Raw genomic sequence first — 111137 nt, forward strand, 5'->3', positions numbered from 1 at the left:
CCCACCACCCCCGGGCTCGGCTGCTGGTGCGCTAACGGTTTTCCCACGCGCGGACGGCTTCTACCGTCGTTGCCGTGTGTTCGTCCAGGATGGTGAAGTGGTCGCCCGGGACGCGGGTCAGCGTGTGCGGGAGGGGCCACTCCTGCTCCGCGGCGGCGTGCTCGGCACGCAGCAGCAGTGTCGGCACACCGGTCGGCTCCGGGTGCCAGCCGCCGAAGATGCGGGTGTAGGCCCCCATCGCGATCAGCTGGCCGTCCGGCACGGCCGCGTCGAACGCCTCGCCGAGGGTGAGCGCGGCGTGCGCGGGCAGGGTGAGCAGCCAGTCGTCGTACTGGTTCACCTCGGTCACGTGGTAGGTGTCGATCAGGATCACCCCGTCCGCCACCACGCCGTCGCGTTCCAGCTCGGTGGCCACCGCGTGCGCCACCTGCCCGCCGGTCGACCGGCCCACCAGCACGAACGGCCGATCGCCGGCCAGCTCCAGCACGGTGTCCGCGTGCACCCGCACCAGCGCGTCCCGGTCGGCGGGCACGGACACGTCCTGGCCGAACCCCGGATGCGCCAGCACGTGCACCTCGCGCTCACCGTCGAACAGCGCCGCGAACCGGGTGTACTCGCCCGGGCCCGGACTGAACGACGGCAGGCAGATCAGCGCGGGCGCCCGGCCACCGCGGGTCAGCGTGGCCGGGGCGACCCGGTGCTCGGCGCGCTGGTCCACCCCGAAACTCGGCGACGCCCACGACGCGGTGATCAGCATGTGCATCCCGGCCACCACCTGACCCGCCTCGCAGACCCGCCGGTACAGCGAGGCCAGCGTGCCCGGGGTGCTCGCGGGCGGCGGCGTGCCCAGTTGCGTGGCCAGGTGCTCGGCCAGCGCGGCGGGCGTCGGGTGGTCGAACACCACCGTCGCGGCCAGGTGCACGTCGAGCAGCGCGGCGAGCCGGTTGCGCAGTTCCACCGCGGTCAGCGAGTCGAACCCGAGCGCGGAGAACGCCTTGTCCGGCTCGATGGCACCGGTGTCGCGGTGCCCCAGCACATCCGCGACGGCCTGCAACACCAGTTCGATCGGCGTGCGGTCGCGACGCCGCGCGGGCGCGCCGGCCGACGCCGCGGCGACCGGCCGCACCGGGCGCAGCAGCCCGCGCAGTCGCGGCGGCACCGCCTGGCCCGGCCGCAACGCGCCCTGGTCGAGCAGGATCGGGGCCAGCACCGGCTCGTCACCCGCCAGCGCCGCGTCGAACAGGGCCAGCCCGTGCTCGGCCCGCATCGGCGCCACGATCGACGGCACGCCGGTGTGCCCGGACATCCCGTTCTCGGTGTGCCACTGGCCCCACGCCAGCGACAACGCGGGCAGGCCGAGGCCGTGGCGGTGCCGGGCGAGGGCGTCGAGGAAGGCGTTGGCCGCGGCGTAGTTGCCCTGCCCGGCGTTGCCCAGCACCCCGGCGGCCGAGGAGAACACGACGAACGCGGCCGGATCACCGGTCAGCTCGTGCAGGTGCCACGCCGCGTCCACTTTGGACCTCAGCACGGTGGTCAGCCGCTCCGGGGTGAGCGCGGTCAGCACGCCGTCGTCGAGCACCCCGGCCGCGTGGACCACCGCGTCCACCGGCCCGATCCGGCCCAGCAGCTCGGCGAGCGCGGCCCGGTCGGCGACGTCGCAGGCGACCACCTCCGCGCCCAGTTCGACCAGTTCCGCGGCCTCGGGCGCGTCCGGGCCACGGCGGCTGGTCAGCACGAGCCGCCGCACGTCGTGGCGGGTGAGCAGGTGCCGCGCCAGGAGTCCGCCGAGCGCGCCCGTGCCGCCGGTGACCAGCACCGTGCCGCCGAGCACCCGCCTGCCCGGCGGCGGTGGCGCCACGGTCAGCCGCGGCACCCGCAGCTGACCGTCGCGAATGGACACCTCGGGTTCCCCGGTGGCCACCGCCGCGGCGATCAGCTCACCGTCCGCCGGATCACCGTCGATCAGCACGAACCGGCCGGGGTGCTCGTTCTGCGCCACCCGGACCAGCCCGCAGGCGGCCGCCGCGGCCGGGTCCGTGCCGTCGCCGACCAGCACCAGCGGCCGGTCGCCGTCGAGCGACTCGTGCAGCCAGGCCAGCGTGCGCCCGGCCAGCACGTGCGTGCGCTCCACCATTTCCGGCGCGGTGGCGGTCAGCGGCCGCAGGTCGAACTCGCGGTGGTCCGTCCCGCGCGGGATGCTCTGCCACACCGGCCGCAGCAACGCGCTGTCGGCTTCGGCCGAGGGCAGCGCCCCGGCGGGCAGCGGGCGGGTGACCAGCGAATCGATGCGCGCCACCGGATTGCCGTGGTGGTCGTCGATGGCCACCGCGAAGGCGTCCCGCCCGGCCGGGGTCAGCCGGGCCCGCACCGCCGTCGCCCCCGTGGCGTAGAGGCGCACACCCGACCAGGCGAACGGCAGCCGGATCGGGCCCGCCGCGCCGTCGGCGAGCAGTTTCGCGTGCACCACCGCGTCGAGCAGTGCCGGGTGCAGCGCGAACCGGCCCGCTTCGGGCACCCTGACCTCGGCGTAGACGGTCTCGCCGTCGCGGTGGATCGACCGCACGCCCTGGAACGCCGGGCCGTAGTCGTACCCGCGGGTGGCCAGCGCTGCGTACGCCGAGGCGAGGTCCACACCGTCCAAATCGGACTCGAAGGCCGGCCAGCCGTCACCGGCGGGTGGCTCGTCCTGGGTGACGACGCGGCCGGTGGCGTGCAGCACCCACGGCGCGGCGTCGCCGTGGCGGGCGTGCAGTGACAACTGCCCGGTTCCGTCGAGCAGGACCTGCACGGCCAGCTCCCCGTCCTCGGGCAGCACCATCGGCGTGCGCAGCAGGAACTCGGCCAGCGTGCCGTCGGCCGCGTGCAGCGCCATGTCCACCAGCGCCGCCGCGGGCACCACCAGCGTGCCGGAGATCCGGTGGTCGGCCAGCCACGGGTGCGTGCGCACCGAAAGCGTGCCGGTGAACAGGGTCTTGTCGGTCCCGGCGATCGGCCGTCCCGCCGAGAGCACCGACAGCTTCGGGTCTTCCCCGGCGTCGTCGAGCCAGAACCGCGACCGCTGGAAGGCGTAGGTGGGCAGGTCGGCGGCGGGGGCGCCGGTGAACATCGCCGCCCGGTCCAGTTCCGCGCCGTGCACCCACAACCGGGCCACCGCCGCGGTCACCGACGGCGCCATCGGCGCGAACACCCCGTCGGCGGTCTCCTGCGCGGGCGCGGTCAGCACCGAGGACGGCCCGAGTTCGGCGAAGAGGGTGACCCCGGCACCGGCGAGCGTGCGCACCGAATCGGCGAACCGGACCGCGCGCCGGGCGTGCCGCACCCAGTAGTCGGGTGTGCTCAGCGTGCCCGGTTCGGCGACCCGGCCGGTCAGCCCGGACACCACCGGCCGCGCCGGGTCCCGGTAGGACAGTCCATCGGCGACCGCGCGGAACTTGGCCAGCATCGGTTCGAGCAGGGGGGAGTGGAACGCGTGGCTGACCTCGAGGCGGGTGGTCCGGCGGCCCTGGGCGGCGTAGTCCGCGGCGAGCGCGAGCAGTTCGGCCTCGGCACCGGAGACGACCACCGAGCGCGGGCCGTTCACCGCCGCGACCGCCAGCCGGTCCTCCAGCCCGGCGATGCTCGCCAGCACCTCGCGCTCACCGGCCTCGATCGCCACCATCGCCCCGCCGGGTGGCAGGTCGCGCATCAGCGAACCCCGCGCGGCGACCAGTTCGGCGGCGTCCCGGATGGCCAGCACCCCGGCCACGTGCGCCGCGGCCAGTTCGCCGATCGAGTGCCCAGCCAGGTAGTCCGGCCGCATGCCCCACGACTCCAGCAGCCGGAACAACGCCACCTCGAAGGCGAACAACGCGGCCTGGGCGAAGTCGGTCCGGTCGAGCAGTGCCCGGTCGGTCCCGGTGATCACCGAGCGCAGGGGGTGTTCCAGCAACGGGTCGAGGAACCGGCACACGTGGTCGAACGCGGTCGCGAACACCGGGAACTCCCGCAGCCGCTCGCCCATGCCGAGCCGTTGCGCGCCCTGCCCGCTGAACAGGAACGCGAGCTGGCCGCGTGCGTCGGCGGTCCCGGTGAGCACCCGAGGATCCGGTTCCCCCGCGGCGAAGGACGCCAGCGCGCCGGGGGACAGGATCGCGGCCCGGTGCCCGAACAGCGGCCGTCTCGCGAGCGCGTGCCCGACGGCCGCCGGTGGCAGTCCGGCGACCGCGCCGGTGAGCTTGACCGCCTGCGCGCGCACCTCGGTCGCGCTGGAGAGCAGCCACGGCAGGTCCGGCGGCGCCGCGACGGGCTCGGGTTCTTCCCGTGGCGCCTGTTCGAGGATCACGTGCGCGTTGGTGCCGCTGATGCCGAACGAGGACACCGCCGCCCGGCGCGGGTGGCCGGTCTCGGGCCACGGGCCGGTGCGGTCGGTCAGCTCCAGCCCGGCCGACCAGTCCACGTGCGGGGACGGCGTGCCCACGTGCAGCGTCTTCGGCAGCACGCCGTGGCGCATCGCCTCGACCATCTTGATCACCCCGGCCACCCCGGCGGCGGCCTGGGTGTGCCCGAGGTTGGCCTTGACCGAACCGAGCCGCAGCGGCCGCCCGGCGCGCTCCGGCCCGTAGGCCGCGAGCAACGCCCTGGCCTCGATCGGGTCGCCCAGCGTGGTGCCCGTGCCGTGTGCCTCCACGACGTCCACTTCGGACGGTTGCAGGCCGGCCGCGGCCAGCGCTCGCTGGATCACCCGCTGCTGGGCGCCCCCGCTGGGCGCGGTGAGCCCGTTGGAGGCGCCGTCGGAGTTCACCGCGGAACCCCGCAGCACGGCCAGCACCGGGTGCCCGAGCCGCCGCGCGTCGGAGAGCCGTTCGAGCACCAGCAGCCCGACGCCCTCACCCCAGGCGGTGCCGTCGGCGTCGGCGGAGAACGGTTTGCACCGGCCGTCCGGCGCCAGCCCGCGGCTGCGGCTGAACCCGATGAACGAGTTCGGCGTGCACATCACCGTGGCGCCACCGGCCAGCGCCAGCGAGCAGTCACCGGCCCGCAGCGCGGCCGCCGCCCAGTGCAGCGCCACCAGCGACGACGAGCACGCGGTGTCCACGGTGATCGCCGGGCCGCGCAGGCCGAAGGTGTAGGCGATCCGCCCGGAGGCCACGCTGCCCGCCGAGCCGAGGCCCAGCTGCGCCTCCAGCTCACCCGGCACCTGCCGGATGCGGGTGGCGTAGTCGTCGTACATCAGCCCGGCGAACACCCCGGTGTCGGTTTCGCGCAGCGCACCGGGATCGAGGCCGGCGCGTTCGAACGCCTCCAGCGCGGTCTCCAGCAGGAGCCGCTGCTGCGGGTCCATCGCCAGCGCCTCGCGCGGTGAGATGCCGAACGGCGCCGGGTCGAATTCGGCGGCGTCGTGCAGGAAACCCCCGCGGCGGGTGTAGGAGTGCCCCGGCGCGTCGGGGTCGTCGTCGAAGAGCTTGTCCAGGTCCCAGCCGCGGTCGACGGGGAACTCCGAGGTCGCGTCGACCTCGTCGACCAGCAGCTGCCACAGGTCTTCCGGGGACCGCACCCCGCCGGGATAACGGCAGGCCATGCCGATGATCGCGATCGGCTCGGCGGAGTCGGCGGTGACCGGTGGCCGTTCGGCGGGCTCGGCCTCACGCAGGTGACGGGCCAGCTGCAGCGGGGTCGGGAACTCGAAGACCAGCGTCGCGGGCAGCGACAGCCCGGTGCGCTCGGACAGCCGGGTGCGCAGTTCGACCGCGCTGAGCGAGGTGACGCCGAGTTCGGTGAACGGCCGGTCGGGGGCCAGCACGTCGTGCTCGGTCAGCCCGGCGGCGGCCGCGGTCTCGCGCAGAACCAGGTCGAGCAGGTCGGGCTCGGCGGCGCTGAGCTGGTGGCGCAGGATCTTGCCCGAGCCGGTGCGCGGCACGTGGTCGATCCGGTGGAACTCGGCCGGCACCTTGATCGCGGCCAGCTCGCGGCGGCAGGCCGCGCGCAGCCGGTCCGGTTCGAAGCCGCCGTCCGCGGGGACGACGTAGGCGACCGGGACCTCACCGAGCACCTCGTGCGCGCGCCCGGTGACCGCCACGTCGGCGACCTCCGGCAGCGCCCCCAGCACCCGCTCCACCTCGGCCGGGTGGATCTTCTCGCCACCCCGGATGATCAGCTCGCTCAGCCTGCCGGTGATCTCCAGCTGGTCGCGGTCGGCGAACCGGCCGAGATCGCCGGTGCGGTACCACTCGCCGGGCCGCAGCGGCGGCCTGCCGTGGTACCCGAGCATCAGGCTCGGCCCGCGCACCCAGACCTCACCCTCGGCACCGGCGGGCAGGTCGGCGCCGCTGTCCGGGTCGACCACCCGGACCTCCTGGCCGGGCACCAGCGCGCTGCCCGCCGAGCGCGGGTCGCCCGGCGCGGCCATGGTGATCTTGCCGCACGCCTCGGTGCAGCCGTAGCCGTCGAGCAACGGGGTGCCGAACGCCTCCTCGAAGGCGTCACGCAGGTCCAGGCTGGCCGGGGCGCCCGCGGTGAGGCAGAGCCGCGGCCCGCGCACGGTCCCGTCGGTGGCGGCGACGAGCTGGCGGTAGGTGGCCGGTACCCCGCCGAGCGCGGTGAACGAGCCCTCGCGCAGCGCCTCCAGCGTCTCCTCGGCGGTGAACCCCGGCAGGATGCGGGCGCTCGCGCCGACCGCGGCCACGCCGACCACGCAGAAGGTGTGCGCGAAGGCGTGGTGCAGGGGCAGCGGCCACAGCAGGGTGTCGTGCTCGCCGAACCCGAGCACCGACTCGTAGCAGGCCTCCACGTTCCACAGCACCGACCGCTGGCTGGAGACCACACCGCGCGGGTGCCCGGTGGTGCCCGAGGTGTAGAGGATCCACGCGGGTTCGTCCAGGCCGAGGTCGTCCGGCGGGGGCAGCGGGGGAGCGGCGGTCGCCCACTCCTCGAAGGCGGGCCCGGTGACCAGCACCGGCCGGTCGGTGACCCGGCGGACCTGCGGTTCGTGGGCGGGATCGGTGATCACCAGCGAGGCGTCGCTGTCCCGCAGGCGGAACTCGACCTCGGCGTCGGAACCGCGCGGGTTCATCGGCACGCCGACGGCCGCCGCCCTGGTGACCGCCAGCAGGCCCTCGACCGCCTCGATCGTGTTGCCCAGCAGCAGCGCGACCCGCGCGCCCCGGCCCACCTCGGCGGCGAGGTGCCCGGCCAGCCGCGCGGTCCGCTCGGCCAGCTGCGCGTGGGTGATCGACCGGCGGGCGTCGCGATAGGCGGTCTTGCTCGCGAAGCGACCGGCGTTGTCCCGCAGCATCCCGGCGATCGGCCGGATCCGCGTGCCCTGCGCCATGTGTTTTGTCCCCTTCGCGGGTCTCGGCTGGCACCAACCTACTCGGGCCGATGGTTGCTTAACCTAAGCAAGTAATATATGCTTGTACCTAGCAACCAAACAGGAGGCAGTTCCGTGCTCACCTCGGCGACCGCGGCCGAACTGGTCGACGCCCTGCGTGCGGTCATCCGCTCGGGGCGTGCCGTCCAGCACCACGCCTACCTGCGCGAAGACCTGCCACCCGGCGCCATCGCCCTGCTCGCGCTGCTGCGCCGCGAGGGGGAGCAGCGGCTGGGGCGGATCGCCGAGCACCTCGACGTCGACCCGTCGGTGATCAGCAGGCAGGTCGCGCCGCTGGAACGCGCCGGGCTGGTGCGCCGCCGCCCCGATCCCGGCGACGGCCGCGCCGGACTGCTCGCCGTCACCGAGGACGGCGACCGCTACCTCTGCGCCCACCAGGAGCGCTGGGCCGAGGTGGTGGCCACCGCACTGACCGACTGGGCCGAGGAGGACGCCGAAGCCCTCATCGCCGGCCTGCACCGGCTCACCCACGACATCCGCGCGGTCCGGGACCTGGCCGCACTCGCGGACTCCTGAGCACCCCGATCACCAAGGAGAAAGACCCAGTGGCTTCGCCCACGCCTTCCGCCACGCCCGTCTCCGCCGAGGAGAGCGGGCGCATGGCCCACCGCCAGGTACTGGAAGCCCTCGCCGGGCTCCTGCTGGCGATGTTCACCGCGTTCCTGAGCTCCACCATCGTCTCGAACGCGCTGCCCACCATCATCCGCGACCTGCACGGCTCGCAGAGCCAGTACACCTGGATGATCACCGCCACCCTGCTCGCCTCCACCGCGAGCACCCCGATCTGGGGCAAGCTGGCCGACCTGGTCAGCAAGAAGCTGCTGGTCCAGCTGGCCATCGTGGTGTTCACCATCGGCTCGATGCTGGCCGGGCTGGCCCAGTCCGCCGAGACGCTGATCGCCTGGCGCGCCCTGCAGGGCCTCGGGCTCGGCGGCCTCCAGTCGCTGGTGGTGATCGCCATCGCGGCGATGATCAGCCCGCGGGAACGCGGCCGCTACACCGGCCCGATCTCCATCGTGATGTCGGTGGCCACGGTGGCCGGTCCGCTGCTCGGCGGCCTGATCGTGGACACCTCGTGGCTGGGCTGGCGCTGGTGCTTCTACGTCTGCGTGCCGCTCGCGGTGATCGCGCTGGTGGTGGTGCAGCGCACGCTGAACCTGCCGGTGGTCAAGCGCCCGATCAAGGTCGACTACCTCGGCGCCGGCCTGATCGCCGGTGGCGTGTCCACCCTGCTGATCTGGATCACCCTGGCGGGCAACAGCTTCGCCTGGGGGTCGAGCACCTCGCTGCTGCTGGTCGCGCTCGGTGTGGTCCTGCTGGCGCTGGCGGTGCTGGTGGAGAGCCGGGCCAAGGAGCCGATCATCCCGCTGCGGTTGTTCCGCGACCGCACCACCACGCTGGCCACCGTGGCCAGCATCGCGGTCGGCACCGCGTTGTTCGGCGGGGCGGTCTTCCTCGGCCAGTACTTCCAGATCGCCCGCGGCTACTCGCCGACCGCGGCCGGCCTGCTCACCCTGCCGATGATCATCGGCTCGATGCTGTCCTCGACCGCGTCCGGGCTGCTGATCACCAAGTACGGCCGGTGGAAGGGCTTCCTGGTGGCGGGCGCGATCGCCATGGTCGGCGGGTTCGGCCTGCTCGGCACCATCGACCACACCACGAACATGGTGGTGCTCGGGGTGTTCCTGTTCGTGCTGGGCACCGGGATGGGCATGACCATGCAGAACCTGGTGCTGGCGGTGCAGAACACGGTGGCGGCCACCGACCTCGGCGCGGCCAGCTCCACCGTCGCCTTCTTCCGCTCGCTCGGCGGCACGGTCGGCGTGTCGGTGCTGGGCGCGGTGCTGGCCACCCAGGTCACCCAGCGCACCACCGACGGGCTCAGCGCGGCGGGCATCACCGTGCCGCCGGGTTCCGGGGAGATCGGCATCGGCAGCCTGAACGAACTGCCCGCCGCGCTCGGCGACATCGTCCGCGGCGCCTACGGTGACGGGACCGCGGTGATCTTCCTGATCGCCGGCGCGCTGTCGCTGATCACCCTGGTGGCGATCCTGGCGATCAAGGAGAAGCCGCTCCAGACCAGCACCGGCCTGGAGCGGGCCGCCGAAGCGGCCGAGGAGCTCCCGGCTCCGGCCGGGGTCAGGGGATGAACACCTGACCGGTGAGCCCGCCCTCCACCGAACGCACGTACGCCTGCGCCACCGCGGCCAGGTCCACCGGCGCCATGCCGGGGAAGTACGGCCCGTAGTCGGGCACGCTCTCGGTGAACACGGTCGGGCTCACCGCGTTGACCCGCCGCGGCGCGATCTCGATGGCGGCCGAGCGCACGAACGCCTCCACCGCGCCGTTCGCCATCGCCGCCGCGCTGCCCGACGGGATCGGCTCGCGCGCGAGCACCCCGGAGATCAGGGTGAACGAGCCGTGTTCGGGCAGCCGGTCCAGGCCGTGGCGGACCAGGTCGATCTGCGCGGCCACCTTGCCGCGGTAGGCGCTGAGGTAGTCGTCGGCGGTCAGCTCGGCGAACGGCTTGAAGGGCGCGTCGCCGGCGGCGCTGACCACGGCGTCGACCGGGCCCGCCTCCGCGTAGACCCGGGTCAGCCCGGCCGGGTCGGTGATGTCCGCGAGGATGTCGCCCGAGGTGCGGCCGACCCGGATGATGCGGTGCCCGCGAGCCGCCAGCGTGGTGCTCACGGCCGTGCCCAGTACGCCGTTCGCGCCGATCAGAAGGATGTCCATGCCGCCGACGCTACGAGCGCGCGCGAGCGGTGTGAAATGCCGTTCGCGCACCGGTTATGCGTTCGGTGCATGAACTCTCCGGCGGTAGGCTGGCGATCATGGACGTCGAACTGCGGCACCTCCGCGCGCTGGCCGCCATCGGCGACCACGGCACGATCACCGGCGCCGCGCTGGCCCTGCGCCTGAGCCAGCCCGCCCTGTCGCGGACCCTGGCCCAGCTCGAACGCCGCGTCGGCGCGGTGCTGGTCGAGCGCACCACCCGCAGCCTGGAGCTGACCGAGGCCGGGCGCCGCCTCTGCGACAAGGCGCACGGCATCCTCGCCGCCGTCGACGACGCGCTCGCCGAGGCGGCCGACCGCCCACGCGACCTCCGGCTCGGCTTCGCCTGGAGTTCGCTGGGCGAACACACCGTGCCCATGCTGCGGTCCTGGCGCGAACGGCACCCGGAGATCGGTATCGCGGTGTCGCGCCAGGAAGACCCGGTGGCCGCGCTGCTACGGGGCGAGATCGACGTCGCCGTGCTGCGGGAAACCCCGGTCGACGATCCGGCGCTGCGCACCGAGCCGCTGTTCGCCGAACCCCGGCTCGCGGCCGTGGCCGCCACCGACCCGCTCGCCGCGCGTGAGCAGCTCACCCTGGCCGACCTCGCCACGCGCACGGTGGCGCTGTGCCGCACCGCGGCCACCACCAGCGCGAGCATGTGGCGCGCCCCCGGCCCGCGCCTGCTCGACGTGGCGGGCGTCCACGAATGGCTGACCACCATCGCCACCGGCGCGGCCGTCGGCATGACCGCCGCCGGGACCGCGCACGACCACCCGTTCCCCGGGGTGCGCTACCTGCCCGTGCCCGACGCCGGTTCGCTGCCGGTGTCGCTGGTTTCACCGGTGCGGGTGACCCATCCGGCCACGCGGCTGTTCAGCGAGCACCTGCGTTCCTCGCTGATCGCCGCATGAGCGCGGGAATCCAGCTCGTCTACGCCCACGAGCCCGTTCCCACGGGCGTGCCGTCGGTGATGCTGCTCGGGCCGACACCACGGTCGGAGTCGGTGGAATCGTGGCGCCCGGCCGCGATCGACCTGCTCTCCGATGGGTGGCATGAGCCGGAACCACTCGTCGTCCTGAGCCCGGAATCCCGCGGTGGCTGGCGGGCACGCGAGTACGACGACCAGGTCTCCGCCGAACTGGAGATGATCGAAGCCGCGCGGGCACTGATGTTCTGGATCCCCCGCGATCTGCGCACCCTGCCCGCGTTCACCACGAACGTGGAATTCGGCCTGGCCCTCGGCACCACCCCGGACCGGGTGGTGCTCGGCTGCCCGCCGGGCTGCGCCAATCCGGAACGGAACCGTTACCTGATTTGGCACGCGCGCCGAGTGGGTATCCCGGTGTGCGACACCCTGGAGCGCACTGCCGCCACCGCGCTGGAAATTGCCCGGCAGTCGCCCCGCTGATATGGTTTCCAACTGGAAACCAGTTTTCGGTGACCGGAGGAGGGCGAGGCATGGCCGGCCGGCGCGCAAACGACAGCATCCTGTTGGAAGGTGTTCGGCAGCACAACCTCAAGAACGTGTCCCTGCGCCTGCCGAAGGGGCAGCTGACCGTGTTCACCGGGGTGTCCGGCTCGGGCAAGTCCTCCCTGGTGTTCGGCACCATCGCGGTCGAGTCGCAGCGGCAGCTCAACGAGACCTTTCCCTGGTTCATCCGCAACCGCCTGGCCAAGTACGAGCGCCCGCGGGCCGAGGTGATGCGCAACCTGTCCACCGCGATCGTGGTGGACCAGAAGCCGATCGGCGGCAACTCCCGGTCCACCGTCGGCACGATGACCGAGATCAGCCCGATCCTGCGGGTGTTGTTCTCGCGCCACGGTGAACCGGGTGCCGGACCGTCCACTCTGTACTCGTTCAACGATCCGCAGGGCATGTGCGACGAGTGCCAGGGGCTCGGCCGGACGGTGCGGCTCGACCTGGGATCCCTGCTCGACGAGACCAAATCGCTGAACGACGGCGCGATCCGGTCGCCGCTGTTCGCCGTCGGCGGGTTCCAGTGGCAGCTCTACGCGCAGTCCGGGCTGTTCGACCCGGACAAACCGGTGAAGAAGTTCACCAAGAAGGAAAAGGACCTGCTGCTCCACGGCGAGGGCTTCAAGGTCAAACGTCCCGGCCGCGAGCTGACCCATTCCAACGAATACGAGGGCCTGGTGCTCCGGTTCAACCGGCGCTACCTCAAGAACGGCCTCGACGCGCTCAAGGAAAAGGAACGCAGGGCCGTCGAGGAAGTGGTCAAGGCCGGTGTCTGCGCGGTGTGCAGGGGCGGACGGCTGAACAAGGCCGCGCTCGCGTCGAAGATCAACGGCAAGAACATCGCCGACTACTCGGCGCTGGAGGTCAGCGAGCTGCTCGACGAGCTGGGGCGCATCGACGATCCGGTGGCTAAGCCGGTGGTCCAGGCCGCCGTCGCCGCGCTGGAGCGGGTGGAGGCGATCGGGCTGGGCTACCTCAGCCTCGATCGCGAGACGTCGACGTTGTCCGGGGGAGAGGGGCAGCGGCTGAAGACGGTGCGCCACCTCGGCAGCAGCCTGAGCGACCTGACCTTCATCTTCGACGAGCCGAGCGTCGCACTGCACCCGCGTGACGTGCACCGGCTCAACGAGCTGCTGGGAGCGTTGCGGGACAAGGGGAACACCGTGCTCGTGGTGGAGCACAACCCGGACGTCATGGCGGTGGCCGACCACCTGGTGGACATGGGCCCCGGCGCCGGGACGCACGGCGGCGAGGTCGTGTTCGAGGGGACGTACCGGCAGCTGTGCAAGGCCGACACGCCCACCGGCCGCCGGCTCCGCCAGTACACCGGGCTCAAGGACGAGGTGCGTGAGCCGGACGGCGCGCTGACCATCAGGCATGCCAAGGTGAACAACCTCCGCGACGTCACGGTGGACATCCCGGCCGGGGTGCTCACCGCGGTGACCGGGGTCGCGGGATCGGGCAAGAGTTCGCTGATCTCCGGGGTCTTCGCCGAGCAGTACCCCGACGCGGTGATGGTGGACCAGTCGAGCATCGGCATCTCCTCGCGCTCCACCCCGGCGACCTACGTGGACATCATGGACACCATCCGCAAGATGTTCGCCAAGGCCAACGACGCCGATGCCGGGCTGTTCAGCTTCAACTCCACGGGTGGCTGCCCGGCCTGCCAGGGGCGCGGGGTGATCCAGACCGACCTCGCGTACATGGATCCGGTCACGGTCACCTGCGAGGTCTGCGAAGGCCGCCGGTATCGGGACGAAGCGCTCTCGAAGACGTTGGGCGGCAAGAGCATCGTCGACGTGCTCGCGCTGACGGTCGAGGAGGCGTTGTCGTTCTTCACCGAGGACGCGGTGGTCCGGAAGCTGACGATGTTGCGCGAGGTCGGGTTGTCGTACCTGACGCTGGGACAGCCGTTGTCGACGCTGTCCGGCGGGGAACGGCAACGGCTCAAGCTGGCTCACCGGCTTCGGGACACCGGGAGCGTGTTCGTCTTCGACGAGCCCACGACGGGTCTGCACATGGCGGACGTGGACACGCTGCTGGCGTTGTTCGACCGGCTGGTGAACGAGGGCAACACCGTGATCGTCGTGGAGCACGACCTGGAGGTGGTCAAGCACGCCGACTGGGTGATCGACCTCGGGCCGGACGCGGGCCGCCACGGTGGCCGCGTGGTGTTCGAGGGCACGCCCTCGGAGCTGACCGGGAACCGCGAGTCCGTCACCGCGGAGTACCTGCGAGCCGATCTGAAGCGCGCCGCGCGCTGAGTCAGGCGGTGGGCGGCCCGGCTTCCTGGAAGGCGGTGGACACCTTGTCGCACAGGGCGGCGAACGCGGCCTGCTCGTCCGGGTCGAGCGCGGCCTCGACGATCTTGGCGTTCTCCCGCCTGCTGCGGGCCGCGCGGTCCAGGAAGGCGTGGCCGGCTTCGGTGAGCGAGGTCGTCTGCTCACGCCGATCCGTGCCGAGTGCGGCCTGCTGCACGAGGTGCTGGTCCTTGAGCACGCGCAGCGCCTTGGAGGTGGTCTGGCGGGACACGCCGAGCGATTCGCCGAGTTCCGAGGGCTTCATCGGACCGCGCAGGCGCAGCAGTTCGAGGACGTCGTACTGCTGCCAGGACACGCCTTCCGGATTGACCCTGGCCCGCCGGGCGACGAGCACGCAGGTCAGCAGGGCCAGCGCATTGTCCACTTTGTCATGCTGGTCGGCCATTCGCCCGCCTCTCGTGCGTGTGCATTTGATTTCCCGCTGGAAACTAGTTTACCGTGGTTGTGCTGGTAGAAGGTAGTCGGGTGGGAAGGGAGTTCTGATGAACACCCGTACTGTGGGCTGGTTCGAAATCACCGCCACCGATCCGGACCGCTGCCGGAAGTTCTACGACGGGCTGTTCGGCTGGGAGTTCACCGAGGCCGAGGCCGGGTACTGGACGGTGGCCGGGCCCGGGTCCTCGTCGATGGGTGCTCTGCGGTCGGGAGATCGGGATGAGCTGACGATCTTCGTCGTGTGCGAGGTGGCGGGGACGTTGTCGCACCTGGAGTCGTTGGGGGCTCGGGTGATCGCGTCGCCATCGCGGACGCCTGCCGGTGATCTGCAGGCGGTGGTGGAGGATGTGCGGTCGAACCGGCTGGGCCTGTCGTCCTCGGGGACTCCGGTGGCGTGGTTCGAGATCGGCACCGACGATCCGGGCGCCACGCGGAAGTTCTACGAGAACGCGTTCGGGTGGACGTCCGAGCGGGACGAGGCGGCCGAAGGGGTGGAGTACTACAGCTTCTTGGCGCCGGGGGCGGAGCAGCCGATCGGCGGGATCTTCGCCGGGGCCGGGGACTACGCGATTCCCGGGCTGCTCGTGTCCGATGTGGAGGATGTGCTCGACCGGTGTGAGCGGTCGGGAGGCAGCCGGGTGATGGGGCCGGTGTCCGACGGGAACGGCTTGACCATCGGGCAGTTCACCGATCCGTCCGGCAACCGGTGGAGTTCGTTCGCCGTGCCGTCTGGCGGGTGAGTGGTCATGCCTTTTGCCGTGTACGTGCTGGGGGTCGGGGTTTTCTGCCTCAACACCACGGAGATCATGGTCGCCGGGCTGATCCCGGGCATCTCGGGTGAGCTGGGCGTGTCCATCGCCGCGGTGGGGTTCCTCGTGTCGGTGTACGCGTTCGGCATGGTGGTCGGCGGGCCGCTGCTGACCGTCGGCTTGATGCGGGTGCCGCCGAAGCGGGCGCTGATCTGGCTGCTGCTGGTTTTTGTCGCCGGGCAGACGCTGGGGGCGCTGGCGTACGAGTACTGGGTGCTGGTGGTGGCGCGGGTGCTGACCGCGCTGGCCGCGTCGGCGTTCTTCGGCGTGAGCGCCGCGGTGTGCGTGCGGTTGGTGGGTCCCGAGCGGCGGGGGCGGGCGATGGCTGTCGTGCTCGGCGGGATCACCGTGGCGCAGGTCGTCGGCTTGCCCGCGGCGACGTTCATCGAGCAGCACTTCGGGTGGCGGGCCAGCTTCTGGGTCGTCGACGTGCTGGCGCTGGTGTGCATCGGCGCGGTGCTGCTGAAGGTGCCCGCTTTCGAAGGTTCCGCGGACCTGGACCTTCGAGCGGAGCTGCGGGCGTTCCGGAATGCGCGGTTGTGGGGGGCGTACGGGACCAACGCGCTGGTGATCGGCGCGGTCGTGGCCGGGTTCAGTTATCTGTCGCCGATTTACACGGGGGCGGCGGGGTTCAGCCCGGGCACGGTGCCGGTGTTGTTCGCGGTGTACGGCGTGGCGACGGTGGTGGGGAATGTGGTCGTCGGCCGGTATGCCGATGATTACCTGCGACCGTTGCTGCTGGGCGGCTTGGTCGCGTTGACGGTCGTTCTGGCCGGATTCGCGCTGGTGATCGCGTACCAGCTACCCGTGATCGTGGCGACGGTGTTGCTGGGCTTGATCGGCCTGCCCCTGAACCCGGCGCTGGCGGCTCGGGTGATGTCGGTGTCGAACGAAGGGCCGCTGGTCAATACGGTGAACGGGTCCGCGATCAATGTGGGTGTGGTGATCGGGCCGTGGCTGGGTGGGCTCGGTATCAGTGCTGGGGTCGGCCTGGCAGCCCCCTTGTGGATTGGGGCGGGGATGGCACTTCTGGGGGTGTTCAGTTTGGTGCCGGACTTTGTTCGGCAGCGGGTTGCCCACCCCGGACCTTGAGTATGCCGTGCTTTGGCTGTGTGGGTGCTAGGCAGGGGTGAGGGAGGTCCAGACGGTTTTGGGCTCCAGGTACGACTCGACGCCTGGTTGGCCCATTTCGCGGCCTGAGCCGGAGGCTTTGACGCCGCCGAAGGGGGCGGCGGGGTCGCCGGCGGACCAGGTGTTGAGGTAGACCACGCCTGCTCGCAACCGCGCGGCGAGGGTGTGGGCGTTCCCCAGGTTCCGCGTCCACACCCCGGCGGCCAGGCCGTAGTCGGTGTCGTGCGCGTACTCCACGACTTCCGAGAGGTCGTCGAAGGGGGTGGCGACCAGGACCGGGCCGAAGATCTCCTCCCGCGCGATGCGCATGTCCGGCTTGACGTCGATGAAGAGGGTCGGCCGGATGTAGTAGCCACCGTCCAGCGCGGGAGGAGGCACGTCGCCGTGGAGGGTGGCGCCGGAGGCGACGCCGTCTTCGACGAAGGCCCGCACTCGCTGGTACTGCTCAGCCGAGATCAGGGGACCGTGTTCCGTCGCGGGGTCCAGTGCCGGCCCGACGACAGCCGTCGAGGCTCGGTCGACCAGGCCGGACACCACCTCGTCGAAGACGCTGTGGTGCACGAACAGGCGGGAGGCGGCGTAGCAAGCCTGACCCGAGTTCCCGTAGATCCCCTGGTACGAACCAGCGATGGCGGCATCGAGGTCCGCATCGGCGAGGATGATGTTCGGGCTCTTCCCGCCGAGCTCCAGGGTGAGGCGTTTGAGCCCAGCGCCCGCCTTCGCCCCGATTTCGCGGCCGACGGCTGTCGACCCGGTGAAGGCGATCTTGTCCACGTCCGGGTGGTCCACCAGCAGCGACCCCGTCTCGCCATCGCCGGTGAGGACGTTGACCGTGCCGGGTGGGAAGCCTGCTTCGACGATCAGTTCCGCCAGGCGCAGTGCCGTCAACGGCGTTTGCTCGGCGGGCTTCAGCACCACGGTGCACCCGGCGGCCAGCGCGGCGCCCAGCTTCCACGACGTCATGAGCAGCGGGAAGTTCCACGGCAGGATCTGCGCGACGACCCCGACCGGTTCCTGCCGGGTGTAACAAAGGGTGTCCGGCATGGCGACCGGGATCGTGCGTCCCTCCAGTTTGGTCGGCCAGCCGCTGAAGTAGCGGAACTGGGCCACCGCACCCGGGACGTCCATCGAGGTGGTGGCGCTGATCGGCTTGCCGCCGTCGCGCGACTCCAGTTCCGCCAACTCCCCGGCGTTCGCCTCGACGAGATCGGCGAGCCTGCCCAGCAGCCGCCCGCGTTCGATGGCGGGCAGCGCGCCCCACGGACCCTCCAACGCCAGCCGGGCCGCGCGCACGGCCGAGTCGACGTCCGCGGCGCCCGCGTGCGCCACCTCGGTGATGCGCTCCCCGGTGGACGGATCCACCGTCTCGAAGGTCCGTCCGTCCGCCGCGCGCACGAAATCGCCGTTGATGTGCATGGGGCTCCTCCCGGAGTGAGATCAGAACCGGTCGATCACGGTGATGCCGCTCGTGCCGAAGTCGCTCATCTCGGCGAGCACCTGCCCGGCCCGCGCCAGCGGAACCGTCTGCCGCACGATGTCCTGCGGAGCCAGCTTCCCGGAATCGACCAGGGAAAGCAGTTGCGGGTAGCTGCTGTGCGGATTGCCGTGCGAGCCGATAACGGACAGCTCCCGTGTGGTGAGCACGTCGATCGGCAGGGCGATCTGCCCGGCGTCCTCGGAGCTGGTGAGTCCGATTTGGACGTGACGGCCGCCCTTGCGCAGCGAGAGCACCGAGTTCACCACGGTGGTGCGTGAGCCGACGGCGTCGATGGAGACGTGCGCACCGCCGTCGCTCAACTCCTGCACGGCGGCGGGGACATCGGCCGTCTCGCTCGCGTCCACTGTGTACGACGCCCCCTGCTTCTCGGCGAGCGCGAGCTTCCCGGGATCCAGGTCGATCGCGATCACCGAGGCGCCGGCCGCGGCGGCGATCTGGACGGCCGACAGCCCCACCCCACCCGCTCCGTGCACGGCGACCCATTCACCGGGGCGCACCCGCCCCTGGCCGCTGATGGCGTGGAACGCGGTCATGAAGCGGCAGCCGATCGCGCTGGCCGCCACCGAGCTGACCGACTCGGGCACCGGCACGCAGTTGAAGTCCGCGTTCGGGATGTCCACGAACTCGGCGTATCCGCCGTCGCGCGACATCCCGAGCGCCTGCATGTGGTCGCAGAGGTTGGCGTGGCCCGACCGGCAGTGCGCGCAGGCACCGCACGCCAGGTGGAACGGCACGGTGACCCGGCTGCCCACCGCCACCGAACGCACCTCCGGCCCGGCGGCGACCACCTCACCGACGATCTCGTGCCCCAGCGTCCTGGGCAGCGGGATCTGCCCGGCCAGCCAGCCCCAGTCCCCGTGCCAGGCGTGCCAGTCGCTGCGGCAGATGCCCGAGGCGAGCACGGCGAGCACCACGCCGTCGGGTTCGGGTGCCGGGTCGGCGAGCTCGCGCAGGGCGAGCGGCGAACCGTATTCGACCAGTTGTGCCACCTTCATCTCAGGCCACCTCAGCGGATGCGGACGGGGAGGCTGTCCAGCCCCCGGGTGATGTTGTTCGGGGTACGGGCGGGCTCCCCGGTCAGTTCGATCGTGCTCGCCCGCTTCACCAGCGCGCCGAACAGCGCGTGCGCCTCGATCGACGCCAGCGAACGCCCGGGGCAGTTGTGCACGCCGAAGCCGAAGCCCATGCTGTCGGCCGGGTTGCGGCGCACCTGGTAGCTGTCGGGGTCGGGGAAGTGCCGCTCGTCCCGGTTGGCCGAACCGTAGGAGTGCACGATCCGGGCACCCTCCGGGATGCGGACGCCGTCGACCTCGGCCTCACGGGTGGTCACCCGGGAGAAGAACTGCAGCGGTGACTCCATCCGGACGCCTTCGAGAAAGGCGCTGGGCACCAGTTTCGGGTCCTCGCGCAGGATCGCCCACTGCTCCGGGTTCCGCGCCAGCAGCCACAACGTGCTCGACACCCCGGCGATCGTGGTGTCCAGCCCGGCGCAGGCGTAGGCGCTCATCGTCAGCAGCGCCTCGTCCTCGGTGATCTCCCCGCGATCCGCCGCCGCCCACACGATCTGCCCGAAGCTCTCGGGCAGCAGCTTGTCCGCGGTGGCATCGGTCGCCAGGTACCGCATCAGGCTTTGGATAGCGGGGAACGCCGAGGCCTGCCGCTCGCCGGCCGGGCCCATGAAGTCGAACCCGCCGAGTGCCCAGTCCAGGATCTTCTCGCGGTGCTCGTTGCGCGGGAAGCCGATCAGGTCCATCACCACGTCGACCGGCAGCTTGCGGGCGAAGTCGGTGACGCCGTCGAACTCACCGCGGCGCATCAGGTCGTCGACCAGCTCGTCGGCCAGGCGTCCGATGTCGTCGGCGACCTTGCGCACGTACTTCGGGCGCAGCGCGTCGTCGAGCACCTTGCGCAGCTTGCGGTGCCGCGGCGGGTCCATCGCCAGCACCGAGTCCACCGACATCTCGTTGGCGGTCGGGTTCATCGCGATGCCCCGCGCGGAGCTGAACGTCTCCCAGTCGGTCAGCTCCGCGCGCACCTGGTCGTAGCGGAACAGGCCGTAGAGGTCGTACTCGGTCAGGTAGACCACCGGCCCGAGCTCGCGCAGCGTCCGGTAGTGCGGGAACGGGTCGTGGAGCACTTCGGTGGAGAACAGGTCCAGCCCGGTTTCCACGGCCGAGGTCTCTGTTGTGGTCACGATCGGTCCTCCGGCTAGCTCGTCGGTGCCGCCAGGTCGTAGAAGCAGATGCGGGGGCCCGCTCCGGGCCGCGAGTACACCCGTCGGCACCGCAGGCTGGACCGGTCGAACACGTCGAGCCAGGCCGACCGGTCGCGGGGCAGGCCCTGCCCGGTGAGCACGTGGATGAGGAAGAAGTCGTCGTCGTTCTCCCGGCCGTCGTAGCGCAGTTCCGGCTCACCGACCAGGAGGATCTTCTGCTGGGGGAACAGTTCCGCGATCTCGTCCAGCAGGTCGACCACGGCCTGCTCACCGTTGCGGAAGTGCTCGTGCAGCGTGCTCATCATGCACAGCCCGTCGGCCTCGGCGCAGATCTCCGGCCAGGTCCGCGGGGCGAAGGCGTCGCCGACGACGAACTCCACGCGGTCGCCGACCCCGGCGCGCCGGGCCAGCTCGTTCGCGACGTCGATGGCACCGGGATCGATGTCCAGGCCGATGCCGGTGAGCTCGGGGTCGCGCACGCAGGCGTCCACGATGGACTGACCGCCTCCGCAGCCGATGTCCAGCATCCGCCGGACACCCCGCTCCCGCATGGCGCCGAGCACGACCGGGGTGTGGAAGACGGAGAACAGGGTGGCGCAGTGGGCACCGAGTTCCGCGCCGTCGCGGACCACGTCCGCGCCGTAGGTGGCCTTCCCGGTGAGCAGGTCGCCGATCCGGTTGGTCACCCCGCCGTACGCGCCGACGTAGACGCCGAGGCGCGCGAGCGAGACGTCGGTGGTGAGGAACTCGCCGAGGCGGGTCAGGAAGAACTCCTCGCCCCTGGTCTCCAGCACGCCGCGCTGCACCAGGTACTGCAGGAAACCGGCGCCGAGCTCCGGGTCGAGCCCGGTCAGCAGGTCGTCGGCGGTGCGCCGCGGGCCGTCGCGGAGCCGATCCCGCAGCGGGGTCTCGCCCAGCGCGCGCACCGCGTGGCAGACGTGCATCGCGCTGATCATCTCGGGCAGGTCGGACATTGTGAACGCCTGCCACTCCCGGCGCTGCGCCTCGTCCTGCAACTCGACGAACTCCGGGCGGTTGCCGATGAGCACCATCACTTCATCCCTTCAGGGGTCGTCTGTCCTACTCGCACACCGCGTAGGCGTGCCTGCCGCGCGGGCTCGCCGCGGCCCGCACGAAGCCGTCGCCGGGGGTGAACCCGGTGGTGCAGACCCGGCCCAGCGAGTACGCCGGCACCAGCTCCACCTCGTGGCCGCGGCTTTCCAGGTCCTGGACCACCTCGGGGTCGCAGGTCTCTTCGGCCACCAGCACGCCGGGACGGCTCGCGTGCGGGGTGAACGACGCGGGCACCGCGTCGGTGTGGAAGGTGGTGGTCTCGGTCGCGCTCTGCAGGTCCATCCCGAAGTCGGCGACGTTGAGGAAGAACTGGAGCGTCCACTGGTCCTGCCGGTCGCCGCCGGGCGTGCCGAACGCGACGAACGGCTTGCCGTCCTGGAGCACCACGGTCGGGCTGAGCGTGGTGCGCGGCCGCTTGCCACCCGCCAGCGAGTTCGGGTGCCCCTCGACCAGGTGCATCGACTGCCCGCGGGTGCCCAGCGGGAAGCCGAGCGCGCCGATCGCCGGGGAGCTCTTCAGCCAGCCACCGCTCGGCGTCGCGGCCACCGTGTTGCCGTGGCGGTCGACCGCGGTGACCGTGCAGGTGTCGGCCTTGGCCGTGGTGGCCTGGAGGATCGTCGGCAGGCCGCTCTGCAGCTGCCACTGCCACTCCTGGTCCGCGGTCACCGTGTCCGGTGTGGACGGTGGCGGCAGGAACGAGCGGCGGCCGCCGGGTTCACCGGGTACCAGCTCCGGCGCGGCCTTCGCCTCGACCAGTGCGCGGCGCTGCCGGGTGTAGTCCGGGGCGAGCAGCCCGGTCAGCGGCACTTCGCTGAACGCCGGATCGCCGTACCACGCCTCCCGGTCGGCCATGGCGAGCTTGGTGCACTCCACCACCGTGTGCACGTAGTCGGCACTGCCCGGGCCCATGCCCGCCACGTCGAAGCCGTCGAGCAGGGCGAGTTGCTGGAGGAACACCGGGCCCTGCGACCACGGGCCCGGCTTGAACACCTGGTACGGCCCGTAGTGGTGGTTCGGCGCGTTCTCCACGGTCGGCTGCCAGCCGGCGAGGTCGTCGGCGGTGAGCAGGCCGCGGTGCCGCCTGCCGGTGGCGTCCAGCATCGGACCGGATTCGAGGAAGTCGGTGATCTCCTCGGCGACGAACCCTTTGTAGAAGGCGTCGTGCGCGGCCTGGATCTGCGCTTCGCGGTCGGTCGAGGCGGACTCGGCCGCCTTGATCAGCTGCTGGTAGGTGTGCGCCAGCACCGGGTTGCGGAACCGGCTGCCCGCCACGGGTGCGGGCCCGCCGGTCAGGTAGGTCCTGGCCGAGCCGTGCCATTCCTGCTGGAACAGCGGGGCGAGCACGGTGATGGCGCGCGCGGTCTCCGGCAGCAGCGGGAAGCCGTGCTCGGCGTACCCGATGGCCGGTTCGAGCACGTCGGCCACGCGCATGGTGCCGAACTCGGCGAGCAGCCGCATCCAGCCGCCGAACGCGCCGGGCACGCAGGCGGGCAGGAGGCCGGAGCCGGGGATCGCGTTCAGTCCGAGTTCGGTGAAGGTGTCGATGCCGGCGGCTTCGGGCATCGGGCCCTGGCCGCAGATCGCCTGGACGTCGTCGCGCCCGGCCCGGTGCGCCACGATCGAGACGTCCCCGCCGGGGCCGTTGAAGTGCGGCTCCACCACCTGGAGCACAAAACCGGCGGCGATGGCGGCGTCGAAGGCGTTGCCGCCCCTGGCCAGTATCCGCATCCCGGTGGCCGAAGCCAGCCAGTGCGTGCTGGCCACGGCGCCCGAGGTGCCCTGGAGTTCGGGTTTCGACGGAAGCATGCGGTTACCCCCTGCTGGAGTCGTCGGTCGGGAAGATGCCGGGACCGGGGCAGAGCACGCCTCCGGGGTCGAACCGGGTCTTCGCTTCGCGGAACGCGGGCCATCGGCCGCCGTAGTGCGTGCGCCAGTCTTCCGCGCTGAACCGCACCGAGCCGATCGGGTAGAGCACCGCGCCGAACTCGTCGCGGGCACGGGCGAACATGCGTGAGTTGCGGTCGAGCATCTCCTCGACGTAGACCGGGTCGGCACCCGGTGTCTCGGAGGTGGTGTTGAGGTCGAGCACGAAGACCCACGGTGAGCCGTCGGCTTCGGGGACCGGCGGGTACGGCCTGGTCAGGTGCTCGCGGCGTTGCGGGTAGAGCAGGCTGATGCCGTACGGGCCGAGGTCGCGCGGGGTGAGCGACCGGTGCACCTCGGCCACGTAGTCCTCAATGGACTCACCCGGCAGCCACACGTCGTACCAGGGCTTGAGGAGCCGGTCCCAGCTCACGTTCGCCCGCATGTCGTCGACGAACGTGTCGATGGAGAAGACGTAGTCGAGGTAGCCGGTGTCGTCGACCACCGGCTCGGCGGCGAGCCCACCGGCGGCGGCCTGGTCGTTCGGTGGCGTGTCCTCGTTGTAGAAGACCGTGGCGTACAGCTTGTGCGTGGGATCGGCGCCCGGTGGGTACAGCTCGGCGTAGACGTGGTCGATGCCGGGGCGGTCGATCACCTCGCGCAGGTCGCGGAAGAACGCCGCGTTGTCGGTGTGGGCCAGCACGTAGGTGCGGGCGCGCTGCCGGGCGGGCACGAGTTCGACGACCGCCTTGGTGATCACACCGCACTGGCCGAGCCCGCCGAGGACCGCCTCGAACAGCTCGGGGTTCCGCGTGGCGGAGCAGCGTTCGATCTCGCCCGCGCCGGTGACCACTTCGAGTTCGCGCACGTGATCGACCTGCAGCCCGGTGCGCAGGCCGCCGACGAGCCCGCCGAGGCCGCCCATCGACAGCGTGCCGCCCACGGTCAGCGAGGTGTACCCGGTGACCGCCGGTGGCGTGCGCGAGTGCTCGAAGGCGGCGCTGACCAGGTCCTTCCACAGGATCCCGGCGTCCACCTCGGCCAGTTCCGGGCCGAGCGAGTGGATCCGGTCCAGGTGGCGCATCTCGATCACCAGCCCGGCCGAGAGCGCCTGGCCGTAGGTGGTGTGCGCCTGGCCCCTGGTCGACACCGGGATGGCGTAGGCACGGCAGAAGCGGAGCATCGCGGCGACGTCGTCCGCCGAGCCGGGGCGCAGCACCGCGCACGGCCGCTGGTCGGCGATGTTGCCGAGATCGGTGGCGGCCGCGTCGCGGGCGACCGGGTCGACCAGCAGTGCGCCGTCGAGCTCGGGCGCGGTGGCGAACGAAAGGCTGCTCGCCCCGGGGCCGGGCAACCACTGGCGGTCGACCGGATCGAACCCCACCACCGCGGTGCCCGCGGAATCCGGGCGGATCGTCATCACGTCTCCCGTCGAATAGGTTCCATTCCTGCTGACCCGACGGTATTACCGGGAACCGGGGCGGCACACTCAACGAACTTTGAACTCCTCGTCAAACTCCGTTGAGCTGCCCCGGGGTCACCGCGAGGTAATTCGATCGGTGCAATCCGGGCCCGCCGACGGCCTCCGGATTGCACCGGGTGCAGTACGCGCGAAATGTTCCGCCCGCAGTCGATGACCCCGGGTGCAACCGACGTCGCCCCGGGTACACGAAGGCCCCCAGCAGGGATTTAAGAGTTCCTTGAAGATCATTTGATTGCACCCGGCGCGGCCCGGCCACCAGCATGAGAAGTGCGCATTCGCGACGGAAGGGCATCCGATGAACGGGCTGGAGATCGCGCCGAGAGTGCACCACCTCGCCATTCAGACCGATGACGTGGACACCACGGTCACCTGGTACCGGGAATTCCTCGGCGCCACGGTGGAGTGGTCGCTCGACTGTTTCTCGCCGCTGACCCGCGAGCGGTTACCCGGAATCCGGAAACTGGTCGAACTGAAAAAGGGCGACCTGCGGTTCCACGTCTTCGACCGCGCCGGGCACAGCCAGGCCGGCCCCGACCCGCTCGGCTACCAGTACCAGCACGTCGGGATCACGGTGGACGACCCGGAACAGCTGGTGGCACTGCGCGAGCAGTGGCTGCGGGCGCGTGAGCGGGTCGACTTCGACTGGCCGCGCGAGGAACCGCCGACCGACATCGTGGTCGACGACGACGGCATGCAGAGCCTGTACGTGCTCGACCCCAACGGCCTCGAACTCGAGTTCGTCTGCTTTCCCGGGGCGGGCTCGTGAGCGGGCGGGCGGTGCACGGGCCCTGCCCGCCGGTGCTGGTGCCGCGGCTGCTGTTCATGCCGCCGACGAGCCACGCGCTGGAGATCTGGCCGGACGCCGCGCACGGCGGTGAACCGGGCGACCGGGACCTGCCCGGGTACGACGTCTTCGGCGCGCACCCGGTCGACGCCCAGCAGCTGTTCTGGTTCCGCTGGATCGTCGGCCACCAGGTCTCCTTCGTGCTGTGGCGGGCCATGTGCGACGTCCTGTGGCACCACCCCGACGACTCGCCCGGCGAACGCGAACTCGACCTGCTGGCCACCTGCGTCGACGGCTACAGCGCGATGCTGCTCTACTCGTCGACCGTGCCGCGGGCGCACTACCACGCCCACACCCGGGTGCGGATGGTGTTGCAGCACCCGTCGTTCAGCGGGACCTGGGCGCCGGACTACCGACCGGTCCGCAAGCTGTTCCGCGGCAAGCTGCCCTGGCAGCACGACTGGGCGCCGCTGGAGGAAGCGGTGGCGCGCAACGCCGTCACCCACGACCACATCGCCGACCACCTGGTGCCGGACGGGCGGTCCCTGCTGCAGCAGTCCGCCGGCGCGCCCGGGGTGACCGTGTCCAGGGAGAAGGAAGACCTCTACGACAACTTCTTCCTGACCATCCGGCGCCCGGTGAGCCACGTCGAACTGGTCTCGCAGCTGGATTCGCGGCTCGGCGAACTGGCCACCGACCTCACCCACAACGGGCTGTACCCCAACGTCGGCGGGCGCCACCACCCGGTGGTCTCCGGCGGTTCCGACGAGCTGGTGAAGCCGCTGGTCACCGGGGTGCTCGAGGTGCTGGACCGGGCCACGCGCCTGGTCCACGAGACGCGGCTGGAGGAAGTGCGCTCATGAAGCACGGCATCGTGGTGCTGCCCGAGCACGAGTGGAAGGCCGCCGCCGAGCGCTGGCGGGCCGCCGAACAGCTCGGCTACCACCACGCGTGGACCTACGACCACCTGATGTGGCGCTGGTTCGCCGACCGCCGGTGGTACGGCTCGATCCCGACGCTGTCCGCCGCGGCCACCGCCACCGGTTCGATCGGCCTCGGCGTGCTGGTGGCCACGCCCAACTTCCGCCACCCCGTGGCACTGGCCAAGGACCTGGTCACCGTGGACGACATCGCCGGAGGGCGGCTGATCTGCGGCCTGGGGGCCGGGGCACCCGGCCACGATGTGGGCCTGCTCGGTGAGGAGCCGCTGAGCCCCGGCGAGCGCGCCGACCGGTTCGAGGCGTTCGTCGAACTGCTCGACGCGGTGCTGGTCCAGGGCGACATCGAGCACGAATCGCGCTGGTACACCGCGAACGGCGTGACCTTCCACCCGCGGGCCGAGGACGGGCGGCGGCTGCCGTTCGCGGTCGCCGCGACCGGGCCGCGCGGGATGGCGCTGGCCGCCGGGTTCGCCCAGTACTGGGTCACCTCCGGCCCGCCGGCCGACTTCAGCGGACGGCCGCTGGCCGAGGTGCTGCCCGCGCTGCGCCGCCAACTCCGGGGCGTGGACGCGGCGTGCGAACGGCTGGGGCGCGATCCCGCGTCGCTGAACAGGATCTTCGTGGCCGACGCGTCGGTCGGCGGGATCACCGGCTCGGTGGCCGCCTACGAGGACGCCGCGGGCGAACTGGCCGAGGCGGGGTTCACCGACCTCGTCGTGCACTGGCCCCGGCCCGACCAGCCCTATCGGGGCGACGAACAGGTAGTTGTCGATTTCGCCGAGAAGCACCTGGCAGGCAAGTCATGCGAGTGACCACAGTGGACATGTTCGGCGCGGCGCCGGGCCGGGGGAGCGCGCTGGACGTGCTGAACCCGGACGGGCCGTGTGACGAGACCGCGCTCGCCGAAGCGGCCGAGCACGCGAAGCGCCGGGACGCCGACGAGCACGCGCTGGTGAGCGCACTCGACCGGCCACAAAGGACCTTCGGGTCGCGGATCTTCAACACCGGCGGGGAAACCCCGTTCGCCACGCACTCGCTGGCCGGGGTGGCCGCGTGCCTGGTCCGGGAGCACCAGCTGCCCACCGGCGAGGTGGGCCGCGCGGCCGAAGCGGGCTGCCAGTGGCTGTGGACCGACGGCACCACCGTCCGGGTGCCCTTCGACGGGCCCGCCGTGCACCAGGAACTGCCCCACGACTCCGAGGTTTTCGGGCCCTACGACGGTGTGGGACACGCCGGTGGGGTCGGCCGGGCGTTCAACTTCCTGCGCGTCAGCGAGGACCCGCGCACGCTGCCCGCGCCGGATCTGGACCGGATGCGGGAGCTGGCGGTCACCGACTTCACCCTGTTCCGCTGGGACCCGGACAAGCACGAGGTGCTGGCGCGGGTGTTCGCCCCCGGTTTCGGGCTGCCCGAGGACGCGGGCTGCCTGCCGGCCGCCGCGGCGCTCGGCGCCACCGGGCTGCGCTACGCCGAGGGCGACCCGGCACCGGTGACGGTCCGCCAGGTCACGCGGCGCGGCAACGAGTCCGTGTTCCACTGCACCGGCGAGATCCGCGATGGCCGGGCGAGCGTGTGCGTCACTTCGCGGGTCTGGGTCGATCGGGGTGCCGCATGACCGCCACCCGGGAACTGGCCACCGGTTTCGACACCGGCGGGGTCATCCACCTGAACGGCAACTCCCTGGGCCCGCCCCGGGAGAGCCTGGTCGCCGAACTGGAACGCGTGGTGTCGGGGCAGTGGGCACGGCGCCAGGTGCAGGGCTGGTTCGAGGACGGCTGGCTGGACCTGCCGCGCACGGTCGGCGACAAGCTGGGCACCCTGCTCGGCGCGGCACCCGGCCAGGTCGTGGTGGCCGGGGAGACCACCTCGTCGACCCTGTTCAACGCGATGGTGGCCGCCTGCCGCCTGCGCGAGCGCCCGGACCTGCTGGTCGACGCCGACTCGTTCCCCACCGATCTCTACATCGCGGCTTCGGTGGCGAAGCTGTTGAACCGACAGCTTGTTGTCAAATCTGGGCACGAGTTCGACGCCTACCTGGCCGAGCGCGGCACCCGGGTGACCGCCGCGGTCGCCGCACCGGTCGACTTCCGCACCGGGCGGCGCCGCGACATCGGCTCGCTCACCGCGCTGGCCCGCCGCGCCGGAGCCGTGTCGGTGTGGGACCTCAGCCACGCCGCCGGGGTGCTGCCGTGCGACCTGGACGCCCACGACGTGGACCTCGCCGTCGGCTGCGGGTACAAGTACCTCGGCGGCGGGCCGGGCGCACCGGCCTTCCTGTACCTGGCCGCCCGGTTGCGGTCCACTGTGGACTTCCCGCTGGCCGGCTGGCACGGGCACGCCAGGCCGTTCGCCATGGTGCCGGAGTTCGAACCGGCGCCGGACGTGGACCGGGCGCGCACCGGCACACCGCCGCTGCTCAGCCTGATCGGCCTGGACCACGCGCTCGACCCGCTGGTCGAGACCGGCATCCACGCCCTGCGCGAACGCAGTCGCGCGCTCGGTGAGTCCTTCTTGGACCACCTCGGGGAGCGTCGCCCCGACCTGCTGCGGGAACTCGTCTCGCCGCGCGACGCCGAGTCCCGCGGTGCGCACCTCGCGCTCCGCGTCCCGGATGCCGAGCGGGCCGAACGCGTGCTCGCCGAGCGCGGTGTGCTCGTCGACCACCGGCATCCCGACCTGATCCGGTTCGCCTTCGCGCCGTTGTACGTGACGCACGACCAGGTGCGGCGCGCGGTGGACGCACTGAGCCACGCCGTGGAGGGAGCGCGATGACCCAGGCACCCGAGTACGTCGCCTACGCCAGGATGGACGAACTGCACCAGTTGCAGCACCCGCGCAGCGAAGCGCGCGGTGAGCTGAACTTCATCCTGCTCAGCCACGTCAAGGAACTGCTGTTCCGGGCGGTGATCGACGACCTCGACTGCGCCCGCCACGCGCTGCGGCACGACGACGTGCCACGCGCCTGCCTGGCGTTGTCGCGGGCCACGCGCACCCAGCGGGTGCTGGTGAGCTGCTGGGAATCGCTCAACGGCATGTCGGCCGACGAGTTCGTGGCCTTCCGGCACGTGCTCAACGACGCGTCCGGGGTGCAGTCCTTCGCCTACCGCACCCTGGAGTTCGTGATGGGCAACCGGCCGCGCCGCCAGGTGGAGGCCGCGCACCAGGACGGGCACACGCTGCTGCGGGCCGAACTGGCCAAGCCCTCGCTGTACGACGTGGTGCTGCAGTACCTGGCGCGGCAGGGGTTCTCCATGCCCGCCGACTGCGTGGACGGCCCGACGACGCGGCAGCACGAACCCAGTTCGCTGGTCGAGGACGCGTGGCTGGAGATCTACCGGCACCCCGACCGCCACCCCGGCGCGCACCGGCTGGCCGAGGCGCTGCTGGAGGTCGCCTACCAGTTCTCCTGCTGGCGGGCCACGCACCTGCTGGTGGTCGAACGCATGCTCGGCGGGAAGGGCGGGACCGGCGGCAGCGACGGCGCCGCGTGGCTGCGCACGATCAACGAGCACCGGTTCTTCCCGGAACTGTGGACCTTTCGCACCAGGCTCTAGCAAGCACCGATCGACGGAGGAGCACGATGGATCACCGCACGGGGAGCGACACCCTGACCAAACCGGTCGACCTGAGTTCGCTGGTGCCGGTGCTGTTCGGGTTCGCGGCCTTCCAGCAGTTGCGGGCGGCTTCGGAACTGCAGCTGTTCGAGTACCTCACGCTGAACGGACCGTCCACCTGCGACCAGGTGGCCGACGGGCTCGGCCTGCCGGTGAAGTCGGCGCGCAAACTGCTGCTCGGCACTACCTCACTGGGCCTGACCGAACGCGAAGACCACCGGTACGGCCTGTCCGGGCAGTTGCGCGCGGCGTTCGACGACGGCACCTGGCCGTTGATCCGCAACATCATCGACTTCCAGCAGCAGCTGTCCTACGCCCCGGCGCACGAGTACGCCGAATCGCTGCGGACCGGGAAGAACCAGGGCCTCAAGCACGTGCCCGGCACCGGCACCAACCTCTACGCCCGGCTGGAACAGACCCCGGAGCTGGAGAACCTGTTCTACCGCGGCATGCATTCGTGGTCGGAGCTGTCGAACCCGGTGCTGCTGCGGCAGGTGGACTACACCGGGGTGCGCCGGGTGCTGGACGTGGGCGGGGGCAGCGCGGTCAACGCGATCGCGCTGGCGCGGGCGCACCCGCACCTGCGGGCGACGGTGTTCGACCTCGAAGGCGCGGTCGAGGTGGCGCGGGACAACATCGCCGCCGCCGGGCTCGGCGACCGGATCGACGTGGCCGCCGGCGACATGTTCGGCGATCCCATGCCCGCCGGGTACGACCTGGTGCTGTTCGCCCACCAGTTCGTGATCTGGTCGCCGGAGCAGAACCAGGCGCTGCTCAAGCAGGCCTACGAGGCGCTGGAGCCCGGCGGCCGGGTGGTGGTGTTCAACGCCTTCGCCGCCGACGACGGCAGCGGCCCGCTCTACACCGCGCTGGACAACGTCTACTTCGCGACGCTGCCCTCGGAGGACTCGACGATCTACGAATGGCACGAGCACGAGGAATGGCTGCTCGCCGCCGGGTTCACCGACATCAAGCGGGTGCACAACGAGGGCTGGACCCCGCACGGGGTCATCGAGGGGCGCAAGCCCGATGCGTGAGCTGGACCTCGGGTACTCACCGAGCGCGGTCGCCCGCGACCCGGGCGGGTCGCTGCGGCGGTACCGGTCGCGCGGCGACGACGCCCGCGCCCGGCTCGACGTGGACGAGGCGGTGCGGTACGGGAGGAACCCCGGCGAACGCTGCCACGTGTTCCCCGGCGGCCCGTCGGCACTGGTCTTCGTGCACGGCGGTCACTGGCAGGAATCCGGCATCGACGACGCGTGCTTCGCCGCCTCGGACGCCGTCGCGAACGGGTACACCTTCGTGGCCGTCGGGTACGGGCTGGCGCCGGCCCGCACGGTGCCCGAGATGATCACCTCGGTGGCGCGGGCACTGACCTGGCTCGCCGAATCCGGGGCGCGGTACGGGATCGATCCCCACCGCCTGCACGTCGCAGGCAGCAGCGCGGGGGCGCACCTGCTCGCCGCGGCGCTGGCCGTCGGCGACACCCCGCGCGTGCGCGGCGCCTGCCTGCTCAGCGGGCTCTACGACCTCACCGAGGTGCCGTACACCTACGTCAACGAAGCGGTCGGTCTCACCCCCGAGCAGGCGCGGGAGTGCAGCCCGGTGCGGATGCCCGTGCCCGCGTGCGACTCGGTGCTGCTCGCCGCCGGGCAGCACGAGACGCCGACCTACCTGCGCCAGCACGAGGAGTACCTGGCGCACCTGAGCGCCCTGGGGGTCCCGGTGACCGGGCGGATCGTGCCTGGCCGGGACCACTTCGACCTGCCGCTGGACCTGGCGGACCCGGCCACCCCACTGGGGCGGGCCTGTCTGGCGCGGTGGCGGACCACGGAAGGACCGGTGACTTCGCGATGACGACGATCGACCAGGCCTTCGCCGACGCCGTGCGGGAGCACGCCACCCGCGAGGCGATCTCCGACGGGCAGACCACGCTGACCTACGCCGAACTCGACGCGGTGTCCAACCAACTGGCCAGGGCACTGCACGCGCGGCACCTGCTGCCGGGCGAACCGGTCGGCGTGCACCTCGACCGCGGCCTGGCCACCTACGAGGTGTTCCTCGGCATTCTCAAGGCCGGGCTGGTGGTGCTGCCGTTCAACCCGCGGCACCCCGGCGAGCACAAGGCGCAGATGGTCCGCGCGGCCGGGCCGGTGCTCACCGTGACCGACGGGGACCCGCCCGACGGCCTGCCCGCCGAATCGTGCCTGCCGGTGGCGGACCTGTTCGCCGAAGCGGCGGAGCTGCCCGTGGAACCGGTGCGGCCGAGGACGTTCACCGAGGCACCGGCGTTCATCCTGTTCACCTCGGGCTCGACCGGTGTGCCCAAGGGCGTGCTGATCGCCCACCGCGGGATCGCCAGGGTGGCGCGGAACCTCACCGGGTTCACCCCGGGGCCGCACGACCGGTTCCTGCAGCTCGCGCAGCCGGCGTTCGCCGCGTCGACCACCGACATCTGGACCTGCCTGCTGCGTGGCGGGCGGCTGTTCGCAGCACCGCAGGAGGTGCCGCCGCTCGGCGACCTCGCGCGGCTGATCGAGCGCGAGCGGATCACCGTGCTGAACCTGCCGGTCGGGCTGTTCAACCTGCTCGTGGAGCACCACCCGGAGACCATCGCGCAGGCGTCCTCGGTGATCGTCAGCGGCGACTTCCCGTCCACCGACCACCTCGAACGGGCGCTCGCGGTGGTCGGCGGTGACCTGTTCAACGCCTTCGGCTGCACGGAGAACTCGGCGCTGACCGCGGTGCACAAGATCACCGCGGCGGACCTGGACACCGCCGAGATCCCGGTCGGCCGCCCGATGCCGTCGGTGGAGATGACCGTGCGGGACGAGGAACTCCGCGAATGCCCGCCCGGCCTGATCGGGGAACTGTGCATCGCGGGCGACGGCGTGGCATTGGGGTACCTCGGCGACCAGGTGCAGACCGAGAAGAAGTTCATGCGCTACGAGGGCGGCCGCCTGCTGCGCACCGGTGACCTGGCCAAGCTGACCGAGGACGGCGAGATCGTGCTGGCCGGGCGGACCGACCAGATGCTCAAGGTCCGGGGGTTCCGGGTGGAGCCGCGGCACGTCGAGGTGACCGCCGAGGAGTTCCCCGGGATCCACCAGGCCGTGGCGCAGGCCGTTTCGGACCAGCTGGTGCTGTGGTGCGTGCCATCGCCCGAGCACGAGTTCTCCGAACGCGAAGTGCTGGAGCTCCTGCGGGCGCGGTTGCCCGACTACATGGTGCCCTCGCGGGTGCGGGCACTGGAGTCCTTCCCGCGCAACGCCAACGGCAAGATCGACCGGAAGGCGCTGGCTGCGCGGCTGGACACCGGCGCGAGCACCGGGCCCGCCACCGACCGGCTGACCGCGGTGGTCCATTCGACGCTCACCGACGTGGCGGGCAACCAGGAGATCGGCCCGGACGACCGCCTGCTGGAACGCGGGGTCACCTCCCTGCACCTGATCGACTTCGGCGCCCGGCTCGAGGAGCTGACCGGTGTGGTGCTGGCCCCCGACGAGATCGTCGGCGCGGGCACCGCCCACGGCGTCGCCGACCTGATCCGCACCAAGCGCTCCTGAGGTAGAGATGACTACCACCAGCCTGCGATCGGCGCCCCGGCGACTGCCCGCGTCCCCGGCCCAGCCCGGCCTGTGGTTCGCCAGTGCCTACGGCGCCGATCCCACCGCGTACAACCAGCCGCTCGTGCTGCGCCCGCGCGTACCGCTGGACCACACCACGCTCGCCGACGCGCTGAGCGTGGTGCACCAGGCGCATTCCGCACTGCGCACCACCTTCGAGGCCGACGGCGAACTGCGGCAGGTGGTGCACGAGCACCTGGAGCCGAGCGTCGACGTGCACGCGTTCCCCGGCGGGGACCCGGAAACCTGGGTGGCCGAGCAGGTGGCGGAGATCGCGGCCACCGTGTTCGACCTGCACGAGGGACCCCTCGCGAGGGTGCGCCACCTGCGGCTCGGCGCCGGGCGGCCGAGCGTGCTGGTGTTCAACATCCACCACACCGTGTTCGACGGCCTGTCCTGGAAGACCTACCTGCGTCAGCTGGAAGCCGCCTACACCGCGTTGTTCGACGGCCGCGAACCCGAGGTGCGGCCGGAACGCCAGGCGGAAGAGGCCTACGAGCGCTGGTCGCGGCGCGTGGGCTCGCCGCGGTACTGGGTGGACAAGCTCGCCGACGCCCCGGCGGCACCGCCGATCGGCCTGCCCGGCGAGGAACCCCGGCGCAACGCCACCCACCACCTCGCCCTGGACGAGCAGGTGTCCGCGCGGGTGCGGGAGTTCTGCGCGGCCGAAGGCGTCACCACCAGCATGTTCTTCGTGGCGCTCTGCTTCGTCCTGCTGCACCGGCAGACGCGGCAGGACGACCTCCTGCTCGGCGTGCCGATCAGCGTCCGCGACAGCGGGGACGCCGAGGTGATCGGCCACCTCACCAACACCGTGGTGCTGCGCCACCGGCTGGCCGTCGACGGCACCGCCCGTGACGTGCTGAGGGCGGTGAAGCGCGACCTGCTCGACGCGCTGCGGCATCGGCACACGCCGCTGGAGTCGGTGGTCAGCGAGCTGCGCGCGGCCGGGTCCGGTGAGCTGTTCAACGCGATGATCACCGTGATGCCGTGGGAGGCGCGGAACCTGGGCCTGCGGGACTGGGGCGTGGAGACCTGGGAGCACCCGCCGGGCGGGGCGAAGTACGACCTGGCGATCGTGGTGGACGAGCGGCCGGACCGGTACACGCTGATCGTCGAGCACACCGGCGGCGAGGCATTCACCGCGTTCTTGGCGCAGCGCCTGGAAACACTGGTCGGGTCGGTGCTCACCGACCCGGACGAGAAGGTCCGCGACCTGCGCTGGACGAGCATCGAGGAGGAGCGGGCGACCAGCGAGCTGTGCGCCCGCCGGACCGCCGCGCCCGAACTGGGCACCGAGCTGACCACCGACCTGATCCAGACCACCGGGGGACCGGCGGTGGTCGCGGACGGCACGAGCACGGACTACGCCTCCCTGGCCCAGCGCGCGGAGGCGGTCGCCGCCTGGCTCGCGGCGCGGGGGATCCGGGACGGGCAGCCGGTCGCGGTGCTGATGAGGCCCGGACTCGACCTGGTGACGGCGGTGCTCGGCATCCTGCGCGCGGGCGGCGCCTACGTCGTGCTCGACCCCGGGCAACCGGTGGAACGGCTGGACTTCCAGCTGGAGGACTGCGGCGCGCAGATCGTGCTGCGCGAACTCCCCGAAGCCAGCGGGCCGGTCGAGGGGCCGCGGAAATCCCCTCGGGACACCGCGTACATCGTCTACACCTCGGGGTCCACCGGCCGGCCCAAGGGCGTCGAGCTGACCGAGGCCACGCTGGCCAACCTGGTGCACAACCAGGCCGGGCCGCCGATGCGCACGCTGCAGTACATGCCACCGGCCTTCGACGTGTTCGCCATCGAGGTCTTCGGGGCCCTGGGCAACGGCGGCACGCTGGTCATCCCGCCCGCTTCGGCGCGCACCGACTTCGAAGAGTTGGCCGCGCTGCTGCGCGACGAGCGGATCGAGCGGGTGTTCTTCCCGTACGTCGCGCTGCGGGAACTGGCCGCCGTCCTGCGTTCGTCCACAGTGGACCTGCCGGACCTGCGCGAGGTGTACGTCACCGGTGAGCGGCTGGTGGTCACCGACGACCTGCGCGAGATGTTCCGGCGGTGCCCGGACGCCCGGCTGATCAACGCCTACGGCCCGTCCGAGGCGCACCTGTGCAGCGCGGACCGGCTCCCGGCCGATCCGGGGGAGTGGCCCGCGCTGCCGTCGATCGGCCGGGTGGTCGACGGGGTCGACGCCTACGTGTTCAGCGACACCGAGGCGGCGCAGGTCGCGCCGTTCGGGGTGGAGGGCGAGCTGTGCGTCGCGGGCCCGGTCGTCTCGCCCGGCTACCTCGGCTTGCCGGAGAAGACGCGGCAGTCGATGATCCCGGATCCGTTCGTGCCGGGGCACCTGATGTACCGGACCGGCGACGTGGTCGTGCTGGCCCCGGACGGGCGCCTGCACTACCGCGGGCGCGCGGACGACCAGGTCAAGATCCAGGGCTACCGCGTGGAACCCGGTGAGGTCGAGGCCGCGCTGGAACGGGAACTCGGGGTGGACGCGGCGGCGGTGATCGCGGTGACGTCCGGTCAGGACCGCGTGCTGCGCGCGTTCGTGCAGGGCGAGCCGCCGGCGGACTGGCGCAGCCGCCTCGGGGCCGTGCTGCCCGGCTACCTGATCCCCCGCGACGTGACCAGGGTCGACACCTTCCCGGTGAACGTGAACGGCAAGACCGACCGTCGCGCGCTGGAGGCGATCCCGGCGACCGCACCGCCCGAAGAACCCGCGGAGTGGACCGCTCAGGAGCGGGAGATGGCCGAGGTGTGGGCCGAGGTGCTGGAGCACCCGCCCGCGTCGCGGGACACCGACTTTTTCGCCCTCGGCGGCAATTCGCTGCTTGCGGCCCGGCTGCACCGGCTGGTCAAGCAGCGCTTCGACACCGAGGTCGGGCTGTCGGCGTTGCTGAGCACCCCGACCGTGCCCGGCATGACCCGCAGTCTCGTCACCACCACCGCGGAACTCGATCTCCGCGCGGAGGCCCGGCTCGGCGAGCTCGTCGTGGGGGAGCGGCGGGAGCCGGTGAACGGGGTGGTCCTGCTCACCGGGGCCACCGGTTTCCTGGGCAGCCACCTGCTCGACGAGTTGCAGCGGACCGGGCACCGCGTGCGCTGCCTGATCCGCGCGGACAGCGTCGCCGAGGCACGGCAGCGCCTGCGCGAGACGTTCGAGAAGTTCGCCATCGACCCGTCGCGGCTGGACGAAGCCGAGATCTGCCTGGGCGATCTCGCCGCGGAACGGCTCGGGCTCGACGACTTCGAAGCGCGGGCCCGGGAGGTCACCGAGGTCTACCACGCGGCCGCGCACATCAACTTCGTCGTGCCGTACCACACGGTCAAGCGCACCAACGTCGACGGACTGCGGGAACTGCTCGGCTTCTGCGGGGTCAACCGCACGCCGCTGCGCCTGATCTCCACCCTGGGTGTGTTCCCGCCCGACGACACCACCGGGCTGGTCGAGGAGGACACCGTTCCCGGTGACCCCGCGTCGCTGGGCATCGGGTACTCGCAGAGCAAGTGGGTGGCCGAACAGCTCGCGCTGGCGGCGCGGCGGGCCGGGTTGCCGGTGACGCTGCACCGCGTGGGCCGCATCGGCGGGCACAGCCGGACCGGCGCCTGCCGGCACGACGACTTCTTCTGGTTGCAGCTGAAGGGATTCGCCCTGCTCGGCTGCTACCCCGAGGAGGTCACCGAGGCACCGGCGGTGGACCTGCTGCCGGTGGACTACGTGGCGCGGGCGCTGATCACGCTGTCCGAAGCCGAACCGGACGACGAGAACTGGCACCTTTACCACGCGGAGGGCCTAGACTGGCCCACCATCCTCGACACCATCCGCGACCAGGGTTATCCGACCGCGCCCACCGCGCAGACCCGGTGGATGGCCGAGCTGGAACACCAGGTCGAGACCCGCGGTGAGGGACTGGGCCCGCTGGTGCCGATGATGCGCGAGGGCGTGCTGCGCCTGGGCGCGATCACCTTCGGCAACGAGAAGACCCGGCGCGCGCTGGCCGAGGCCGGCTGCCCGCCACCACCGGCGGACCCGGACTGGCTCCGCCGGATGTTCGAGTACTTCCGCGCCGCCGGGGCCGTGCCGCCGCCGGCCGGGACCGATCCGGGAGGTCGTCATGCCTGAGTTCGAGCCGCGTTCGGTGGTGATCATCGGCGCCGGGCCGGTGGGGTGCGCCCTGGCCACGCTGCTGCGGCGGCAGGGCCTGGAAGTGGACGTGTTCGAGCGGGGCGCGGCGTCGGCGGGCACCGGGTCCGGGCACTCGTTCAACCTCACGCTCACCTCGCGCGGCCTGGACTGCCTGCCCAAATCGGTCCGGCGGCGGCTCTACCTGCAGGGTTCGGTGCTGGTCAAGCGGATCATCCACCACCGCGACGGCGCGATCTCCACCCAGCCCTACGGCGCCACGAACGCGCACCACCTGCTGTCCATCCCGCGCGGGGTGCTCCAGGACATCCTGCGTGACCAGGCGTTGCGCGCGGGCGCGCGGATCCACTACGGGCAGGCGTGCGTGGACGTCGACCCGGGCCGTCCGGCCGCGTTGCTGCGCAGTGCCGACGGCACCACCACCTGGGCCGCCGGTGAACTGCTGGTCGCCTGCGACGGGGCCAACAGCGCGGTGCGCGGTGCGATCGCCACCGACCACCCCGCCGAGCTGTGGGTGGACCGCGACACGATCCCGCACGGTTACGCGGAGATCACCATGGACTACGGCGACGCCGATCCCACCGGCATGCACCTGTGGCCGCGAGACGACCACTTCCTGCAGGCCCAGCCGAACCGGGACCAGACCTTCACCACGAGCCTGTTCAAACCGCTGGCCGGCGGCACCCGGCACTTCTCCGAGCTGACCTCGCCCGAGCAGGTCCGCGAGCACTGCGCGACCGAGTTCCCCGACGTGTTCGTGCGGATGGCCGGGGTCGGCAAGGACCTGACCAACCGCGGGCCTGGGCTGCTGCGGATCGTCAACTGCGGCCCGTACCACCACCGGCGCACGGTGCTGGTCGGCGACGCCGCGCACGCCGTGGTCCCGTTCTTCGGGCAGGGCATCAACTGCAGCTTCGAGGACGTCGCGACGCTGGCCCGGTTGCTGGAGAAGTTCCAGTTCGCGGCCCGCTGGGAGAGCGGTCCGATCGCGGAGGCGGTGGCCGAGGAGTACAGCGACGCGCGGGTCGCGGCCGGGCACGCGCTGGCCGAACTCTCGCTGCGCAACTTCGAGGAGCTGTCGAACCACGTGAACAGCCCGGCGTTCCTGGCCCGCCGGGCGCTGGAGGCGCGGCTGCACGAGCAGCACCCGGACCTGTTCACCCCGCTCTACCAGCTGGTGGCGTTCACCAACGTGCCCTACGACGTGGCGCAGCGGCTGCACCGGGAGGCGAGCGAGGTGCTGGACGCGGCCTGTCTCGGCCGGGACCCGCGGCGTGACCAGGACGCCATCATCGACGAGTTCGTCCGGCGGTACGACCGCGGCCTGGTCCCGGCGAGGCGGCGGGCCGGATGAGGGCGCCCGCCGTGCTACCCGGCGGCCCCGCCGGACCGGCCCGCGTCGGCGGGGTCCGGTTCGGGGGTCTGCTCGTTGAACCGGAAGCCGACCCCGCGCACGGTGATGATCCAGTGCGCGGAGCCGAGCTTCTTGCGGATGCTGCTCAGGTGCGTGTCGATGGTCCGGCTGGCCAGCGAGGTCACCTCCTCGCCGACGTTGTCGTAGGCCCAGATCCGCCGCAGCAGCTCCGCCCTGGTGAACACCTTGTCCGGTTCACCGGCGAGCAGGCGCAGCAGCTCGAACTCCTTGCGGGTCAGCTCGACCGGCTGGTCGCCGAGCCGGACCTCGCGCAGGGCGGGGCAGATCTCCAGCCGCCCGGCGCTGAGCGTGGGCTGGGTGGCCATCCGGACCCGCCGCAGCAGCGCCTCGATGCGCGCCATCAGCTCCCGGCTGCGGTACGGCTTGGCGATGCAGTCGTCACACCCGCCCTCCAGCGCGAGCACGCGGTCGAGCTCGCGGAGCGAGGCGAAGCCGATCATCGGGATGTCGCTGGCGTTGCGGATCTCCCGGCACAGGGTCAGGCCGTCGAAGTCGGTCAGGTCCAGATCGATGAGCACCACGTCGAAGCTGCGGTAGGAGGCCATCGCCGCGGCACCGGTGGAGGCCGATTCGGCCTCGAAGCCGTGGCGGCGGAGGTCGTTGACCATCTCTTCGAGGCCCTCGCAATCCGCCACGACCAGCACATGTGGGCCAGGGTGGAACAATGCGCCGTCTCCTTCTACCGCCTCAGGTGACTAAAAGTGACTATCCAGGTGAGCAAATCGGCGGCACCAACGATAACACCGTGCCAGAACCGGCGCATTCCGACGGCCTCGGCCTGTGGGTACATTTACCCACAGGCCGAGGCGATTGTGTCAGGCGGCGGAAAGTTCGACCATGGTGCGCACGGCCGACTCCAGTGCGTAATTCATCGATCCGCCATTCGGTTCGAACGCGGTGTGCTCACCGGCGAAATGAATCCGGCCCTCCGGTTTCCGGGTGTGCGCCATGATTTCGGCGTGCCCGGTTTCCGGCAGAATATAGGCGCCCTCGATGTAGGGTTCGGTGTCCCAGGCGATCGAGGTGCCGATTTCGAAATGGTCCCGTGCGCCCGGCAACAATGGTTCGAGCTGGTTCAGCGCGAAATTGATGCGTTCGTCCGGGCTCAGCTGCGCGGCGGCCTGCGCCGCCCATCCGGTCAGCCAGCACTCCACGATTTTGCGCGGCCCCGGCGCGCTCGGGGTGGCGTCGCGGACCGTGCAGATCGGGGTGTCCGTGGACAGCATCAGCTTGTCCTCCGGCCAGAACTTCTCCCGCACCTGCAGGAAGACGCGCACCGCCGAGCAGTACCGGAGCCGGCGGATCGCGGCGTGCTTTTCCGCGGACAGCCCGGCCATCGACAGGTTGACCCGGCGCAGCGCGCTGAAAGGCGCGGTGATCAGGACGCGGTCGGCGCTCGCGGTCCGGATCCGGTTGTGGTCGAGGAAGCTGACCTGCGCCTCGTGCTCGTCCTGGGCGACGCGCACCACCGGCTTGCCGTAGTGGATGCGGTCGGTGAGCTGCCCGGCCAGCGCCCGCGCCAGCAGGTCGGTGCCGCCCTTGATCTTGTGCCATTCGGCGCCGGCGGTGGACAGCGCCCGCGGACCGGATTCGTAGCGGGCCCAGGCCATCGCGGACGCGGCCTCCAGCTCGCCGCCGCGCATCTCCAGGAACAGCGGCTCGATCAGGCTGATCGCGGCCGCCGAGGCGCCGCGCTGCTCGAGGATCTCGCGCACGGAGATCCGGTCGAGCTCGAGCAGGCGCGGGGTCGGCGTCCAGGTGAGCTCCACCAGTTCCGGGCCGATGCCCTCGTTGGGCGTGGTGACGTACTGGGCGATCATGTCCTGGATCGACAGCTCGCGCTCGGCCGGGTGCAGGCCCAGCTCGCCGGCGTGCGCCGCGATCCGGTCGGGCCGGATGCGCGTGCCGTTGCGGTGGTAGCTGAAATCGGTGTCGACCAGATCGCTGGGCGCGGTTTCCAGGCCCATTTCCTTCAGGTAGTGCATGGTGTAATGACAATTCTCGGTGACCGTCATCGCGCCGGCTTCCGCGTACAGCCCGTCGGAAAACGGGTGACGCAGCGTTCGCGTCCGGCCGCCCGGGTGCCCGCTCGCTTCGAATACGGTCACCTGAATTCCGCGTTTGGCGAGTTCGAGTGCCGCGCCGAGGCCGGCCAGCCCGGCTCCGACGACGATCACGCTGTTGATGTTTTCGATGGACGGGAGCTTTCCGTCGAAAGCGCTCCTGACGTCCTGTTGTGTTGGCTCCGGCACTGCATTACCTCCGGTGAGCTGCCCCCCGCTCTTCGGTCTGCCGTTCGCTCTTCGTTCAACCTGTACCCCAGTGGGGCGGCCTTGTCGACCACCAGGCCCCCTAGTTTTTCGCGCCGCCGGCGGCGGGGTACTCCGCCGATCGGCGGAAAAGATCGACCGGAAAAATCAACGAAGGGTATGTGATGTGCGGAATCGCGGGTTGGGCCGACTTCGATCGTGATCTCACCGGCGAGGTGGGTGTGCTCCGGAAAATGGTGGACACGATGGCGTTGCGCGGCCCCGACGACGAGGGGCTGTGGGTGCGGCGGCACGTCGCGCTCGGGCACCGGCGGCTGTCGGTGATCGATCTCGACGGCGGCGCGCAGCCGATGGTCACCCCGGAGACCCTGCCCGACGGCACGCCGCTGGCGGCGATCAGCTACAGCGGCGAGGTCTACAACTTCGGCGAACTCCGCGACGAGCTGGAGCTGCGCGGCCACCGCTTCCGGACCAGGAGTGACACCGAGGTGGTGCTGCGGGCCTACCTGGAGTGGGGGCCGGGGTTCGTGGCGCGGCTCAACGGCATGTTCGCCTTCGCCATCTGGGACAGCCGGGCCGAGGAACTGCTGCTGTACCGGGACCGGCTGGGCATCAAGCCGCTGTTCTACTACCCGCTCCGCAGCGGGGTGCTGTTCGGGTCCGAGCCCAAGGCGGTGCTGGCGCACCCGGAGAGCCGCGCGGTGCTCTCGCTCGACGGGCTGCGCGACGTGCTGTCGTTCCTGCGGGTTCCCGGGCAGACGCCGCTGGACGGGCTGTACGAGGTGCGCCCGGGGCACGTGCTGCGGGTGCGGGCGGGCCGCCGGGTCGAGGAGCGGTACTGGGAGCTCCAGGCGTGGCCGCACACCGACGACGTGCCCACCAGCGTGGACACGGTGCGCGGGCTGCTCGACGACATCGTGCCGCGGCAGATGGTGGCCGACGTGCCGCTGTGCACCCTGCTCTCCGGCGGGCTCGACTCCAGCGCGCTGACCGCGCTGGCCCAGGGCGCGCTGAACACCGGCCGTGGTGGCCGGATCCGGAGTTTCTCGGTGGATTTCGCCGGGCACGTGGAGAACTTCGAGCCGGAGGTGTTCCGGGAGGCGCCGGACGCGCCGTTCGCCGCGGAGCTGGTGGAGCACGTGGGTACCGAGCACCGGGAAATCCTGCTGGACAACGCGAAACTGGCCTCATCGAGCGTGCGCGCGGCGGCGTGGGACGCGTGGGATCTCCCGTACGGGATCGGCGACCACGGTCCGTCGTTGTACCTGCTGTTCCAGGCGGTGCGGGGCGAATCGACGGTCGCGCTGTCCGGGGAGTCCGCGGACGAGGTCTTCGGCGGGTACCTGTGGTTCCACGACCGGCGCGCGGTCGAAGCGGACACGTTCCCCTGGCACGCGCTCGGTGAGCGGCCGGTGACCGAGGAGGCGACCGCGTTCCTGCACGAGGACCTGGTCGCCGAGCTCCGGCTTGCGGAGTACATCGACGACCAGTACCGCACGGCGGTGGCGGAGGTGCCGCACCTGGCCTCGGAAAGCCCGCACGAGCACCGGATGCGGGTGGCGAGTTACCTGAACCTGACCCGGTTCCTGCCGATCATGCTGGACCGCAAGGACCGGATGAGCATGGCGAACGGGCTCGAGGTGCGGGTGCCGTTCTGCGACCACCGGCTGGTGGAGTACGTGTTCAACGCGCCGTGGTCGGTCAAGACCTTCGACGGGCGGGAGAAGAGCCTGCTGCGCGCGGCGACGGAGGACCTGTTGCCGCGGTCGATCACCGAGCGGCGGAAGGCGCCGTACCCGTCGACGCAGGATTCGGGGTACGACCGGATGATCAAGCAGGAGCTGGGCGCGGTGGTCGCCGACCCGGACGCGCCGGGATTGCCGCTGTTCGACCTCGACGCGATCCACGCGCACCTGGCGGCGCCGGTGAAGCGGTCGCCGTCGATGATCGAACGGGCGTTGCGCGACGAGACCCCGGTCCGGTTGAACGCCTGGCTGGATTCGTACCGGGTCGGGCTGGGGTGGTGAGCTCAGAACGGTCCCAGGTCGGCGGAGATCCAGTGCTCGGGGCGCAGGAAGATGGCGATGTGCTCGCCGAGCTGGGACCGTTCGAACTCGACGAACCCGGCGACCTTCTCCGGTTCGAGGTAGCGGGCGGCCATCTCCCACGAGCGCTCGTGGCTGGCCGGCGCGGTGCCGGTGACCGGCCCCTCGACGGAGACGTACCGGACGGTCGGCGTGGTGCGCTGGACCATCAGGCTGAACCGCCCGGCGGCCTCGATCGCCCGCGCTTTCCGCGAACGGGGTGGCGTGTGGATCCAGAGCTCCCCGCCGGGTGAGTACTGGTACCAGATCGGCACGGTCAACGGCGCGCGGTCGTCGTGTTCGGCCACCGACAACGCCCCGATGTGGGGTTCGGCGAGGAACTTTTCCCGTTCTTCTCTCGACAACGCCATTCGCCCGAGGCTACCGAGGGGTTCGGGAGGTCGCAGCTTTTCACCGGTGCCAGGGAAACCCGCCGGGGTCGGCGGCGGCGCGGGCGCGCAGCTCGTCGTCGTGGTGGCCGTGGACCTGGTGCAGGAAGGGAAAGTCGGTGGGGCGCACGGCCAGCTTGGCGACCGGCCGCACGGGGACGGGACTGGCTGCCTGGGCCGAGCTGTCTTCCCGCTCGAACGTCGCCGCGGGCAGCAGGTACACCATGCCGTCCCGCCACGGCCGCCGCGCGAGCGTGGCGGCGGTGAGGGAGAAGTGGTACCGCGCTTGGCCGTCGTCGGGCACGCACCCGGTGCACATGGAGAACTCCCCGATGTCGCGGTCGAGGATGGCGTAGAACATCGGCCAGATGCCGTCCGCCGCCGCGAACACCGCGTGCCTGCTGCCGAACTCGGTCAAATCCGGCGGGCGGCGGGGAACGAACTCGGTGATCCCGGGATTTCCCGAGCCGTGCAACACGAGATCCCCACGATCGGCGGCGTGGCAAAGGAACTGCCATTTCGATGCGTCGACCCGGTGCAACCAGTATTCAGCAACCCCCATGCCCCAACCCTAGTTCGACGGCCGAGGGCTGGACGCGTCCCGTTCGGCCGGTATGCCGCTCTTGTTGCCCCGTGGCCGGGAAGCGACGCGGTACTGTCGCGCGCGTGCCGATCGCGCGGGTCCGTCCAGCACTCTCCGAGATCGCCTTGCTGGCGCTGGTGTTCGCGGGCTTCATCTGGCTCCACGGCACCGCGAAGTCGGACGCCGCGACGGCCACCGCCAACGCGCTGGCCCTGCAGTCGCTGGAACGCGCCCTGCACCTGGACATCGTGCCGGGGCTGAACCGGTGGCTGGTCGAGCACCCGGCGCTCATCCAGCCCGCGGTGCTCTACTACCGCCTGTACTACGTGGTGCTGCTCGGTGTTCTGGTGTGGCTCTTCCGCCGGCACACCGAGGTCTACCGGACGGCGCGCCGGACGCTCATCGCGATGGCGGTGCTGGTGCTGCCCGTGTTCTGGGCGCTGCCGATGTCACCACCGCGCTTCGCCACGCCGGGCGTCGTCGACATCATCGCCGAGCACGACCTCTTCGGCGATCATTCCGCGCGAGCGCTCGAAAGCGGTCAGAACGTCTATTCGGCGATGCCCAGCATGCACACGGCGTGGGCGTTGTGGTGCGCGTACGCCGCGTGGCTCGCGCTGCGGACGACGCGTCCGCGGCTGGCGTGGCTGCCGTGGCTGTTCCCGCTGGGCATGATCGCGGTCGTGTTCACCACGGGCAACCACTACGTGCTCGACATCGTGGGCAGCGTGGTGCTGCTGCTCGCCTCCATCGCCGTCGTCGCCGCACTGCCCAAGCTGCTGCCCAAGCTGTCGAGGTCCTGAACCGCCCACGCCGCCTCGATCATCCGGAAGATCTCGTCGACCGCGGCGTCCGGATCGGCGGCCTCGCGGGCCAGCGAATGGGCGTCGACCACGAACCTCGAGATGGTGCGGCAGGCCGTCGTGGCCGCGGGCAGGCCGAATTCGGCGGCGATCGCCGCCGCCAGTGAATCCGCGTGACGCAGCCGCATCGATTCCTCGTACTGCCGCAGGGCGGGGGATCCGTCGACCATGCGCCAGATCGGGGCGGCTTCGGCCGCCGCGCAATGCCGCACCATGGCCCGGATCGCCTCACGCAGCGCGGGGATGAGCGGTTCGTCCGGTGTCCGGTCGGTGACCGCCCGCGCGAGGCTTTGCTCGAAGTTCGCGTCCCGCTCGAACACGAGGGCTTCTTTCGAGGCGAAGTGGGAGAAGACCGTGGTGACGGCGACGTCGGCTTCGGCGGCCACATCGCGGATGCCGACCGCGTCGTAGCCGCGGTCGAGGAAGAGCCGCAGGGCGGTCTCGGCGATCTTCTCGCGGGTCGCGGCCTTCTTGCGTTCACGGCGTCCCGTCGGCGCGGTCATGCGGGTGATGCTATCAGCTTCAAAGTCAAAACCGTTCGAAAAAGCTAACCGTTAGTGTTACGGTCGCCGGTATGAAGAAGATCAGCTTCACCGAGTTCGGTGGTCCGGAAGTCCTGCGGCTCGTGGACGCCGAGGAGCCCCACGCGGGCCCAGGTCAGGTGCGCATCGCGGTGCGGGCGGCCGGGGTGAACCCGGTCGACTGGCGGATCCGCGAAGGCCAGAAGTTGGGCGCCCACCCGGTCGAGCTGCCCGCCGGGGTCGGGCTGGACGCGGCCGGGGTGGTGGACGAGCTCGGCGAGGGCGTCGACGGGGTGCGGATCGGGGACCCGGTGTTCGGGGAGGGCGTGGACACCTACGCGGAGTTCGCCGTCCTGACCGCCTGGGCCCGCATCCCCGAGGGGCTGACGTTCGAAGAAGCGGCCGGGTATCCGTCCGTGGTGGAGACCGCTGTGCGCATCATTCGTGAGGTCGGGGTGGAGGCCGGGCAGACGTTGCTGGTCAGCGGCGCGTCCGGCGGGGTCGGTTCGGCGGTGCTGCAGATCGCACGCGACCGCGGCATCACGGTGATCGGCACGGCCGGTGCGGCGAACCAGGACTACCTGCGCGGCCTGGGCGCCCTCGCCACGACCTACGGCGAGGGCTGGGTCGAGCGGGTGCGACAGCTCGGCCAGGTCGATGCGGCGCTCGACCTGGCCGGTTCGGGTGTGCTGGCCGAACTCGTCGCGCTGACCGGGAACCCGGAGAAGGTGATCACCATCGCCGATCTCGGCGCGGCGGACTACGGCGTCCGGTTCTCCGGGGTGGCCGGGAGCGTGCCGGACGCGCTCGCCGCGGCCGCCGACCTCATCGCGCGGGGCAAGCTCCACATCCCGGTGGACAAGGCGTACGCCCTGCCCGACGCCGCCGCGGCGCACGCCGACAGCCAAGCCGGCCACACCCGCGGGCGGCGGGTCATCCTCGTCTGAGCCTGGTCATCCGCCTTCGATGGTCAGCGGGGTGGTGCCGGTGAGCTGGTTCCGCTGGGTCACGGCGCGGTCGAGCTGCTCGGCCAGCCGCGGGATGCTGCTGGACGGCAGGTAGACCTCGGCGCCGGCGTCGAGCAGGCGGCGGACCGGACCCTGGTGGCTGATGCCGTGTTCGCGGTCCTCGACCTCGGCGATGACCACCCTCGCCGTGGGGAACAGCGAGCGGAAGCCGGCGATCAGCTGCGGGCTGACCGGCGGGGTCAGCAGCACGTCGACGCTCCGGGGCGCGGAGTGCATGTCCAGCACCAGGTAGCCGGGGCCGAGCTGGGCCGACAGCGACGAACGCGCCGATTCCGTCAGCTTCATCGCGGTGGCCACGACGGTGACGTGCTCGGCCGGCGGGGGCTCGCTGCGCTGTACCCGGGAGACCGACGCGATCGGCTCGCCGTTCCGGGTGATGAGCAGATCCTCGCCGGCGCCGAGGCCGTCGATGAGTGCGGTCAGCTCAGGGGGAAGGCGGTCGGCGTCGATCCACTGGGTCACACCACCCGATTGTTCCACCGAGGCGGGCGGCCACGAGCGAACGGTGACAGGCCGCCGCGTCGCGTTCGACGCAGAAGAGGGCGGTGGTGCCCGGGAGTTCGGCGATGAGCGCGCCGAAGTCGTAGCGGTCGAGGATTTCGCGGGTGTAGCGCTCGACGTACGCGGGCGCCAGTGCGACGCGGTTGCGCTTGCCGACGCCCTGGCGGTCGTCCTCGCGGTACTGGAGGTGTCGTAGTTCGGTGGTCGGGGCGAGGTCCTTCACGTGGCGGTAGGCGATGCCCGCCGCGGCGAGCGAGCGCTGGAGCCGCGCGGAGTTCGCCCAGCAGTGGTCGGGGCCGCGGACACCGCGGCGCTGGCGGAGGTCGAGGAGCAGGTCCACGCCCTGCCCGGCCAGCCGGTCGAGGAAGTCGGCGGCGGTGGAGCCGTAGACGCCGATGGTCGTGATGCGCTTCATCGTGGTGTGGCGGTGGGCGCGTGGTGCGCCCACCGCCGTTCCCTAGGGCACGAGCACCGGCTGGTCCACGGCCCAGAGCCAGGACCCGTCCGGCTGGCGGCGGGCGATCTCGACGGTCATCTCCCCGCTGGTCAGCGTGGTGACGGTGAGCGCGAGGTCCCCGCTGACCAGCGCCGGGTGCTGCCTGCCCGGCTGGAGCACCGGCGCCGCGGCGACGAACTCCTCGTAGACCTTGCGGATCTCCGCGTGCCCGGTGGCGAGGTTGCCGGGCGGGAACGCCAGCACGGCGTCCGGTTCGTACAACGCCACCAGGCCGTCCACGTCACCGGCGTTGCCGCGTTCGATGAAGTACCTGGCCAGGTCGTTCGGCTCGGTGGCCACTGTCTTGCTTGTCATGCCGATGAGCCTCGCAGTGAATCACGACATCCTGTGTCGTGTATTCCGGTAAAGTTTCCGTCATGCGCGCGGACCGGCTGGTGTCGCTGGTGTTGTTGCTGCGCCAGCACGAACGGCTGTCCGCGGCGGCGCTGGCCCGTGAGCTGGAGGTGTCCACGCGGACCGTGCTGCGCGACATCGAGGCGCTCTCGGCGGCGGGTGTCCCGGTGTACGCCGAACGCGGCAGGCACGGCGGTTTCGCGCTGCTGCCCGGTTTCCAGACCGAACTCACCGGGTTGAACCACGAGGAGGCGCTGGCCCTGCTGGTCGCCGGGTCACGGCGGGGCGCGCAGGCCTTCGGGCTCGGCGGGGCGCTGGCTTCGGCGATGCGCAAGGTGGTCGACGCGCTGCCCGAGAGCTACCGGGCCACTGCGGCCGGGGCGGCGCGGCGGTTGCTCATCGATCCGGAGACCGACCTGCTCGCCCGGCGGCTGGTCGCCGAGGAGGTGCCCGACGCCGTGGTGGCGGAGGTCCGGCGCGCGGTGTTCGCCGGGCACAAGCTGCGCATCCACTACGCGGCATCGGGCCAGGACGCGCAGTGGCGCACGGTCGACCCGATCGGCCTGGTCACCGCGCGCGGCCACGGTTACCTGCTGGCCACGAAGTCCGGCGCGGACCGCACCTACCGGCTGTCCAGGATCCTGGCCGCCGAGGAACTCGCCGAGCCCGCGCAACGACCGGAGCGCGTCGACCTGGACCGGGCGTGGCAGGAGCGCAGCACCCGGTTCCGGACCGGCGGGGACCAGGTCACCGTGCGGGCCAGGCTGCACCCGGCGCGACGCGGGGAGCTGGCGGGCACCGCGCTGACCCTGCACACCGAGGACCCCGACGACGACGGCTGGCTGCCCCTGGAGGCGACCTTCCAGGACGCGCGGCATGCCGAATGGGCGCTGTGGCAGCTCTCCACGAACGCGGAAGTCCTTGCGCCGCAATGGTTGCGGACTTCCCTGCGGGACCGCGCGGCCGAAGTCGTCAACCGCTACGGGATGCCGTCCTGAGCAACGCCAGCGCCTGCTCTGCTCGGACAACGTCGACGCGGTTCCCGCCCGGTGAGCGGGTCAGTCCGTCTTGTCTCCGGAAGAGGTCCGCGCGGATCGTTCGTGTTCGCGTCGGCGTTGGTTGCGTTCCTGGCGTTCCTGCTCGCGGCGGCCGTAGGTCGCGTTGCGGACAGTCTCTTCGTCTTCCAGGCTCGATCCGAGAGCGCCGGCGACGATCCCCACCGAACTGCACAGCCACACCAGGTTCAGGTACGAACCCACCCCGACCGGGTGTCCCAGGGTCTGGGCGAAGTGGTTGCTGTCGATCAGGACGGCCGCGGCGAGCAGGGCGACCACGAACAGGATCGCGTACATGCAGGCCACCCCGATCGCCAGCGTGGTGACCGTGGAGATGTTGTACAGCAGCGCTTTGCGGCGCTCGGCGGCCTCGGAAGGCCGGTCCCAGAGGTGGTTGTACACGGTCAGCCACACCGTCATGATCAGGATGGTGACGATCGTGATCGCGGTCAGCCGCTGCGGGGACAGGGTGTCCGCGAGCTTCCAGAAGGAACTGGTGATGATGCCGTAGGCGGCGGTGCCCGCCGCTGCCGCGGTGGCGCCCGCCAGGTGCGGGACGAGCCGCCACGGCCGGTTGTCCCGGACCATTCCGGCCAGAAGACGCAGCCGGCCGCGCAGCCCGACCAGGGCGACGCGTGCCGGGGACGAGGTGCGCTCTCGGGGCAGGACCTGCGTGGGGGACAGCACCTCGTGCAACCGTGCCGCGGCACCCCGCTCGCTGCCGACCTCGGGCGGCCGCGCCACGAGTTGCCGCACGACGCGCACCAGCAGCGCTCGCACCCGGCGCCGCACCAGGATGGCGCCGAGCGCGGGCAGCGAGATCATCGCGACCCCGTGCTCGACGTCGACGCCGGCGACGATGGGTTTGGTGCCCGAGCGCCGGGGCAGGTCGGTGATCAGGATCAGCAGGTCCCAGCCGCGGCGCCGCCGGTGCTGTGCGGACAGCGTCCGCATGGGGATGTCGCCGTCCTCGTCCAGTGGCAGTTGGTCGACCTCGTGCTCCACCCGCCACCGCGTGTGGCCGCCCACCAGGGAGTCGAAGCTTTCCGGCAGCTCGTCGGCGATCTTCGTGATCACCTGCTCCGGCAGCCCTTCGTCGGTCAGCACGCCCACGGCCACTTCCCGCGGCGTGCCCATGTGGTTCACCTCGCTCATCGGCGCTCGACCAGTACCGGTCCGGTTACCCCTCGGCGAACCGGCCAAACACCGGCCGATCAGGATCGGCGTTCCCGGCCGGTGCCCTGGAAGCGAGTGCCCTCGCTCCCAGGGCGGTCGCGGCCGGGTTCAGGCGCCGTTCTCCGACCACCACTGGCGGCCGGCTTCGGGCAGGGTGTCGATCGGGTCGTAGTACGGGTAGTGCCGCCGCAGGGCTTCGGGGTCGTCGAGTTCGATGCCGGTGCGGTAGTTCTTGGTCCAGTACGAGATGCCCTTCTCGCGGTCGTACTCGGCGAGCTGGTGCACCCACCGCTTGCCCACGTAGGGCACGTCGCAGACGATGCGGGGCGTGGCGTACCCGGGCAGGTAGCCCATGATCGCGTGCTGCAGCTCCTGCGCTTCGGCGACCGAGACGCGCCAGTGCTCGGCGTTCGGGATCATGTCGCACATGTAGAAGTAGTACGGCAGGATGTTCGCCTCGCCCTGGAGCGCGAAGCACAGGTCGAGCAGCTGCGACGGCGTCGCGTTCACGCCCCGCATCAGCACGCCTTGGTTGCGCACGTCGCGCACGCCGACGTCCAGCGCCGTGCGCGCGGCCTCGGCGACCAGCGGGGTGACCGACTGCGCGTGGTTGACGTGGGTGTGGATGGCCAGGTTGACCCCGCGCCGCTGGGCGGTCAGCGCCACCCGCTGCAGGCCTTCGACCACCTTCGGCGCCAGCCAGTGCTGCGGCAGCGCGGCCAGCGCCTTGGTGGCCAGCCGCACGTCCCGCACGGTCTCGATGTCGAGCACCCGCATCAGGAACGACTCCAGCTGGTGCCACGGCACGTTGGCCACGTCACCACCGGAGACCACCACGTCGCGCACCCCGGGGGTGCGCTTGAGGTAGTCGATCATCGCGTCCTGGCGGTCGACCGGCTTGAGCGTGAGCTTGTGCTTGTCGATCAGCTCGGTGGAGTTGCCGACCAGGTCCATCCGGGTGCAGTGGCCGCAGTACTGCGGGCAGGTGGAGAGCAACTCGGCGAGCACCTTGGTCGGGTAGCGGTGGGTCAGCCCCTCGACCACCCACATCTCCGCCTCGTGCAGCGAGTCGCGTTCCGAATGCGGGTGCGAGGGCCAGACCGGGTGGCGGTCGCTGCGCACCGGGAGCATGTAGCGCCGGATCGGGTCGGCGTAGAAGGCCTCGGTGAACTTCGCCGGGTCCACCCCGGCGTGCGGCGCCATGGTGTTGAGCATCTGCGGCGGCAGCAGCATCGACATGGTGGCCATCTCGCGCTGGTCGGCCAGCAGGTCCTCGTAGAACCGGTCCTCGAGCAGGTCGCCCATCAGCAGCCGCAGCTGCTTGACGTTGCGCACGCACTTGACGCGCTGCCACTGCGGGTCGCGCCACTCGGCGTCGGTCACGTCCCGCCAGCCGGGGAAGCGCCGCCAGTCCGGCTCGACCAGCTCCTCGCGGACGTAGACGTAGGGCTGCTCGACAGCGGCTTCGGCGGGGGCGACAGGTTCCTGGGTCGCAGTCACTTGTACTCCTCGTCGTCGGGAACGCGTTAAATAATCCTGTCACATCATCAATCCAACGTAAAATCTTCTGCCGCTGCGTTAGTGCTTGCCTGCGTGTTCACCTGGTCGGAGCACCGGGCAGACTCTCCGGACGTGACGGAAAGCAGCACGACGCTCCTGCTCGGCGGACGGATCCACACGCCGGGCTCACCCGATGCCACCGCGATGGCGGTGACCGGCGGCACCGTGGTCTGGGTGGGCCAGGACGGCCCCGGCACGGCACTGCACCCCGGCGCCGAGGTGGTCCAGCTCGACGGCGCGTTCGTCGCCCCGGCCTTCGTCGACGCGCACGTCCACAGCACGGCCACCGGCCTGCACCTCGACGGCCTCGACCTGAGCGCGGTGCGCGACGCGGGCGAACTGCTCACCGCGGTCCGCGAAGCCGTCCGCCCTGGCGAAGTGCTCATCGCCCACGGCTGGGACGAGTCGAACTGGACCAACCCGCGCCTGCCAAGCCGCGTCGAGCTGGACGAGGCCGCCGGCGGCCGCCCGGTCTACCTCAGCCGCGTCGACGTGCACTCCGCGCTGGTCTCCAGCGCGCTGATCGACCTGGTGCCCGCGGCGAAGGAGGCCGACGGCTGGTCCGACGCCGGGCCGCTGACCCGCGCCGCGCACCACCACGCCCGCCAGGCCATGCGCGACCACATCACCGTCGAGCAGCGCCGCCGGGCGCAGGAGGCGTTCCTGCGCACCGCCGCCGCCCGCGGCATCGTCAGCGTGCACGAGTGCGCGGGCCCGGACATCTCCGGTGAACAGGACCTCGCCGACCTGCTCGCGCTGTCCGCCGAGCCGGGGCTGCCCGAAGTCGTCGGGTACTGGGGCGAGCCGGGGGCGGTCGAGGTGGCCCGCCGGGTCGGGGCGCGCGGGCTGGCCGGTGACCTGTTCGTCGACGGCGCGCTGGGCTCGCGCACCGCCGCCCTGCACGAGCCGTACCACGACGATCCCGGCCGCGGCACGCTCTACCAGGACGCCGAGGGCATCGCCGCGCACCTGGCCGCGGCCACCGAAGCCGGGCTGCAGGCCGGGTTCCACGTGATCGGCGACGCGGCCGCCGCCGAGGTGGTGCGCGGGTTCGAGCTGGCGGAGAAGCAGGTCGGCCAGCGCGCGCTCGCCGCCCGCAGGCACCGGCTCGAACACCTGGAGATGGTCACCGCCGAGCAGGCCCAGGCGCTGGCGGGCTGGGGCGTGGCGGCCTCGGTCCAGCCCCTGTTCGACGCCTACTGGGGCGGCGAGCAGGGCATGTACGCCCGCCGCCTCGGCGAGCGGGCCGCCGCGCTGAACCCGTTCGCGCTGCTCGCCGCGAAGGGCGTGCCGCTGGCCTTCGGCTCGGACTGCCCGGTCACCGCGGTGGACCCGTGGGCGGCGGTCCGCGCGGCCGTGCACCACCGCACCCCCGGCTCCGGGCTCTCCGCACGGGCGGCGTTCAACGCGCACACCCGCGGCGGTCACCGCGCCGCCGGCGTGCAGGACGGAGTCACCGGCACGCTGCAGCCCGGCGCTCCGGCGCACTACGCGATCTGGGCGGCCGACGACCTCGTCGCCCCCTCGGCCGACTCCCGCGTGCAGCGCTGGTCGACCGATCCGCGGTCCGGGGTGCCCTCGCTGCCGCCGCTGGACCCGGCCGCGGAGCTGCCCCGCTGCCTGCGGACCGTCCACGCGGGACAGATCATCTACGACGACTTCACACCCGGTGCCTAGAGTCATGACCGTGACCGCCGCCGAACCGGCGCCAGGACGAACGCGCCGCGCGTGGCGGCCCTGGCTGCTGCGCCTGCTCGGCGCCACCGCGTCCGGGGTGCTGCTCTACCTCAGCTTCGCGCCGCGCCCGCTGTGGTGGCTGGCGCCGCTGGCCTTCACCGGCTGGGCGCTGGTCGCGCGCGAACGGCGGTTCTGGGGCGGCTTCGGGTACGGCTTCGCCTTCGGCCTCGGCTGGTTCCTGCCCCTGTTCCTCTGGCTCAACGACTTCCTCGGCGCCGAGTTCGGCCCGCTGCCGTGGCTGGGCGTCTCGGCGACGCTGGCCGCCTGGATCGGCCTGTGCGGCGGGCTCAACACCTGGGTGGCGCGGCTGCCGGGCGCCCCGGTGTGGATGGCGCTGGTGGTGATCGGGATCGAGCTGCCGCGCTCGGTGTGGCCGCTGGGCGGGTTCGCCTGGGGCCGCGTCGGGTTCACCCAGCCCGAGGGCGCCTACCTGCCGCTGGCCTCGATCGGCGGGGCACCGCTGGTCGGTTTCGCGGTGGTGCTGACCGGGTTCGCGCTCGCCGCGCTCGTGCGGGCGCGGCGGCGTGGCGCGGTGGTGACCGCCGCCGTGGCCGCGGTGCTGCCGCTGGTGGCCGGGCTGGCGGTGTGGCCGTCGATCGGCACCGAGGCGCAGCAGGGCACGGTGCGGGTGGCGATCGTGCAGGGCAACGCGCCCGACGTCGGCCTGGCGCTGCTGGGCAGGCGCGAGGAACTGCGGGAGAACCACCTGCGCCAGAGCGAGCGCCTGCTCGCCGACATCCGGGCGGGCCGCGTGCCCCAGCCGGACCTGGTGGTGTGGCCCGAGACCGCCACCGACGTCCGCGAAGGCCGCCGCGACCCCGACCTCGACCGGCTCGCGCGCGAGTTCGGCGTGCCGATGCTCATCGGCGCCGTCCACCGCGACGCCGGGGGCAACGCGCAGAACTCGATGATCGTCTGGGACCCCGAGACCGGCCCGGGGGAGCGGTACTCCAAGCAGCAGCTGGTGCCCTTCGGCGAGTACGTGCCCGCCCGCGACCTGGCCCGGATCGTCACCCCGTTCGTCGACGACACCGGCGACATGCTGCCCGGCTCCGGAGATCCGGCCGCGCTGCACAGCCGTGGCCTGGTCTTCGGCACCACCATCTGCTACGAGGTGGCCTTCGACTACCCGGCGCGCGACGCCGTGCTCGCCGGGGCGCAGGTGCTGTTCACCCCGACCAACAACGCCTGGTTCGGGCCGGGGGAGATGAGTTACCAGCAGCTGGCGATGTCGCGGTTGCGTGCCGTGGAACACGGTCGGGCGGTCGTGGTTCCGGCCACCAGCGGGGTGAGCGCTATCGTCGCACCCGACGGTGGCGTTACGCACCCGACCAGCCTGTTCACCGCGGCCTCGCTGGTCGAAAGCGTGCCGCTGCGGCAGCAGACTACGCTGTCGGATCAACTCGGCGCGTGGACGGACGTCGGCGTGACCGGGCTGGCGGTGGCAGGGGTGCTGGCCGGCGGCATCGTCCGGATACGAAACCGGCGTTCCGGCGCCGGGGCAAGCGAAAACACGATGGAGGACTAGCGGATGGCGCAGGCGCCGCGGGGGGCACAACCGATCGAGCCGGTGCTGGTGGTGATCCCGACCTACAACGAGCGGGAGAACCTCGGCCCGATCCTGAGCCGGTTGCACGAGGCCTTGCCCGAGGTACACGCGCTGGTCGTCGACGACGGCAGCCCGGACGGCACCGGCCAGCTGGCCGACGAGCTGGCCGGCCAGGACGACCGGGTGCACGTCATGCACCGCACGGAGAAGGCCGGGCTCGGCGCGGCGTACGTGGCGGGTTTCGGCTGGGGCCTGGCGCGTGACTACAACACCATCGTGGAGATGGACGCCGACGGCTCGCACGCCCCGGAGGACCTGCCGCGCGTGCTGGACGCCCTCGCCGACGCGGACCTGGTGCTCGGCTCGCGGTACGTGCCCGGCGGCAGCGTGGTGAACTGGCCGTTCCGCAGGCAGCTGCTGTCGAAGCTGGCCAACGTCTACGCCGGGATCTGCCTGGGCGCGGGCATCAAGGACATCACCGCCGGGTACCGCGCGTACCGCCGCGAGGTGCTGCAGAAGCTGCCGCTGGACGAGATCGCCTCGGCCGGGTACTGCTTCCAGATCGACCTGGCCTGGCGCACCGCCGAGCAGGGCTTCACCGTGACTGAGGTGCCGATCACCTTCACCGAGCGCGAGATCGGCGACTCGAAGATGAGCAGCTCGATCGTGTTCGAGGCGATCCTGCGGGTCGGCGTGTGGGGCGCGAAGCACCGGTGGCAGCAGCTGCGCGGGCTGTTCGGCCGCAAGAGCGCCTGACCGACGCGGTGGATGTGGCTTTCACGGCACCTCGCGCTGGGAAAGCCACATTCACCGCATTGGCCGGTCAGCTGCCGGTCTTGAGGCCTTCGGAGGCGATGACGCGGGCGCTGCCCTCTTCGAGGCGGTAGTACATCCCGGCGATCCCGCAGCTGCCGTCGGCGACCCGCTTGGCGATCGTGGCCGAGCGGTCCAGCAGCAGCTCGACGGTGTGCCGCACGTGCTGCCCGATGGCCGATTCGGCGTCGTGCGCGCCGTCCGGGGCGGCGAGCACGCTGAGCATCACGCGCTCGACCACGTCGCGGACGAAGCCCGAGGGGCGCGAGCCGTCGCGCACGGACTGCTGGGCGGCGGCGACCGCACCGCAGGAGTCGTGGCCCAGCACGGCGATCAGCGGCGCGCCCAGCACCTCGACCCCGTACTCGATGGTGCCGAGCACCTCCGGCCCGAGCACGTGGCCCGCGGTGCGCACCACGAACAGGTCGCCCAGGCCTTGGTCGAAGATGATCTCGGCGGCCAGGCGCGAGTCCGAGCAGCCGAACAGCACCGCGAACGGGTGCTGGGCGGGCGCGAGCGCGGCGCGGCGGTCCGCGTCCTGGTGCGGGTGCTCACGCTCGCCTCCCACGAAGCGGTGGTTGCCGTCGAGCAGCGTGGCCAAAGCTTCATCGGGGGAAAGCGTGTTCTCAGTCATGCGGCAGATTCTCTCCCAGATCGCGCCTCGACCTCAGGTCGAGCGTCGGTGACCTCACCCACACGGGCGCAGCGAAAAGCCCCCGTGGCGGGAGGACACGGGGGCTTTCGTGGTGGGGGCAGCCGGGAGACCGGAGGGCTCGATCAGGCGGAGCGGGTGGTCCGCCTGCCCTTGAGCTCCTCGAGCCGTTCGTTGAGCAGGTCCTCCAGCTCCGGGATGGAACGCCGCTCCAGGAGCATGTCCCAGTGCGTGCGCGGCGGCTTGACCTGCTTCTGCTCGGGCTGGCCGCCGTCGACGATCTCGGATTCGCTGCCGTGCAGGCGGCACTCCCACACCGAGGGGATCTCGGCGTCGTCGGAGAACGGAACCTCGAACTCGTGCCCCTTGGGGCAGGAGTAGCGCACCGCCCGGCGGGGCGCCAGGTCGTGGTTCCGGTCGGTCTCGTAGCTGACGGCTCCCAGCCGGCTTCCTCGGAGTACACGGTCGGCCATGATGGGGTCCTTTCAGTCGGCTCCGGGTGGAGCCTGGGCGATGCTCACCCTATGCAACGACGGAGCGGTCCGCAGGATTCCCGGACTCGCATGTCGTCGCTCACGATGAGGTGGGTCACCCGTCGTCAACGGCTTACCTACAAGGGAGTCGCGCGGCGCGCCGATGTGACGCGCATTCGGCCTTCTTTCTGGGGATATCCCCCGATTGGGCTAGGTCGAGGCCATTCACGTCAACCGTAACTGGCCATGGTCTCCCGACCGGGGGCCCAGTTCCCCGTGCCGGAAGTGGCGGCGGCACAATACTTGGTAACGCACGGTGACCGCGTCGGGAGCTTCGTGTGCCGAGGGTGAATTTTCAACTTTCGGCTGATCGGTATCGGCGACGAAAACGGTGTCACCGGCGCGCAGCACCTCCCCGTCGGCGACCCTGGCGTTGAACCGGCCCGGCAGACCGCACCAGCACAGCACCTCGACCTGCACCGGCTGCAGCTCGTCGGCCAGTTCGAACAACCGCCGCGCGCCGGGGAAGAGCATGCTGCGGAAGTCCGTGGCGATGCCGAAGCAGTACACGTCCAGCTGAACGTCGTCGGCCAGCTCGGCGAGCTGCTCGACCTGTTCGGGGGACAGGAACTGGGCCTCGTCCACGATGAGGTAGTCCACATGCTGTCCCTGTACCCACTGGTCGCGCACCAGCAACCGCAGGTCGGTCCGCTCGCCGACCTCCAGCGCCCGCCGGGTGATGCCGATCCGGCTGGTGATCTGCGGCGCCCCGGACCGGTCGTGGCGCACCAGCAGCAGCCCGCGCCTGCCCTGCCGCGCGTGGTTGTGGTCGATCTGCAGCGCCAGCGTGGACTTGCCGCAGTCCATCGGGCCGTAGCAGAACTTGAGCTTCCCCGCGGCCGGGGTGCTGCGCCGGAAACCGGCCACCGGCACCGACGAGAGCGCGTCGGTCGGGTCGGCCTCGGACACGGGCGTTGATGACACAGTCACAAAATTCGACCCTATCGGTCGCGGTGATCACACGATCGCGGGCTCGCGGTTTCCCGCCGCGGTGATCGCCCGCCGCACCGGGATCAGCGCCACCAGCACGATCCCGACCACGAAGAACGCCACCAGCGCGAGCACCCCGAGCCGGAACGAACCGGTCGCCTGGCCGACCGCGGCGAAGACCAGCGGGCCCAGCCACGACGTGCCCCGCTCGCCGACCTCGTACAGCGCGTAGTACTGGGCCTCCTTGCCCGCCGGGATCATCTGGCTGAACAACGACCGCGACAGCGCGTTCGTCCCGCCGAGCACCAGCCCGATCCCGACCGCGACCAGGTAGAACTGCAGCGCCTGCCCGGCCTGGACGAAGTACGCCCCGGCCAGCACCGCGATCCAGGCGGCCAGGCTGATCATGATCGTCTTCTTGGCCCCGACGCGGCGGGCCAGCAGCCCGTGCGCCATGCCGCCGAAGTAGGCCACGAACTGGATCACCAGGATGGTCACGATCAGCACCTCGGTCGGGTGCTTGAGCTCCTCCTTGCCGTACTGGGCCGAGATGGTCACCACGGTGGAGATGCCGTCGGTGTAGATCAGGTAGCTGCCGAGGAAGGCCAGCGTCAGCGGGAACGCCTTGGCCGAGCGGAAGGTGTCCCGCAGTTCGGCGAAGCCCGCGGTGAGCACCGAGCGGCCGTCGGGCTCGCGGTGCACCGGCGCGGTCTCGCGCAGCCGCAGCACCGGGATCAGGGTGAACGCGGCCCACCACAGCCCGGTGGTCAGGAAGCAGATCCGCACCGCCATCGACTGCTCGACGCCGAGCGCCTCGTGGTTGAGGTAGAACGCCAGCTGCAGCCCCAGCGCCACGCCACCGCCGAGGTAACCGAAGGCCCAGCCCTTGGTCGAGACCGCGTCCCGTTCGTCGGGGGAGGCGATGCCGGGCAGGAACGAGTAGTAGATCGCGATCGAGGCGCCGTAGCCGATGTTGGCCAGGATGAAGAACACGATGCCGATCTGCCAGTTCGTGCCCGCCATGAAGAACAGCAGCGACGAGGACACCGCGCCGAGGAAGGCGAAGCCGGCCAGGAAACGCTTCTTGTACTGGCTGCGGTCGGCGATCGCGCCGGACACCGGCAGCACCACCACCTGGATCACCGTGGCCACCGAGAGCAGGTAGCCCCACAGCGAACCGGCCGGGAAGGTCAGCCCCAGCAGGCTGATGTCGCAGTTGACCAGGGTGGACTCCACGCCGTTGGCGTCCACGCACGGGGCCGGCCCGTTGCGCACCAGGTCGGTCCTGGCGTCGGCGGCGGCCACCGAGCTCATGTAGATCGAGCCGAAGACCGCCATCACCGTGGTGTAGAAGGCCGAGTTCGCCCAGTCGTAGAAGTACCAGCCGCGCTGCTGGCGGCGCCGGTCGCGGACCGGATCGGCCGGCGTGGTGTCCGGGGAGGTGGTGCTCATGGGTTGCGGAGACTCCAGGCGTGCGAAGGGCCGTTGCGCGGGCAGGTTATTGCCTCCCGGGCGTGGGTGCCGCACGGATGCGCGAATGTGTCCGGATCGCGACGGGGTAACCCGTCCGGTGTAGGTGAGGCTGGTGTTCCTGCTGTGACTCTTGTGATTACCCGCTGTCGTTCTTACTGTTCAGGGCATGGGCAGACCGATTCGCCGGATTCGCCGGATGAGCGCACTGGCCGTCGCCGTGCTCGCGCTGCAGCTGGTGCTGAGCACGCCGGCCGCCGCCGACCCGCCGTCGAACTCGTGGGCGAAGCTGCGGATGTGCGAGTCCAGCGGGCGCTACCACATCAACACCGGCAACGGGTACTACGGCGCCTACCAGTTCGACCTGCCCACCTGGCGCAGCGTCGGGGGAGCGGGCCGCCCCGACCAGGCCAGCCCGCTCGAACAGGACTACCGGGCGCTGTACCTGTACCGCATGCGCGGCTGGCAGCCGTGGGAGTGCGCCACCAAGCTCGGCCTCAAGGGCGACGGTGACGCCAAGAGCAAGCGCAAGCCCAGCTACGCCGAATCGGCCTACATGGGTGGCTCCGGCGCGGCCCCGCCCGCACCCGACCCCAACGTCAAACCGCCGTGGCCCGGCGTGGTCTACGCCTACGGGGACTGCGCGCCCCCGCTCAAGACCTTCCAGCTGCGGATGAACGCCTTCGGCTACGGCTTCACCGGCACCGGCTGCTACCTGGACAAGACCAAGCAGGCCGTGCTCGACCTCCAGCGCGCCAACGGCATCAAGGACTCCGGCCTGCTCGGGCCCAAGACCTGGACCGCGGCCTGGGAGGGCAAGGCCCCACGCTGATCCCTAGGGCCTCTAGGTTGAACCTAGGAGCCCTAGGTTAAGCTCGGCGCATGATGATGGCGCGCGCGGGCCTGACCGCGGACCGGGTGACCGCCGAGGCCGCCGACCTCGCCGACGAGACCGGGCTCGACCAGGTGACCATGTCGGCGGTGGCCCGGCGGCTCGGGGTGAAGGACGCCAGCCTCTACGGCCACGTCCGCAACCTCGAAGACCTCCGCGGCCGCATCGCCCTGCTCGCCGCCGACGAGAAGACCACCCGCATCGCCGAGGCCATCGCCGGGCTCGCCGGCCGGGAAGCACTGGTCGCCTACGCCAACACCTGGCGCGACTACGCCCGCGAACACCCCGGCCGCTACCTGGCCACCCAAACCCCCATCCGGATCGACCCCGAACTCGCCGCGAACGCACCAGGACCACGTCGAGCCGTCGACCTGACCTACCGCCTGCTCCGCGCCTACGACCTGCGCGAACCCGACCTGACCGACGCCGTCCGGCTGCTGCGCAGCACGTTCCACGGCTTCGTCGCACTGGAAACCGCGGGCGGCTTCGCCCACACCCGCACCCCGCAGCAGTCGTGGGAACGCGGCCTCGAAGCCCTGCACACGCTCCTGCGGCACTGGCCATCGACCCGAGGAGAGTCATGATCCTGCGCGTGAACGGCGCCACCCTGCACTACGAGGTCCGCGGGCAAGGCCCGCTCCTGCTGCTCATCCCCGGCGGCTCCGGCGGCGCGGCCGCCTTCGACGACGTCGTCGACCACCTCGCCGCCGAGCACCGGGTCGTCACCTACGACCCGCGCGGCATGTCCCGCAGCACCCTCGACGACCCGGACGCCGAGCAGAGCGTCGCCGAACACGCCGACGACGCGGCCCGCCTGCTCGACGCGCTGGCGCCGGGGGAGCGGGCCGGCGTGTTCGGCACCAGCTCGGGCGCGATCGTCGCCCTGCACCTGCTCACCACCCGCCCCGAGCACCTCGACCGCGTCATCGCGCACGAACCACCGGTGGTCGAAGTCCTGCCCGACGCCGCCGAGTACCGCGCCCTGGTCACCCGCGTCCGCGACACCTTCGAAGCCGACGGGCTCATGCCCGCGATGACCGTGTTCGCCGCGGGCCTGCGCAAACCCGGCGACACCACACCCCAGCCCCAGGTCGAACTGCCGCCCGCCCGGGTGGAGCAGACGATGGCGAACCTGCCGTTCTTCGTCGGGCGCATCGTGCCGAGCTTCATGACCTACCGCCCCGACCTCGACCGGCTGCGGACGCTGTCGAGTCAGCTCGTCCTCGCCGGCGGCCAGGACTCACGCGGGGAACTGCCGTACCGACCGGCCGCGCAGCTGGCCGAGACCTTCGGCACCGAACTCGTGCACTTCCCCGGCGGGCACACCGGCCTGACCACCCACCCCACCGAGTTCGCCGAACACCTCCGGCTGTCACTCTCCACCTGCCGAAGCGGAAGGTGACTCCAGGACCTAGGCGGTCTCCCACACACCGCGCTCCACCAGCACCTCGCGCAGCACGTCCGGCCGATCGGTGACCAGCCCCTTCACCCCCAGGTCCAGCAACGCCCGCATCTCCGCCGCGTCGTTGATCGTCCAGCAGTGCACCTCGACCCCGGCATACCCCGCCGCCCGCACGAACGACCGGTCCACCAGCTTCACCCGCCCCTGCCGCACCGGCACCTGCGCCATCGCCCCCCGGCTCAGAAAGCCCAGCCGCAGGAACGGCAGCCACCCGTTCGCCCACAGCACCCCCGCCGACCGCGGCCCCAGCGCGGTCAGCAACCGCGGCCCGGCCAGCCGCCGCACCCTGGCCAGCCGCGCGTCCGAGAACGACGCCGCGGCCACCCGGTCGAACGCGTTCATCCGCTCCAGCACCCGCACGAACGGCCCCACCACCGCGTCGGTCTTCAGGTCCACGTTGAACCGCGTCTCCGGCAGCTCCTCCAGCACGTCCTCCAGTCGCGCGATCCCCTCGCGACCGCCGATCTTCGCCCGCCGCACCTGCGCCCACGGCAGCGAACCCACCAGCCCCGACGAGTCCGTCGTCCGGTCCAGCGTCGCGTCGTGCTGCGCCACCGCCACCCCGTCCGAGGTCGCGTGCACATCGGTCTCCACGTACCGGTACCCCTCGTCCACCGCCCGGCGGAACGCCGACAGCGAGTTCTCCATGTCCGCCAGCTCGTCCAGGTGCCACCCGCGGTGGGCGAGGGCACGGGGGAGCGGGTCGGCGAGGTACGGGTGACTGGTCTTCACCAGCACAGTCTGCCTCCCCGGCGTGGCCTCGGCGTGAGCGGAGCATGGCCAGCTAGGGTCATGCCCGTGAGCGAGGTGGCCGAGAAACCCAGCGTGTCCCGCGAAGAACTGCGGCAGATGCGCCGACCGGGCGCGGCCACGCACTGCGGCTGGTGTGGCCGACGTCTCGAAGAAGGCGAGTCCCGCGGCCGCCGCCGCCGCTACTGCGGCCAGTCCTGCCGCCAGCGCGCCTACGAACGACGCACCGCCCTGCAACGCAGCGGCCTGCCCGACGACGCCGTGGTCCTCTCCGACACCGAGATCGCCGACCTCCAGGACCGCCTCTTCCAACTCCGCTGCGCCGCCGAAGACGTCGTCACCGCGGCCGACGACGGCGCCTCCGCCGCCGAACTCCGCGAACTGGCCTACGAGATCGCCCGCAGCGCGAAAGACCTCGAACAACTCCGCTGACCCCGCTCCGGTCCAAGACGCAGCCAAGATTCCGTGCACACCCCGGCCCCGACGATGGCCACCAGGCGCGAGGAACCTCACGCCCACCATCGAACGAGGGAGCACCGGTGAAAACCATCCCGCGAGGCAGAACGCTCATCGCCACCACCGCCGCCGTCGCCGCCCTGGCCACCGTCAACGCCACACCCGCACTCGCCGCCAACTCCAGCGTCATCGGCATGGTCGGCGTCAGCGGCCAGCACCTCGGCTACGGCGTCTGGAACTCGGTCGGCGGCGCCAACGGCAACGGCACCATCGAGGTCTACGACCAGTTCTGCGACGGCAACAACGGCATCATCGCCGCCCTCTACGACTCCACGAACACGCAGGTGAACCTGGTCAGCGTCCGGTTCACCAACTGCGCCCAGGTCGAAGCCCACAACCTGAACAGCGTGAAGGCCCCACCGGCAGGCCCCAGCCGAGGCGAGCAGATCACCTTCCGGGTCTGCAAACTGCTGCCCGACGGCACCTGGAAGGACTGCAAGAGCCAGTCCAGGACCAACAGCTAGAAACTTTCCCCGAAAAACTTCGCGGAACGATGTCGAAAACGGCGAACCGGCACCTACGTCCCTGACGAAGGCACCCACCCCGGGTGCCCGGACCAGGGGAGAACCCGTGCTCACCGAGATCAACTACCTCGCCGTGCTCGTCTCGACCATCGCCGCCTTCATCGCCAGCTCCGCCTACTACAGCATCGTCGGCACCCAGAGCGGCGAACCCGTCAAGCCCTGGCAGATCCCCGTCGAACTCCTCCGCAGCGCCACCGTCGCCCTCGTCATCGCCGGCCTGATCACCCGCCTCGACCTGGGCTTCGGTGGCGCACTCGGGCTCGCCCTCGTGCTCTGGCTCGGCTTCCCCGCCGTCCTGCTGTCCGGCTCCATGCTCTGGGACAAGGTCTCCTGGCGCATCGCCGTCAGCCACGCCGGCGACTGGCTGCTCAAGCTCCTCCTGTTCGCCATCATCCTCAGCCTGTGGCAGTGAGCCCCAGCAACTCCCCGAACGCAGCGGACCCGGCCGGGGTCACCCGCACCGCCCGGCCGGACCCGATGCGCTTGACCCACCCCCGCTCCAGCGACACCCGGCACACGAACGCCCCCGCCGACCCCGCCAGGTGCGACCGCCGCTCCGTCCAGTCCAAGCACGCCTTCGCCAGCGGCCGCCGCGAACCCCGCCACACCGCCAGATCCGCCCCCAGCTCCCGCTCGAACCACCCCAGCCCGGCCTCGGTCACCGCGAACCCGTCCACCTGGTTCAACAACCCACGACCGGTCATCGCGTCACTGATCGCCACCCCCAGCCGCCCGGCCAGGTGGTCGTAACACGTCCGCCCCCGCGCCAGCGCCGCCGACGCGCTCACCGCCCGCAACGACTGCTTCCCCGACTTCGGCGGCCCCAGGAACCCCACCAGGTCCTCGATCAACCTCGCCGCCTCCGGCCCGGCCAGCTGCACGTACCGGTGCCGCCCCTGCTTCCGCTGCACCAGCAACCCGCCCTCGATCAGCCGGTGCAGGTGCTCACTCGCCGTCGACGGCGCCACCCCCGCGTGCGCGGCCAGCTCACCCGCCGTCCACGCCCGCCCGTCGAGCAACGCCAGGCAGAACGCTGCCCGCGTGCGATCGGCGAGCAACCCCGCCAACCCGGCGAGCTCGGCACTGGACGCGGTCATGCCCCCATCCTGCCCCCACGACACTTCGGCCGCCGCCGAAACGATCCCGCCCTACCGTGCACCAGGTGAAGATCACCGAGGCACTCACCACCCTGCCGATGCCACCCAACCACCACACCGGGCCACTCGGCTGGCTCCGCGACCACGTCGCCCGCTTCTCCGACGGGGACGACCACCGCCGGCGCCGCGCCCTCATCACCACCCTGCTCGACGGCATCGACCCCACCCGGCTCGACCCCGCCGCACCGATCGCCTCACTCGCCCAGGCACTGGGCATCCCCGCCGACCCGGACGACGTCGCCGAAGTCGCCCGCGTCTACCACCCGCACCTCACCCCGGACACCCCCGCCGAGCACGCGCTGACCCGCCTCGTCGACGCCTGCGGCGGCACCTGGGACGAAACCACCGCCGCCCGCATCTGCGTCCTCGTCCAAGCCCACGCCGGCCTCGCCGGACCCGTCCGCGTCACCCGGCGCCAAGCCCCCGACGGCAGCATCGTGGAACTCAACCTCCTCGAAGCCGGTCTCCGCTTCGGCACCGGTCCGCACGAATGCCCCGGCCAGGCCCACGCCGCCGCACTGGAAGGAACCCGATGACCGACTTCGCCGCCCTCCACCAGGCCGACACCCCGCTGCTGCTCCCGAACGCCTGGGACTTCGCCTCCGCCGCCGCCCTGCACGCCGCCGGATTCCCCGCCATCGGCACCAGCAGCCTCGGCGTCGCCGCCACCCACGGCCTGCCCGACGGACACGGCCGCACCCGCGCCGAAACCCTCGCACTGGCCCGCTCGCTCAGCCGCCTGCCCTGCCCGGTCACCGTCGACATCGAAGCCGGCTTCAGCGACGACCCGGGGGAGGTGGCCGACCTCGCCGCCGAACTGCACCACCTCGGCATCGCCGGGATCAACCTGGAGGACAGCCGCCCCGGCCAGGACCGGCTCGCCGACCCCAGCGACCACGCCGAACTCGTCGAAGCCGTCAAAACCCGCGCACCAGGCCTGTTCGTCAACGCCCGTACCGACACTCACTGGCTCAACGACAACCCACCACCGCTGACCGAAGTCCTCGACCGCGCACGCCAGTACGTCGGCGCGGGCGCCGACTGCGTGTTCGTCCCCGGCCTCACCGACCCCACGGACATCGCCGCACTGGCGGGCGGCATCCCCGTCCCGATCAACATTCTCTACAGCCCGGGCCTCGACCTCACCGAACTCGGCGTCGGACGGGTCAGCCTCGGCTCACTGCTCTTCCGCGCCGCCCTGCACGCGGCCACCGGCCTCGCCCGAACCATTCGCGCGGGGGAGCCGATCCCCGAAGGCATCCCCGGCTATCGCGACATCGAACGGCTCATCCCGCTCACTCCGTGAAGCTCGAGTTCAACGCCTGATAAGTCCGATTGCTCGCCACCGCGGCCCGCTGCTCCCGCCCGGTCGCCTCGATGTAGTTCTGACTGGTCGCCAGGCTCGCGTGCCCCAGCAGCGCCATGATCTCCGACGCCGTGGCACCGTCCTCGGCCAGCCGCGTGGCGAAGGTGTGCCGCAGCGCGTGCAGGTTCGCGCCCGTGGGCACCCGATCCTGCAACCCCGCGGCGCGATAACAGGACTTCACCAGGTAGTCGAGCGCGCCACGCCCGATCGGCTCACCCGCGCGATCCCGCAGCAGCGGCGCCGACCGCCCGAAGCGCTGGTGCGGGAACTTCCGGCGGCACGAGGCGAGGTAGTCCTCGATGATCTTCTCCATCACCGGCTGCACCGGGATCGACCGGTCCCGGCTGCCCTTGCCCTGGACGTGCAACCGCTTCTCACCCGACCGCCCGATCAGCGACTCCACGCTCAACGAGCGCATCTCGGCCGCCCGCAACCCCGCCACCAGCCCGAGCGCGATCACCAGCACGTCCCGCTCCGGCCACGGATCACGGGTCTGCCGGGCGCCCTCGGTGGCCGCGGCGAGCAGCTTCTCCGGCGTGTCCTCACCCCGCAGGGGCTTGGGCACCAGGGGAGGGGTCTTCGGCCGCGCGACCGCGCCCATCGGATTGCCCGGCAGCAGGCCGTCGGACACGCAGAAGGTGAGGAACTGGTTCCAGGTCGACCAGGCACGCAACACGGAACTCTTGGCATGCCCGTCCGCGAACGCGCCGAACGCCGTCCGCAAGGAGGTCGTGGTCAGGTCCTCGACCCGCAACTCGCCGGCCTCCCGCCCGACGGCCTCGGCCAGCAGCGAGGTCAGGCCCGCCAGATCCCGCCGGTAGGCCGCGGTCGTGTGCGGAGAGTCCTTGCGCGGGCGCCGGGCCGCGAAGAACGCCTGCTGCGCGTCGAGAACTCTCATGTGGATCTTGTACCGCACCACACCGACAGTTTCGCGCCCGGACAAGGAAGCTCCCAGATTTCTCCAAGCCGCGGTGAACAGGCTGATCCCTCGCCCGACCGTCGCTCAAGGAGGAGACGATGCGAAGACAGTTGACCGCACTGGTGGTGCTCGGCTCGGCCGTCGGCCTGCTCACCGTGGTCCCGGCCCTGCCCGCCGCGGCGGCCGCCGAACCGGCCCGGATCATCGTGGCCGACCAGGGCACCAGCCCCGGACGGGTCAAGGGCCAGCGGGTCTCGGTCCTGGAGCAGAACGCCGACTGGAACTCCCCGGTGGCCGAGGTGTGGAAGTGGGAGGTGCCGGAACGGACCCGCTGGCGGGGCATCACCGACGCCAAGGTCCGCACCGAGCGCGACGGACGGCGGGTCGTGCTGGTGTCCTCCGGCGGCGGCAACGTCGCGAAGATCGACTGGGACTCGCGCAAGCCGATCTGGCAGGCGCAGGTGCCCGCCGGCGACAACACCCACTCGATCGAGCTGCTGCCCGACGGCCAGATCGTCACCGCCGGAAGCGGCGGCTACCTCCGCTTCTTTCCGGCCGGGGCCACCAAGTACACCCGCACCTACAGTCTGCCGGGCGCCCACGGCGTCCTCTACAACGACAACCGTTTGTGGGCACTGGGGTACGGCGAACTGCGGCAGTACGACATCCGCAAGAACCGACTGGTCGAGGCCGATCCGACGATACGCCGGATCGGAAATGGGCACGATCTCGCGCTGATCCACGGAACGCCGAAGCACGAAATGTGGCTGACCAACACGAACAACGTCTACCGGTACGACAAGTACTCCGGAAAACGACCGCAGCGGGTGACCGGTCCGCACGGGGGAGCGAAGGTGAAGTCGATCGGAAACCAGCCCGACGGCACAATTCTCCTTACGCGGCAACCAAAATCTCCGACAGGGGAGTGCCCGCACAGCTACCAGGCGCCCAAAGTGGACCTGTACGACGCGACCGGGGGAGAGCACCGGACGAAGGCCAGGAAGGGAAGCTGTTTCTACAAGGCCCGGCCGGTCGTCTGGACGTACTACTGACAGTTTTCCGGGCAGGCGAAACTCGGTGGCGAGTTCGCCTGCCCGGTTATCCGGCTACCATTTCATGCATAATCGCCATTATGCATGAAATGGCGATCTGAGCGGATGGGTGGCTCTCGAAGCTTCGGTGGGAACGTTGGACAGGCGTGGGCCTCTCTTGGGGGATGGTGCCGCTCTTGATCAACTCGGGCCACTCCGGGCGCGTCCCTCGTGTCGTTCCGCGGTCGTTCTTGGGTGCATCCGCCGCCAACTCAGCCGCCGGGTTGGCTGACTGGTCGGCTGCCGAGCGCCGAAGCCCGGCGACCCGCGGCGTCCGGCTGGCTCGACGACGCACCAGGAAACCTCGACATCGCGCCCTCCCGGCACCCGATCCATCACCCTCGTTTCGTCACCGTGACGTTTTGAGGTGGTGTGGCTGGACCTTCTCCGACGGGGGCCAGGACCCGCCCTTCGCGCCTGGCGGCACCCCTGGAGCGGCAGGCGCGTTCCCGTCTCGTCCGCGAGAGCAGTCCTCAGCCGCGGCGGCTGCCCGCGCGTGTGGCGCGCGCACCGTTCAACCTCCACTGCAGAGCTTCCCGAAGACCCCTCTCCAGGTGGCATCCGCCGGGTTATCGTTACGCCGATAAGCGACATTATGTTAAGTAAGGTGTCTCCGAGCCTGGTACCGCGCCTTCTTCTGCCGGTTCCCGCACGTGTTCATGTCGCACCACTTCCGCGTCCGGCTCTGGCTGGTGTCGAAGAACGCCGCCCGGCAGGTCGGTGAAGCGCACAGGGCCAGCTTCCCGTCCCGTTCACCGGCGATGATGCTGATCGCGTCCTCGGCGATCACGCTCAGCGCGTCTTCCACCGAGGACGTCGAGCTGAGCTGCCATCGACGCTTGCCCTCGGACGTCAGGACGGCCGCGGCCCGGCCTTGCACGCTGCGGTCGTTGATAACTCGAACCGCCGCGGCCGGAAGCGCCTCCTGGGTCGCGGCAGCCGTCGCGGCGGCGTGGATCGACTCCCTCAGTTCCCGGGCGAGTTCGAGTTGCTCGGTCGTACAGGACTCCACCGCGAGACCGCTCACCTCCAGCCAGTCGACGAGCCGCTGCGGCGTGGGAATGCGCTCGACGGCATCACCACAGCGTTCCGTCCGCGTCGCCGTGAAGCTGGTCGCCAGCTCGGTACCGAGGCGAAAGTCGGGAAATCCACCACGCATGGAACCACCTTAGCCGGTTGCGACCGTTGCGCACGCCGTGTTAGAACCGTCTTAGCCGGTTCCACGCTGCTCAGGAGGCCTCATGCCCCAGGACGTTCAGGTGTTCGAAGCCCACGCCACCGACGTTGACCTCGACGATCTGCGGGCGCGACTGGCCGCGGCACGGCTACCGGAGGCCGAGACGGTCCATCGCGCGGCACCCGACCCTCGCCGCTGGGATCAGGGTGTTCCGCTCGCGGACCTCGTCGAGCTGGTGGACTACTGGCGCACCGACTACGACTGGCGAGCGTTCGAGAAGCGCCTCGACCAGGTCGGCCAGTTCCGCACCACCATCGACGGTCTGGGCATTCACTTCCTGCACCGCCGGTCCGCGCGCCCGGACGCTACTCCCCTGCTCCTGACGCACGGCTGGCCCGGCAGCGTCGCCGAGTTCGTCGACGTGGTGGACGAGCTGGCGGATCCGGAGAACATGGACGCGCCGGCGTTCCACGTCGTGGTGCCTTCACTCCCCGGCTTCGGCTACAGCGACAAGCCCGCCACCACGGGCTGGGGCACGGAGAAGATCGCGGCCGCTTGGGTGGAGCTGATGGGCAGGCTCGGTTACCGCGAGTTCCTCGCGCACGGTGGCGATTGGGGCGGCAACATCACCACGGTGCTCGCCGGGCGGTTCCCGGAGCACGTGCTCGGCATCCACACGACGTTCGCGGAGGGTCTGCCCGGGGCGACCACGGAGGGGCTGACGGCGGTCGAGCGCGCGTGGGCCGAGGAGACCCACCACTTCTGGCGCCATCGTGCGGCGTACGCGAAGCAGCAGGCGACGCGGCCGCAGACGATCGGTTACTCGCTGGTCGATTCCCCGATCGGGCTGCTCGCGTGGATCCTGGACAAGTTCGCCGAGTGGTCGGACACCGAGGACAGTCCGTTCGAGACGATTTCCCGGGACCGCGTTCTCGACGACGTCACGCTGTACTGGCTGACGCGTTCCGGTGCGTCGGCGGCCCGGATCTACTACGAGAGCCACAATTCGCTGGATCCCGAGCTCCGCGTCGACGTTCCGGCGGCGATCACCATGTATCCCCGTGACATCGAGAAGTATCCGCGTGCCTGGTCGCAGGAGCGGTATCGGCAGATCGTGCGCTGGCGGTCGCCGGAGCGGGGCGGGCATTTCCCGTCGCTGGAGGTGCCCGGGTTCTTTGTGGAGGATCTACGGGAGGGGCTCGCGGCGGTGCTGGCCGCGCGTCGGTGAATCCTGTTGCCCGGCAAGGTCGTTTCGCGTTTGACTGCGGTGTGCTGAACGTGGATCCGGCGAATGCCGAGCAGTTGACCGCATGGGATGGGGAGCAAGGGGCCTTCTGGGTCAAGTGGGCTGATCGGTTCGACGCGGGGGTCGAGGCCTATCGTGAGCGGTTTCTCGCCGCCGCGGCGATCGAGTCGACCTCCGCTGTGCTCGATGTGGGGTGCGGGACGGGGCAGATGACGCGGGAGGCCGCGAAGGCGGGTGGCCGGGCGCTGGGGGTGGACCTCTCCTCCCCCATGATCGAGCTGGCGCGGGATCGGGCCCGTGCGGTGCCCAATGCCGAGTTCCTGCAGGCGGACGCCCAGATCCACCCGTTTCCGGAGGCGTCTTTCGATCGGGTGATCAGTCGTCACGGGGCGATGTTCTTCGGTGACGCCGAGGCCGCGTTCGCGAATCTGGCGCGGGCGTTGCGTCCCGGCGGCCGGATGGTGTTGCTGAGTTGGCAGCCCGGCGACCGCAACGAGTGGGCGAGCACGTTCCGGCGGATCTTCACCGCGAACGCCGAAGTGCCCGCTACTCCCCCGGCTCCGGGAACGCTGGCCGATCCGGCGGCGACCCGTGGCCTGCTGGAGTCGGCGGGGTTCACCGATGTCCGGGTCAGCGCGGTCGCCGAGCCGATGTTCTTCGGGCGTGACGTCGAGGACGCGGCGGAGTTCATCGAGGCGCAGTTCGGCTGGATGGCGCGTGATTTGTCCGAAGAGGACGGTGCTCGGGTGCCCGGTGTGCTCCGGGCGGACATGGCCGGGCACCTGAGCGAGGGCGGTGTCCGCTACCCGTCGGCGGCCTGGTTGGTGGAGGCGAGCAGGTAGGCCTGCGGGTCGGTCTCCTCCCCTTCCGGCGCGCGGACCAGCTGGGCCTTCACGGTGAACCCGGCTTCTTCCAGCTGGGTGGTGACGCGCTCGGGCTGGAGGCGGCGGAAGTCGAGCGAGAGGGTGTGGCCGAAGCCCTCGTCGAAGTGGCGGACGTAGTCGCCTGCCTGGAAGGCGAGCAGCAGGTGGCCGCCGGGGGCGAGGACGCGGTGGAACTCGGTGAACACGGCGGGCAGGTCCTCGGGTCCGATGTGGATGATCGAGTACCAGGCGACCAGTCCGCCGAGGGAGGCGTCGGGCTGGTCGAGGGCGAGCATGGAGCCTTCGTCGAAGCGCAGGCCGGGATAGCTTTCGCGGGCGAGCTGGACCATCGAGGTGGACAGGTCGACGCCGGAGACCTTGAGGCCGAGGGAGTCGAGGTACCAGGTGACCCAGCCGGGGCCGCTGCCGACGTCGAGGACCGGACCGCCGTCGCGGGTGTGTTCGGCGAACGCGGTGAGCATGGCGCGGCCGAGGTGCTGGTGGTCGTGCACGCCGTCGAAGTGGGCGGCGTAGTCGAGGGCCATGGCGTTGTAGCCGTGGCGGGTGTCGGTCAGGTAGGCCGGTTCGGTCATGGCGCCGGAGGTTAGCGGAGGGCACCGACAACGACGGTGCCGCCGATGTCGTCGTTGTGGGCGATGCGGGGGTCGAGTCCGCCGGCGGTGAAGGCGGCGGCGGTGACGGGTGCCTGTGCTTCGCCGGTTTCGATGAGGAGGTGGCCGCCGGGGGCGAGCCAGTCCGCGGCGGCGGCGGTGACGCGGCGGTGGACGTCGACTCCGTCGTCGCCGCCGTCGAGTGCGACGCGGGGTTCGTGGTCGCGGGCTTCGGGCGGCATCATCGCGATCGCGTCGGTGGGCACGTAGGGCGCGTTGACCACGAGGAGGTCGACGCGGCCGCGCAGGTGTGCGGGCAGCGGGGTGAACAGGTCGCCTTCGAAGACCGCTCCCCCGGCGGGTTCGACGTTGCGGCGGGCGCAGCGCACGGCGGCGGGGTCGATGTCGGCGGCGTAGAGCTCGGTCTCCCGCAGCGCGGCGGCCAGTGCGACGCCGACGGCGCCGGAGCCGCAGCACAGGTCGAGCACGACGCGTCCGCCGAGGGCGGTGGCCTGGTCGACGAGGAATTCGGTGCGGCGGCGGGGCACGAAGACGCCGGGGTCGACGGTGATGCGGTGGCCGTGGAACTCGGCCCAGCCGAGCAGGTGTTCCAGTGGCAGGCCGGCGATCCGGCGGTGGACGAGGTCGTCGAGTTCGGCCGGGGTGCGGGCGGCTTCGGTGAGCAGGCGGGCTTCGTCCTCGGCGAAGACGCAGCCCGCCTGGCGGAGTCGGGTGATCACGGTGTCCACGATTCGGCGACGCTACACGGGGTGGTTCGCGCGGAGGTTGGCCGCGGCGAGTTCGACGGTCCGGTTGACGCGCTGCCGTCGGGTTTCGGGGCGTTTGGCGGTGAGGATCCAGGCGAGGATGCGGCGCTGGGAGGAGGGTGGGAAGGCCTGGTAGTGGGCGAACGCGGTGGGGTCGCGGTCGAAGCGGCCGGCCAGGTCGGCGGGGATCACGCGGTTGTCGGCGTCGGTGAGCAGGGTCCAGGTGCCGGTGCGGCGGGCGTGGTCGATCAGGGCCTGGCCGCGGTGGGTCATCCTGCCCTGGGCGATGAGGCGTTCGGCGCGTTCGCGGTTGACGCGGCTCCAGGTGCTGCGGGGGTTGCGCGGGCTGAACCGCTGGTAGCGGCTGTGGTCGTCGCGCCGGACGGATTTGCTGTCGATCCAGCCGAAGCAGAGTGCTTCTTCGACGGCTTGTTCGTGGGTCAGTGCGGTGTCGCCGCGGTGGAGGACGAGCTGGGCTTCGGTGGCGGTGTCGCTGTGGGTGGCGAGCCAGGCGCGCCACTGCTCGGGGGTGGTGGCGTGGACGGTGGTCACTTCCGCTCCCCCAGGATGTCGAGGTAGTGCTGGTTGAACATGATGCCGAGGACGTTGCCGAAGGGGTCGGTGACCGCGGCGGTGACGTAGCCGGGGCCGCGTTCGGTGATCGGGTCGAACTCAGTGGCGCCGAGGACGAGCAGGCGGTCGAAGGCGGCTTGGATGTCGTCGACGTGCCAGTGGATGATCGCGCCGCCGGGCTGGGCCTGGCGGGCGCCGGGCGGGGCGTAGGCGGCGTTGAGGATGCCGAATTCGTGCTGGTAGTCGCCGATGCGGTATTCGAGGTAGCCGGGGGTGCGGTCGAAGTAGGGCTCGACGCCGAACAGTTCGGTGTACCAGGCCTTGGCGGCGTCCAGGTCGTCGGCGAAGAACGTGGTGGTGGTGAGTCCGCGGAGCATTTCCGTGTCCTTCCGGTTGGTGTCTGGGAAGGAGTCTTCCGGTCAAAGTGCTCACCTTCTGCGCACTTTGTTTGCCAGACTCGGTTCATGCGTGCCGATCGCCTCGTGGCCACCCTGTTGCTGATGCAGTCGCGGGGGCGGGTGACCGCGGCGGAGCTGGCCGGGGAGCTGGAGGTGTCGGTGGCCACGGCGCGGCGTGATCTGGAGGCGTTGTCGGCGGCGGGGGTGCCGGTGTACCCGCAGCCGGGGCGGGGTGGGGGCTGGTCGCTGGTGGGTGGGGCGCGGACCGACTTGAGCGGGTTGACCTCGTCGGAGGCGCGGGCGTTGTTCCTGCTGACGGGGCCGGGGGCGGCGGTGTCGGCGGAGGTGCGCTCGGCGTTGCGGAAGCTGGTGCGGGCGTTGCCGGACACGTTCCGGGCGGAGGCGGAGGTGGCGGCGAGCGCGGTGGTGGTCGATTCGTCGGCGTGGGGTGAGGCGGATCGGGAGCGGCCGGAGCTGGTCGGGGTGTTGCAGGAGGCGGTGGTGCGGCGGCGGAAGGTGCGGCTGGTCTACCGGGGGCGCGAGCGGTCGGAGCGGCTGGTGGAGCCGTGGGGGTTGGTGGACAAGGACGACCTCTGGTACCTGATCGCCGGGACGGAGGCCGGGCAGCGGACGTTCCGGCTGGACCGGGTGGTGGAGGCGGTGGTGACCGAGGAGGCGGCCGCGCGGCCGGCGGATTTCGAGCTGGCCGAGGCGTGGCGGCGGGTGGTCGACGAGGTGGAGCGGAAGCGGGCGCTGGTTTCGGCGGTGGTGCTCGTCGAGGCGCGGTTCGTGCGGGTGCTGCGGTCGCACTTCGGCAGGCACTGCCGGGTGGAGGGCGAGGCGGCCGACGGGCGGGCGCGGGTCCGGCTGGCCGCGCCGGCGCCGGTGATGATCGCGCAGCAGCTGGCCGGGTGGGGTGGGCAGCTGGAGGTGGTCGAGTCGGCGGCGGTGCGGGCGGAACTGGCTCGGGTCGGGGCGGAGCTTTCGCGCCGCTACGGTCCTCCCGAGACTGGGAGCGGGACCGCCGAGGACGGCCCCGCTCGGCCGGACAGCGAAACCGGGCAGTAGCAACCTCGCCGAGGACGGCCCGACAGCGGAATCGCCTCGCCGAGGGGGATCCGTTTGGTCTGACAGCGGAACCGCCGCGTTGGGGGCGGATCCGCTCGGCCTTGGAAACGGGACCGCCTCGCCGGGGCGGATCCGCTTGGCCTGGCCGGGAAGCAGAGACCTCGCCGGGCCGCCCCTCGCGCAGCCAGCAGAACCGCACGGGGGGCGAGACCGCGGGGTTCAGCTCTGGCTGAGGAGCTTCCTGACCAGTTCGGCGGCAGCCGCCGGGTGTTCGTCGAAGCCGCCGTGGTCGCCGGGGAAGGTGACCGGGGTGAGGCCCAGGTGTTCCGCCAGTGCGACCGCGGCGCGGCAGGCGAGTTGGTCGCCGGAGTCCTCGCCGACGGCGACGGTGATCCGCCCGGTCAACGAGCGCAGCCGGTCGTAGTCGGGGCGGTAGTCGCCGGTGGCGTGCATCAGGTACTGGAAGAAGAAGTCGAGGTTCGGCTTCATCGCGGCCATCTGCTCGCGCATCTCCGGGGTGGGTTCCTGCGGTGGCTCGGCCGGGCCGCCGAGGCCGGTGCCCTCGAGGAACACCGCGATCGCGGCGAACGCGCCGCCGGTGCGGTAGGCCTCGTCCATCGCGGCGGTGCGGCGGGCTTCGTCCTCCTGGTCGGGCAGCAGCGAGGTCATCGGCGGCTCGTGCATGATCAGGCCCCGGATCTGATCGGGGTGACGCAGGAGCAGTTCCATCCCGGCCATGCTGCCGCCGCTGCTGGCGAAGACGTGCGCGGGTTGGTCGGTGACGGCGTTGATCAGGCGGTGGGCGTCGTCGGCGAGGAGGCCGATGAGGTCCTCCCCCGGCGCTCCGTCGATCGCGCTGCGGGACAGGCCGCGCGGGTCGTAGCTGATCACGGTGTGGTGCGGGGCCAGTTCGGCGGCGAGGCGGGTGAAGGAGTTGCCGTCGGCGGGGCCGCCGGGGATGCAGAGCACGGCCGGGCCGGTGCCGCGCACGTCGTAGTGCAGGGTGGCGCCGGGCACTCGCAGGGTTTCGGACATGGTTTTCGCGCCTTTCGCTGTGGACTCTCGACTCCCCGACGGGCGGGCTGCGCCCGGACAGACACATCCTGCGCAATGATGTGCACGACCGGAAGGGAGCGCGCCGTGAAGTACCTGCTGTTGATCGGTGGTGAGGGCACCGGGTCGGAGGAGAGTTCCGCGGAGGTGTGCGGGAGTGAGGACGTGCGGGCGTGGGTCGACGAGATGACGCGCCGGGGGGTGCTGCTCGACGGTGAGCTGCTGCACCCGGCCGAGGACGCGACCACGCTGCGAGTGCGCGACGGGCAGGTGCTGTTGTCGGACGGGCCGTTCGCGGAGACGAAGGAACAGGTCGGCGGGTACAACCTGATCGAGTGCGCGAACCTGGACGAGGCGGTCGAGGTGGCGGCTAAGCACCCGGTGGCGCGGTTCGGCATGATCGAGGTCCGCCCGGTGCTCGATCCGGCGGACGTCCCGGGTTGACCGCCGCACAACCCGGCGACGATGCCGGGGATGTCAGCCGCAGCGGGCGCAACGGCGACCCCACCGGGAGGACCAGCCGCGAGCGAAGCGGGGGCGACTACACCGGAGAAGCCAATCACGAGTCTGGCGGCGAGGCCACCCACGGGCGCGTCGGTGAGGCTGAGGTCCGCGCGGCCGTCGCGGCGGCGTTTCGGGATGAGTGGGGGCAGGTGGTGGCCACGCTCATCCGGGTCACCGGTGACTGGGACCTCGCCGAGGAGTGCGCGCAGGAGGCGTTCTCGACGGCGTTGCGCCGCTGGCCGCGGGACGGGATTCCGCGCAAGCCCGGCGCCTGGCTCACCACGACCGCGCGGAACCGGGCCACCGACGTGCTGCGCCGGGAGGCCGTGGGCGCGGCGAAGCTCCGGGAGCTGGCGGCGATCCCGCCCCCGGAGGACGCCGAGCCCGACGAGAGCGGGGTCGCCGACGACCGGCTGCGGTTGATCTTCACCTGCTGCCACCCGGCGTTGCCGTTCGAGGCGCGGGTGGCGCTGACGTTGCGCACGCTGGCGGGCTTGAGCACGGCGGAGATCGGGCGGGCGTTCCTGGTCCCGGAGGCGACGATGTCGCAGCGGCTGGTGCGGGCGAAGCGCAAGATCCGCCACGCCGGGATCCTGTACCGGGTACCGCCGGCGCATGTGCTGCCGGAGCGCACGAACGCCGTGCTCGGGGTGTTGTACCTGCTGTTCAACGAGGGCTACTCGGCGTCGGCGGGGGCGGATCTGGTGCGGCGGAACCTCTGCGCGGAGGGGATCCGGCTGGCGCGGTTGCTGGCCGGGTTGATGCCGGACGAGCCGGAGGCGGTCGGCCTGCTGGCGTTGATGCTGCTGCACGACGCGCGGCGGGAGGCGCGGCTGGACGCGGCGGGTGATCTGGTGTTGCTGGAGGACCAAGACCGGTCACGCTGGGACCTCGCGGAGATCGAGGAGGGCACCGGGCTGCTGGAGTCGGCGTTGCGGCGGCGACGGCCGGGGCCGTACCAGCTGCAGGCGGCGATCGTGGCGTGCCACGCGACGGCGGCGCGGGCCGAGGACACGGACTGGCCGCAGATCGCGGCGTTGTACGAGCGGCTGGAGCGGGTGGTGCCCTCGCCGGTGGTGCGGTTGAACCGGGCGGTCGCGGTGGGCATGGCCGAGGGCCCGGCGGCGGGACTGCTGTTGCTCGACGAGCTGGCCGAGGGTGGTGAGCTGGCGGGATACCACCTGCTGCCCGCGGCGAGGGCCGATCTGCTGCGACGCCTGGGGCGGGCGGCGGAGGCGGCGGTGGCCTACCGGGAGGCGCTGGAGTTGGCTTCGACCGACGCCGAGCGGCGGTACCTGGAGAAGCGGCTCGCGGAAGTTTCCTGAGCGGGGGTGTCGGTCCGGCGCGGGGTGGTTCGTCGGGGGTTCGTAGACCGCGACGAGGAGGACAAGATGGCGACGTTCGTGCTGATCCACGGTGGGGGTTCCAGCGGCTGGGAGTTTCACCTGCTGGAGGCGGAGTTGCGTGCGCTCGGTCATGACGTGGTGGCCCCGGACCTGCCGATCGAGGACGGCGCGAACGGACTGGCCGAGTACGCCGACGCCGTGGTGACCGCGGTCGGCGCGCACCAGAAGCAGACCGGGGCGCGTCAGGAGGCGGCTGCGGTCGGGGCGCCCGAGGACCTCGTGGTGGTCGGGCATTCGTTCGGCGGCCTGGTCGCTCCCCTGGTCTGCGACCGCCTGCCGTCGCGGATGCTGGTGCTGCTGGCGGGCATGATCCCGCGCCCGGGCGAGCCGGCATCGGACTGGTGGGCGAACACCGGGCACCAGGCCGAAGTGGACATGGAGGCGGACCCGATCGGGGCGTTCCTGCACGACGTGCCAACCGCACTGGCCGAGGAAGCACTGGCGAAGGGACGCCCGCAGGAAAGCGATTCGCTGGGCAAGCCGTGGCCGCTGGCGGCGTGGCCGGTCGTCCCGACGAAGGTGCTGGCGGGCCGGGACGACCGGTTCTTCCCTCTGGAGTTCATGCGGCGGGTGGCGCGGGACCGGCTGGGCCTGGAGCCGGACGTGATCGGGGGCAGCCACTGCATGGCGTTGTCCCGGCCGAAGGAACTGGCTGCCCGCCTCGACGGCTACCTAGCGGCCGAGCAGCAGACCGCTCAGTAACGCACCGGCCAGCATCAGGCCCGCGGCGACCGCGGCGGCGACGGTGTGGCCGTGGACCTGGGCGGCGAGCGTGGCACCTCCGGCGGCGACCCCGTTCAGCACGGCGATGCCGATCGAGCCGCCGAGTTGCTGGGCGGTGCTGATCAACGCGGAGACCAGGCCGGTCTCGCGGGGTTCGGCGCCGGTGAGCGCGGCGCTGATGCTGGGTGACATGACCAGCCCGGTGCCGACGCCGAAGACGAGCTGCGCGGGCAGGACGCCGCCGAGGTAGGTGCTGTCCGGAGTGAGCTGGGTGAGCAGGGCGAGCCCACCGGCGGTGAGCACCATGCCGGGCACGATCAGCAGCCGCGGGCTGAGCCGGGCCATCAACCTGCCGGAGACCTGCGAGGCGATCAGCATGGTGGCGGCGGTGCCGGGGAGGATGGCCAGCCCGGTGCGCAGCGGGTCGAAGCCGAAGACCTCCTGCAGCTGGTAGGTGAGCACGAGCATGGTGCCGAACATGGCGGCCATGGTGGTGGCGACGGCGGCCAGCGCGCCGAGGCGGCGGCGGGTGAGCAGCCGTGGTGGCAGCAGCGGGTTGCCGGTGCGGACCTGGCGCAGGGCGAACGCGCCGAGCAGGAGCACGGCCGGGATCAGCCAGAGCGGCCTGCCGGTGGTCGCGAAGACCAGTGCGGCGGCGCCGGTGCTGCCGAGCAGCGTGCTGGGCAGGTCCAGACGCAGCGGGTGGCGGGGGGTCTCGGGCAGCAGGACCGGGGTGAGCACGGCGGTCAGCGCGGCGATGGGCACGTTGACGTAGAGGCACCAGCGCCAGTCGAGTGCGGCGGTGAGCAGGCCGCCGGCCAGCAGGCCCGCGGCTCCCCCGGCGCCGACGACCGCGCTGAACCGGCCCAGCGCCCGTCCGCGTTCGGCTGGGTCGGTGAACAACGCGGTGAGCAGGGCCATCGCGGTCGGGGCAAGCAGCGCGGCGAAGACGCCCTGGGCGGCGCGGGCACCGATGAGCATGCCGCCGTTGAGCGCCGCTCCCCCGGCGGCGGAGGCGAGCCCGAAGCCGAGCACGCCGATCAGCAGGGCACGGCGGCGGCCGATGGCGTCGGAGATCCGGCCGGCGGGCAGCAGCAGGGCGCCGAAGGCGAGCATGTAGGCGGTGACGATCCAGTGCCGGTCGGCGTCGGACAGGCCCAGGTCGTGCTGGGCCGGGGGCAGCGCGATGTTCACGATCGTGGTGTCGAGCAGCACCATCAGCTGGGCGGCGCAGAGCAGGGCGAACCCGGGCCAGCGGGTGGTGCGGGCGGAGGTGGTGGTCATGGCGGCGACCTTGGCAGATAAAAGTTAACCGAGTCAAGTTTTAAACTCGGACAAGCTTGGGCTAGCATGCGCCCATGAGCCTTCGGGAGCGGAAGAAGCAGCGCACGCGCCAGGCCATCTCGGACGCGGCGATCGCGTTGTTCCTCGACGCCGGCTTCGACCGGGTCTCGGTGGCCGAGGTGGCCGCGGCCGCCGAGGTGTCCAAGCCGACCCTGTTCAAGTACTTCCCCGCCAAGGAGGACCTGGTCATCGACCGGCTCGCCGACCACCGCGAGGAAGCCGCCGCGGTGGTGCGCGCCGCGACCGGGCGGCCGCCGTTGGCCGCGCTGCACGAGCACTTCCGCACCGGGCTCGACCGCCGGGACCCGATCACCGGGCTGTGCGACGAACCCGAGGTGCTCGCCCTCAACCGGCTCATCTACGACACCCCGGCGCTGCTGGCGGGCATGTCGCGGTTCACCGACCACTCCGTCGACGCGCTGACCACCGCGCTGCGCGAGGCGACCGGCCGCGACGACCTCGCGCCCCGCCTGGCCGCCGGGCAGATCGTCACCGTGCAGCGCCTGCTCGCGCTGGAGAACCACCGGCACATCACCGCCGGCGAGACGGCCGCGGCCCGTCACCCCGCGGCCGCCGCCGAAGCGGACCAGGCGTTCGGTCTGCTGCGCTCAGGCCTGGACGGGCTGTGAGCCGAACGCCCCGGCGACGAAGTCGTCGAACGAGCGCGGCTCACGGCCCAGCGCGCCGCGCACGCCGTCGCTGACGTAGTCGCCGCTGCCCTGGACGCGTTCGCCTTCAGCGTCGCGTTCAGGCGGATTCGCGGGGTGCCACCGAGTGCGCGGCGTAGTCCGGGAGCGTGATGGCGCGAGCCGCCTTGGTGGTCATGCCGTCGAACAGCTTGGCCAGCCGCCGCCACGACAGCGCCCGGTACATCTGGTTCCGGTGCCAGATCCGCAAGCGCGTCGCCGGGGCGAGGAACGGGCCGGCGCCCTCGGCCAGCTTCTGGCAGCCCGCCGCGTAGTCGCGCATCCGCTCCTCGTACCGCGCGAAGGCGACCCGGTGGTCCCCGTGCGCGACGGCGAGTTCACCGGCCAGCACGTACGCCCCGACCAGCGCGGTCCCCGTGCCCAGCCCGCCCAGCGTCGCGCCGTAGCCCGCGTCACCGACCAGTGCGACCCGCCCGCGCTGGAACCCGGGCATGCGCACCTGGCTGATCGAGTCGAAGTACAGCTCCGGCGCCGCCCACATCGCCTCCACCAGCCGCGGCACCTCCCAGCCCGCACCCGCGCAGCGCTCGGCGACCAGCCGCTTCTGCGCGTCCAGGTCGCGCCGGTCGTACTCCAGCCATTCCGACGGGAAGACGAACCCGCCGTCGGTCTTGCCACCCGCGCTGCCGATGTTCGCGCCGAGGCCCGGCTCGTTGTACATCAGCCCGCTGTGGTCCAGGCCGAGGAAGTTGGGCATCTCGAACGCCGCGACGTAGTACCCCAGGAACCGCACGAACCGCGACTCCGGCCCGAACGCCAGCGCCCGCACGTTCGAGTGCAGCCCGTCCGCGCCGAGCACCAGGTCGAAGGTGCGCGGCTCCCCGCGGTCGAAGCACACCCGCACCCCGTCGGCGCTCTCGGTCATCGACGCGATCGAATCGCCGAACACGTATTCGGTGTGGTCGCGAGTGCGCTCGTAGAGCAGGCGGCTCAGCTCGTCGCGCTCGATCTCCACGTCACCGCTCATGAACGACGACGGCAGCGTCGCCAGCTGCCTGCCCGCCGCGTCGACGACCACCTGGTCGCCCATGTTCGTCTGCCGCCGCCGGACTTCGTCGAGGATGCCCATCTCCCGCAGCACGCGCAGATGCACGTCACCGCGGAAGTCCACGGCGAAACCGCCGCCGCGCAACCCCGGCGCGCGCTCGACGACGGTCGTGGAGAAGCCGTAGCGGTGCAGCCAGTGCGCCAGCGCGGGGCCGGCGACACTGGCGCCGGAGATCAGGATGTTCTTGGTCATGACCCCAGGCTCGGCGGTGGCGCTGACCAACCGCGCACCGCGCGCTGACGGTCGTCAGCCGGGGCTCGTCCGCCAGTACTGGCGCTTCTTCTCCTCGCGGACGAACACCCCGGCCTTGACCAGTTCCCGACGCAGCTCCTTGACCTCGTCGCCCTGGTCCTTGGTCAGCGCCTCCTTGCGTGCCCGCAGCAGCGCGTTGGCCCGGTCCGAGAGCTCCGGCGTGCCCTCCACCCAGAGCCGGTAGTCCTCGCGGTACGGGTCACCGTCGGCGTGCCAGGGAAAGCCGTGCTGCTCGAACGCCGCGCGGACCCGCTGCTTGGGCAGGTCGGAGGACTCGCGGGCCAGCTCGTCCCCGGCCGTGCCCACGAGCACGAGCTTGCCGCCGTCGAAGAACACCGCCCCCACCGCGGCGCGCTCGAACCGCTGGCTCTCCCCGCCACGGGTGAGCACCACACCGGTCGCGTCGAGTTCCAGGCTGAGCAGGTCCAGCTCACCCAGGAAGGCCAGCACCAGGCCGCCCACCGCGCCGATGCCCAGCGCGCCGAGCGTGGCGGCGGGCTCCGGGATCGACGCCACCAGCTCGAACGGTCCCTGGAACGGGAACCAGGTCAGCGTGGCGACCCAGCCCGCGGCGAGCTTCAGGCCCCAGAGCAGCGCCGCGCCCAGCAGCGGGCAGAGCAGCCAGCCCAGCACCCGCCAGCCACGCGCGAGCGCGACCACGGTCGAGGAGGAGGTGCGCGTCATGTCACCGAATAATAGACCGCGTACTCGGTTTATCAATGAGCAGGAGGCCTTCGATGGTGTCTTCGCAGGTCGCGAGCTCCTCGACGACCTCAGCCGCCTCAGCCCACTCACCTCGCAGGCCGGCCGCCCTGGCGCGGGCGAACAGGTGCGCCTGCTCGTTCTTCGCCACCACCAGTTCGTCGTCGCCGCCCTGGTCGAACAGCGCCGCGAAGTCCAGCGCCCGCCGCGCCCCGAGCGGCAGCGCGAACGCGGTGAGGAACCCGCCCAGCGCCGGCGCGACCGGCTTGCGCAGGTCCGCGGCCAGCAGGCGGATGGTGTCACCGCCGCCGGGGTTGTCCCGGTAGATCTCGCTGAAGAACGCGCGGGCCTGGGCGTAGTCGACCTGGCGGGACCGGCCGATCTCGCGCCAGCGCTGGTAGACGCTGTGCTCGTACTCGATCCGGTCCCCGCGCCAGGCGGCTTCCAGGTCGGCGAACCCGAGCCGCGCGCACGGGAAGCCGGCCGGGTCGTGCAGGTGGACGCCCTCGTCGTCGAGGTCGTAGGCGACCACGTAGTGATCGGCGCCGGGGACCTCGTGGTGGAAGGGCAGGTAGGTCAGGTGGCCCATGTCCAGCGGGCCGAGCAGCACCGGCCCGGTCGCGAGCTCCTTGCGCAGGATCTCGTCGACCGGGCCGTCGCCGGGGCCGTGCGTGCCGGTGAACTCGCAGCCGAGCAGCCCGAGCGCGGCGTCGATGCCCTGGGGCGGGGTGATCGCGCTGAAGAAGACGCGCCCGTCCTCGGGCACCCGGGTCGCGCCGAGCCCGACGCCGGAGAGCGCCTCGATCAGGCCCGGGCGCACCCGGTCGCCGTGCACCGAGAGCATCATCGCCACGGAGTCGGCGTAGCAGTAGGGAACGTTGCCGTAGTAGTCCATGCCGGACGGTCTACGACCTGACACGGTGTGAGAGTCAAACAGCGGTACCGGGCGGCGACGAAGGAGATCCACAGCAGCGCGGTGATCCAGCCGATCGCCAGCGTCAGCGAGCCCGCGGCGCCCCCGCTCATCGCCCACAGGTCGCCGAGCAGCAGCGCGGTGCCCGCGACGTAGGAGGCGACCGCCTTCCGGCCGGTGAAGTGCCTGCCCAGCACGTAGCAGGCCGCGACCAGGGTGGCGAAGCCGAGCGTGCCCGCGGCCATGTGCCCCAGGCTCGCCCCGCCGAACGGGTCGGCCGGGTCCATGGTGAACACCCCGGCGCCGATCATCCCCACGCCGCTGACCGCGACCAGCCGCGCCGCCCACCGGCCGGGCAGCACGCGCCCCAGGCCGATCGCGCCGAGCACCGTGAGCAGGCCGCCGACCAGGAAGTTCAGGACCTGCACCCAGCCGAGCGAGCCCACGCTGAGCATGCTCAGCGGCAGCCGCGTCAGGTCGAATCCCTCGCGGGTGGCGGCCTGGACCAGGGAGACCGAGGCCCACAGCGGCGCGGCGACGACCGCGCAGGTGAGCAGGGACCGGGTGGAGAACGCGGGACGGGAAGCGGTGGTGGTCATCGCCGGGGCCTTTCGGGGAAGTGGTCGGTTTCGCTGACGCGTCGCAGCGGCGATGTGACAGGGAACGAGTACATTCCCTGTCACATCCGTTGTTCGACGCGTCAGCGAAGGCAACCCCGAACCGAGGAGATGGCGATGCGCTTCCTGATGACGTCCACCCCGACCGGCGAGACCACCAACCCGAACCTCGAGGCCGAGATGGGTGCCTGGATCGAGGAACTGACCGCCTCCGGGGTGCTGCTGGCCGCCGGCGGCATGGCGCTGGCCGGGATCGAGGTCAGCGAGAGCGGCGGCGAGGTCACCGTGACCGACGGCCCCTACGCCGAGGCCAAGGAGGAGGTCGGCGGCTTCGCGCTGGTCGAGGTCCGCAGCGAGGAGGAGGCCGTGGAGATCGGCCGCCGCTTCGTCAAGATGGTCGGCAACAGCCGCAGCGTGATCCAGCGGGTCTACGGCTAGGCCCCGGATGGACGCCCACCGCTCGATCGACGCGGTCTGGAAGCTGGAGTCGGCCCGGATCGTCGCCGGGCTGACCCGGCTGGTCCACGACGTCGGCCTCGCCGAGGAAATGGCGCAGGACGCGCTCGTGGCCGCGTTGGAGCAGTGGCCGGAGTCGGGCGTCCCGGACAATCCGGGCGCCTGGCTGATGGCCGTGGCCAAGCGGCGGGCGATCGACCACCTGCGGCGCTCCCGGCGGCTCGAAGAACTCGGCGACACCGACGAACCCGAGGCCGCCGAGGCGGAGCCCGAGCAGGATGACGTGCTCCGCCTGATGTTCCTGTCATGCCACCCGGTGCTGCCCGCACCGGCCAGGGTGGCGCTGACCCTGCGGCTGCTCGGCGGCCTGACCACCGCCGAGATCGCCAGAGCGTTCCTGCTCAGCGAACCGAAGATCGCCCAGCGCGTGGCCACCGCAAAGCGCACGCTGGCCGAGGAGCGCGTGCCGTTCGAACTGCCCGAGCGCGCCGAACTCGCCGGGCGCCTGTCGTCCGTGCTCGAAGTGATCTACCTGATCTTCAACGAGGGCTACTCGGCCACCTCCGGCGACGACCTGATGCGCCCCGGCCTGACCCTGGAGGCGCTGCGGCTGGGCCGGTTGCTGGCCCGGCTCGCCCCCGGCGAGGCCGAGGTGCACGGCCTGGTCGCGCTGATGGAGATCCAGCAGTCCCGCTCGGCCGCGCGCACCGGCCCGTCCGGCGAACCCATCCAGCTGCACCAGCAGAACCGCGGCCGCTGGGACCGGCTGCTCATCCGCCGCGGGTTCACCGCGATGCTCAAGGCCCGCGAAGCCGGCGGCAAACCCGGCCCGTACCTGCTGCAGGGCGCGATCGCGGTGTGCCACGCGCAGGCCCGCACCGCCGAGGACACCGACTGGACGCAGATCGCCACCCTCTACGACGCGCTCGTCCGGCTCCTGCCGACGCCGATCGTGCAGCTCAACCGCGCGGTCGCCTACGGCAGGGCGCACGGCCCGGCCGCCGGGCTCGCGATGGCCGACGCGCTGCTGTCCGACCCCGCGCTGCAGGACTACCACCTGCTGCCCGGGGTCCGCGCCGACCTGCTGGCCGAGCTCGGGCGCAACGACGAAGCCAGGGTGGAGTTCCAGCGTGCCGCCGCGCTGACCCGCAACGCCGCCGAACGCGCGTTCCTGCACCGCCGCGCCGACGGGCTGCCCACCGGCGGCCACCCCGTGCGCACCCTCGCCGACGCGGCCGCCGACTTCCTCGCCCGCGACACCCTCGACGCCGCGACCGTGCGCTCCTACGGCCAGACCCTGCGACGCCTGCGCGCCACCCTCGGCGGCCAGTTGCCGCTGGCGTCGCTGACCGCCGACCAGGTCACCCGCGTGTTCACCACCGCCTGGGGCGACGCGGCGGCCACGACCTGGAACCGGCACCGCTCGGCGTTGCGCTCGTTCGCCGCCTGGGCCGGGATGGACGACCTCGGCGCCGGCCTGGATCGCCGCGCCGAAACCAGCACGCGCATCCCGTCGATCGCCCCGGCCCGGCTCGACGCGCTGTGGTCGCAAGACCTCCCGCTGCGGGAGCGCACGCTCTGGCGGCTGCTGCACGAATCCGCCGCTGGCGTGCGGACCGTGCTCTCGCTCGACATCGAGCACCTCGACCTCGAAGATCGCCGTGCCGAGATCGGCGGCACCTGGGTGTCCTGGCGCTCGGGCACCGCGCGGCTGCTCCCCGAGTTGCTCGCCGGCCGCACCCGCGGCCCGCTGTTCCTCGCCGACCGACGCCCCGCCCCGGCCCGCACCCCCGCGGCGGCCGATCTCTGCCCGGAGACCGGCCGCCGCAGGCTGTCCTACGAACGTGCCGAGTACCTGTTCAAGCAGGCGACCCGTCCGCTGGACCCGGACGGCCGCGGGTACACCCTGCGTCAGCTCAAACCGCGGAACTAGGTGTGATGTCCAGGGACGTTGTTCCGGTTTGAGGTGATGTTGTGGGCCTGTCGTGCTGACAGGTGAAGGCCTCCGGTTGTGAAGTGGAGCTGTCTAGGAACCGCTTCACCTGTCCGGAGGCCTTCATGTCCCACCCTAATGCCACTTTGACCCCGCGAACCCGGCTGCGGCTGGCGCGCCTGATCGTTGAGCGGGGCTGGCGGCCGGCCGAGGCCGCGACGATGTTCATGGTCGCGGTCACCACCGCCCGCAAGTGGGCCGAGCGCTACCGCGCCGAGGGCGAGGCGGGGATGGCCGATCGCAGCTCGCGCCCACACCACAGCCCTGCCCGAACCCCCGGCCCTGTCGTGCGGCAGATCGTGCGGTTGCGCTGGCGGCACCGGCTGGGCCCGGTCCAGATCGCCGGCCGGCTCGGGCTGCACGCCTCGACGGTGCACGCGGTACTGGTGCGCTGCCGGATCAACCGGCTCTCCCGTATCGACCGGGTCACCGGCGAACCCCTGCGCCGCTACGAACATCCCCACCCCGGCTCACTGATCCACGTCGACGTCACCAAGTTCGGCAACATCCCCGACGGCGGCGGCCACCGCTACGTCGGACGCCAGCAGGGCGCCCGCAACAAACGCGCCACCCCGAACCTGCCCCGCGGCAACGACTACAAACCCCGCACCGGCACCGCGTTCCTGCACACCGTCATCGACGACCACTCATGCCTGGCCTACGCCGAAATCCACGCCGACGAAAAGACCCCCGCCGCCACCGCCGTCCTGCGCCGGGCCGTGGCCTGGTTCGCCGAACACGGAGTCCAGGTCGAACGCGTCCTGTCCGACAACGGCTCGGCCTACCGTTCCCACGCCTGGCGCGACACCTGCACCGAACTCGGCATCACCCCGAAACGCACCCGCCCCTACCGCCCCCAAACCAACGGCAAGATCGAACGCTTCCACCGCACCCTGGCCGAGGGCTGGGCCTACGCCCGCTACTACCCCACAGAAACCGCACGCCGCACAGCCCTACCAGGCTGGCTCCACTTCTACAATCACCACCGACCCCACTCATCCACCGAAGGCCAGCCACCCATCACCCGACTAACCAACCTCCCTGGACATCACAACTAGGGCAGGCTCACGGTCTGCTCGAGGATCAGGTTGTCCCGCGCGTCGTACAGCGAGACGGTCATCTCCTCCGACACCAGGCCGTCCTGCAGGTCCGCGGGCATCAGCGCCAGGAAGGTCCCGCCGCCGGCCACCGCCACCGGGGCCGGTCCGCCACGGTCCCGCCGCACGACCATCCGGGCGGTTTCCGGCGGCACCAGCCCGCCCGCGAGCATCTGACGACTGCTCTCGGACCAGTTGATGCCGTTGGGAAAGGCCGCCACGCTGCGCACGGCTCCGGTCCCGGCGGTGCTGGGCATCTCCGCCGCCTCGTAGTGGGGTTCGCCGTCCTTCTCCGACACCGCGCAGAACGCGACGCGGTCGCCGAACCGGGCGGCCATCGCCGTGGTCGGGCCCTCGACGAGCAGTGCGCCCGGCTGGTAGCCCGCCGCGTCGGGGATCTTGAGGTCGGCCCCGTCCAGGCACTCACCGAGCCACCGGCCGTGTTCACTGGTCCGGTCCACCCCGGGCACCGGGCGGTCGACCACCTGCACCGCGGGCGGGGGCGCGACGAGCGGAGCGCCGTCGAGGTTGAACGTGGCCGAGGCCTGGTCCGGGGAGTTGCGCCAGAGGAACAGACCGTCGGCCCAGGCCGCGTCCCCGTTCATCCCGGACGCCCCCTTCTCGGGCTTGAACTCCGAGCTCAGGTAGGGCGGAGCCGCGGACACCCCGGCGAACACCCCGGGCGGGCTCGCCAGCACCGCCGCGGTCGAGGTGCCCGGCGCGTAGTTCAGCGGCGCCTGGGGATCCGACACCGTCACCGTGGTCGCCGTGGTGTGGCAGACCAGCGGTTTGCCCTCGGCACGGGCCATCGCGGTCACCCCGGACGAGGCGCGGCCGTCGAACGGGGCGTGGGTGAACACCGGCTTCCAGGTGTCCCTGGCCGGGAACACGCCGGTCTTGCCCGCCGCCTCGATCGCCGCCCAGCACCGGTCGAGCGCTTCGGCCGCCAGCCGTTCGTCCAGTTCCATCCCCGGTGGCAAGGCCACCGGAGCCGCCCCGTCCGGGGTGCGGAGCTCGCTCGTCGCCACCAGCGCGCCCGCGGCCAGTACGGCGACCGCGGCCGCGGCCACCGCCGGACCGCGCCACGAGCGCTGCCGCGGCTGGTCCATGCCCTCGCGGAGTTTCACCCGGATGCTGTCACGCACCGCGTCCGGCAGTTCCCGTCGCGGCGGGAGGTTGAAGTCGTTCACCGGGATCCCTCCAGTTCCGTGCGCAGGCGGGCCCGCGCCCGCGAAAGGTGGGCCCGGACCGAGGGCTCGGCCAGCCCGAGCAGTTCGGCGGCGTCGGGGACCGGCAGCTCACCGAGCAGGCACAGCTCCACCACCCGCCGCTGCGCCCTGGGCAACGCGGCCACCGCCGCGGCCAGCTCGCGCACCCGGTCACTCGCGGCCAGCCGGTCCACCACCGCGTCGGCGTGGTCGTCGGCCACCGGCTCGGGTCCGGCCCGCCGCACCAGGCGCAACCGGCGCACCGAGCCGCGGTGCTCGGTGCGGGCCAGATTGCCCGCCACCGTGTACAGCCACGGCAACGCCGACTCGTTGACCAGCGTCACCTCGCCGCGTTTGCGCCAGGCGGTCAGGAAGGTGGCCGAAGCCAGGTCCTCGGCCACCGACCAGGAACCGGTCAGCCGGTAGGCGTGGTTCCACACCGCCTGCACATGTCGTTCGAACAGCTCGGCGAAGGCGTCCTGATCCCCCAGGGCCGCACGCCGCCACAGTTCCGTGTCGGGTTCGAGGAGCGGATCCATCCCCACCCGGTTCACTCTCGCGGTCATCACACCGGTCAGTGGCCGGCACCCCGGGAATTGTTGCAGTGGGGCTCAGCGGCGCCCGCCACGAGCGTCGTAAGCCGCCCTGGCTCGGTCGACTTCGGGCAGGTGGACCGACCACTCCGACAGCGCGGCGAACAACGGCGACAGGCTCCGGCCCAGTTCGCTGATCTCGTACTCCACCCGCGGGGGCACCTCCGCGTGATAGGTGCGCACCACCAGCCCGTCGCGTTCGAGCTGCCGCAGCCGCTGGGTGAGCACCTTGGGCGTGATCGTGGTGATGCGGCGCTCCAGCTCGACGAACCGCTGCTTGCCGTACTCGTGCAGCACCCACAGGATCGGCGTGGTCCAGCGGCTGAACACCACGTCGACCACCGGCGCGATCGGGCACGCCAGCTCCGGGGTGGTTGTGCTCTCGATCACGATCCGGCCCTCCGCCCAGTACTTTCCTCTAGGTACCTACTATACCGGCGCCGGTAGCTTCCCTGTGCATACCAACAACGAGGGAGCACAAGATGATCGTGGTGACCGGAGCGACCGGCAACGTGGGCGCGCCGCTCGTGCAGGCACTGACCGACGCGGGTGAGCAGGTGACCGCCGTCTCGCGCACCGGAAGCGGAGCGCGGCACGTCCACGCCGACCTGGCACACCCGGAAACCCTGCGGCCCGCACTCGACGGCGCCTCCGCGCTGTTCCTGCTCGCCCCCGGCGGCGCCGACCTGACCCAAGTCGCCGAACTGGTGCCGGAGACCGGCATCCAGCGCGTCGTCCTGCTGTCCTCCCAGGGCGTGGCCACCGGCCGCCACTCCCCCGGCACCGAAGCCGCCGTCCGCCAATGGAGTCCGGAATGGACAGTGCTGCGGCCGGGTGGCTTCCACAGCAACACCTTCGCCTGGGCCGAGAGCATCCGCACCCAGCGCGTCGCCGCCGCGCCCTTCGCCGACGTGGCCCTGCCGACGGTGGACCCCGGCGACATCGCCGAAGTCGCCGCCAAGGCGCTCACCGAACCCGGCCACCACGGCAGCACCTACGTGCTCACCGGCCCGGCCCCGATCACGCCTCGCCAGCAGGCCGCCGCGATCTCGGACGCGCTCGGCGAGCCTGTGCGGTTCCACGAGCAGACCCGCGCCGAAGCCCGCGCGCAGTTCCTCGGGTTCATGCCCGAACACGTCGCCGACGCCACCCTGGACATCCTCGGCGAACCGAAACCCGCCGAGCAGGAGGTCAGCCCGGACATCGAGCGTGTCCTCGGCCGTCCACCGCGCGCCTACGCCGACTGGGCCGTCCGCACCGCGGCGGTGTTCAAGTGACCCGCGTCCTCGACTCGACGATGGCCCACCGCGAAACCGGCACCGGCACGCCCATCGTCTTCCTGCACGGCAACCCCACCTCGTCCTACCTGTGGCGCCACGTGCTGCCCGCGGTCGGCGACCCCGGGCGCCGCCTGGCCCCGGACCTGATCGGCATGGGCGAGTCCGGCAAACCCCGCATCGACTACACCTTCGACGACCACGCCCGCTACCTCGACGCCTGGTTCGACGCGCTCGGCCTCGGCGAAGTCGTGCTGGTCGGGCACGACTGGGGTGGCGCGCTGGCCTTCGACTGGGCCGCCCGCCACCCCGGGCGGGTCCGCGGCATCGCCTTCACCGAGACCATCGTCAAGCCGATGAGCTGGGCGGAGTTCCCCGAAGCCGGCCGCGAACTGTTCCGCGCCATCAAAACCCCCGGCGCGGGCGAGGAACTGATGCTGGAGCGCAACGCGTTCATCGAGACCATGCCCGACATCGTCACCGGGCTGACCGGCGCCGACCTGGCGGCCTACCGGCGGCCGTACCCGACCCCCGAATCCCGCCTGCCGCTGCTGCGCTGGGCGCGGATGATGCCGCTCGACGGTGAACCCGCCGACGTCGTCAGCCGGGTCGAGCGGTACGACCACTGGCTCGCGACCAGCCCCGAGGTGCCGAAGCTGCTGCTCACCTTCAGCTCTTCGTACGGCGCGATGATGACACCGGAGCTGATCGACTGGTGCGCGCGGAACATCGCCGGGCTCGACATCGCCGCTCACGACCTGGTCGCCGGGCACCAGACCCCGGACGACCAGCCCGAGGCGGTCGCCGCCGCCGTCGCCACCTGGCTCGACAAGCACGGGCTCAGGTGAACGACCGTCCCACGGGCGTGAGCGCGTAGTGCACCGTGCGGCCGGTGCGCTCACGCGCGACCAACCCGTTCTCCCGCAACACCCGCAGGTGGTGCGAGACCGCGCTCGGCGTCACCCCGAGCACCAGCGCCAGGTCCGTGGTCGTCGCCGGAACGCGCAACGCGGTCAGCAGGTCCGCCCGCGCCCGGCCCAGCAGGCGGACCACGCTCGGCCGGGCCGGCGCGGCGGCCGCCCACAGAGCACCGCTGCCCCGAACCGGGTACCGGACCGTCGTCTGCGTGGCCGTGTGCCGCTTGACCAGCACGTTCGACGGTCCCAGCGCCAGCGGCATGAGCACCAGGCCACCGGGCCCGAGACGCACCCGCCCGGTCCCGGCCACGGACAACCGGCCGCCGGACCAGCGCACGCTCGGGTGCAGCCCGGCGAACAACCGGTCCGCCCCACCGGCGGCCAGCACGCGTGCCCGGTACGCCACGTCGGCCTCGTGCACCGCGCGGATCCGGGGCCAGTGCGGGGCGATCAGCCGGTCGTGGGCCACCCGCAGCTCGGCGGCCACCGCGCGCAGGCCGTTCTCCGGATCGGCGGCGAGCGCGGGCGGGTCGTCCCCGAAGACGCGCCGCAGGCTCGCCTGCACGTCGTCGGCCCCGGTGCGCACCAACGCCGCCAGATCGTCCTCAAGGGACGAACGGGCCGAGGCCGGGGCGGGGACCAGGAAGTTCGGCCAGGTCGAGCGGTTGGCCAGCAGCGGCCAGGTCCACGACAGGTCCAGTGGCTCCCGCGCGAGTTCGGCCGCCGCCCACCGGGTCCACCACGTGGCCCGCGTCCCCAGCGACAACAACCCGGCCACGGTCTCCGACAACGGCGAGAGCGCGAACCGGGTCGCCGCCAGCTCGGCCACCCCGAGCTCCAACGTCATCGGCACCCGCCCGAGTATGCCGCCCCGTCACCCCCGATCAAGGAAGCTGACGCGCATCAGCCTGCTGTCGGCCCAGTCCTCGAGCCGGGTCGGCCGGATGGCGCCTCGCGTACGAGCCGGTCGCGGCACAGGTAGGTGTTGCCCGGATGTTCTGGCGTGCTCATGCGGCCTGCAGCGCGGGGCCGAGGAGGAGCCCGCCGTCGATGACGTACTCCGAGCCGGTGATGAACGACGCGTCCGAGGACGTGAGGAACAGCAGCAGCCGGGTGACGTCGGTCGGCTCCCCGAGCCGGGGGATGGCGAACGGCTCGGGCGAATAGAAGTCGGCGATCGGCGCGGCCGCGCCGGCCGCTGGTTCGTGGATGAACGGCGTCGCGATCACGCCGGGGTGGATGGTGTTCACCCGGATGTGGTCGCGGCCGAGTTCCAGTGCCGCCGTTCGAGTGAGGCCGCGCACGGCCCACTTGCTGGCGACGTAGGGCGCGTAGAAAGCCGTGCCGCCCAGGCTCATGGTCGAGCCGATGTTGACGACGGCTCCCCCGCCCGCGCGGCGCAGCGCGGGGGCGGCGGCCTTGATGCCGAGGAAGGTCCCGGTGAGGTTGACGTCGAGGATGCGCGACCACGTGGCCTGCTCGGTGTCTTCGATCGCCGCGGGCGGGTTCTGCACCCCCGCGTTGTTGACCAGCACATTCAGGGCACCGAAAGCTTTCTCGGCGGACTGCACGGCGGTGGCCCACGAGCTCTCGTCGGTGACGTCGAGGTGGGTGAAGCGGGCGCGGGGCCCGAGTTCGTCGGCGAGCGCGGCACCGCGTTCCGCGTCGATGGCGCCGATCACCACGTTCGCCCCCTCGGCGTGGAAGGCACGCACGTGGCTCGCGCCCTGGCCGCCGGTCCCACCGGTCACGAGCACGGTCTGGTTGTCGAAACGGGGCATGGGTGTTCCTTCGATCCAGGAGAGTGGTGAGCCGATCGACTCACCATGCACTCGACACTAGGTCGGCGACAGTGGTGAGTCAAGCCACTCACCTCGTATGCTCGATCCATGAGCAAGCTCGTGACGACGTACCACCAGCGCGTCGCCCAGGAGAAGCGCGCGCTGATCGTGACGGCCGCGACCGCGTTGTTCCTCGAACTGGGCTACGACCGGACGTCGCTGGCGCGGATCGCGGAGAGCTCCGGCGTTTCGCGGGCGACCTTGTTCAAGCAGTTCCCGAGCAAGGCCGCCCTGTTCGACGCCATCGTCACCGAGTCGTGGTCGACCGCCGAGGAGGAGGCCCCTCCCCCGGCGGGCAACGTCGTCGACGGGCTCGGCACCATCGGCCGCCGGTACGCCGCACTGCTGGGCCGCCCCCAGATGACCGACCTGTTCCGGATCGTCATCGCCGAACTGCCCCGATTCCCCGAACTGGCCCACGCGCAGTTCGCGCAGGGCAAGCTGCCCTACTTCGACTCCGTGCGCCGCTACCTGCTGGCCGAGCAGGAAGCGGGCACGGTGCGGATCGAGGACGTCGACCTCGCCGCCACCCAGTTCCTCGGCATGATCTCCAACTACGTCTTCTGGCCGACCCTGCTGGTGCCGGGCTGGCAGGTGAGCGCCGAACGCGTCGCCCAGGTGGTCGACGAGGCCGTCCGCACCACCGCCGCCCGATACGCCACGGCTGGATCCTCCACCGGCGACTGAGCCCCGGGCTCAATGGTGTCCCGCGTGCACCCGCCGCCACGAGCATGCGCGCATGTCCTTTCGCAGACTCTGGTGGGCCACCGGCTGCACCAGCATCGGCACCGGCGCCGCCACCACCGCGCTCCCGCTGCTGGCGGTGTCCCTGTCGCCGGACCCGCGCCACGTCACGCTGGTCGCGGCCGCCACCTACCTGCCGTGGCTGCTGTTCGCACTGCCCGCCGGGGCGCTGCTCGACCGCGGTGACCGGATCGGCCTGATGTGGCGGGCCCAAGCCGTCCAGGTCCTGCTGGTCGGCCTGCTCGCCGCGCTCGGGCACCTCGGTCTCGCCGTGGTGGTCCTGCTCGCGTTCACCATCGGCGCCTGCGAGGTGCTGGTCGGCAACGGCGCCCAGACCGTCGTGCCCGACCTCGTCGCCCCGGCGTCGCTGCACCGCGCCAACAGCGCCCAGCAGGCCGTCACCACGATCGGGCAGCAGTTCGCCGGGCCGCCGCTGGGCAGCGCGCTGTTCGCCGTCGCCGCGGCACTGCCCTTCGGCCTCCACGCCGCCGCGCTCACCGCGTCGACCGTCCTGCTGGCCACCCTGCCCCGCACCACGCACCCGCGTCCCACCGGCACCGCGATGACCGACGGCCTGCGCTGGCTCGCCCGGGACCGCCTGCTGCGCACCCTCGCGCTGCTGCTCGGCGCCAACACCTTCGCCGGACAACTGGCCAACGCGACCCTCGTCCTGCTCGCCACCCAGGACCTGCGCCTGGACGCCACCGGCTACGGCCTCCTGCTCACCGCCGCCGCGTTCGGCAGCGTGCTCGCCGGGCTGGTCACCCCGTGGCTCCTGCGCACCGTCGGCGACACCCGGGCGCTGGTCGCCTCGCTCGTGCTGAACGCCGGGGTCTTCGCCGGGATCGGCCTCAGTCCCAACGCGACAGTGCTGGCCGTCCTGCTCGCCACCAACGGGTTCCTCACCACGATCTGGAGCGTGGTGACCGTCAGCGCGCGCCAGCAACTGGTCCCGCCCGGCCTGCTCGGCCGCGTCAACAGCGCGTACCGGGCACTGGGCTGGGGCCTGATGCCGCTGGGCGCGCTGGCCGGCGGGTTCGTCGCGCACGGCTTCGGCCTGCGCGCGCCCTACCTGCTCGCCGCCGCCCTGCGCCTGATCGCGCTCCTGCTCGCCCTTCCCGTGCTGCGCCGTCAGGAGACGTGACGCAGCCGCCGGAAGCAGAACCACGCCAGCAACCCGGACATCATCAGGAACAACCCGGTTTCCAGCCACTGCAACGGCCAGAACCGCGACGCGGGCTGGTAGGTCAGGTGCTGCTCGTACCCGAGTCCCGACAACTGCGCGAAACAGCCGTGCACCCGCTCGAAATCAGGCACCACACCGGGCTGCGCCGGTGGCAGACAGCCGTGCACCACCTCCGGCAGCGCGCTGACCACCTGGCCCTGCGGATTCACCGTCTCGTCGGCCAGCACCCACGCCCCGGCCGGCCGCACCACCCGCAACACGGCGGGCACGTCCCGCTCGTCGACCTGCACACCCTCGATGTTCACCGCGGTCAGCGCCACCACCTGCTCGGTCGAGGGCAGCAGGTGCGGGCGCACCGCCAGCGGCACCGCGACCTGCACCGCGGCGAACACCAGCAGCGTCACCGCTATCGCCGCGACCGTCCGGCGCAGCACCAGCCCGGCCGCGACTCCCAGCACGAACGCGAAAGCCGCGTATCCGATCGGCGCGATCCCGCGCGCGGTGAACATCGCCGCCTCGATGCGCGGTTCGAAGGCGCTGTGCGGATCGGCCACCGCCGCGGCGTCGATCGGCGCGACCCACCAGCCGACCACCGCGCTGAGCAACCCGGCCGCCACCATCGCCGCCACCACGCCCAGCCCCAGCTTCACCGCCAGCCACCGGGCCCGCGACACGGTCTGGTTCCACGCCAGGTTGTGCGTGCCCGCCTCCAGTTCGCGGGTGATCAGCGGCACGCCCCAGAACGCACCGATCGCCGCCGGCAGCAGGTACAGCGCGAACTGCCCGCCGCGGTAGAGCAGTTCCTCCTCACTGCGGCCGAGCAGCAGCAGGACCGCGGTGATCACCGCGAGCGAGGCGTACATCGACACCAGCGGAACGCGGAACTGGCGCCACGCCAGCCAGGTCATCGCACCACCTCCAGCGCCGGGCGTCCGGGTTCCCGCTCGCGCAGGTAGGCCAGCACCAGATCCTCCAGCCCCACCTGGCTGACCGTCCACATCGGATCGAGAATCGGCGCCTCGGTGCGCACCAGCACGGTGCTCTGACGCTCGGTGTGGCTGGCCGAGACGACCTCCTGCGCGGCGGGCAGGGTGGCGGGATCGCGCCGCGGGCCGGTCAGCAGGTGGTGGGTGGCGAGCAGTTCGTCGAGGTCACCGGCGAGCCGCACCCGGGAATCGACCAGCACCACCAGGTGGTCGCAGACCCGTTCCAGATCGGAGACCAGGTGCGAGGACAGCACCACGCTCAGCCCGTGCTCGGCCACCGCCGCCATCAGGTCCTGGAGGAACTCCCGGCGCGCGAGCGGGTCGAGCGCGGCGACCGGCTCGTCGAGCAGCAGCAGTTCGGGGCGCTTGGCGATGCCGAGCGTGAGCGCGAGCTGCGCGCGCTGGCCGACGGAGAGCTTTCCCGCCCGCTGCGCCGGATCCAGGCCGATCCGGTCGATCCGCTCGGTGGCCAGCGCCGCGTCCCAGCCCGGGTTCAGCCGCGCGCCGAGGCGCAGGTGCTCCTCGACGGTCAGCGTCGCGTAGACGGGCGCGTTCTGCGCGACGAAGCCGACCTTGGCCAGCTGCTCCGGCCCGCTGCCGGGCACCCCGCCGCACACCTCGATCGTGCCCGCGCTCGGCGCCAGCATGCCCGCCGCCAGCCCGAGCAGGGTCGACTTGCCCGCGCCGTTCGGCCCGACCAACCCGGTCACGTGCCCGGCCGGGATGTCCAGCGCGCACTCCCGCAACGCCCACCGGCGCCGGTACCGCTTGCCCAGCCCCCGTGCGCGCAGCGTGGTCACGCTATGTCCTCTTTGGACGCGTCGTGAAACGTGGCGGAGAACAACGCCTCGATGCTCTCGTCGTCGAGCCCGGCCAGCCGGGCCTTCGCCAGCCAGCGGCGCAGATCCTGACGCAGCGGTCCCAGCGTGGCGGGCGAGCCGCCGGACAGCGTCGCCGTGACGAAGGTGCCCACCCCGGGCCGCGCGGCGACCAGGCCGTCGTGCTCGAGTTCCCGGTAGGCCTTGAGCACGGTGTTCGGGTTGATCGCCAGCGCGGCCACCACGTCCTTGACCTTCGGCAGCTGGTCGCCCTTGTGCAGCAGGCCCAGCCGCAGCGCGTGCCGGACCTGCCGCACGAGCTGCTGGTACGGCGACAACCCCGAGCGGGTGTCCAGGTGGAACTCCAGCACCACGGCCTCCATTTAGCTAGTTACCTAGCACTATAGAGGCCGGGGTGCCGCGCGTCAGCCGGTGACCGAGCTGATCCAGTCCCGGTAGGCGCCGACGTGGGTGTACTGGCAGGTGGTGTCGTTGCCGGTGGACAGCACGCCGACCTGGACGCCGTCGGCGGTGAACATCGGGCCGCCGGAGTCGCCGCTGCCGCACACGCCGTTGATCCGGGTGCCGTTGATCGCCCGGCCGTCGTAGGCGTCGCTGGCGTTGGTGTCGGTGACTTCGAGCTTGGCGTTCTTCAACCGCGGCGACTGCTGCCCGCCACCGGTGTCACCCCAGCCGTGGATGGTGACCGTGTCGCCGGAGGCCACCGCGTCGAGGTCGCCGAGGGAAACCGCGGGCGCCGACACCGGTTCGGCGAGCTTCACCAGCGCCAGATCGGCATTGTCGTGCAGGGTCACCCCGTTCGGGGCGGCGTCGACGTAAGTGCCTTTCGCGTGCTCGACATTTCCGACGCGGAAACCCCACTGGTGATTTCCGCCGATGCAGTGCCGGGCGGTGAGAATCCACTCCGGGGCGAGCACGGTGGCGGTGCAGTAACCGTCGGAACCGTCCTGGTAAAGGCGGGCCGACCAGGGCGCGGAAGCGGTGAACTCGCCGTCGACGATGGCGTGGGCGGGGGCGGAAAGGCCGATCAGCGCGGCGGCGGTGATCAGCGCGGTGGCAGCGGGACGCATGGGCGGAACGCTAATCGCCCGATCGGGGAATTCGTCACCTGCGAAAGTCCTGTTTCATCAGTAATTCATCGCGGCTCGCTACTTTCGGCGGGTGACAATAAGACAAAAAGCAGCCATGGCGCTGACCGGTCTGCTCGCGGCCACGGGACTTTCCGTGGCGAGCGCCCCGGTCGCGCAGGCGGAAGCCCCGTGCGAGGGCACTTACACGATCGTGGTCGGCGGCACCGGCAGCAAGTGGTGGAACGACGGGTTCACCGGCAACATCCAGCAGCACGTCGGCTACCCGACCGACATCCCCAACGGCGCCAGCGCCCGCGCGGGCGTCGACGAGCTGAACCGCCTGCTCCGCGACCAGCGCAACCTCTGCCCCGGCCAGCACGCCAAAGCCGTCGGTTACTCGCTGGGTGCCGCGGTGGTGCACATCTGGGTGACCGAGAACTGGCAGACCTTCGGCAACGTCAACGCCGTGCTCATCGCCGACCCCAAACGGCAGGCGCCGCCGGGGTACAACGGCGGGAGCGTGCCGTTCGGCGGCATCGTCGGCTACCCGCTCGCCGGCGCCGACCGCTACTTCGGCAACGTCCCGGTCAAGTCGATCTGCCACTGGGACTACGTCTGCGACGAGTCCGCCGGCATCTGGACCTACCCGAACAACCACATGTACAACTACCCCAACGACTGGAACGTCGACCACCACAACGACTCCGCGCACGAGCAGTGGTTCAACGGGGCCTGGCACCCCTGGTAGCCGCCAGCGCCCGCCCGCCGTTCTCGGCCTGGGCGAGCAGGTCCTCGAGGCGGTAGCGCCCCGAGGCGAACAACCCGTTGCGGTACAACGCCGCGTAACCGTGCGCGAGCGCGATGAGGTTCGCCACCAGTTCGAGTGATTCCGGCTTGGTCCGCTCGCCGGTGTCGTCCGCGAGCCCGGTGAACAGGTCCATCAGCTCGCGCCCGGCCGTGGCCAGTTCCTCGTCCCGCAGCGCCGCCAGGTCCGACGCGTAGATCACGTCGAACCCGACCCCGCGGCCGACCGCGAACCGCAGGTAGGCCGATCCCGCCACGGCGAACCGCTCGGCGGGATCGGCTCCGGCGGCGTCCACCGCGGCACGGACGGCTTCGGCCAGTTCGCGGGCGGCGGCGGTGGCGACCGCGGCGAACAGGTGGTCGCGGTCGCGGAAGTGCCGGTACGGCGAGGCGGTGCTGATCCCGAGGCGGCGCGCGACCTGCGCCACCGAGAACGCGGCGGGCCCCTGCTCGGCGAGCACCTCGAAGCTGGTGCGGATCAACGCGGCGGGCAGGTCGCCGTGGTGGTACCCGCGCTTGCCCGCCATGAACCCCGCTCCTTGACCTCGATGTGATAGCCCTCGTACATTAGCAAGCGATAGGGCTATCACATGGAGGAAACACATGGTCGAGGGCAAGGTCGTGGCGATCACCGGCGCGAGTGCCGGCATCGGTGAAGCGACCGCGGAACTGCTGGCCGAACGCGGCGCGAAGGTCGTGCTCGGCGCGCGGCGGCCGGATCGCCTGGAAGCACTGGCCGCGCGCATCGCCGCCGCCGGGGGTGACGTGGCGTGGCTGGTCACCGACGTCCGGTCCCGCGCCGACGTCCAGGCGCTGGTCGACCTGGCGCGCACCCGCTTCGGACGGCTCGACGTGCTGGTCGGCAACGCCGGCATCATGCCGGTCTCGCCGCTGGACGAGCTGCGCGTGGACAACTGGGACGACATGATCGACGTCAACATCAAGGGCGTGCTGCACGGCATCGCCGCGGCACTGCCGGTGTTCCGCGCGCAGGGGTCCGGGCAGTTCGTGCACACCGCCTCGGTGTCGGGGCTGCGCACGGTGCCCGGGCAGGCGGTGTACTCCGGCACCAAGTTCGCGGTGCGGGCGATCTCGGAGGGGCTGCGCCAGGAAGCCGGGCCCGATCTGCGGGTGACCATCGTGTCCCCGGGCATCACGCACACCGATTTCGGGCGGACCATGGAAAGCCCGGAGCTGAAGGCGCGACTGGTGGAGCTGCGCGACCGGATCGCCATGCCGGCGCGGGCGGTCGCGCGGGCCATCGCCTACGCCATCGAGCAACCGGCCGACGTCGACGTGAACGAGGTGATCATCCGGCCGACCGCGCAGGCCTAGTCTCGATCAGCCAGCGCAGCTCGTCCTGCACGGTGGTGGCGTAGTCGCCGGCGGGCCGGTATCCGAGAGCGTGCGCGGCACCCATGTCCAGCACGATCGGCGGAACCCGATCCCACGGATGCCAGCCGAGCCCCGGCGGCGCGTCGTCGTCGAGCAGTTCCTCGCGCCAGCTGTGCCCGGCGGCCGCGGCGACGATCCGGGAAATCGCCAGCCCGTCGGGCGCGTCGGGGTCGGCGGCGTTGAGCACACGAGCCCCGGGCCGATCCGCGACGGTGGCCACCAGCGCCGCGATGTTCACCGTCGCCGACGGGTGGTCGATCCCGCGGCCGCGTCGGGCCAGCTGCACCACCGGCTGCCGCGCCAGGGCTTGTTCGAGGAAGTGCCACTCCAGCGGGTTGGCCGCCCCCTCGCCGTGCACTTTGGAGGGGCGCAGCACGGTGATCGGGAGGCCGCTGTCCAGCAGGGTTTGTTCGGCCGCGACCTTGTTGGGCCCGTAGCCTTCCGGGGAGTCGTAGGGCATCGACCCCGGCGGCACGGTCGGCTGGTGTTCGGTGATCGGCCCGTCGAACCTCGGTGGCTCGGTTGAGTTGACGTGGTGCCCCTGACCGTCGACGTAGACGGCCTTGCTCGACAGCATCACCGTCGAGGTCGCGTGGCGGGCCAGGGGCAGCAGGGCTTCCGCGTGCTTCGCGGTGAAACACGTGCAGTCGACCAGCAAGTCCACGCCGGTACCGAGCACGGGTTCCCGGCTGAACCCGGCGCCGGCGAGATCGCGCGGCATCCGAGCGGGGTCACGTCCGGTGACGTCGACCTGCCACCCGTCGGTGAGCAACCGCCGGGCCACCGCACGCCCGATGCCACCGGTACCACCGAGGATCAACGCCCGCCTCATCCGTCCCCCTGTTCGTTGCCGGTGGCCTGCCCTCCCACTGGTACACGAACTTCCTCGGCTGATCAGCAGGTGACCGGGCCCCGCAGGAACCTCGAGGTGCTTTCCGCCAGTTCCTCCGCCCGTCCCACCAACTCCTCGATCTCCGCCCACCGGCGCAGGTCGCGCTCGACGTCGGGCACCAGGCGGCTCGACGCCAGCAGCAGCAACACATCGATCTCGTACGCCAGATCGGCCAGGCGCAGGAACGGCAGATAGTCCTCTTCGGACCCGACGCCGTGCGCACGGGCCCAGGCGCACGCGGCGTGCCCGGTGGTCCGGCACACGAGGCGAAGGTGCTCGCGGATCTCCTCACCCCGCGAAGGGGCCGCACCACCGCGCATGTTCCAGGCCACGGACAGCAGGCAGCGACCGGCATCCTCCATCGACGTGTTCATCACCGCCGCAGTGTCCGGGACCAGCCGCCCGGCCCGCGGACCGACACACCTCAACACCGGATCGAGCGACCACGACTGGAGTGACGCGTTCACCCGGTCGAACGACCAGACGCGCCGTAACACCCCTCCGCGGCCCGCGACTCATGCGGTATGCCGATGACCAACCTGGCCACTCTGGCCCCGCCGAGCTGGGCCATCCCCGTCCAGCCCCGCCCGGCCGCGGTCGAGCAGCACCGCATCCGCATCCGGACGCAGTGGTGGCACGACGCGATCACCACCCGCGGCCTGCCCGGCAAACCACCCGACGGCGCCGACCTGACCCGCGCCCAGGTCTGGTCGGCGGCCGACGAGGACGTGTTCACCCTGCTGTGGCGGGCGCTCGCCTGGGGTTCGGGCAGCTACCTGCGCGACAACGCCCGCCGCCTCGACGGTGTCCGCGCTGACCTCGCCCACGCCGAGAAGGTCCTCGGCGCCGCCGCGGAAACCGCCCGCCACGACCCCGGCGCCGCTTACGGCTTGCTGAGACCGGGCCCGTACAACGCCATTCGCAGCCTGGGACCCGCGTTCTTCACCAAGTTCCTGTACTTCGCCGGCGGTGGCGCACCCGATCACCCGTGCCTGATCCTCGATCGGGTCGTCGCCACCGCGTTGCGTGACCACGCGGGCTGGACTTCCCTGTACTGCACCCGGCCGTGGCCCGCGCAGACCTACCAGCGCTACTGCGACCTGCTCGCCCGCTGGGGCCGCCAGCACCACCGCGCCGCCGACGAGTTCGAACGCGCCCTGTTCGCCGGACCGCTTCCCCGGGCATGATGTCGGGGTGGCCTTCGATCCCTGACTGCGGCTCGAAGTCCGGGACACCGTGGCGTCGGTGAGCGACTGGCGCCGCCGATATGGTCCGGACTTCCTCACCACCGCGCTCGCCGACCGCGCCGTGTGGTGGTCTTGGAAGCGTTGCGAGCGCGGTTGGTCCTTCGAAATCGCCTTCCGCACCGACGCCATCCGCGACGAGTTCACCGGTCAGCCCGCGGTGAGGGCGGCGCTGGAGGCCGCGCGAGCGATGGGCGCCACCGTCACGGGACGTCAGGCGGCGGTCCAGCGTTTGCACGCCCCGGAGGAGAAGTACCAGTCGAGGACCTTCCGCGTCTTCGGCCCGTAGATACCGTCCGCGGGAAGCCCGTTGAGGGCCTGGATCCAGGCGATCACGTTGCGGGTCTTTTCCCCGTAGACTCCGTCCACCCCGCCGGTGTCCGCGCCGCTGCACTTGTTCAGCGAGAATTGGAGGTAGTAAACGGCATTGCCCTGATTGCCGTACGCGAGAAGGCAGTCGAGGGAATTGCCGTAGGCGGGCAATGTCGCCTTGGCGCTGCCCAGGAAGCGGTTGGCCGTCCCGGTGCAGGTGGCCGCCGCCGCTTCGGTCGCGACGGCGGGAATCGCGGCGGGCACCACCGCGGCACCGGCGGCCAAGGCCACCACGACAGCCGATCTTCTCAGTTTTCCTGATTCCATCGAAGTGCTCCTTTCCCGGCAAAGGAACCATTTTCCGGGTTCGGAAATTAGCAGGCCGTCAATTGATCGGTACCGCCATTTGCCCGGGCCCGGCGGGACGCGCCGATCGGTGCGATCCTGGGATCATGACCGAGGCCACCGCCGACCGGCTGCGCGCCGCCATCCTCACCCTGGCTCGCGCGCGGGGCGCGGACAGCAGCATCTGCCCGTCCGAGGCGGCCAGGGCGGTCGCCGACGACTGGCGCCCGCTGCTCCCGCAGGCCAGGGACGTGGCTCGCCAACTGGCGCGCGCCGGCGAAGTGCAGCTCACCCAACGCGGCCAGGTCCTCGATCCGGACGGTGACTGGCGGGGACCGATCAGGATCCGGCGCGCCCGTGGCTGAGCGCTACATCGTGATCAACGGCCGACGCTGGCGGGCCACCGATCCCGAGATCCCCGAGGAGGTGGCGGCCGAGCTGCGCAGCCTGCTGATGCGAGCCCGCCGCGATGTCGGCGCGGCCCGGCGCAACCAGGACCCCACAGCCGAACGGGATGCCCGCGCCCGCGTGCACACCGCGAAGGTCGCGCTGGGTGAACGTGGAACCCCTTGGTGGGAACAGGATTCCGCCGAGCGACGACAACGCTGGCAGGACGGCCTCGACGCGCTGCGCTGACTCACCGGAGGGTGAACTGACTAACCGGCCTGAGGATGAGCGGGCTCACCGGGCCGCGAAGAGACCGCCGAGGCTGGGCCGACTCACCGGGCCGCGATGAGGCCGCCGAGGCCACTCGCCTGAGTGCGCCAGTCGAGCTGGTTCGGGCTCGTGCCTGCCCAGCGTTGCCCGATCCGGTTGAGCGCATCCCGGTCACGCGACCAGATCGAGTCCCCCTGGTGCGTGGCGAACTCGCCGTAACCACCGGTGACGCCGTCCAGATCGGCGAGGTACCGGCTGAACACGCCCTTGAACTGCTTCTGGTTGTCATCACAGGCGTTCATACCGACATCACACGACTCGGTCAGCACCCCGTCGCGGGTCAGGCCGGTGACCCCCGCGTCGGCGAGTCGCCTGGCCGTGTCGAGCAGAACACCGTCGCCGGTGGCGCGCCAAGCTTCGAGCAGACCGCCGACGGCCAGCCCCTGGTTGTACGTCCAGACCGTCTGGCCGTTGTTGCGGCAGTCCCCGGTCAGACCGTCGTTGACCAGGTTGGCACTGTTGATCAGCCCGCTGCCCAGGTACCACGTCGCGGCGGCGCGGGTGCGGTCCAGCCACACCGTGTCCCCCGGCGTCCGGTTGTGCACGGCCGCGGCGAGCCGCAGGTACAACCCGGCGGTCACGGCGTTCTTGTACGTCCGCTCCCGATCCCACCACACCCCACCACCGCAACTGCCCGTGTCCCAGTACCCGTGCACGTACTCGGCGATGGTGGTGGCCATCCGCAGGTAGCGCGCGTCGCCGGTGCGGTCGTGGGCGGCGATCCACGCCAGACCCCACCACGCCGAATCGTCGATCGCGCGGCTGACGAAGTCGCCCTCGATCGGGTCGCTGCTGCGCACCCCGGCGGGGAAGACGCCCCGGTTCTGCTCGAAGGTCCGGGCGATCACCCAGTCGTACCGCGGGTCGCCGTGCTCGATCAGCGTGGTCAGCGTCGCCGCGGTGTTCCACCAGCTGCTCGGCCACCAGCCCGGGTGCGGGTCGTAGGCGTGCATCAGCGCGTCGGCCGCCGCGCCGGCCCGGTCGTGTGCGGGGCGTGCCCACGCCGTGCAGCTCCCGTTCTGCCCGGTCGACGCCCGACCGCACGCGCGCACCGCACCCCCGTAGAGGCGGGCGCGCGGATCGACCGTGGCGAACAACGCGGTCCTGGCGCCGGTGACCCGTCCCAGCGACGACCCGTCCGGCCAGCTGGCACCTTCGTTCCACGAACGGTCGAGCCACACCTCGTCACCGGGACCGCCCGCCTCGATGCTCGCCCACGCCATCCCCCGGCGATCGGTGTGCAGCCGGATCGTGCGCCCGGACAACGTCGCCGCGGGCACCGGCTGTAAGTCGCCGTCGGCCTGCCCGGCGTCGGTGCCGTCGCACAGCGCGTCGCACACCTTCGGGTACACCCACTGCGTGCAGCCGACCCCGGCGGCGTCCCCGCACGCCCGGACCAGGCCGCGCCGATGCCCACGCGGATCCGAGATGTTGTACATGAGCGTGCGCGTGCCGGTCCACGTGGCCGGGATGCTCGCTTTGCCGAGCAACCCCTCCCAGGTGCGGCCGCCGTCCCACGAGCGGTCCAGCCACACCGCGTCGCCCTGGACACCGTCGTCGATGCTGCCCCACGCCATACCGTCCACATCGGACACGTGGAGCACCAGCCTGCGGCCGTTGAGGTTGTGCTCCGGTACCGGGAAGACCTCCTGCCCGGCCTTGGCCGGGTCCAGGGTGTCGCAGGCCAGGAAGCACACGGGCTCGGCGGCGACCGCCCGCGACGGCACGCTGAGCAGGCCGCCCAGCAGCAGGGCGGCCACGGCCAGGGATCTCGCGGACGGGTCCACCTCAACCCACCGACCGGTAGGCCTGGCCGCTGGCGTTCGCCGTGGCGCCGTCGTACAGGCCGGTGGGCGCGGTGGCGGTGGACAGGGTGAACCACGAATAGCGCTCGACGAACGGCAGACCCTGAAGCATGGCGGCCGAGTTCTTCACGAAGGCGACCTGCTGGTCCTGGCTCGGATAGCGCGGAGTGCCCTGGGTGAAGTCGATGAGGGCGTACTCGGTGAGCCAGATCGGCTTGCCGTAGCGGTTGTGCACGGCCTGCAGGTAGCCGCGGAGGTGATCGACGGCCGCCGCCGAGAAGTCGCTGCCGTACCAGTGCAACGGGATGAAGTCGACCCGGAGCCCGCGCGCGGCCGCGCCGCTGAGGAACCGGTCGAGCCAGCCGCCCGCCTGATCCCCGCCGAAGGCCACCGCGGGCGCGCCGAGCCGCATGCCCGTGCCCTGGAGCTGCGGCCACAGGTCGAGCGCGCGCTCGACGGTCAGGTTGGCCTGCCCGGCCATGTCGGGCTCGTTGAACCCCAGCAGCGTGGTGCCCAGCGACTTCGCCTTCGCCAGGTGCTCGGGGGTGACCGCGCCGGAACCCCAGATCATCGGCACGAACTCGGTCCCGTCCGGTTTGGTGACGCCCTGGAGATCGGCGGCCCAGTTGTAGAACCAGCCCGCGCGCACGTCCCGGAGCGCTTGGTCCACGCCGGGAACGGTGTTGACCGTGACGCCCTTCTTGCTCGCGGCCACCGCGCCGGCGGGCGGGCACGCCAGCACCACGAGCAGCAGCGCCAGTGCGGCGGTAGCCGCTCTTCGGGTGAATGACTTCACGGCAATTCCTCCCGGTTCCGGGTAATCGTCGGGCGCTGCCGACGAAGTGGTCAACCGGGCGGTGAAGACCTGTCCGGTTTTCTGTCGCGTCAGCAATTGACGGTGCGCCCCATAATCGGGAGGCGACTCCGGGAGGCAGAATGCGCAAGATCGCGTACGCGGTACTGGCATTGTTGATCATCGCGACCGGGACACCCGGCGTGGCCGCGGCCGCCGACCACACCGTCACCTTCGTCAACCGGTCCGGTCAGCCGATCTGGATCGGCAGCGCGGTGAACGCGGACGGCTCGCGCAACCTCACCGGACTCCCCCAGTTGCAGGACAGCCAGCAGGCCACGGTCACCATTCCCGAATCCGGCACCCCCGCTTATTGGCGAGGCAAGTTCTTCGCCCGCCAGAACTGCGGTGGCACGCCGGGCAGCACGTTCCACTGCGAAATCGGCGACTGCGGCAATCTCGCCGACCGCTGCGTCACCGGTGAGCAACCGGCGAGCCTCGCCGAATTCAACTTCGACCGCAACGACCAGCTGGCGCCCTGGTACAACGTCAGCTACGTCAACGCGGTGTCGCTCTCGATCACCATCGAACCGAGGGACGCGCAGGTGCCACCCGGAGGCACCGAATGCGAAGCGGTCGGCTGCTCGGAACGACTGCTCGAGGTGTGCCCGCCGGAGAACCTGACCAGGGACAGCGGCGGCAAGCCGATCCTGTGCACGAATCCCAACCGGGACGCGAAAACCCCGTACAGCGACGCCGTCTCGAAGCGGTGCCCGAAGGCCTACGCCTGGTCCAAGCACGACACCGAACCGGGCAACCAGGTCATGCGGCAATGCCGCGAGTGCAGCGGTTTCACCGTCACGTTCCACCGCGGCATCTGAGACGCTTCAGGACGCGCGGGCGGGATCGGTGATCAGCAACGGGTTGCGCGCCGCCAGCTCCTCCAGCACCGCGGCGGTGCTCGATTCGAGCATCACCGCCTTCTCCTGCGCGGTGACGCCCACCGCCTGCAGCAAAACCACCTTGCCGTGCGGTGTGTCGATGGTGCCGAGCTGGGGATCGACCGTCAGCGCGAACACGGTCAGCCCGGTGGCGGGTGCGTCGGGCACGTGCGGGTGCCCGGTGATCGGCTGGCCCAGATCGATGCGGTGCCCGGGTTCCAGGAGCACCTTGTTGGTGTTCACGTGCTTGGCCAGCTGGTTGAGCACCCCGAACGGCCAGCCGGGGGCCTGCACCTCGTCCGGCCGCCGGGCCGGGCGGAAGGTCAGCTCGAAGCCCCAGCCCGACCATTCCGGATCATCGTTCGGGCCGGGGTGGTACAGCTCGCTCAGCCCGTAGGTGACGTAGTGCCAGTGATCGGCGGCCGGATAGGCGGAACAGCCCTGGAGGTTGGCGCTGAACGCGGCAGGCGGCTGGTAGCCGACATGGTGCGGCGTGATGCCCTCGTACCAGGCGTTCAGTGCGAGATCGATGGCGTCCCAGCCGGGCGCTTCGTCCGTGTCGGTCACCGCGCAATCCTGCCACAGCCGCCAAATTCTGTTGCACGGTAACGGACAATGGATTCCATGGCGGTTCACCTGGCGTTCGGGCTGAGCGCCGGACCGGGGGTTTGCTGCTGGCTGCCCCCGTCCGGCGGTCGAGTCGTGCCCGAACTCGCCAGCGAGCGGACCGGTGCGCACCCGCCGGGCGCGCCGGTGGCGATCGGGCCCGCCGACGCCGGACCCGAGCTGGTGCGCCAGGCCGTCCAGCAGCTCGTCCTGCTGGTGCGCGACGGAACCGAGGTCGCGGCCGGGGCGGGCGTCGATCTCGGAAACGGCTTCACTTCAGCCCGGCTGGCCGGTGCCCACGGTGACCGCCGCGACGCCGTGCTGGCCGCTCTCAAGGTCCGCACGCAGGGGCTGGGCGACCGCGCGGGCACGCTGGTGGCGTTGTTCGGGCCCTCGGCGACCAAACGCGTCGGCGCGGCCGCGAGCGCCGCCATCGCCGAAGAGCGCTGGGCCGCGCTGCAACTGGCCTCGGCGGCATCGGACCTGCTCGGCCCCGAGCAACTGGAGCAGGTGCTCGCGCTCAGCGCCCCGGACGGCGTCGACCCGTTCCCGCGCGGCGCGGCGTCCACGCTGTCCGAGCACCTGTCCCTGGTGCTGGCGCGTTATCCCCGGCCGCGACGGCTGGCCCTGATCCTCAGCCTGTGGCACGACGTGTGCGCGCGGCTGGTCCACCGGCAGCGCGTGGACCGGCGCGCCGCGACGCAGGTTCGCCCCGACCGGATCGACAAGCTCCGCGAACGCCACCGCGAACACTTCAATGCCCCGCTGCTCCAGCAACTGCACTGGGCCACCGGCGACCAACCGGCACTGGCCGACGTGGCGCGCTGGCAACCGCCTCCACAGTGGACCGCACGGGAACTCACCTGGCTGCTGCGCGACGCCATCGCCGCGACCGCGTTGCTGCGGTTCGCCAAGACCATGTCCGACGAGGGGATCGCCGCCGCCGCGCGGAAGCACCGCGACGAACTCGTCGCCGCCGACAACTGTCTCACCGAGGCCGAGCGGACGACGGCGACGCGCCGGCCGGAGGGCGCCTACCCCCACCCCGCGCGCCCGGGCCGATACGTCCACGACCTGATCAAACCGCTGCGCCCGGACCGGACGATCACCGCGAAAACCGAGGCCTACGTCCAGGAACGGGTCGCCATGGCGCGCAACTACGGCGTGGTCGTCCTGGACGCGGTGCAGGAGCTGACCGGGAGGCTGACCGAGCGCCCGCTGCACAACTGCTGGGACACCTGCAAGCCGTGGCGCTCGCGCGACCTGCGCAAGTGGCGGGCGGTGGTGGGGTTCACCCGGGCACCGGAAAGCTGGGAGCAGCCGCCACTGGCCGACGCGCATCCGGACGGTCCCACCGCCCCGCTGGCCGAACGCCTGGCCGGCACGGACGCGGTCGAGGCGGAAGCACCGCACGACCTGCTCTGGCTCGCCGACCTCGCCGACGCACTGGCCCCCTTCTACGGCAGCGAGTCCGCCACCGTCCGGCACGAACGGCTCTCGCCCGACCTCGACTACCGGACACCGAGCCCCGCCCGGCCCGAGGCGCGGGCCCTGTCGCTGGCCGCGGCCGGGGTCGCCCAGCTGGTCGCGTTCGGCGCGAACCCACCGCCGCGCTGCCGCACCTGGACGGAGCTGGCGGAGGCGGTCAGCGCCGACGCGGCGGTCACCGAGGCGAGCGTCGGCGCGTTCCCGATCCCGCCTGAGATGTCCTCTGTGGACAAACAAGTGGTGCCGGGCACCGAGCTGGTCGTGGAACTGGGCCGCGAGCCGCGGCAGCTGGCGACCTGGTCCGGTTACATGGGCAACTGCATCGGCGAGTCGTGGTACGCCGACCAGGCCCGGCGCGGCTACTGCGTGCTGATGGCGCTGCGCGACCCGGACAGCGGGCGGATCGTGGCCAACCTCGACGTCCGGCGGCACACCGGCGGCTGGCAGGTCTACGAACTGCGCGCGCGGTTCAACGACAACCTCGATCCGGCGCTGGAAAGCCGGATCAACCGGTGGGTGGGCGACTTCCCCGGCCCGGTGCCGCCCGCACCCGAGCCCGTGCTGCCCATTCCGCCGCCCCGGTCCCGTCGCGAGTCGCGCCCCGCGACGGGCCGGATGCCCAGTCCGGCGCTGATCGCGGCCGTGGAGCGGGAACTGGCCAGCGCACGGGCGGTCGCGGCACGGCAGCTGTACGCCGAGCTCGCCCGCGGCCTCGGCACACCGACCCGTCCCGCCGACTTCGAACCCGACGCGGCGGTGATCGCCCTGAACCGCCTCGGCCCGGCCCAGATCGCCGAACTCCTGCAGACGACCCTGGACACCGGCCTCGGCTCGACCCGGCACGCCGAACCCCAGCGGACCAATACCGTCAGCTCGGCCCGGCACGCCGACCTCCGGCGGATCGCCCTCAACCCCGGCGTTGGCTCGGCCCGGCAAACCGACCTCGGGCTCACCACCGTCGCCCTGTGGCGGGCGACGCGCGTCCGGCCGCTCACCACCGCGGTGAACCGCCTCGGCCTCACCGGCCTCGACGCGCTGACCATCGCCGAGCCGCTCCCCCGTGCCCTGCGCGCCCTCGTGCGCCACCCGGCCATCGCGCCCGCTCACGCGATGGACGTGGCCGCCAGGGCGATCCGGCTGGCCATGGGCGAACCGGCCCTCGCCGGCGCGTTGACCCGGTCGGTGGCCCGCAGACCGTCCCCCGAACTGGTCTGCACGCTGGTCGTCGCCACCACCTGCAAGTCCACAGTGGACGACACGGTCCGGCTGACCGCCCCCGGTACCACCGCCGTGCCCGGCTTCCCCGCCACCGACCTGCTCGACGAACACGGCCCGTGGCAGCTCGCCCTGACCCCGGCCGCGGACCTCGGCGCGCCGGTGGACC

General features: G+C 71.5%; 109 protein-coding genes (2 of these 109 running past the window's edge). 56 read left to right on the plus strand and 53 right to left on the minus strand.

Going from position 1 to position 111137, the window contains the following annotated elements:
- Positions 1 to 35: the end of a trans-aconitate 2-methyltransferase gene (locus tag JYK18_RS33730; RefSeq protein ID WP_206807449.1), read on the plus strand. Its footprint begins 703 nt before the window's first position; 35 of the gene's 738 nt are visible here — the last part of the coding sequence; the start codon falls outside the window, past its left edge; it ends in the stop codon at positions 33 to 35.
- Here JYK18_RS33730 and JYK18_RS33735 read toward each other — a convergent pair.
- Positions 32 to 7306 (minus strand): type I polyketide synthase, encoded by a 7275-nt coding sequence (locus tag JYK18_RS33735; protein ID WP_206807450.1) that lies wholly within the window; start codon positions 7304 to 7306, stop codon positions 32 to 34. The two genes, JYK18_RS33730 and JYK18_RS33735, sit on opposite strands and share 4 nt — an antisense overlap.
- Before the next feature lie 114 nt (positions 7307 to 7420).
- Here JYK18_RS33735 and JYK18_RS33740 point away from each other — a divergent pair, with 114 nt between their 5' ends.
- Together JYK18_RS33740 and JYK18_RS33745 are read left to right on the plus strand one after the other, a co-directional pair.
- The gene (locus JYK18_RS33740) at positions 7421 to 7882 is read left to right on the plus strand and encodes a MarR family winged helix-turn-helix transcriptional regulator (protein WP_206807451.1); all 462 of its coding nucleotides are present in this window, start codon (positions 7421 to 7423) and stop codon (positions 7880 to 7882) included.
- Positions 7883 to 7911: 29 nt separating this feature from the next.
- Entirely contained in the window at positions 7912 to 9516 is a 1605-nt protein-coding gene (locus JYK18_RS33745) for an MFS transporter (protein WP_307796177.1), read from the plus strand.
- Here JYK18_RS33745 and JYK18_RS33750 read toward each other — a convergent pair.
- Entirely contained in the window at positions 9506 to 10102 is a 597-nt protein-coding gene (locus JYK18_RS33750) for a short chain dehydrogenase (RefSeq protein WP_206807452.1), read from the minus strand. The two genes, JYK18_RS33745 and JYK18_RS33750, sit on opposite strands and share 11 nt — an antisense overlap.
- A 98-nt stretch (positions 10103 to 10200) precedes the next feature.
- Here JYK18_RS33750 and JYK18_RS33755 point away from each other — a divergent pair, with 98 nt between their 5' ends.
- Genes JYK18_RS33755 through JYK18_RS33765 form a run of 3 tightly spaced genes read left to right on the plus strand, consistent with a single transcriptional unit; the run spans position 10201 to position 13885 of the window.
- Positions 10201 to 11055, plus strand: coding sequence for a LysR family transcriptional regulator (locus JYK18_RS33755; RefSeq protein WP_206807453.1), 855 nt, complete (start codon positions 10201 to 10203; stop codon positions 11053 to 11055).
- Positions 11052 to 11552, plus strand: coding sequence for a nucleoside 2-deoxyribosyltransferase domain-containing protein (locus JYK18_RS33760; protein WP_206807454.1), 501 nt, complete (start codon positions 11052 to 11054; stop codon positions 11550 to 11552). The genes JYK18_RS33755 and JYK18_RS33760 overlap by 4 nt, the downstream gene beginning before the upstream one ends.
- 50 nt (positions 11553 to 11602) lie before the next feature.
- On the plus strand, positions 11603 to 13885 hold the full coding sequence (locus tag JYK18_RS33765) for an excinuclease ABC subunit UvrA (protein ID WP_206807455.1): 2283 nt from the start codon (positions 11603 to 11605) through the stop codon (positions 13883 to 13885).
- A 1-nt stretch (position 13886) separates the two neighbouring features.
- Here JYK18_RS33765 and JYK18_RS33770 read toward each other — a convergent pair whose 3' ends face one another.
- Positions 13887 to 14327, minus strand: a complete 441-nt coding sequence (locus JYK18_RS33770) for a MarR family winged helix-turn-helix transcriptional regulator (protein ID WP_206807456.1) — start codon at positions 14325 to 14327, stop codon at positions 13887 to 13889.
- A 97-nt stretch (positions 14328 to 14424) separates the two neighbouring features.
- Here JYK18_RS33770 and JYK18_RS33775 point away from each other — a divergent pair, with 97 nt between their 5' ends.
- Positions 14425 to 15117: a VOC family protein gene (locus JYK18_RS33775; RefSeq protein ID WP_206807457.1), complete on the plus strand. Its 693-nt coding sequence runs from the start codon at positions 14425 to 14427 to the stop codon at positions 15115 to 15117.
- Positions 15118 to 15123: 6 nt separating this feature from the next.
- The gene (locus JYK18_RS33780; protein ID WP_206807458.1) at positions 15124 to 16278 is read left to right on the plus strand and encodes an MFS transporter; all 1155 of its coding nucleotides are present in this window, start codon (positions 15124 to 15126) and stop codon (positions 16276 to 16278) included.
- Between the two features lie 27 nt (positions 16279 to 16305).
- Here JYK18_RS33780 and JYK18_RS33785 read toward each other — a convergent pair whose 3' ends face one another.
- Genes JYK18_RS33785 through JYK18_RS33810 form a run of 6 tightly spaced genes read right to left on the minus strand, consistent with a single transcriptional unit; the run spans position 16306 to position 24387 of the window.
- Complete coding sequence (locus tag JYK18_RS33785) at positions 16306 to 17733, minus strand: aldehyde dehydrogenase family protein (RefSeq protein WP_206807459.1); 1428 nt, start codon at positions 17731 to 17733, stop codon at positions 16306 to 16308.
- A gap of 21 nt (positions 17734 to 17754) precedes the next feature.
- Positions 17755 to 18810: a zinc-binding dehydrogenase gene (locus tag JYK18_RS33790; protein ID WP_206807460.1), complete on the minus strand. Its 1056-nt coding sequence runs from the start codon at positions 18808 to 18810 to the stop codon at positions 17755 to 17757.
- 11 nt (positions 18811 to 18821) lie between these two features.
- Positions 18822 to 20009: a cytochrome P450 gene (locus JYK18_RS33795; RefSeq protein WP_206807461.1), complete on the minus strand. Its 1188-nt coding sequence runs from the start codon at positions 20007 to 20009 to the stop codon at positions 18822 to 18824.
- A gap of 14 nt (positions 20010 to 20023) precedes the next feature.
- Complete coding sequence (locus JYK18_RS33800; protein ID WP_206807462.1) at positions 20024 to 21082, minus strand: class I SAM-dependent methyltransferase; 1059 nt, start codon at positions 21080 to 21082, stop codon at positions 20024 to 20026.
- Between the two features lie 28 nt (positions 21083 to 21110).
- Positions 21111 to 22910: a gamma-glutamyltransferase family protein gene (locus JYK18_RS33805; RefSeq protein WP_206807463.1), complete on the minus strand. Its 1800-nt coding sequence runs from the start codon at positions 22908 to 22910 to the stop codon at positions 21111 to 21113.
- Positions 22911 to 22914: 4 nt separating this feature from the next.
- A complete protein-coding gene (locus JYK18_RS33810) occupies positions 22915 to 24387 on the minus strand; it encodes an FAD-binding protein (RefSeq protein WP_206807464.1) in 1473 nt (490 codons plus the stop codon).
- A 358-nt stretch (positions 24388 to 24745) separates the two neighbouring features.
- Here JYK18_RS33810 and JYK18_RS33815 point away from each other — a divergent pair, with 358 nt between their 5' ends.
- Genes JYK18_RS33815 through JYK18_RS33865 form a run of 11 tightly spaced genes read left to right on the plus strand, consistent with a single transcriptional unit; the run spans position 24746 to position 38910 of the window.
- Positions 24746 to 25216, plus strand: coding sequence for a VOC family protein (locus JYK18_RS33815; protein ID WP_206807465.1), 471 nt, complete (start codon positions 24746 to 24748; stop codon positions 25214 to 25216).
- Positions 25213 to 26097 carry an L-tyrosine 3-hydroxylase gene (locus JYK18_RS33820; protein WP_206807466.1) on the plus strand — a complete coding sequence of 295 codons (885 nt, stop codon included), beginning with the start codon at positions 25213 to 25215 and terminating at the stop codon, positions 26095 to 26097. Before JYK18_RS33815 ends, JYK18_RS33820 begins: the two co-directional genes overlap by 4 nt.
- Positions 26094 to 26987, plus strand: coding sequence for an LLM class flavin-dependent oxidoreductase (locus JYK18_RS33825; RefSeq protein WP_206807467.1), 894 nt, complete (start codon positions 26094 to 26096; stop codon positions 26985 to 26987). Before JYK18_RS33820 ends, JYK18_RS33825 begins: the two co-directional genes overlap by 4 nt.
- Positions 26978 to 27790 (plus strand): phenazine biosynthesis protein PhzF, encoded by an 813-nt coding sequence (locus JYK18_RS33830; protein ID WP_242582372.1) that lies wholly within the window; start codon positions 26978 to 26980, stop codon positions 27788 to 27790. The genes JYK18_RS33825 and JYK18_RS33830 overlap by 10 nt, the downstream gene beginning before the upstream one ends.
- Positions 27787 to 28947, plus strand: coding sequence for an aminotransferase class V-fold PLP-dependent enzyme (locus tag JYK18_RS33835; protein ID WP_206807468.1), 1161 nt, complete (start codon positions 27787 to 27789; stop codon positions 28945 to 28947). Before JYK18_RS33830 ends, JYK18_RS33835 begins: the two co-directional genes overlap by 4 nt.
- Complete coding sequence (locus tag JYK18_RS33840; RefSeq protein WP_206807469.1) at positions 28944 to 29729, plus strand: tryptophan 2,3-dioxygenase; 786 nt, start codon at positions 28944 to 28946, stop codon at positions 29727 to 29729. Before JYK18_RS33835 ends, JYK18_RS33840 begins: the two co-directional genes overlap by 4 nt.
- A gap of 26 nt (positions 29730 to 29755) precedes the next feature.
- The gene (locus JYK18_RS33845) at positions 29756 to 30826 is read left to right on the plus strand and encodes a methyltransferase (RefSeq protein WP_206807470.1); all 1071 of its coding nucleotides are present in this window, start codon (positions 29756 to 29758) and stop codon (positions 30824 to 30826) included.
- Positions 30819 to 31646 (plus strand): alpha/beta hydrolase, encoded by an 828-nt coding sequence (locus tag JYK18_RS33850; RefSeq protein WP_206807471.1) that lies wholly within the window; start codon positions 30819 to 30821, stop codon positions 31644 to 31646. Before JYK18_RS33845 ends, JYK18_RS33850 begins: the two co-directional genes overlap by 8 nt.
- On the plus strand, positions 31643 to 33355 hold the full coding sequence (locus tag JYK18_RS33855) for an amino acid adenylation domain-containing protein (RefSeq protein ID WP_206807472.1): 1713 nt from the start codon (positions 31643 to 31645) through the stop codon (positions 33353 to 33355). The genes JYK18_RS33850 and JYK18_RS33855 overlap by 4 nt, the downstream gene beginning before the upstream one ends.
- 7 nt (positions 33356 to 33362) lie before the next feature.
- Positions 33363 to 37535 (plus strand): thioester reductase domain-containing protein, encoded by a 4173-nt coding sequence (locus JYK18_RS33860; RefSeq protein ID WP_206807473.1) that lies wholly within the window; start codon positions 33363 to 33365, stop codon positions 37533 to 37535.
- Positions 37528 to 38910, plus strand: coding sequence for an NAD(P)/FAD-dependent oxidoreductase (locus tag JYK18_RS33865; RefSeq protein WP_206807474.1), 1383 nt, complete (start codon positions 37528 to 37530; stop codon positions 38908 to 38910). The genes JYK18_RS33860 and JYK18_RS33865 overlap by 8 nt, the downstream gene beginning before the upstream one ends.
- Positions 38911 to 38924: 14 nt before the next feature.
- Here the strand turns inward: JYK18_RS33865 and JYK18_RS33870 are convergent, their stop codons facing one another.
- Positions 38925 to 39626, minus strand: a complete 702-nt coding sequence (locus JYK18_RS33870; RefSeq protein ID WP_206807475.1) for a response regulator transcription factor — start codon at positions 39624 to 39626, stop codon at positions 38925 to 38927.
- 180 nt (positions 39627 to 39806) lie between these two features.
- Positions 39807 to 41168, minus strand: a complete 1362-nt coding sequence (locus JYK18_RS33875) for an NAD(P)/FAD-dependent oxidoreductase (protein WP_206807476.1) — start codon at positions 41166 to 41168, stop codon at positions 39807 to 39809.
- 257 nt (positions 41169 to 41425) lie between these two features.
- Between JYK18_RS33875 and asnB the strand changes: the two genes are divergently transcribed.
- Positions 41426 to 43288, plus strand: a complete 1863-nt coding sequence (gene asnB, locus JYK18_RS33880; protein WP_206807477.1) for an asparagine synthase (glutamine-hydrolyzing) — start codon at positions 41426 to 41428, stop codon at positions 43286 to 43288.
- Positions 43289 to 43290: 2 nt separating this feature from the next.
- On the opposite strand, the gene JYK18_RS33885 is transcribed toward asnB, so the two are convergent.
- Entirely contained in the window at positions 43291 to 43716 is a 426-nt protein-coding gene (locus JYK18_RS33885) for a pyridoxamine 5'-phosphate oxidase family protein (protein WP_206807478.1), read from the minus strand.
- 40 nt (positions 43717 to 43756) lie between these two features.
- A complete protein-coding gene (locus JYK18_RS33890) occupies positions 43757 to 44296 on the minus strand; it encodes a hypothetical protein (protein ID WP_206808345.1) in 540 nt (179 codons plus the stop codon).
- A gap of 104 nt (positions 44297 to 44400) precedes the next feature.
- Here JYK18_RS33890 and JYK18_RS33895 point away from each other — a divergent pair, with 104 nt between their 5' ends.
- A complete protein-coding gene (locus JYK18_RS33895; protein ID WP_307796178.1) occupies positions 44401 to 45120 on the plus strand; it encodes a phosphatase PAP2 family protein in 720 nt (239 codons plus the stop codon).
- Here JYK18_RS33895 and JYK18_RS33900 read toward each other — a convergent pair.
- Positions 45021 to 45683, minus strand: a complete 663-nt coding sequence (locus JYK18_RS33900; protein WP_206807480.1) for a TetR/AcrR family transcriptional regulator — start codon at positions 45681 to 45683, stop codon at positions 45021 to 45023. The two genes, JYK18_RS33895 and JYK18_RS33900, sit on opposite strands and share 100 nt — an antisense overlap.
- 71 nt (positions 45684 to 45754) lie before the next feature.
- Between JYK18_RS33900 and JYK18_RS33905 the strand changes: the two genes are divergently transcribed.
- Positions 45755 to 46648 carry an NADP-dependent oxidoreductase gene (locus JYK18_RS33905; RefSeq protein ID WP_206807481.1) on the plus strand — a complete coding sequence of 298 codons (894 nt, stop codon included), beginning with the start codon at positions 45755 to 45757 and terminating at the stop codon, positions 46646 to 46648.
- A gap of 6 nt (positions 46649 to 46654) precedes the next feature.
- On the opposite strand, the gene JYK18_RS33910 is transcribed toward JYK18_RS33905, so the two are convergent.
- From JYK18_RS33910 to JYK18_RS33920, 3 genes are read right to left on the minus strand one after another with little or no spacing between them, the layout of a single operon-like run.
- Positions 46655 to 47191: a hypothetical protein gene (locus JYK18_RS33910; RefSeq protein WP_206807482.1), complete on the minus strand. Its 537-nt coding sequence runs from the start codon at positions 47189 to 47191 to the stop codon at positions 46655 to 46657.
- On the minus strand, positions 47154 to 47678 hold the full coding sequence (locus tag JYK18_RS33915; RefSeq protein WP_307796179.1) for a DUF488 domain-containing protein: 525 nt from the start codon (positions 47676 to 47678) through the stop codon (positions 47154 to 47156). The genes JYK18_RS33910 and JYK18_RS33915 overlap by 38 nt, the downstream gene beginning before the upstream one ends.
- A gap of 9 nt (positions 47679 to 47687) precedes the next feature.
- On the minus strand, positions 47688 to 48026 hold the full coding sequence (locus tag JYK18_RS33920) for a nuclear transport factor 2 family protein (protein WP_206808284.1): 339 nt from the start codon (positions 48024 to 48026) through the stop codon (positions 47688 to 47690).
- A 77-nt stretch (positions 48027 to 48103) separates the two neighbouring features.
- Between JYK18_RS33920 and JYK18_RS33925 the strand changes: the two genes are divergently transcribed.
- Entirely contained in the window at positions 48104 to 49078 is a 975-nt protein-coding gene (locus JYK18_RS33925) for a YafY family protein (protein ID WP_206807483.1), read from the plus strand.
- Between the two features lie 60 nt (positions 49079 to 49138).
- On the opposite strand, the gene JYK18_RS33930 is transcribed toward JYK18_RS33925, so the two are convergent.
- Both JYK18_RS33930 and JYK18_RS33935 read right to left on the minus strand, forming a co-directional pair.
- Positions 49139 to 50290, minus strand: coding sequence for a hypothetical protein (locus JYK18_RS33930; RefSeq protein ID WP_307796180.1), 1152 nt, complete (start codon positions 50288 to 50290; stop codon positions 49139 to 49141).
- Positions 50291 to 50419: 129 nt separating this feature from the next.
- Positions 50420 to 51811 (minus strand): KamA family radical SAM protein, encoded by a 1392-nt coding sequence (locus JYK18_RS33935; RefSeq protein WP_206807484.1) that lies wholly within the window; start codon positions 51809 to 51811, stop codon positions 50420 to 50422.
- A 132-nt stretch (positions 51812 to 51943) separates the two neighbouring features.
- Here JYK18_RS33935 and JYK18_RS33940 point away from each other — a divergent pair, with 132 nt between their 5' ends.
- The 3 genes from JYK18_RS33940 to JYK18_RS33950 are packed head-to-tail and all read left to right on the plus strand — an operon-like array spanning position 51944 to position 55913.
- Positions 51944 to 53548, plus strand: coding sequence for an amidohydrolase (locus tag JYK18_RS33940; RefSeq protein WP_206807485.1), 1605 nt, complete (start codon positions 51944 to 51946; stop codon positions 53546 to 53548).
- Positions 53549 to 53552: 4 nt separating this feature from the next.
- A complete protein-coding gene (lnt, locus tag JYK18_RS33945) occupies positions 53553 to 55136 on the plus strand; it encodes an apolipoprotein N-acyltransferase (protein ID WP_206807486.1) in 1584 nt (527 codons plus the stop codon).
- Positions 55137 to 55139: 3 nt separating this feature from the next.
- Positions 55140 to 55913 carry a polyprenol monophosphomannose synthase gene (locus JYK18_RS33950; protein WP_206807487.1) on the plus strand — a complete coding sequence of 258 codons (774 nt, stop codon included), beginning with the start codon at positions 55140 to 55142 and terminating at the stop codon, positions 55911 to 55913.
- 67 nt (positions 55914 to 55980) lie between these two features.
- On the opposite strand, the gene JYK18_RS33955 is transcribed toward JYK18_RS33950, so the two are convergent.
- The 4 genes from JYK18_RS33955 to JYK18_RS33970 form a co-directional block, all read right to left on the minus strand.
- Entirely contained in the window at positions 55981 to 56604 is a 624-nt protein-coding gene (locus JYK18_RS33955) for a carbonic anhydrase (protein ID WP_206807488.1), read from the minus strand.
- A gap of 143 nt (positions 56605 to 56747) precedes the next feature.
- On the minus strand, positions 56748 to 57095 hold the full coding sequence (locus tag JYK18_RS33960; RefSeq protein ID WP_113691811.1) for an RNA polymerase-binding protein RbpA: 348 nt from the start codon (positions 57093 to 57095) through the stop codon (positions 56748 to 56750).
- A gap of 225 nt (positions 57096 to 57320) precedes the next feature.
- A complete protein-coding gene (locus JYK18_RS33965; protein ID WP_374195079.1) occupies positions 57321 to 58064 on the minus strand; it encodes a thymidine kinase in 744 nt (247 codons plus the stop codon).
- A 48-nt stretch (positions 58065 to 58112) separates the two neighbouring features.
- Positions 58113 to 59537, minus strand: coding sequence for an MFS transporter (locus JYK18_RS33970; protein WP_206807490.1), 1425 nt, complete (start codon positions 59535 to 59537; stop codon positions 58113 to 58115).
- 217 nt (positions 59538 to 59754) lie between these two features.
- Here JYK18_RS33970 and JYK18_RS33975 point away from each other — a divergent pair, with 217 nt between their 5' ends.
- From JYK18_RS33975 to JYK18_RS33985, 3 genes are read left to right on the plus strand one after another with little or no spacing between them, the layout of a single operon-like run.
- The gene (locus JYK18_RS33975) at positions 59755 to 60387 is read left to right on the plus strand and encodes a transglycosylase family protein (RefSeq protein ID WP_374195091.1); all 633 of its coding nucleotides are present in this window, start codon (positions 59755 to 59757) and stop codon (positions 60385 to 60387) included.
- Between the two features lie 56 nt (positions 60388 to 60443).
- Positions 60444 to 61031: a TetR/AcrR family transcriptional regulator gene (locus tag JYK18_RS33980; protein WP_206808286.1), complete on the plus strand. Its 588-nt coding sequence runs from the start codon at positions 60444 to 60446 to the stop codon at positions 61029 to 61031.
- Positions 61028 to 61849, plus strand: a complete 822-nt coding sequence (locus JYK18_RS33985) for an alpha/beta fold hydrolase (protein ID WP_206807492.1) — start codon at positions 61028 to 61030, stop codon at positions 61847 to 61849. The genes JYK18_RS33980 and JYK18_RS33985 overlap by 4 nt, the downstream gene beginning before the upstream one ends.
- A 9-nt stretch (positions 61850 to 61858) precedes the next feature.
- Here the strand turns inward: JYK18_RS33985 and JYK18_RS33990 are convergent, their stop codons facing one another.
- Positions 61859 to 62641 carry a glycerophosphodiester phosphodiesterase family protein gene (locus JYK18_RS33990; protein ID WP_206807493.1) on the minus strand — a complete coding sequence of 261 codons (783 nt, stop codon included), beginning with the start codon at positions 62639 to 62641 and terminating at the stop codon, positions 61859 to 61861.
- A 60-nt stretch (positions 62642 to 62701) separates the two neighbouring features.
- Between JYK18_RS33990 and JYK18_RS33995 the strand changes: the two genes are divergently transcribed.
- The 3 genes from JYK18_RS33995 (at position 62702) to JYK18_RS34005 (ending at position 64111) form a co-directional block, all read left to right on the plus strand.
- Entirely contained in the window at positions 62702 to 63091 is a 390-nt protein-coding gene (locus JYK18_RS33995) for a hypothetical protein (RefSeq protein ID WP_206807494.1), read from the plus strand.
- Positions 63092 to 63198: 107 nt separating this feature from the next.
- Positions 63199 to 63639, plus strand: a complete 441-nt coding sequence (locus JYK18_RS34000) for a hypothetical protein (protein WP_206807495.1) — start codon at positions 63199 to 63201, stop codon at positions 63637 to 63639.
- A gap of 106 nt (positions 63640 to 63745) precedes the next feature.
- Positions 63746 to 64111, plus strand: a complete 366-nt coding sequence (locus JYK18_RS34005) for a DUF1761 domain-containing protein (protein WP_206807496.1) — start codon at positions 63746 to 63748, stop codon at positions 64109 to 64111.
- Here the strand turns inward: JYK18_RS34005 and JYK18_RS34010 are convergent.
- Positions 64095 to 64796 carry a helix-turn-helix transcriptional regulator gene (locus JYK18_RS34010; RefSeq protein ID WP_206807497.1) on the minus strand — a complete coding sequence of 234 codons (702 nt, stop codon included), beginning with the start codon at positions 64794 to 64796 and terminating at the stop codon, positions 64095 to 64097. The genes JYK18_RS34005 and JYK18_RS34010 overlap by 17 nt on opposite strands.
- A 65-nt stretch (positions 64797 to 64861) precedes the next feature.
- On the opposite strand from JYK18_RS34010, the gene JYK18_RS34015 reads away from it, so the two are divergent.
- Together JYK18_RS34015 and JYK18_RS34020 are read left to right on the plus strand one after the other, a co-directional pair.
- Entirely contained in the window at positions 64862 to 65392 is a 531-nt protein-coding gene (locus JYK18_RS34015; RefSeq protein WP_307796181.1) for an oxidoreductase, read from the plus strand.
- Positions 65389 to 66162, plus strand: coding sequence for an isocitrate lyase/phosphoenolpyruvate mutase family protein (locus JYK18_RS34020; protein WP_206807498.1), 774 nt, complete (start codon positions 65389 to 65391; stop codon positions 66160 to 66162). Before JYK18_RS34015 ends, JYK18_RS34020 begins: the two co-directional genes overlap by 4 nt.
- Here the strand turns inward: JYK18_RS34020 and JYK18_RS34025 are convergent.
- A complete protein-coding gene (locus JYK18_RS34025) occupies positions 66152 to 67138 on the minus strand; it encodes a tyrosine-type recombinase/integrase (RefSeq protein ID WP_206808287.1) in 987 nt (328 codons plus the stop codon). The genes JYK18_RS34020 and JYK18_RS34025 overlap by 11 nt on opposite strands.
- Positions 67139 to 67239: 101 nt before the next feature.
- On the opposite strand from JYK18_RS34025, the gene JYK18_RS34030 reads away from it, so the two are divergent.
- Positions 67240 to 68193, plus strand: coding sequence for a DUF6528 family protein (locus JYK18_RS34030; protein WP_206807499.1), 954 nt, complete (start codon positions 67240 to 67242; stop codon positions 68191 to 68193).
- 637 nt (positions 68194 to 68830) lie between these two features.
- Here JYK18_RS34030 and JYK18_RS34035 read toward each other — a convergent pair.
- Complete coding sequence (locus JYK18_RS34035) at positions 68831 to 69391, minus strand: ABATE domain-containing protein (RefSeq protein WP_206807500.1); 561 nt, start codon at positions 69389 to 69391, stop codon at positions 68831 to 68833.
- An 82-nt stretch (positions 69392 to 69473) separates the two neighbouring features.
- Here JYK18_RS34035 and JYK18_RS34040 point away from each other — a divergent pair, with 82 nt between their 5' ends.
- Together JYK18_RS34040 and JYK18_RS34045 are read left to right on the plus strand one after the other, a co-directional pair.
- The gene (locus JYK18_RS34040) at positions 69474 to 70637 is read left to right on the plus strand and encodes an epoxide hydrolase family protein (protein ID WP_206807501.1); all 1164 of its coding nucleotides are present in this window, start codon (positions 69474 to 69476) and stop codon (positions 70635 to 70637) included.
- A gap of 74 nt (positions 70638 to 70711) precedes the next feature.
- Positions 70712 to 71497 carry a class I SAM-dependent methyltransferase gene (locus JYK18_RS34045; RefSeq protein WP_242582378.1) on the plus strand — a complete coding sequence of 262 codons (786 nt, stop codon included), beginning with the start codon at positions 70712 to 70714 and terminating at the stop codon, positions 71495 to 71497.
- Here the strand turns inward: JYK18_RS34045 and JYK18_RS34050 are convergent.
- Genes JYK18_RS34050 through JYK18_RS34065 form a run of 4 tightly spaced genes read right to left on the minus strand, consistent with a single transcriptional unit; the run spans position 71458 to position 73846 of the window.
- On the minus strand, positions 71458 to 72111 hold the full coding sequence (locus JYK18_RS34050) for a class I SAM-dependent methyltransferase (RefSeq protein WP_206807502.1): 654 nt from the start codon (positions 72109 to 72111) through the stop codon (positions 71458 to 71460). The genes JYK18_RS34045 and JYK18_RS34050 overlap by 40 nt on opposite strands.
- Before the next feature lie 11 nt (positions 72112 to 72122).
- The gene (locus JYK18_RS34055; protein ID WP_307796182.1) at positions 72123 to 72878 is read right to left on the minus strand and encodes a putative protein N(5)-glutamine methyltransferase; all 756 of its coding nucleotides are present in this window, start codon (positions 72876 to 72878) and stop codon (positions 72123 to 72125) included.
- Positions 72879 to 72890: 12 nt separating this feature from the next.
- Positions 72891 to 73448 (minus strand): YdeI family protein, encoded by a 558-nt coding sequence (locus JYK18_RS48120; RefSeq protein ID WP_206807503.1) that lies wholly within the window; start codon positions 73446 to 73448, stop codon positions 72891 to 72893.
- Positions 73445 to 73846 (minus strand): VOC family protein, encoded by a 402-nt coding sequence (locus tag JYK18_RS34065; protein WP_206807504.1) that lies wholly within the window; start codon positions 73844 to 73846, stop codon positions 73445 to 73447. The genes JYK18_RS48120 and JYK18_RS34065 overlap by 4 nt, the downstream gene beginning before the upstream one ends.
- An 87-nt stretch (positions 73847 to 73933) precedes the next feature.
- On the opposite strand from JYK18_RS34065, the gene JYK18_RS34070 reads away from it, so the two are divergent.
- A complete protein-coding gene (locus tag JYK18_RS34070) occupies positions 73934 to 74935 on the plus strand; it encodes a YafY family protein (protein ID WP_206807505.1) in 1002 nt (333 codons plus the stop codon).
- Positions 74936 to 75154: 219 nt separating this feature from the next.
- On the opposite strand, the gene JYK18_RS34075 is transcribed toward JYK18_RS34070, so the two are convergent.
- Positions 75155 to 75970 carry an alpha/beta fold hydrolase gene (locus JYK18_RS34075; protein ID WP_206807506.1) on the minus strand — a complete coding sequence of 272 codons (816 nt, stop codon included), beginning with the start codon at positions 75968 to 75970 and terminating at the stop codon, positions 75155 to 75157.
- A gap of 105 nt (positions 75971 to 76075) precedes the next feature.
- On the opposite strand from JYK18_RS34075, the gene JYK18_RS34080 reads away from it, so the two are divergent.
- From JYK18_RS34080 to JYK18_RS34090, 3 genes are all read left to right on the plus strand, one after another.
- Positions 76076 to 76432 (plus strand): YciI family protein, encoded by a 357-nt coding sequence (locus JYK18_RS34080; RefSeq protein WP_374195080.1) that lies wholly within the window; start codon positions 76076 to 76078, stop codon positions 76430 to 76432.
- Complete coding sequence (locus tag JYK18_RS34085; protein ID WP_206807508.1) at positions 76429 to 77817, plus strand: RNA polymerase sigma factor; 1389 nt, start codon at positions 76429 to 76431, stop codon at positions 77815 to 77817. Before JYK18_RS34080 ends, JYK18_RS34085 begins: the two co-directional genes overlap by 4 nt.
- 66 nt (positions 77818 to 77883) lie before the next feature.
- A complete protein-coding gene (locus JYK18_RS34090; protein ID WP_206807509.1) occupies positions 77884 to 78600 on the plus strand; it encodes an alpha/beta fold hydrolase in 717 nt (238 codons plus the stop codon).
- On the opposite strand, the gene JYK18_RS34095 is transcribed toward JYK18_RS34090, so the two are convergent.
- Positions 78571 to 79905: an MFS transporter gene (locus JYK18_RS34095; RefSeq protein WP_206807510.1), complete on the minus strand. Its 1335-nt coding sequence runs from the start codon at positions 79903 to 79905 to the stop codon at positions 78571 to 78573. The two genes, JYK18_RS34090 and JYK18_RS34095, sit on opposite strands and share 30 nt — an antisense overlap.
- A 74-nt stretch (positions 79906 to 79979) precedes the next feature.
- Between JYK18_RS34095 and JYK18_RS34100 the strand changes: the two genes are divergently transcribed.
- The gene (locus tag JYK18_RS34100; protein ID WP_206807511.1) at positions 79980 to 80594 is read left to right on the plus strand and encodes a TetR/AcrR family transcriptional regulator; all 615 of its coding nucleotides are present in this window, start codon (positions 79980 to 79982) and stop codon (positions 80592 to 80594) included.
- A gap of 118 nt (positions 80595 to 80712) precedes the next feature.
- On the opposite strand, the gene JYK18_RS34105 is transcribed toward JYK18_RS34100, so the two are convergent.
- The 4 genes from JYK18_RS34105 to JYK18_RS34120 are packed head-to-tail and all read right to left on the minus strand — an operon-like array spanning position 80713 to position 84186.
- Positions 80713 to 81912: an FAD-dependent monooxygenase gene (locus tag JYK18_RS34105; protein ID WP_206807512.1), complete on the minus strand. Its 1200-nt coding sequence runs from the start codon at positions 81910 to 81912 to the stop codon at positions 80713 to 80715.
- A 54-nt stretch (positions 81913 to 81966) separates the two neighbouring features.
- Complete coding sequence (locus tag JYK18_RS34110) at positions 81967 to 82656, minus strand: hypothetical protein (protein WP_206807513.1); 690 nt, start codon at positions 82654 to 82656, stop codon at positions 81967 to 81969.
- A gap of 1 nt (position 82657) precedes the next feature.
- Positions 82658 to 83569 carry a hypothetical protein gene (locus JYK18_RS34115; protein ID WP_206807514.1) on the minus strand — a complete coding sequence of 304 codons (912 nt, stop codon included), beginning with the start codon at positions 83567 to 83569 and terminating at the stop codon, positions 82658 to 82660.
- Complete coding sequence (locus JYK18_RS34120; protein WP_206807515.1) at positions 83518 to 84186, minus strand: DUF998 domain-containing protein; 669 nt, start codon at positions 84184 to 84186, stop codon at positions 83518 to 83520. Before JYK18_RS34120 ends, JYK18_RS34115 begins: the two co-directional genes overlap by 52 nt.
- A 135-nt stretch (positions 84187 to 84321) precedes the next feature.
- Between JYK18_RS34120 and JYK18_RS34125 the strand changes: the two genes are divergently transcribed.
- From JYK18_RS34125 to JYK18_RS34135, 3 genes are all read left to right on the plus strand, one after another.
- Complete coding sequence (locus tag JYK18_RS34125) at positions 84322 to 84642, plus strand: YciI family protein (protein ID WP_206807516.1); 321 nt, start codon at positions 84322 to 84324, stop codon at positions 84640 to 84642.
- 7 nt (positions 84643 to 84649) lie between these two features.
- Positions 84650 to 86593, plus strand: coding sequence for a sigma-70 family RNA polymerase sigma factor (locus JYK18_RS34130; RefSeq protein WP_206807517.1), 1944 nt, complete (start codon positions 84650 to 84652; stop codon positions 86591 to 86593).
- A gap of 125 nt (positions 86594 to 86718) precedes the next feature.
- Positions 86719 to 87711, plus strand: a complete 993-nt coding sequence (locus JYK18_RS34135) for an IS481 family transposase (RefSeq protein ID WP_206808291.1) — start codon at positions 86719 to 86721, stop codon at positions 87709 to 87711.
- Here the strand turns inward: JYK18_RS34135 and JYK18_RS34140 are convergent.
- From JYK18_RS34140 to JYK18_RS34150, 3 genes are all read right to left on the minus strand, one after another.
- Positions 87708 to 88940, minus strand: a complete 1233-nt coding sequence (locus JYK18_RS34140) for a hypothetical protein (protein ID WP_206807518.1) — start codon at positions 88938 to 88940, stop codon at positions 87708 to 87710. The two genes, JYK18_RS34135 and JYK18_RS34140, sit on opposite strands and share 4 nt — an antisense overlap.
- Positions 88937 to 89497, minus strand: a complete 561-nt coding sequence (locus tag JYK18_RS34145; protein ID WP_242583688.1) for an RNA polymerase sigma factor — start codon at positions 89495 to 89497, stop codon at positions 88937 to 88939. The genes JYK18_RS34140 and JYK18_RS34145 overlap by 4 nt, the downstream gene beginning before the upstream one ends.
- Before the next feature lie 72 nt (positions 89498 to 89569).
- Positions 89570 to 89941 carry a winged helix-turn-helix transcriptional regulator gene (locus JYK18_RS34150; RefSeq protein WP_374195081.1) on the minus strand — a complete coding sequence of 124 codons (372 nt, stop codon included), beginning with the start codon at positions 89939 to 89941 and terminating at the stop codon, positions 89570 to 89572.
- 92 nt (positions 89942 to 90033) lie between these two features.
- On the opposite strand from JYK18_RS34150, the gene JYK18_RS34155 reads away from it, so the two are divergent.
- Complete coding sequence (locus JYK18_RS34155; protein ID WP_206807520.1) at positions 90034 to 90828, plus strand: SDR family oxidoreductase; 795 nt, start codon at positions 90034 to 90036, stop codon at positions 90826 to 90828.
- Positions 90825 to 91676, plus strand: a complete 852-nt coding sequence (locus JYK18_RS34160) for a haloalkane dehalogenase (RefSeq protein ID WP_307796183.1) — start codon at positions 90825 to 90827, stop codon at positions 91674 to 91676. The genes JYK18_RS34155 and JYK18_RS34160 overlap by 4 nt, the downstream gene beginning before the upstream one ends.
- Here JYK18_RS34160 and JYK18_RS34165 read toward each other — a convergent pair.
- Together JYK18_RS34165 and JYK18_RS34170 are read right to left on the minus strand one after the other, a co-directional pair.
- A complete protein-coding gene (locus JYK18_RS34165) occupies positions 91669 to 92592 on the minus strand; it encodes a helix-turn-helix domain-containing protein (RefSeq protein WP_206808294.1) in 924 nt (307 codons plus the stop codon). The two genes, JYK18_RS34160 and JYK18_RS34165, sit on opposite strands and share 8 nt — an antisense overlap.
- A gap of 160 nt (positions 92593 to 92752) precedes the next feature.
- On the minus strand, positions 92753 to 93526 hold the full coding sequence (locus tag JYK18_RS34170) for an SDR family NAD(P)-dependent oxidoreductase (protein WP_206807521.1): 774 nt from the start codon (positions 93524 to 93526) through the stop codon (positions 92753 to 92755).
- A gap of 108 nt (positions 93527 to 93634) precedes the next feature.
- Here JYK18_RS34170 and JYK18_RS34175 point away from each other — a divergent pair, with 108 nt between their 5' ends.
- Both JYK18_RS34175 and JYK18_RS34180 read left to right on the plus strand, forming a co-directional pair.
- The gene (locus JYK18_RS34175) at positions 93635 to 94273 is read left to right on the plus strand and encodes a TetR/AcrR family transcriptional regulator (protein ID WP_206807522.1); all 639 of its coding nucleotides are present in this window, start codon (positions 93635 to 93637) and stop codon (positions 94271 to 94273) included.
- A 52-nt stretch (positions 94274 to 94325) separates the two neighbouring features.
- Complete coding sequence (locus tag JYK18_RS34180) at positions 94326 to 95474, plus strand: MFS transporter (protein WP_206807523.1); 1149 nt, start codon at positions 94326 to 94328, stop codon at positions 95472 to 95474.
- Here the strand turns inward: JYK18_RS34180 and JYK18_RS34185 are convergent.
- From JYK18_RS34185 to JYK18_RS34200, 4 genes are read right to left on the minus strand one after another with little or no spacing between them, the layout of a single operon-like run.
- Positions 95462 to 96424: a transporter gene (locus tag JYK18_RS34185; RefSeq protein WP_206807524.1), complete on the minus strand. Its 963-nt coding sequence runs from the start codon at positions 96422 to 96424 to the stop codon at positions 95462 to 95464. The two genes, JYK18_RS34180 and JYK18_RS34185, sit on opposite strands and share 13 nt — an antisense overlap.
- A complete protein-coding gene (locus JYK18_RS34190; protein ID WP_206807525.1) occupies positions 96421 to 97302 on the minus strand; it encodes an ABC transporter ATP-binding protein in 882 nt (293 codons plus the stop codon). The genes JYK18_RS34185 and JYK18_RS34190 overlap by 4 nt, the downstream gene beginning before the upstream one ends.
- The gene (locus tag JYK18_RS34195) at positions 97299 to 97703 is read right to left on the minus strand and encodes a GntR family transcriptional regulator (protein ID WP_206807526.1); all 405 of its coding nucleotides are present in this window, start codon (positions 97701 to 97703) and stop codon (positions 97299 to 97301) included. The genes JYK18_RS34190 and JYK18_RS34195 overlap by 4 nt, the downstream gene beginning before the upstream one ends.
- Positions 97704 to 97745: 42 nt before the next feature.
- A complete protein-coding gene (locus JYK18_RS34200) occupies positions 97746 to 98411 on the minus strand; it encodes a trypsin-like serine protease (protein WP_206807527.1) in 666 nt (221 codons plus the stop codon).
- Positions 98412 to 98526: 115 nt separating this feature from the next.
- Between JYK18_RS34200 and JYK18_RS34205 the strand changes: the two genes are divergently transcribed.
- Complete coding sequence (locus JYK18_RS34205; RefSeq protein WP_206807528.1) at positions 98527 to 99159, plus strand: cutinase family protein; 633 nt, start codon at positions 98527 to 98529, stop codon at positions 99157 to 99159.
- Here JYK18_RS34205 and JYK18_RS34210 read toward each other — a convergent pair.
- Positions 99134 to 99742, minus strand: coding sequence for a TetR/AcrR family transcriptional regulator (locus JYK18_RS34210; RefSeq protein WP_206807529.1), 609 nt, complete (start codon positions 99740 to 99742; stop codon positions 99134 to 99136). The two genes, JYK18_RS34205 and JYK18_RS34210, sit on opposite strands and share 26 nt — an antisense overlap.
- 76 nt (positions 99743 to 99818) lie before the next feature.
- Between JYK18_RS34210 and JYK18_RS34215 the strand changes: the two genes are divergently transcribed.
- Positions 99819 to 100550: an SDR family oxidoreductase gene (locus JYK18_RS34215; RefSeq protein ID WP_206807530.1), complete on the plus strand. Its 732-nt coding sequence runs from the start codon at positions 99819 to 99821 to the stop codon at positions 100548 to 100550.
- Here JYK18_RS34215 and JYK18_RS34220 read toward each other — a convergent pair.
- Complete coding sequence (locus JYK18_RS34220; RefSeq protein WP_206807531.1) at positions 100525 to 101442, minus strand: sugar nucleotide-binding protein; 918 nt, start codon at positions 101440 to 101442, stop codon at positions 100525 to 100527. The genes JYK18_RS34215 and JYK18_RS34220 overlap by 26 nt on opposite strands.
- A 62-nt stretch (positions 101443 to 101504) precedes the next feature.
- Positions 101505 to 101876: a hypothetical protein gene (locus JYK18_RS34225; RefSeq protein ID WP_206808295.1), complete on the minus strand. Its 372-nt coding sequence runs from the start codon at positions 101874 to 101876 to the stop codon at positions 101505 to 101507.
- Between the two features lie 156 nt (positions 101877 to 102032).
- Here JYK18_RS34225 and JYK18_RS34230 point away from each other — a divergent pair, with 156 nt between their 5' ends.
- Positions 102033 to 102689, plus strand: a complete 657-nt coding sequence (locus JYK18_RS34230) for a hypothetical protein (protein WP_206807532.1) — start codon at positions 102033 to 102035, stop codon at positions 102687 to 102689.
- A 270-nt stretch (positions 102690 to 102959) separates the two neighbouring features.
- On the opposite strand, the gene JYK18_RS34235 is transcribed toward JYK18_RS34230, so the two are convergent.
- Complete coding sequence (locus tag JYK18_RS34235; RefSeq protein ID WP_206807533.1) at positions 102960 to 103385, minus strand: peptidoglycan-binding protein; 426 nt, start codon at positions 103383 to 103385, stop codon at positions 102960 to 102962.
- A gap of 125 nt (positions 103386 to 103510) precedes the next feature.
- Here JYK18_RS34235 and JYK18_RS34240 point away from each other — a divergent pair, with 125 nt between their 5' ends.
- Positions 103511 to 103768: a DUF3253 domain-containing protein gene (locus JYK18_RS34240; protein WP_206807534.1), complete on the plus strand. Its 258-nt coding sequence runs from the start codon at positions 103511 to 103513 to the stop codon at positions 103766 to 103768.
- Entirely contained in the window at positions 103761 to 104039 is a 279-nt protein-coding gene (locus tag JYK18_RS34245) for a hypothetical protein (protein ID WP_242582380.1), read from the plus strand. The genes JYK18_RS34240 and JYK18_RS34245 overlap by 8 nt, the downstream gene beginning before the upstream one ends.
- A gap of 83 nt (positions 104040 to 104122) precedes the next feature.
- Here the strand turns inward: JYK18_RS34245 and JYK18_RS34250 are convergent, their stop codons facing one another.
- Positions 104123 to 105907: a glycoside hydrolase family 76 protein gene (locus tag JYK18_RS34250; protein WP_307796184.1), complete on the minus strand. Its 1785-nt coding sequence runs from the start codon at positions 105905 to 105907 to the stop codon at positions 104123 to 104125.
- A 1-nt stretch (position 105908) separates the two neighbouring features.
- Positions 105909 to 106721 (minus strand): glycoside hydrolase family protein, encoded by an 813-nt coding sequence (locus JYK18_RS34255; protein ID WP_307796185.1) that lies wholly within the window; start codon positions 106719 to 106721, stop codon positions 105909 to 105911.
- Positions 106722 to 106861: 140 nt separating this feature from the next.
- Between JYK18_RS34255 and JYK18_RS34260 the strand changes: the two genes are divergently transcribed.
- Positions 106862 to 107599 carry a thaumatin family protein gene (locus tag JYK18_RS34260; RefSeq protein ID WP_206807536.1) on the plus strand — a complete coding sequence of 246 codons (738 nt, stop codon included), beginning with the start codon at positions 106862 to 106864 and terminating at the stop codon, positions 107597 to 107599.
- Positions 107600 to 107605: 6 nt separating this feature from the next.
- Here the strand turns inward: JYK18_RS34260 and JYK18_RS34265 are convergent, their stop codons facing one another.
- Entirely contained in the window at positions 107606 to 108226 is a 621-nt protein-coding gene (locus tag JYK18_RS34265) for a suppressor of fused domain protein (protein WP_206807537.1), read from the minus strand.
- Positions 108227 to 108283: 57 nt separating this feature from the next.
- Between JYK18_RS34265 and JYK18_RS34270 the strand changes: the two genes are divergently transcribed.
- Positions 108284 to 111137 carry the 5' portion of a hypothetical protein gene (locus JYK18_RS34270; protein ID WP_206807538.1) on the plus strand. It continues 98 nt past the right edge of the window, so the window shows 2854 of its 2952 coding nt (coding positions 1-2854); the start codon lies at positions 108284 to 108286; its stop codon lies off the right edge, out of view.

Origin of the sequence: Amycolatopsis sp. 195334CR (genome assembly GCF_017309385.1) — a bacterium.
Lineage (GTDB): Bacteria > Actinomycetota > Actinomycetes > Mycobacteriales > Pseudonocardiaceae > Amycolatopsis.

What these genes read in the sequence shown, in the direction of transcription:
- JYK18_RS33735 (WP_206807450.1), bottom strand. Translation starts at nt 7,306, where the DNA reads ATGGCGCAGGGCACGCGGATCCGGCCGATCGCCGGGATGCTGCGGGAC.
- JYK18_RS33750 (WP_206807452.1), bottom strand. Translation starts at nt 10,102, where the DNA reads ATGGACATCCTTCTGATCGGCGCGAACGGCGTACTGGGCACGGCCGTG.
- JYK18_RS33755 (WP_206807453.1), top strand. Translation starts at nt 10,201, where the DNA reads ATGGACGTCGAACTGCGGCACCTCCGCGCGCTGGCCGCCATCGGCGAC.
- JYK18_RS33760 (WP_206807454.1), top strand. Translation starts at nt 11,052, where the DNA reads ATGAGCGCGGGAATCCAGCTCGTCTACGCCCACGAGCCCGTTCCCACG.
- JYK18_RS33765 (WP_206807455.1), top strand. Translation starts at nt 11,603, where the DNA reads ATGGCCGGCCGGCGCGCAAACGACAGCATCCTGTTGGAAGGTGTTCGG.
- JYK18_RS33770 (WP_206807456.1), bottom strand. Translation starts at nt 14,327, where the DNA reads ATGGCCGACCAGCATGACAAAGTGGACAATGCGCTGGCCCTGCTGACC.
- JYK18_RS33775 (WP_206807457.1), top strand. Translation starts at nt 14,425, where the DNA reads ATGAACACCCGTACTGTGGGCTGGTTCGAAATCACCGCCACCGATCCG.
- JYK18_RS33780 (WP_206807458.1), top strand. Translation starts at nt 15,124, where the DNA reads ATGCCTTTTGCCGTGTACGTGCTGGGGGTCGGGGTTTTCTGCCTCAAC.
- JYK18_RS33785 (WP_206807459.1), bottom strand. Translation starts at nt 17,733, where the DNA reads ATGCACATCAACGGCGATTTCGTGCGCGCGGCGGACGGACGGACCTTC.
- JYK18_RS33790 (WP_206807460.1), bottom strand. Translation starts at nt 18,810, where the DNA reads ATGAAGGTGGCACAACTGGTCGAATACGGTTCGCCGCTCGCCCTGCGC.
- JYK18_RS33800 (WP_206807462.1), bottom strand. Translation starts at nt 21,082, where the DNA reads ATGGTGCTCATCGGCAACCGCCCGGAGTTCGTCGAGTTGCAGGACGAG.
- JYK18_RS33805 (WP_206807463.1), bottom strand. Translation starts at nt 22,910, where the DNA reads ATGCTTCCGTCGAAACCCGAACTCCAGGGCACCTCGGGCGCCGTGGCC.
- JYK18_RS33810 (WP_206807464.1), bottom strand. Translation starts at nt 24,387, where the DNA reads ATGACGATCCGCCCGGATTCCGCGGGCACCGCGGTGGTGGGGTTCGAT.
- JYK18_RS33815 (WP_206807465.1), top strand. Translation starts at nt 24,746, where the DNA reads ATGAACGGGCTGGAGATCGCGCCGAGAGTGCACCACCTCGCCATTCAG.
- JYK18_RS33825 (WP_206807467.1), top strand. Translation starts at nt 26,094, where the DNA reads ATGAAGCACGGCATCGTGGTGCTGCCCGAGCACGAGTGGAAGGCCGCC.
- JYK18_RS33830 (WP_242582372.1), top strand. Translation starts at nt 26,978, where the DNA reads ATGCGAGTGACCACAGTGGACATGTTCGGCGCGGCGCCGGGCCGGGGG.
- JYK18_RS33835 (WP_206807468.1), top strand. Translation starts at nt 27,787, where the DNA reads ATGACCGCCACCCGGGAACTGGCCACCGGTTTCGACACCGGCGGGGTC.
- JYK18_RS33840 (WP_206807469.1), top strand. Translation starts at nt 28,944, where the DNA reads ATGACCCAGGCACCCGAGTACGTCGCCTACGCCAGGATGGACGAACTG.
- JYK18_RS33845 (WP_206807470.1), top strand. Translation starts at nt 29,756, where the DNA reads ATGGATCACCGCACGGGGAGCGACACCCTGACCAAACCGGTCGACCTG.
- JYK18_RS33850 (WP_206807471.1), top strand. Translation starts at nt 30,819, where the DNA reads ATGCGTGAGCTGGACCTCGGGTACTCACCGAGCGCGGTCGCCCGCGAC.
- JYK18_RS33855 (WP_206807472.1), top strand. Translation starts at nt 31,643, where the DNA reads ATGACGACGATCGACCAGGCCTTCGCCGACGCCGTGCGGGAGCACGCC.
- JYK18_RS33860 (WP_206807473.1), top strand. Translation starts at nt 33,363, where the DNA reads ATGACTACCACCAGCCTGCGATCGGCGCCCCGGCGACTGCCCGCGTCC.
- JYK18_RS33865 (WP_206807474.1), top strand. Translation starts at nt 37,528, where the DNA reads ATGCCTGAGTTCGAGCCGCGTTCGGTGGTGATCATCGGCGCCGGGCCG.
- asnB (WP_206807477.1), top strand. Translation starts at nt 41,426, where the DNA reads ATGTGCGGAATCGCGGGTTGGGCCGACTTCGATCGTGATCTCACCGGC.
- JYK18_RS33885 (WP_206807478.1), bottom strand. Translation starts at nt 43,716, where the DNA reads ATGGCGTTGTCGAGAGAAGAACGGGAAAAGTTCCTCGCCGAACCCCAC.
- JYK18_RS33890 (WP_206808345.1), bottom strand. Translation starts at nt 44,296, where the DNA reads ATGGGGGTTGCTGAATACTGGTTGCACCGGGTCGACGCATCGAAATGG.
- JYK18_RS33900 (WP_206807480.1), bottom strand. Translation starts at nt 45,683, where the DNA reads ATGACCGCGCCGACGGGACGCCGTGAACGCAAGAAGGCCGCGACCCGC.
- JYK18_RS33905 (WP_206807481.1), top strand. Translation starts at nt 45,755, where the DNA reads ATGAAGAAGATCAGCTTCACCGAGTTCGGTGGTCCGGAAGTCCTGCGG.
- JYK18_RS33925 (WP_206807483.1), top strand. Translation starts at nt 48,104, where the DNA reads ATGCGCGCGGACCGGCTGGTGTCGCTGGTGTTGTTGCTGCGCCAGCAC.
- JYK18_RS33930 (WP_307796180.1), bottom strand. Translation starts at nt 50,290, where the DNA reads ATGAGCGAGGTGAACCACATGGGCACGCCGCGGGAAGTGGCCGTGGGC.
- lnt (WP_206807486.1), top strand. Translation starts at nt 53,553, where the DNA reads ATGACCGTGACCGCCGCCGAACCGGCGCCAGGACGAACGCGCCGCGCG.
- JYK18_RS33950 (WP_206807487.1), top strand. Translation starts at nt 55,140, where the DNA reads ATGGCGCAGGCGCCGCGGGGGGCACAACCGATCGAGCCGGTGCTGGTG.
- JYK18_RS33955 (WP_206807488.1), bottom strand. Translation starts at nt 56,604, where the DNA reads ATGACTGAGAACACGCTTTCCCCCGATGAAGCTTTGGCCACGCTGCTC.
- JYK18_RS33960 (WP_113691811.1), bottom strand. Translation starts at nt 57,095, where the DNA reads ATGGCCGACCGTGTACTCCGAGGAAGCCGGCTGGGAGCCGTCAGCTAC.
- JYK18_RS33970 (WP_206807490.1), bottom strand. Translation starts at nt 59,537, where the DNA reads ATGAGCACCACCTCCCCGGACACCACGCCGGCCGATCCGGTCCGCGAC.
- JYK18_RS33975 (WP_374195091.1), top strand. Translation starts at nt 59,755, where the DNA reads ATGAGCGCACTGGCCGTCGCCGTGCTCGCGCTGCAGCTGGTGCTGAGC.
- JYK18_RS33980 (WP_206808286.1), top strand. Translation starts at nt 60,444, where the DNA reads ATGGCGCGCGCGGGCCTGACCGCGGACCGGGTGACCGCCGAGGCCGCC.
- JYK18_RS33985 (WP_206807492.1), top strand. Translation starts at nt 61,028, where the DNA reads ATGATCCTGCGCGTGAACGGCGCCACCCTGCACTACGAGGTCCGCGGG.
- JYK18_RS33995 (WP_206807494.1), top strand. Translation starts at nt 62,702, where the DNA reads ATGCCCGTGAGCGAGGTGGCCGAGAAACCCAGCGTGTCCCGCGAAGAA.
- JYK18_RS34010 (WP_206807497.1), bottom strand. Translation starts at nt 64,796, where the DNA reads ATGACCGCGTCCAGTGCCGAGCTCGCCGGGTTGGCGGGGTTGCTCGCC.
- JYK18_RS34020 (WP_206807498.1), top strand. Translation starts at nt 65,389, where the DNA reads ATGACCGACTTCGCCGCCCTCCACCAGGCCGACACCCCGCTGCTGCTC.
- JYK18_RS34030 (WP_206807499.1), top strand. Translation starts at nt 67,240, where the DNA reads ATGCGAAGACAGTTGACCGCACTGGTGGTGCTCGGCTCGGCCGTCGGC.
- JYK18_RS34035 (WP_206807500.1), bottom strand. Translation starts at nt 69,391, where the DNA reads ATGCGTGGTGGATTTCCCGACTTTCGCCTCGGTACCGAGCTGGCGACC.
- JYK18_RS34040 (WP_206807501.1), top strand. Translation starts at nt 69,474, where the DNA reads ATGCCCCAGGACGTTCAGGTGTTCGAAGCCCACGCCACCGACGTTGAC.
- JYK18_RS34050 (WP_206807502.1), bottom strand. Translation starts at nt 72,111, where the DNA reads ATGACCGAACCGGCCTACCTGACCGACACCCGCCACGGCTACAACGCC.
- JYK18_RS34065 (WP_206807504.1), bottom strand. Translation starts at nt 73,846, where the DNA reads ATGCTCCGCGGACTCACCACCACCACGTTCTTCGCCGACGACCTGGAC.
- JYK18_RS34070 (WP_206807505.1), top strand. Translation starts at nt 73,934, where the DNA reads ATGCGTGCCGATCGCCTCGTGGCCACCCTGTTGCTGATGCAGTCGCGG.
- JYK18_RS34075 (WP_206807506.1), bottom strand. Translation starts at nt 75,970, where the DNA reads ATGTCCGAAACCCTGCGAGTGCCCGGCGCCACCCTGCACTACGACGTG.
- JYK18_RS34090 (WP_206807509.1), top strand. Translation starts at nt 77,884, where the DNA reads ATGGCGACGTTCGTGCTGATCCACGGTGGGGGTTCCAGCGGCTGGGAG.
- JYK18_RS34095 (WP_206807510.1), bottom strand. Translation starts at nt 79,905, where the DNA reads ATGACCACCACCTCCGCCCGCACCACCCGCTGGCCCGGGTTCGCCCTG.
- JYK18_RS34100 (WP_206807511.1), top strand. Translation starts at nt 79,980, where the DNA reads ATGAGCCTTCGGGAGCGGAAGAAGCAGCGCACGCGCCAGGCCATCTCG.
- JYK18_RS34105 (WP_206807512.1), bottom strand. Translation starts at nt 81,912, where the DNA reads ATGACCAAGAACATCCTGATCTCCGGCGCCAGTGTCGCCGGCCCCGCG.
- JYK18_RS34110 (WP_206807513.1), bottom strand. Translation starts at nt 82,656, where the DNA reads ATGACGCGCACCTCCTCCTCGACCGTGGTCGCGCTCGCGCGTGGCTGG.
- JYK18_RS34115 (WP_206807514.1), bottom strand. Translation starts at nt 83,569, where the DNA reads ATGGACTACTACGGCAACGTTCCCTACTGCTACGCCGACTCCGTGGCG.
- JYK18_RS34120 (WP_206807515.1), bottom strand. Translation starts at nt 84,186, where the DNA reads ATGACCACCACCGCTTCCCGTCCCGCGTTCTCCACCCGGTCCCTGCTC.
- JYK18_RS34125 (WP_206807516.1), top strand. Translation starts at nt 84,322, where the DNA reads ATGCGCTTCCTGATGACGTCCACCCCGACCGGCGAGACCACCAACCCG.
- JYK18_RS34130 (WP_206807517.1), top strand. Translation starts at nt 84,650, where the DNA reads ATGGACGCCCACCGCTCGATCGACGCGGTCTGGAAGCTGGAGTCGGCC.
- JYK18_RS34135 (WP_206808291.1), top strand. Translation starts at nt 86,719, where the DNA reads ATGTCCCACCCTAATGCCACTTTGACCCCGCGAACCCGGCTGCGGCTG.
- JYK18_RS34145 (WP_242583688.1), bottom strand. Translation starts at nt 89,497, where the DNA reads ATGGATCCGCTCCTCGAACCCGACACGGAACTGTGGCGGCGTGCGGCC.
- JYK18_RS34155 (WP_206807520.1), top strand. Translation starts at nt 90,034, where the DNA reads ATGATCGTGGTGACCGGAGCGACCGGCAACGTGGGCGCGCCGCTCGTG.
- JYK18_RS34165 (WP_206808294.1), bottom strand. Translation starts at nt 92,592, where the DNA reads ATGACGTTGGAGCTCGGGGTGGCCGAGCTGGCGGCGACCCGGTTCGCG.
- JYK18_RS34170 (WP_206807521.1), bottom strand. Translation starts at nt 93,526, where the DNA reads ATGCCCCGTTTCGACAACCAGACCGTGCTCGTGACCGGTGGGACCGGC.
- JYK18_RS34175 (WP_206807522.1), top strand. Translation starts at nt 93,635, where the DNA reads ATGAGCAAGCTCGTGACGACGTACCACCAGCGCGTCGCCCAGGAGAAG.
- JYK18_RS34180 (WP_206807523.1), top strand. Translation starts at nt 94,326, where the DNA reads ATGTCCTTTCGCAGACTCTGGTGGGCCACCGGCTGCACCAGCATCGGC.
- JYK18_RS34185 (WP_206807524.1), bottom strand. Translation starts at nt 96,424, where the DNA reads ATGACCTGGCTGGCGTGGCGCCAGTTCCGCGTTCCGCTGGTGTCGATG.
- JYK18_RS34195 (WP_206807526.1), bottom strand. Translation starts at nt 97,703, where the DNA reads ATGGAGGCCGTGGTGCTGGAGTTCCACCTGGACACCCGCTCGGGGTTG.
- JYK18_RS34200 (WP_206807527.1), bottom strand. Translation starts at nt 98,411, where the DNA reads ATGCGTCCCGCTGCCACCGCGCTGATCACCGCCGCCGCGCTGATCGGC.
- JYK18_RS34205 (WP_206807528.1), top strand. Translation starts at nt 98,527, where the DNA reads ATGGCGCTGACCGGTCTGCTCGCGGCCACGGGACTTTCCGTGGCGAGC.
- JYK18_RS34210 (WP_206807529.1), bottom strand. Translation starts at nt 99,742, where the DNA reads ATGGCGGGCAAGCGCGGGTACCACCACGGCGACCTGCCCGCCGCGTTG.
- JYK18_RS34215 (WP_206807530.1), top strand. Translation starts at nt 99,819, where the DNA reads ATGGTCGAGGGCAAGGTCGTGGCGATCACCGGCGCGAGTGCCGGCATC.
- JYK18_RS34220 (WP_206807531.1), bottom strand. Translation starts at nt 101,442, where the DNA reads ATGAGGCGGGCGTTGATCCTCGGTGGTACCGGTGGCATCGGGCGTGCG.
- JYK18_RS34225 (WP_206808295.1), bottom strand. Translation starts at nt 101,876, where the DNA reads ATGAACACGTCGATGGAGGATGCCGGTCGCTGCCTGCTGTCCGTGGCC.
- JYK18_RS34230 (WP_206807532.1), top strand. Translation starts at nt 102,033, where the DNA reads ATGACCAACCTGGCCACTCTGGCCCCGCCGAGCTGGGCCATCCCCGTC.
- JYK18_RS34235 (WP_206807533.1), bottom strand. Translation starts at nt 103,385, where the DNA reads ATGGAATCAGGAAAACTGAGAAGATCGGCTGTCGTGGTGGCCTTGGCC.
- JYK18_RS34240 (WP_206807534.1), top strand. Translation starts at nt 103,511, where the DNA reads ATGACCGAGGCCACCGCCGACCGGCTGCGCGCCGCCATCCTCACCCTG.
- JYK18_RS34260 (WP_206807536.1), top strand. Translation starts at nt 106,862, where the DNA reads ATGCGCAAGATCGCGTACGCGGTACTGGCATTGTTGATCATCGCGACC.